The 115,343-nt window shown below is 45.7% G+C and carries 114 protein-coding genes, 1 tRNA gene, 1 other RNA gene, 2 pseudogenes and 1 other annotated feature (2 of these 119 only partly in view); of the genes and pseudogenes, 81 read left to right on the top strand and 37 right to left on the bottom strand.

Annotated elements, in window-relative coordinates:
• On the bottom strand, positions 1–612 hold the 5' portion of the coding sequence (locus NLX78_RS01100) for an MFS transporter (RefSeq protein ID WP_061828619.1). It extends 609 nt beyond the left edge of the window; only the first 612 of its 1,221 coding nucleotides appear in the window; it begins with the start codon at positions 610–612; the stop codon falls past the left edge of the window.
• Between the two features lie 233 nt (positions 613–845).
• On the opposite strand from NLX78_RS01100, the gene hemE reads away from it, so the two are divergent.
• From hemE to NLX78_RS01150, 10 genes are all read left to right on the top strand, one after another.
• A complete protein-coding gene (gene hemE / locus NLX78_RS01105; protein WP_061828618.1) occupies positions 846–1,892 on the top strand; it encodes a uroporphyrinogen decarboxylase in 1,047 nt (348 codons plus the stop codon).
• Between the two features lie 31 nt (positions 1,893–1,923).
• Positions 1,924–2,865 carry a ferrochelatase gene (gene hemH, locus NLX78_RS01110; RefSeq protein ID WP_254349408.1) on the top strand — a complete coding sequence of 314 codons (942 nt, stop codon included), beginning with the start codon at positions 1,924–1,926 and terminating at the stop codon, positions 2,863–2,865.
• A gap of 7 nt (positions 2,866–2,872) precedes the next feature.
• Positions 2,873–4,318: a protoporphyrinogen oxidase gene (gene hemG / locus NLX78_RS01115; RefSeq protein ID WP_254349409.1), complete on the top strand. Its 1,446-nt coding sequence runs from the start codon at positions 2,873–2,875 to the stop codon at positions 4,316–4,318.
• 137 nt (positions 4,319–4,455) lie between these two features.
• Complete coding sequence (locus NLX78_RS01120; RefSeq protein ID WP_254349410.1) at positions 4,456–5,934, top strand: CapA family protein; 1,479 nt, start codon at positions 4,456–4,458, stop codon at positions 5,932–5,934.
• Between the two features lie 82 nt (positions 5,935–6,016).
• Positions 6,017–6,787 carry a glycerophosphodiester phosphodiesterase gene (locus NLX78_RS01125; protein WP_254349411.1) on the top strand — a complete coding sequence of 257 codons (771 nt, stop codon included), beginning with the start codon at positions 6,017–6,019 and terminating at the stop codon, positions 6,785–6,787.
• A 39-nt stretch (positions 6,788–6,826) separates the two neighbouring features.
• Complete coding sequence (locus tag NLX78_RS01130) at positions 6,827–7,450, top strand: fumarylacetoacetate hydrolase family protein (RefSeq protein WP_254349540.1); 624 nt, start codon at positions 6,827–6,829, stop codon at positions 7,448–7,450.
• Between the two features lie 210 nt (positions 7,451–7,660).
• The gene (locus tag NLX78_RS01135; protein ID WP_254349412.1) at positions 7,661–8,467 is read left to right on the top strand and encodes a DUF92 domain-containing protein; all 807 of its coding nucleotides are present in this window, start codon (positions 7,661–7,663) and stop codon (positions 8,465–8,467) included.
• Positions 8,468–8,548: 81 nt separating this feature from the next.
• Positions 8,549–9,127, top strand: a complete 579-nt coding sequence (locus NLX78_RS01140) for a TetR/AcrR family transcriptional regulator (RefSeq protein WP_254349413.1) — start codon at positions 8,549–8,551, stop codon at positions 9,125–9,127.
• 123 nt (positions 9,128–9,250) lie between these two features.
• On the top strand, positions 9,251–11,200 hold the full coding sequence (locus NLX78_RS01145; RefSeq protein WP_254349414.1) for an ABC-F family ATP-binding cassette domain-containing protein: 1,950 nt from the start codon (positions 9,251–9,253) through the stop codon (positions 11,198–11,200).
• 153 nt (positions 11,201–11,353) lie between these two features.
• Positions 11,354–12,343, top strand: coding sequence for an aldo/keto reductase family protein (locus NLX78_RS01150; RefSeq protein WP_254349415.1), 990 nt, complete (start codon positions 11,354–11,356; stop codon positions 12,341–12,343).
• Between the two features lie 19 nt (positions 12,344–12,362).
• Here NLX78_RS01150 and NLX78_RS01155 read toward each other — a convergent pair whose 3' ends face one another.
• From NLX78_RS01155 to NLX78_RS01180, 6 genes are all read right to left on the bottom strand, one after another.
• Positions 12,363–13,262, bottom strand: coding sequence for a LysR substrate-binding domain-containing protein (locus NLX78_RS01155; RefSeq protein WP_061828608.1), 900 nt, complete (start codon positions 13,260–13,262; stop codon positions 12,363–12,365).
• 73 nt (positions 13,263–13,335) lie between these two features.
• A complete protein-coding gene (locus NLX78_RS01160) occupies positions 13,336–14,373 on the bottom strand; it encodes a M42 family metallopeptidase (RefSeq protein WP_061828607.1) in 1,038 nt (345 codons plus the stop codon).
• 13 nt (positions 14,374–14,386) lie between these two features.
• Entirely contained in the window at positions 14,387–14,809 is a 423-nt protein-coding gene (locus NLX78_RS01165) for a LapA family protein (protein WP_254349416.1), read from the bottom strand.
• Between the two features lie 56 nt (positions 14,810–14,865).
• Positions 14,866–16,662 (bottom strand): oligoendopeptidase F, encoded by a 1,797-nt coding sequence (pepF, locus tag NLX78_RS01170; RefSeq protein ID WP_068940260.1) that lies wholly within the window; start codon positions 16,660–16,662, stop codon positions 14,866–14,868.
• 198 nt (positions 16,663–16,860) lie between these two features.
• On the bottom strand, positions 16,861–17,049 hold the full coding sequence (locus tag NLX78_RS01175) for a hypothetical protein (RefSeq protein WP_007429808.1): 189 nt from the start codon (positions 17,047–17,049) through the stop codon (positions 16,861–16,863).
• A gap of 7 nt (positions 17,050–17,056) precedes the next feature.
• On the bottom strand, positions 17,057–17,290 hold the full coding sequence (locus NLX78_RS01180) for a hypothetical protein (RefSeq protein ID WP_013309704.1): 234 nt from the start codon (positions 17,288–17,290) through the stop codon (positions 17,057–17,059).
• Positions 17,291–17,463: 173 nt separating this feature from the next.
• Here NLX78_RS01180 and NLX78_RS01185 point away from each other — a divergent pair, with 173 nt between their 5' ends.
• From NLX78_RS01185 to NLX78_RS01210, 5 genes and pseudogenes are all read left to right on the top strand, one after another.
• A complete protein-coding gene (locus NLX78_RS01185; protein ID WP_013309706.1) occupies positions 17,464–17,661 on the top strand; it encodes a cold shock domain-containing protein in 198 nt (65 codons plus the stop codon).
• Between the two features lie 194 nt (positions 17,662–17,855).
• Positions 17,856–19,104 (top strand): annotated as a pseudogene (locus NLX78_RS01190) (MATE family efflux transporter); the annotation flags it as partial.
• Positions 19,105–19,341: 237 nt separating this feature from the next.
• The gene (locus NLX78_RS01200; protein ID WP_254349419.1) at positions 19,342–20,421 is read left to right on the top strand and encodes a tetraprenyl-beta-curcumene synthase family protein; all 1,080 of its coding nucleotides are present in this window, start codon (positions 19,342–19,344) and stop codon (positions 20,419–20,421) included.
• A gap of 23 nt (positions 20,422–20,444) precedes the next feature.
• Positions 20,445–21,416 carry a 6-phosphofructokinase gene (gene pfkA / locus NLX78_RS01205; protein ID WP_061828603.1) on the top strand — a complete coding sequence of 324 codons (972 nt, stop codon included), beginning with the start codon at positions 20,445–20,447 and terminating at the stop codon, positions 21,414–21,416.
• Between the two features lie 117 nt (positions 21,417–21,533).
• Complete coding sequence (locus NLX78_RS01210; protein ID WP_013309710.1) at positions 21,534–21,743, top strand: DUF3906 family protein; 210 nt, start codon at positions 21,534–21,536, stop codon at positions 21,741–21,743.
• Here NLX78_RS01210 and NLX78_RS01215 read toward each other — a convergent pair.
• The 4 genes from NLX78_RS01215 to NLX78_RS01230 form a co-directional block, all read right to left on the bottom strand.
• The gene (locus NLX78_RS01215; RefSeq protein ID WP_254327843.1) at positions 21,740–23,110 is read right to left on the bottom strand and encodes an MATE family efflux transporter; all 1,371 of its coding nucleotides are present in this window, start codon (positions 23,108–23,110) and stop codon (positions 21,740–21,742) included. The genes NLX78_RS01210 and NLX78_RS01215 overlap by 4 nt on opposite strands.
• A gap of 195 nt (positions 23,111–23,305) precedes the next feature.
• Positions 23,306–24,484 carry a putative glycoside hydrolase gene (locus tag NLX78_RS01220; protein WP_061828601.1) on the bottom strand — a complete coding sequence of 393 codons (1,179 nt, stop codon included), beginning with the start codon at positions 24,482–24,484 and terminating at the stop codon, positions 23,306–23,308.
• A 216-nt stretch (positions 24,485–24,700) separates the two neighbouring features.
• A complete protein-coding gene (locus NLX78_RS01225) occupies positions 24,701–24,889 on the bottom strand; it encodes a hypothetical protein (protein ID WP_080683009.1) in 189 nt (62 codons plus the stop codon).
• A 172-nt stretch (positions 24,890–25,061) separates the two neighbouring features.
• Positions 25,062–25,883, bottom strand: coding sequence for a YitT family protein (locus tag NLX78_RS01230; RefSeq protein WP_025722295.1), 822 nt, complete (start codon positions 25,881–25,883; stop codon positions 25,062–25,064).
• Between the two features lie 325 nt (positions 25,884–26,208).
• Here NLX78_RS01230 and cshA point away from each other — a divergent pair, with 325 nt between their 5' ends.
• The 4 genes from cshA (at position 26,209) to NLX78_RS01250 (ending at position 29,639) form a co-directional block, all read left to right on the top strand.
• Positions 26,209–27,798: a degradosome RNA helicase CshA gene (gene cshA / locus NLX78_RS01235; RefSeq protein ID WP_029516709.1), complete on the top strand. Its 1,590-nt coding sequence runs from the start codon at positions 26,209–26,211 to the stop codon at positions 27,796–27,798.
• A 222-nt stretch (positions 27,799–28,020) separates the two neighbouring features.
• Positions 28,021–28,782, top strand: a complete 762-nt coding sequence (locus NLX78_RS01240; RefSeq protein ID WP_061828600.1) for a YesL family protein — start codon at positions 28,021–28,023, stop codon at positions 28,780–28,782.
• Between the two features lie 58 nt (positions 28,783–28,840).
• Positions 28,841–29,035: non-coding RNA, 6S RNA (ssrS, locus tag NLX78_RS01245), on the top strand.
• A 211-nt stretch (positions 29,036–29,246) separates the two neighbouring features.
• Complete coding sequence (locus NLX78_RS01250) at positions 29,247–29,639, top strand: DUF1499 domain-containing protein (protein ID WP_013309718.1); 393 nt, start codon at positions 29,247–29,249, stop codon at positions 29,637–29,639.
• Positions 29,640–29,730: 91 nt separating this feature from the next.
• Here NLX78_RS01250 and tpx read toward each other — a convergent pair whose 3' ends face one another.
• A complete protein-coding gene (tpx, locus tag NLX78_RS01255; protein ID WP_023988020.1) occupies positions 29,731–30,249 on the bottom strand; it encodes a thiol peroxidase in 519 nt (172 codons plus the stop codon).
• Positions 30,250–30,368: 119 nt separating this feature from the next.
• Here tpx and NLX78_RS01260 point away from each other — a divergent pair, with 119 nt between their 5' ends.
• Together NLX78_RS01260 and gltC are read left to right on the top strand one after the other, a co-directional pair.
• Positions 30,369–30,992, top strand: a complete 624-nt coding sequence (locus tag NLX78_RS01260; protein WP_061828599.1) for a rhomboid family intramembrane serine protease — start codon at positions 30,369–30,371, stop codon at positions 30,990–30,992.
• Positions 30,993–31,090: 98 nt separating this feature from the next.
• Positions 31,091–32,029 carry a glutamate biosynthesis transcriptional regulator GltC gene (gene gltC / locus NLX78_RS01265; protein ID WP_039270004.1) on the top strand — a complete coding sequence of 313 codons (939 nt, stop codon included), beginning with the start codon at positions 31,091–31,093 and terminating at the stop codon, positions 32,027–32,029.
• Between the two features lie 90 nt (positions 32,030–32,119).
• On the opposite strand, the gene NLX78_RS01270 is transcribed toward gltC, so the two are convergent.
• Together NLX78_RS01270 and NLX78_RS01275 are read right to left on the bottom strand one after the other, a co-directional pair.
• A complete protein-coding gene (locus NLX78_RS01270) occupies positions 32,120–32,791 on the bottom strand; it encodes a zinc metallopeptidase (RefSeq protein WP_023988023.1) in 672 nt (223 codons plus the stop codon).
• 39 nt (positions 32,792–32,830) lie between these two features.
• On the bottom strand, positions 32,831–33,262 hold the full coding sequence (locus NLX78_RS01275; protein WP_023988024.1) for a MerR family transcriptional regulator: 432 nt from the start codon (positions 33,260–33,262) through the stop codon (positions 32,831–32,833).
• 294 nt (positions 33,263–33,556) lie between these two features.
• Here NLX78_RS01275 and NLX78_RS01280 point away from each other — a divergent pair, with 294 nt between their 5' ends.
• The 4 genes from NLX78_RS01280 (at position 33,557) to NLX78_RS01295 (ending at position 37,642) form a co-directional block, all read left to right on the top strand.
• Positions 33,557–34,960, top strand: a complete 1,404-nt coding sequence (locus tag NLX78_RS01280) for an ammonium transporter (protein WP_039270006.1) — start codon at positions 33,557–33,559, stop codon at positions 34,958–34,960.
• Between the two features lie 48 nt (positions 34,961–35,008).
• Complete coding sequence (locus NLX78_RS01285) at positions 35,009–36,091, top strand: DUF294 nucleotidyltransferase-like domain-containing protein (RefSeq protein ID WP_254349420.1); 1,083 nt, start codon at positions 35,009–35,011, stop codon at positions 36,089–36,091.
• Positions 36,088–36,825: an exonuclease domain-containing protein gene (locus NLX78_RS01290; RefSeq protein ID WP_061828597.1), complete on the top strand. Its 738-nt coding sequence runs from the start codon at positions 36,088–36,090 to the stop codon at positions 36,823–36,825. Before NLX78_RS01285 ends, NLX78_RS01290 begins: the two co-directional genes overlap by 4 nt.
• Positions 36,826–36,997: 172 nt before the next feature.
• Positions 36,998–37,642, top strand: a complete 645-nt coding sequence (locus tag NLX78_RS01295; RefSeq protein WP_254349421.1) for a TlpA family protein disulfide reductase — start codon at positions 36,998–37,000, stop codon at positions 37,640–37,642.
• A 39-nt stretch (positions 37,643–37,681) separates the two neighbouring features.
• Here the strand turns inward: NLX78_RS01295 and cimA are convergent, their stop codons facing one another.
• Positions 37,682–39,298, bottom strand: coding sequence for a citramalate synthase (gene cimA, locus NLX78_RS01300; RefSeq protein WP_254349422.1), 1,617 nt, complete (start codon positions 39,296–39,298; stop codon positions 37,682–37,684).
• A 293-nt stretch (positions 39,299–39,591) separates the two neighbouring features.
• On the opposite strand from cimA, the gene NLX78_RS01305 reads away from it, so the two are divergent.
• From NLX78_RS01305 to NLX78_RS01315, 3 genes are all read left to right on the top strand, one after another.
• Positions 39,592–40,872 carry a DNA polymerase IV gene (locus tag NLX78_RS01305; RefSeq protein WP_023988030.1) on the top strand — a complete coding sequence of 427 codons (1,281 nt, stop codon included), beginning with the start codon at positions 39,592–39,594 and terminating at the stop codon, positions 40,870–40,872.
• 161 nt (positions 40,873–41,033) lie between these two features.
• Positions 41,034–41,276: a ferredoxin gene (locus NLX78_RS01310; RefSeq protein ID WP_013309730.1), complete on the top strand. Its 243-nt coding sequence runs from the start codon at positions 41,034–41,036 to the stop codon at positions 41,274–41,276.
• 249 nt (positions 41,277–41,525) lie between these two features.
• Entirely contained in the window at positions 41,526–42,950 is a 1,425-nt protein-coding gene (locus tag NLX78_RS01315; RefSeq protein WP_254349423.1) for a L,D-transpeptidase, read from the top strand.
• 27 nt (positions 42,951–42,977) lie between these two features.
• Here the strand turns inward: NLX78_RS01315 and NLX78_RS01320 are convergent, their stop codons facing one another.
• Positions 42,978–43,124 (bottom strand): hypothetical protein, encoded by a 147-nt coding sequence (locus NLX78_RS01320; RefSeq protein WP_023988033.1) that lies wholly within the window; start codon positions 43,122–43,124, stop codon positions 42,978–42,980.
• Positions 43,125–43,341: 217 nt separating this feature from the next.
• Here NLX78_RS01320 and NLX78_RS01325 point away from each other — a divergent pair, with 217 nt between their 5' ends.
• From NLX78_RS01325 to NLX78_RS01335, 3 genes are read left to right on the top strand one after another with little or no spacing between them, the layout of a single operon-like run.
• Positions 43,342–44,436: a quinone-dependent dihydroorotate dehydrogenase gene (locus NLX78_RS01325; protein WP_134902526.1), complete on the top strand. Its 1,095-nt coding sequence runs from the start codon at positions 43,342–43,344 to the stop codon at positions 44,434–44,436.
• A gap of 34 nt (positions 44,437–44,470) precedes the next feature.
• A complete protein-coding gene (yjbM, locus tag NLX78_RS01330) occupies positions 44,471–45,283 on the top strand; it encodes a GTP diphosphokinase (RefSeq protein WP_023988035.1) in 813 nt (270 codons plus the stop codon).
• Complete coding sequence (locus NLX78_RS01335) at positions 45,284–45,853, top strand: DUF309 domain-containing protein (protein WP_250268018.1); 570 nt, start codon at positions 45,284–45,286, stop codon at positions 45,851–45,853. It begins immediately after the preceding gene.
• 83 nt (positions 45,854–45,936) lie between these two features.
• Here NLX78_RS01335 and NLX78_RS01340 read toward each other — a convergent pair whose 3' ends face one another.
• Positions 45,937–46,464, bottom strand: a complete 528-nt coding sequence (locus NLX78_RS01340; protein ID WP_013309735.1) for a thioredoxin family protein — start codon at positions 46,462–46,464, stop codon at positions 45,937–45,939.
• Between the two features lie 163 nt (positions 46,465–46,627).
• On the opposite strand from NLX78_RS01340, the gene NLX78_RS01345 reads away from it, so the two are divergent.
• Both NLX78_RS01345 and NLX78_RS01350 read left to right on the top strand, forming a co-directional pair.
• Complete coding sequence (locus NLX78_RS01345) at positions 46,628–48,292, top strand: RsmB/NOP family class I SAM-dependent RNA methyltransferase (protein WP_250268906.1); 1,665 nt, start codon at positions 46,628–46,630, stop codon at positions 48,290–48,292.
• Positions 48,289–49,071: a pseudouridine synthase gene (locus tag NLX78_RS01350; protein ID WP_254349424.1), complete on the top strand. Its 783-nt coding sequence runs from the start codon at positions 48,289–48,291 to the stop codon at positions 49,069–49,071. The genes NLX78_RS01345 and NLX78_RS01350 overlap by 4 nt, the downstream gene beginning before the upstream one ends.
• Positions 49,072–49,196: 125 nt before the next feature.
• Here NLX78_RS01350 and NLX78_RS01355 read toward each other — a convergent pair whose 3' ends face one another.
• Positions 49,197–50,378 carry a GGDEF domain-containing protein gene (locus NLX78_RS01355; RefSeq protein ID WP_254349541.1) on the bottom strand — a complete coding sequence of 394 codons (1,182 nt, stop codon included), beginning with the start codon at positions 50,376–50,378 and terminating at the stop codon, positions 49,197–49,199.
• Between the two features lie 205 nt (positions 50,379–50,583).
• Between NLX78_RS01355 and NLX78_RS01360 the strand changes: the two genes are divergently transcribed.
• On the top strand, positions 50,584–51,708 hold the full coding sequence (locus NLX78_RS01360; protein WP_235308040.1) for a glycosyltransferase family 4 protein: 1,125 nt from the start codon (positions 50,584–50,586) through the stop codon (positions 51,706–51,708).
• On the opposite strand, the gene NLX78_RS01365 is transcribed toward NLX78_RS01360, so the two are convergent.
• Positions 51,705–52,811, bottom strand: a complete 1,107-nt coding sequence (locus NLX78_RS01365; RefSeq protein WP_028542811.1) for a YkvI family membrane protein — start codon at positions 52,809–52,811, stop codon at positions 51,705–51,707. The two genes, NLX78_RS01360 and NLX78_RS01365, sit on opposite strands and share 4 nt — an antisense overlap.
• A 140-nt stretch (positions 52,812–52,951) precedes the next feature.
• Between NLX78_RS01365 and NLX78_RS01370 the strand changes: the two genes are divergently transcribed.
• The 5 genes from NLX78_RS01370 (at position 52,952) to NLX78_RS01390 (ending at position 55,470) form a co-directional block, all read left to right on the top strand.
• On the top strand, positions 52,952–53,557 hold the full coding sequence (locus tag NLX78_RS01370) for a DedA family protein (RefSeq protein WP_235308041.1): 606 nt from the start codon (positions 52,952–52,954) through the stop codon (positions 53,555–53,557).
• A gap of 84 nt (positions 53,558–53,641) precedes the next feature.
• Positions 53,642–54,214, top strand: coding sequence for a xanthine phosphoribosyltransferase (locus NLX78_RS01375; RefSeq protein WP_254349425.1), 573 nt, complete (start codon positions 53,642–53,644; stop codon positions 54,212–54,214).
• A 101-nt stretch (positions 54,215–54,315) separates the two neighbouring features.
• Positions 54,316–54,660, top strand: coding sequence for a hypothetical protein (locus NLX78_RS01380; protein ID WP_007429850.1), 345 nt, complete (start codon positions 54,316–54,318; stop codon positions 54,658–54,660).
• Positions 54,661–54,800: 140 nt separating this feature from the next.
• On the top strand, positions 54,801–55,022 hold the full coding sequence (locus NLX78_RS01385) for a hypothetical protein (RefSeq protein ID WP_061828588.1): 222 nt from the start codon (positions 54,801–54,803) through the stop codon (positions 55,020–55,022).
• Between the two features lie 118 nt (positions 55,023–55,140).
• Positions 55,141–55,470 (top strand): carboxymuconolactone decarboxylase family protein, encoded by a 330-nt coding sequence (locus NLX78_RS01390; RefSeq protein WP_013309744.1) that lies wholly within the window; start codon positions 55,141–55,143, stop codon positions 55,468–55,470.
• A 142-nt stretch (positions 55,471–55,612) separates the two neighbouring features.
• Here NLX78_RS01390 and NLX78_RS01395 read toward each other — a convergent pair whose 3' ends face one another.
• Positions 55,613–56,149 carry a YhjD family protein gene (locus NLX78_RS01395; RefSeq protein WP_250268021.1) on the bottom strand — a complete coding sequence of 179 codons (537 nt, stop codon included), beginning with the start codon at positions 56,147–56,149 and terminating at the stop codon, positions 55,613–55,615.
• 221 nt (positions 56,150–56,370) lie between these two features.
• On the opposite strand from NLX78_RS01395, the gene NLX78_RS01400 reads away from it, so the two are divergent.
• The 3 genes from NLX78_RS01400 (at position 56,371) to NLX78_RS01410 (ending at position 57,176) form a co-directional block, all read left to right on the top strand.
• Positions 56,371–56,457: transfer RNA gene (locus tag NLX78_RS01400), tRNA-Leu, on the top strand.
• 87 nt (positions 56,458–56,544) lie between these two features.
• Positions 56,545–56,697, top strand: a complete 153-nt coding sequence (locus tag NLX78_RS01405) for a hypothetical protein (protein ID WP_254349426.1) — start codon at positions 56,545–56,547, stop codon at positions 56,695–56,697.
• Positions 56,698–56,699: 2 nt separating this feature from the next.
• Positions 56,700–57,176: a LysR family transcriptional regulator substrate-binding protein gene (locus tag NLX78_RS01410; RefSeq protein WP_254349427.1), complete on the top strand. Its 477-nt coding sequence runs from the start codon at positions 56,700–56,702 to the stop codon at positions 57,174–57,176.
• 67 nt (positions 57,177–57,243) lie between these two features.
• Here the strand turns inward: NLX78_RS01410 and NLX78_RS01415 are convergent, their stop codons facing one another.
• Positions 57,244–58,557, bottom strand: coding sequence for a transcriptional regulator (locus tag NLX78_RS01415; RefSeq protein ID WP_254349428.1), 1,314 nt, complete (start codon positions 58,555–58,557; stop codon positions 57,244–57,246).
• Positions 58,558–58,781: 224 nt separating this feature from the next.
• Here NLX78_RS01415 and NLX78_RS01420 point away from each other — a divergent pair, with 224 nt between their 5' ends.
• From NLX78_RS01420 to NLX78_RS01435, 4 genes are all read left to right on the top strand, one after another.
• The gene (locus NLX78_RS01420; RefSeq protein WP_254349542.1) at positions 58,782–60,008 is read left to right on the top strand and encodes a M20 metallopeptidase family protein; all 1,227 of its coding nucleotides are present in this window, start codon (positions 58,782–58,784) and stop codon (positions 60,006–60,008) included.
• A gap of 28 nt (positions 60,009–60,036) precedes the next feature.
• Positions 60,037–60,876, top strand: a complete 840-nt coding sequence (locus NLX78_RS01425; RefSeq protein ID WP_250244562.1) for an enoyl-CoA hydratase/isomerase family protein — start codon at positions 60,037–60,039, stop codon at positions 60,874–60,876.
• Positions 60,866–61,702: an enoyl-CoA hydratase/isomerase family protein gene (locus NLX78_RS01430; protein WP_254349429.1), complete on the top strand. Its 837-nt coding sequence runs from the start codon at positions 60,866–60,868 to the stop codon at positions 61,700–61,702. Before NLX78_RS01425 ends, NLX78_RS01430 begins: the two co-directional genes overlap by 11 nt.
• An 83-nt stretch (positions 61,703–61,785) precedes the next feature.
• The gene (locus tag NLX78_RS01435; protein ID WP_254349430.1) at positions 61,786–62,790 is read left to right on the top strand and encodes an L-serine ammonia-lyase, iron-sulfur-dependent, subunit alpha; all 1,005 of its coding nucleotides are present in this window, start codon (positions 61,786–61,788) and stop codon (positions 62,788–62,790) included.
• 17 nt (positions 62,791–62,807) lie between these two features.
• Here the strand turns inward: NLX78_RS01435 and NLX78_RS01440 are convergent, their stop codons facing one another.
• Complete coding sequence (locus tag NLX78_RS01440; RefSeq protein WP_254349431.1) at positions 62,808–63,173, bottom strand: ParA family protein; 366 nt, start codon at positions 63,171–63,173, stop codon at positions 62,808–62,810.
• Between the two features lie 583 nt (positions 63,174–63,756).
• On the opposite strand from NLX78_RS01440, the gene msrA reads away from it, so the two are divergent.
• A complete protein-coding gene (msrA, locus tag NLX78_RS01445) occupies positions 63,757–64,269 on the top strand; it encodes a peptide-methionine (S)-S-oxide reductase MsrA (protein ID WP_061828586.1) in 513 nt (170 codons plus the stop codon).
• A 125-nt stretch (positions 64,270–64,394) separates the two neighbouring features.
• A complete protein-coding gene (locus NLX78_RS01450) occupies positions 64,395–65,330 on the top strand; it encodes a divergent polysaccharide deacetylase family protein (RefSeq protein WP_254349432.1) in 936 nt (311 codons plus the stop codon).
• On the opposite strand, the gene NLX78_RS01455 is transcribed toward NLX78_RS01450, so the two are convergent.
• On the bottom strand, positions 65,305–66,066 hold the full coding sequence (locus NLX78_RS01455; RefSeq protein WP_061828584.1) for an N-acetylmuramoyl-L-alanine amidase: 762 nt from the start codon (positions 66,064–66,066) through the stop codon (positions 65,305–65,307). The genes NLX78_RS01450 and NLX78_RS01455 overlap by 26 nt on opposite strands.
• Before the next feature lie 290 nt (positions 66,067–66,356).
• Between NLX78_RS01455 and NLX78_RS01460 the strand changes: the two genes are divergently transcribed.
• Complete coding sequence (locus NLX78_RS01460) at positions 66,357–66,548, top strand: YqzE family protein (protein WP_029516735.1); 192 nt, start codon at positions 66,357–66,359, stop codon at positions 66,546–66,548.
• A 96-nt stretch (positions 66,549–66,644) separates the two neighbouring features.
• Here NLX78_RS01460 and NLX78_RS01465 read toward each other — a convergent pair whose 3' ends face one another.
• From NLX78_RS01465 to NLX78_RS01480, 4 genes are all read right to left on the bottom strand, one after another.
• Positions 66,645–67,700 carry a hypothetical protein gene (locus tag NLX78_RS01465; RefSeq protein WP_254349433.1) on the bottom strand — a complete coding sequence of 352 codons (1,056 nt, stop codon included), beginning with the start codon at positions 67,698–67,700 and terminating at the stop codon, positions 66,645–66,647.
• Between the two features lie 258 nt (positions 67,701–67,958).
• Entirely contained in the window at positions 67,959–68,909 is a 951-nt protein-coding gene (locus NLX78_RS01470) for a YqhG family protein (RefSeq protein ID WP_061828581.1), read from the bottom strand.
• Position 68,910: 1 nt separating this feature from the next.
• Positions 68,911–70,725, bottom strand: coding sequence for a DEAD/DEAH box helicase (locus tag NLX78_RS01475; RefSeq protein ID WP_254349434.1), 1,815 nt, complete (start codon positions 70,723–70,725; stop codon positions 68,911–68,913).
• Between the two features lie 135 nt (positions 70,726–70,860).
• Entirely contained in the window at positions 70,861–71,700 is an 840-nt protein-coding gene (locus NLX78_RS01480) for a helix-turn-helix transcriptional regulator (protein WP_254349435.1), read from the bottom strand.
• 163 nt (positions 71,701–71,863) lie between these two features.
• Here NLX78_RS01480 and fabF point away from each other — a divergent pair, with 163 nt between their 5' ends.
• From fabF to NLX78_RS01500, 4 genes are all read left to right on the top strand, one after another.
• Positions 71,864–73,102, top strand: a complete 1,239-nt coding sequence (gene fabF / locus NLX78_RS01485) for a beta-ketoacyl-ACP synthase II (protein WP_254325899.1) — start codon at positions 71,864–71,866, stop codon at positions 73,100–73,102.
• A gap of 128 nt (positions 73,103–73,230) precedes the next feature.
• Complete coding sequence (locus tag NLX78_RS01490; protein ID WP_254349436.1) at positions 73,231–73,755, top strand: GNAT family N-acetyltransferase; 525 nt, start codon at positions 73,231–73,233, stop codon at positions 73,753–73,755.
• 20 nt (positions 73,756–73,775) lie between these two features.
• Complete coding sequence (locus tag NLX78_RS01495) at positions 73,776–74,729, top strand: helix-turn-helix transcriptional regulator (RefSeq protein WP_254349543.1); 954 nt, start codon at positions 73,776–73,778, stop codon at positions 74,727–74,729.
• A gap of 106 nt (positions 74,730–74,835) precedes the next feature.
• Positions 74,836–75,576, top strand: a complete 741-nt coding sequence (locus NLX78_RS01500; protein ID WP_254349437.1) for a zinc ribbon domain-containing protein — start codon at positions 74,836–74,838, stop codon at positions 75,574–75,576.
• 86 nt (positions 75,577–75,662) lie between these two features.
• Here NLX78_RS01500 and NLX78_RS01505 read toward each other — a convergent pair whose 3' ends face one another.
• Positions 75,663–76,898: an MFS transporter gene (locus NLX78_RS01505; RefSeq protein ID WP_250261777.1), complete on the bottom strand. Its 1,236-nt coding sequence runs from the start codon at positions 76,896–76,898 to the stop codon at positions 75,663–75,665.
• A 195-nt stretch (positions 76,899–77,093) separates the two neighbouring features.
• Here NLX78_RS01505 and NLX78_RS01510 point away from each other — a divergent pair, with 195 nt between their 5' ends.
• The 4 genes from NLX78_RS01510 to NLX78_RS01525 all read left to right on the top strand — a co-directional run bounded on the left by NLX78_RS01510 (position 77,094) and on the right by NLX78_RS01525 (position 79,422).
• Positions 77,094–77,675, top strand: coding sequence for a TetR/AcrR family transcriptional regulator (locus NLX78_RS01510; RefSeq protein ID WP_061828575.1), 582 nt, complete (start codon positions 77,094–77,096; stop codon positions 77,673–77,675).
• A gap of 80 nt (positions 77,676–77,755) precedes the next feature.
• Positions 77,756–78,487 (top strand): SDR family NAD(P)-dependent oxidoreductase, encoded by a 732-nt coding sequence (locus NLX78_RS01515; protein WP_069291647.1) that lies wholly within the window; start codon positions 77,756–77,758, stop codon positions 78,485–78,487.
• Between the two features lie 53 nt (positions 78,488–78,540).
• A complete protein-coding gene (locus tag NLX78_RS01520) occupies positions 78,541–78,849 on the top strand; it encodes a macro domain-containing protein (RefSeq protein WP_254349438.1) in 309 nt (102 codons plus the stop codon).
• A 12-nt stretch (positions 78,850–78,861) separates the two neighbouring features.
• Positions 78,862–79,422, top strand: a complete 561-nt coding sequence (locus NLX78_RS01525; RefSeq protein WP_254349439.1) for a GrpB family protein — start codon at positions 78,862–78,864, stop codon at positions 79,420–79,422.
• 176 nt (positions 79,423–79,598) lie between these two features.
• Here the strand turns inward: NLX78_RS01525 and NLX78_RS01530 are convergent, their stop codons facing one another.
• The gene (locus NLX78_RS01530) at positions 79,599–80,783 is read right to left on the bottom strand and encodes an aminotransferase class I/II-fold pyridoxal phosphate-dependent enzyme (RefSeq protein WP_254349440.1); all 1,185 of its coding nucleotides are present in this window, start codon (positions 80,781–80,783) and stop codon (positions 79,599–79,601) included.
• Positions 80,784–80,825: 42 nt separating this feature from the next.
• Positions 80,826–81,064: a binding site (T-box leader), on the bottom strand.
• Between the two features lie 188 nt (positions 81,065–81,252).
• Here NLX78_RS01530 and NLX78_RS01535 point away from each other — a divergent pair.
• The gene (locus NLX78_RS01535) at positions 81,253–81,861 is read left to right on the top strand and encodes a DUF1349 domain-containing protein (protein ID WP_254349441.1); all 609 of its coding nucleotides are present in this window, start codon (positions 81,253–81,255) and stop codon (positions 81,859–81,861) included.
• A gap of 93 nt (positions 81,862–81,954) precedes the next feature.
• On the top strand, positions 81,955–82,665 hold the full coding sequence (locus NLX78_RS01540; protein WP_254349442.1) for a DUF1361 domain-containing protein: 711 nt from the start codon (positions 81,955–81,957) through the stop codon (positions 82,663–82,665).
• 56 nt (positions 82,666–82,721) lie between these two features.
• Here NLX78_RS01540 and NLX78_RS01545 read toward each other — a convergent pair whose 3' ends face one another.
• Complete coding sequence (locus tag NLX78_RS01545) at positions 82,722–83,651, bottom strand: ArsR/SmtB family transcription factor (RefSeq protein ID WP_061828569.1); 930 nt, start codon at positions 83,649–83,651, stop codon at positions 82,722–82,724.
• Positions 83,652–84,159: 508 nt separating this feature from the next.
• Between NLX78_RS01545 and NLX78_RS01550 the strand changes: the two genes are divergently transcribed.
• The 5 genes from NLX78_RS01550 (at position 84,160) to NLX78_RS01570 (ending at position 89,836) form a co-directional block, all read left to right on the top strand.
• Entirely contained in the window at positions 84,160–85,503 is a 1,344-nt protein-coding gene (locus NLX78_RS01550; RefSeq protein WP_069291652.1) for an ABC transporter substrate-binding protein, read from the top strand.
• A gap of 93 nt (positions 85,504–85,596) precedes the next feature.
• Positions 85,597–86,487, top strand: coding sequence for a carbohydrate ABC transporter permease (locus tag NLX78_RS01555; protein ID WP_013309768.1), 891 nt, complete (start codon positions 85,597–85,599; stop codon positions 86,485–86,487).
• A 27-nt stretch (positions 86,488–86,514) separates the two neighbouring features.
• On the top strand, positions 86,515–87,357 hold the full coding sequence (locus tag NLX78_RS01560; RefSeq protein WP_254349443.1) for a carbohydrate ABC transporter permease: 843 nt from the start codon (positions 86,515–86,517) through the stop codon (positions 87,355–87,357).
• Positions 87,358–87,437: 80 nt separating this feature from the next.
• On the top strand, positions 87,438–88,823 hold the full coding sequence (locus tag NLX78_RS01565) for an arabinan endo-1,5-alpha-L-arabinosidase (RefSeq protein ID WP_254349544.1): 1,386 nt from the start codon (positions 87,438–87,440) through the stop codon (positions 88,821–88,823).
• Positions 88,824–88,864: 41 nt separating this feature from the next.
• Complete coding sequence (locus NLX78_RS01570; protein WP_250268035.1) at positions 88,865–89,836, top strand: glycoside hydrolase family 43 protein; 972 nt, start codon at positions 88,865–88,867, stop codon at positions 89,834–89,836.
• Positions 89,837–89,904: 68 nt separating this feature from the next.
• Here the strand turns inward: NLX78_RS01570 and NLX78_RS01575 are convergent, their stop codons facing one another.
• Positions 89,905–90,057, bottom strand: coding sequence for a hypothetical protein (locus NLX78_RS01575; protein WP_254349444.1), 153 nt, complete (start codon positions 90,055–90,057; stop codon positions 89,905–89,907).
• Between the two features lie 242 nt (positions 90,058–90,299).
• Here NLX78_RS01575 and NLX78_RS01580 point away from each other — a divergent pair, with 242 nt between their 5' ends.
• The 6 genes from NLX78_RS01580 to NLX78_RS01605 all read left to right on the top strand — a co-directional run bounded on the left by NLX78_RS01580 (position 90,300) and on the right by NLX78_RS01605 (position 96,342).
• Positions 90,300–92,408, top strand: a complete 2,109-nt coding sequence (locus NLX78_RS01580) for a class I SAM-dependent methyltransferase (protein WP_254325890.1) — start codon at positions 90,300–90,302, stop codon at positions 92,406–92,408.
• A 90-nt stretch (positions 92,409–92,498) separates the two neighbouring features.
• The gene (locus NLX78_RS01585) at positions 92,499–93,038 is read left to right on the top strand and encodes a GrpB family protein (RefSeq protein ID WP_254349445.1); all 540 of its coding nucleotides are present in this window, start codon (positions 92,499–92,501) and stop codon (positions 93,036–93,038) included.
• Positions 92,989–93,714, top strand: coding sequence for a hypothetical protein (locus tag NLX78_RS01590; RefSeq protein WP_254349446.1), 726 nt, complete (start codon positions 92,989–92,991; stop codon positions 93,712–93,714). The genes NLX78_RS01585 and NLX78_RS01590 overlap by 50 nt, the downstream gene beginning before the upstream one ends.
• Before the next feature lie 91 nt (positions 93,715–93,805).
• Positions 93,806–94,231 (top strand): VOC family protein, encoded by a 426-nt coding sequence (locus tag NLX78_RS01595; RefSeq protein WP_254349447.1) that lies wholly within the window; start codon positions 93,806–93,808, stop codon positions 94,229–94,231.
• Between the two features lie 229 nt (positions 94,232–94,460).
• The gene (locus NLX78_RS01600; protein ID WP_235308061.1) at positions 94,461–94,934 is read left to right on the top strand and encodes a MarR family transcriptional regulator; all 474 of its coding nucleotides are present in this window, start codon (positions 94,461–94,463) and stop codon (positions 94,932–94,934) included.
• A 154-nt stretch (positions 94,935–95,088) separates the two neighbouring features.
• Complete coding sequence (locus tag NLX78_RS01605; RefSeq protein ID WP_254349448.1) at positions 95,089–96,342, top strand: MFS transporter; 1,254 nt, start codon at positions 95,089–95,091, stop codon at positions 96,340–96,342.
• Positions 96,343–96,535: 193 nt separating this feature from the next.
• Here the strand turns inward: NLX78_RS01605 and nrdF are convergent, their stop codons facing one another.
• The 3 genes from nrdF to nrdI form a co-directional block, all read right to left on the bottom strand.
• Positions 96,536–97,501 (bottom strand): class 1b ribonucleoside-diphosphate reductase subunit beta, encoded by a 966-nt coding sequence (nrdF, locus tag NLX78_RS01610; RefSeq protein WP_029516760.1) that lies wholly within the window; start codon positions 97,499–97,501, stop codon positions 96,536–96,538.
• A 216-nt stretch (positions 97,502–97,717) separates the two neighbouring features.
• Positions 97,718–99,802: a class 1b ribonucleoside-diphosphate reductase subunit alpha gene (gene nrdE / locus NLX78_RS01615; protein WP_061828561.1), complete on the bottom strand. Its 2,085-nt coding sequence runs from the start codon at positions 99,800–99,802 to the stop codon at positions 97,718–97,720.
• A complete protein-coding gene (nrdI, locus tag NLX78_RS01620; RefSeq protein ID WP_016819181.1) occupies positions 99,789–100,148 on the bottom strand; it encodes a class Ib ribonucleoside-diphosphate reductase assembly flavoprotein NrdI in 360 nt (119 codons plus the stop codon). The genes nrdE and nrdI overlap by 14 nt, the downstream gene beginning before the upstream one ends.
• 405 nt (positions 100,149–100,553) lie before the next feature.
• Here nrdI and NLX78_RS01625 point away from each other — a divergent pair, with 405 nt between their 5' ends.
• From NLX78_RS01625 to NLX78_RS01635, 3 genes are read left to right on the top strand one after another with little or no spacing between them, the layout of a single operon-like run.
• Complete coding sequence (locus NLX78_RS01625; protein WP_061828689.1) at positions 100,554–100,916, top strand: DUF2500 domain-containing protein; 363 nt, start codon at positions 100,554–100,556, stop codon at positions 100,914–100,916.
• 59 nt (positions 100,917–100,975) lie between these two features.
• A complete protein-coding gene (locus NLX78_RS01630) occupies positions 100,976–101,536 on the top strand; it encodes a GNAT family N-acetyltransferase (protein ID WP_069291658.1) in 561 nt (186 codons plus the stop codon).
• Positions 101,537–101,538: 2 nt separating this feature from the next.
• Positions 101,539–102,762: an MFS transporter gene (locus NLX78_RS01635; RefSeq protein WP_254349449.1), complete on the top strand. Its 1,224-nt coding sequence runs from the start codon at positions 101,539–101,541 to the stop codon at positions 102,760–102,762.
• Positions 102,763–102,838: 76 nt separating this feature from the next.
• Here NLX78_RS01635 and NLX78_RS01640 read toward each other — a convergent pair whose 3' ends face one another.
• Entirely contained in the window at positions 102,839–104,530 is a 1,692-nt protein-coding gene (locus NLX78_RS01640) for an ABC transporter substrate-binding protein (RefSeq protein ID WP_061828559.1), read from the bottom strand.
• Between the two features lie 280 nt (positions 104,531–104,810).
• On the opposite strand from NLX78_RS01640, the gene NLX78_RS01645 reads away from it, so the two are divergent.
• The 6 genes and pseudogenes from NLX78_RS01645 (at position 104,811) to NLX78_RS01670 (ending at position 111,112) form a co-directional block, all read left to right on the top strand.
• The gene (locus tag NLX78_RS01645; RefSeq protein ID WP_250261767.1) at positions 104,811–105,878 is read left to right on the top strand and encodes a LacI family DNA-binding transcriptional regulator; all 1,068 of its coding nucleotides are present in this window, start codon (positions 104,811–104,813) and stop codon (positions 105,876–105,878) included.
• Positions 105,879–106,083: 205 nt separating this feature from the next.
• Positions 106,084–108,636 carry a beta-mannosidase gene (locus tag NLX78_RS01650; RefSeq protein WP_254349450.1) on the top strand — a complete coding sequence of 851 codons (2,553 nt, stop codon included), beginning with the start codon at positions 106,084–106,086 and terminating at the stop codon, positions 108,634–108,636.
• 141 nt (positions 108,637–108,777) lie between these two features.
• A pseudogene (locus NLX78_RS01655) lies at positions 108,778–109,133 on the top strand (sugar phosphate isomerase/epimerase); the annotation flags it as partial.
• A gap of 313 nt (positions 109,134–109,446) precedes the next feature.
• On the top strand, positions 109,447–110,187 hold the full coding sequence (locus NLX78_RS01660; RefSeq protein ID WP_039270086.1) for a DUF1361 domain-containing protein: 741 nt from the start codon (positions 109,447–109,449) through the stop codon (positions 110,185–110,187).
• Positions 110,188–110,251: 64 nt separating this feature from the next.
• Complete coding sequence (locus NLX78_RS01665) at positions 110,252–110,455, top strand: YwbE family protein (RefSeq protein ID WP_039270088.1); 204 nt, start codon at positions 110,252–110,254, stop codon at positions 110,453–110,455.
• Between the two features lie 24 nt (positions 110,456–110,479).
• The gene (locus NLX78_RS01670) at positions 110,480–111,112 is read left to right on the top strand and encodes a DUF2238 domain-containing protein (RefSeq protein WP_025721732.1); all 633 of its coding nucleotides are present in this window, start codon (positions 110,480–110,482) and stop codon (positions 111,110–111,112) included.
• Positions 111,113–111,169: 57 nt separating this feature from the next.
• Here NLX78_RS01670 and NLX78_RS01675 read toward each other — a convergent pair whose 3' ends face one another.
• Both NLX78_RS01675 and NLX78_RS01680 read right to left on the bottom strand, forming a co-directional pair.
• Positions 111,170–112,339, bottom strand: a complete 1,170-nt coding sequence (locus tag NLX78_RS01675) for a glycosyltransferase family 4 protein (protein ID WP_254349452.1) — start codon at positions 112,337–112,339, stop codon at positions 111,170–111,172.
• Between the two features lie 93 nt (positions 112,340–112,432).
• Positions 112,433–113,755 carry an MFS transporter gene (locus NLX78_RS01680; protein ID WP_483311667.1) on the bottom strand — a complete coding sequence of 441 codons (1,323 nt, stop codon included), beginning with the start codon at positions 113,753–113,755 and terminating at the stop codon, positions 112,433–112,435.
• A 186-nt stretch (positions 113,756–113,941) separates the two neighbouring features.
• Between NLX78_RS01680 and NLX78_RS01685 the strand changes: the two genes are divergently transcribed.
• Complete coding sequence (locus NLX78_RS01685) at positions 113,942–114,973, top strand: FUSC family protein (protein ID WP_172828310.1); 1,032 nt, start codon at positions 113,942–113,944, stop codon at positions 114,971–114,973.
• 355 nt (positions 114,974–115,328) lie between these two features.
• A protein-coding gene (helD, locus tag NLX78_RS01690; RefSeq protein ID WP_254349453.1) for an RNA polymerase recycling motor HelD crosses the window boundary here: on the top strand, positions 115,329–115,343 show its start. The gene runs 2,364 nt beyond the window's last position; only the first 15 of its 2,379 coding nucleotides appear in the window; it begins with the start codon at positions 115,329–115,331; the stop codon falls past the right edge of the window.

Raw genomic sequence — 115,343 nt, forward strand, 5'->3', positions numbered from 1 at the left:
AATTTGTGGTATGCGTGCAGCTTCCGTTTTGCTGAAATTTTCTTTAACCAGAAACATTGCGATAAGCGAGGCTATAAAAATTAGAGTGCCTGTAATATAAAAGATTGGTCTGAATCCGACCCAGTCAGCCAAAAATCCGCCTAACAGAGGGCCGAGAATCGTGCCAGCCATCTGACCGGATTGCATAATTCCCATAGCGAATCCGGTTCGCTCTTTGGGAGTGGTACCCGACACTAAGGAAATCGATGCCGGATTGAAACCCGAAATCGTACCGTTCAGCAGGCGAAGCGCCAGCAGTTGCCACGGGTGGGTGACCAAACCCATACATCCGATGACCAAAGCCATACCAAAGCCTGAGCGAAGCAGCATGACTTTACGTCCATATCGGTCAGCCAGCTTCCCCCACAAAGGCTGGAACATAAATGAGGTCAAAAAGTTAGCGGCAAAAATAACTCCGGCCCATAGACCAATATCGTGCTCTCCCTTCACATGAAGGTCCTGAGCCAGATACAGGGCAAGGAACGGAGTAATCATCGTAATACCCGCATTGACCAGAAACTGACCGAACCAAAGCACAATGAGATTGATTTTCCATGTCTCCCACGTTTTCAATGTGCTTTCACTTCCTTTCTGCCCATTCTCATCCTGTTGTAAATCCTATTTATCAAAGCATAACTTCTCCCGAGCTTTAAAAAAGCCATTTCTCTAGTATAGCACACTTCATTGAAACTTTATCCAAATGTCATGGGTTTGTCATGGTTTGTTCGAGAGCTGCGGTTGTTACGACTCTTGAAAAAGGGCATAATAAAATATAGTATTTATGATTCGAACTGGAGGCTGAAGTCATGACCTACAATGATACTTTTATCCGCGCTTGCCGCAAGCAAGCTGTGGATCATATTCCCGTATGGTACATGCGGCAGGCCGGAAGGTATGACCCTGAGTATCGCAAAATTAAAGAAAAATACACGTTGCTTGAAATATGCCGCCAGCCCGAGCTGGCCGCAGAAGTGACTTTGATGCCCGTGCGCAAGCTTGGGGTAGACGCTGCAATTTTATATTCTGATATTATGAATCCGGTAGCCTCGCTAGGGGTTGATTTTGATATTGTCAAAAATATTGGTCCGGTTATTGATAATCCGATCCGGTCAGCTGCAGACGTAGACAAGTTGCGTCCGATTGATGTGGAACGCGATTTGGGTCATATTTTGGAAACGATTCGTATTTTGGACCGTGAACTGAACGTGCCATTGATTACATTCGCTGGAGCGCCTTTTACCATTGCAAGCTATTTAATAGAAGGAAGACCCTCCAAAGGATATATTCGCACCAAAGCGATGATGTATGGAGAGCCTGAGTTGTGGCATCGCCTGATGGATAAGCTAGGGGACATGGTTATTACATACGTGCGAGCTCATATCGCTAATGGCGGTAAGGCTTTTCAATTGTTTGATAGCTGGGTAGGTGCGCTCTCGCCTTATGATTTTCAAACTTTTGTGCTGCCGACTATCACACGTATTTTCCATGAATTATCTGATCTGGATGTACCTAAAATTTATTTCCCGGGCGTAAGCTCTGGTGAATTGCTTCCACACTTGAATGGGTTAAAAGCCGATGTGATTGGACTGGACTGGCGGGTAAGTATACCTGAAGGACGTCGTCGCTTGGGCAACGGTTTTGGTGTACAGGGAAATCTGGATCCTTATGTGCTTACTGCGCCAATTGATGTGATCAAGCAGTATGCGAAAACCATTGTAGATGAAGGCATATTGGAGCCGGGTTACATTTTCAATCTCGGTCACGGTTTATTTCCTGAAGCCTCGCTAGATAAGCTAAGAGAGCTTACTAATTATGTGCATGAGTATTCCCGTTCGGTTTTGTCAAAAAATTAATACATTAGAAATGTTAAGAGGTGGTCTACTAATGAAAACCAAAGTGGGTGTACTGGTCATGTCCTACGGGACGCCGGAGAGTCTGGATCAGGTGGAAGCCTATTATACACATATTCGTCGTGGTAATGCTCCTTCGCCGGAGCAATTAAAGGAATTAAAGGATCGTTATGAAGCTATTGTGGGCGGTGTGTTTCCGCTGCGTCAGAATACGGATCGGCAGGTTCAAAACCTGCAGGAAACCTTAAATCGTGAAAATCGCAACCCGGACATTGAATTTGTCTGTTATCAGGGACTCAAACATGCCAAACCGTTTATTGAGGACGGTGTGGAAGCCATGGTGCAAGATGGCATCCGTGCAGCGGTAGGTGTCGTGCTGGCTCCGCATTATTCCGTTATGAGTGTAGGCACTTATATTAAGCGCGCGCAGGCTAAGGCACAGGAACTGGATCTGGCCATATCATTTGTGGAGAGCTATTATCTTCATCCTAAGCTGATTAAGACGCTGACTGAGCGTGTGAACGCCAAACTGGCGCTTTTTGAAGAAGCTGGAGCCGAGCGGGATGAAGTTCGTGTTCTGTTTAGTGCGCACAGCTTACCCGAACGGATTTTGGCTATGGGTGATCCTTATGTGGAGCAATTAATGGCGACTTCGCAGGCTGTTGCGGACAAAGCGGGAATTACCAACTGGCAGTTTACGTGGCAAAGCGCTGGTCGTACAGCAGAGCCATGGTTGGGGCCAGACATTTTGGATACCATGCACAGTCTTAAAGAGGAGCAAGTGGAGTATGTGCTGGCTGCGCCAGTTGGCTTTGTTTCTGATCACTTAGAGGTGTTATACGATCTGGATATTGAAGCACAGGCGTTGGCGAAGGAATTGGATATGCGTTTTCAGCGTATTGATTCACTCAACAGTGATCCACTGTATATGGAGACGCTTAGTGATGTCATCATAGACCAATGGAAAAAGGGATGAGGACATAATGGAGCAAAAGTTACGTAATATTGTGATTGTAGGCGGAGGCTTGACCGGGCTTAGCACTGCTTTTTATACACGAAAAATGTACAAAGAAGCTGGCTACACACCTCGAATCACGCTGGTGGAGAAAGCTTCCGTGCTGGGCGGGAAAATTGAAACGCTGCATAAAGATGGTTTTGTAATTGAAAAGGGGCCAGATTCCTTTCTGGCCCGTAAAACAGCTATGATAGACCTAGCAAAAGAGCTGGAGCTGGATCATGAGCTGGTGAGCACAAATCCTGAGGCTAAAAAGACATACATTTTGCATGAAGGACAGCTTCATCCGATGCCTCCTGGCCTGGTGCTGGGGATTCCAACGGAGCTGAAACCCTTTTTGCGCAGCGGATTGATCTCTTTAGGCGGGAAAATGCGGGCTATGATGGATTTTGTCCTTCCGCCTCGCCGTATACCGGGAGATGAGGCGTTGGGTGATTTTATTGAACGCCGACTGGGCAAAGAAGTGCTAGAGAATGTAACCGAGCCACTGCTGGCAGGGATTTATGCTGCCAACATGAAGACGCTAAGTTTGCAAGCGACCTTCCCACAATTTGCTGAGGTAGAGCAGCAATACGGAAGCCTCATTCACGGGATGATGACAGGTCGAAAACCAGCTGAAACACATACGGGGACGAAAAAAAGCGCCTTTTTGACCTTCCGTCAAGGCTTGCAAAGTTTGGTGCATGCGTTGCTGAATGATTTGTATGACTGTGATTTACGCACCGGAATTGCTGTTACTGAATTCACAAAGACAACGGAAAGTGAAGGCAGCCCATATCGCATTATGCTGGACAATGGAGAGACGCTGGAGGCGGATGATATTTTTGTAACGACTCCCAACTTTGCTGCTGCGCCGCTATTGCGAGATCATGTCAATGTGGCTGCACTGGAAGCCGTTAATTACGTCTCCGTAGCAAACGTGGTCATGGCCTTTGATAAAACAGATATTGAGAACGTCTTTGACGGTTCTGGTTTTCTGGTTCCTCGCAAAGAAGGACGCAGCGTGACCGCTTGTACATGGACGTCTGCCAAGTGGCTACATACTAGCCCGGACGATAAGGTGCTGTTGCGCTGTTATGTAGGGCGAGCAGGAGCTGAAGACACTGTAGAGTTACCGGATGATGAGCTGATTGCACTGGTACGTAAGGATTTGAAAGAGATGATGGGAGTTACAGCAACTCCGCTGTTCACGGAAATTACACGTCTTCGCAATTCCATGCCTCAATATCCGGTAGGGCACCCGCAGGCTATAGCTGATTTGCGGGAAGAGTTACGCACTGCCATGCCAGGAGTGTATGTTTTGGGCGCTGGCTATGATGCGATTGGTTTACCGGATTGCATCCGTCAGGCTAAGGAATGGGCCTCTAATGCCGTCCAAACGACACAGCAGGAAGCGGTTAAGGTAGAAGTGTAAATGTTCGATGATGAACCCTTCGCGATCCATGCGAGGGGTTCTATTTATATTGAAATTTGATATATAATGGAGAAGGTGTAAAATTCGCCAGCTAATAAAGAAGTTATGCAAATGCAATAGCATAGAAGGAGTGAAGAATGTACCCTCCCAGATCACAGCGAAATGAAGGTCGCAAGAAAGCAAGAAAACCAAAAATAGGCAAGGCTTGGATCTTTACGAATCTGGTCCTACTGCTTATGATCGTAGGTCTTTTCGGTTATTATTACATATTTGAACACGACAACAGTGGCTCTCTTGGGGAAAATGCCGAGTATTCGCAAACGGAGAAGAAAATCCAAACGGGATTTGCTAGTGAAGAGAGGTCTACTCCCTCGGTCAGTGAAAGTGATACAGCCTTGTCAAATAAACAGCTGGACGAAGGCTCCCATGCAGATAAGCAATTTGCTGACGATGAAACGAAGCAATCTGCTGCTTCAGACACAAGCCATCGTCCCGCGACAACGTCTGACACAAATGCTCCCGAAGGCAGCTCTTCAGGAGCAAAATTATCCTCGGGGAAAGACGGGCAGGCAGGGAACGATATGTCCAAGGATGTATACGACGGTAATCCATCCGCCGATAAGGGAGGAACGGAGGATGTAAAAAAATCCAAAACAGACGATGCAGGTTCTCCGACAGTCACGCTTCACTTTGTAGGGGATGTGCAATTTTCCGGTAAAGTTGAGCAGCGATTGGAGCAGAATGGGTTTGATTTTCCATATCAATATCTCGGAAACTTGTTTCATAAAGACGATCTGACGATGGCCAATCTGGAAACGCCCGTGACAACGAATGGTGTGGGTGCGTTAAATAAAACGTATGTGTATAAATCTTCGCCCAAGGCGTTAACTGCGTTGGCTGCGGCAGGGATAGACGCTGTCAATTTGGCCAACAATCACATTTTGGATCAGGGCATAGGCGGATTATTGGATACACTGAAATATCTGGATGAAAAAGGTATTGCCCATGCTGGAGCTGGACGTAATGCAAAAGAAGCGTATACGCCGCATTATTTTGAACGTAAAGGGATTAAAATTGCGTTGTTGGGGACTACACGTGTCATGCCTGAAGCCAACTGGAATGCGGGCGCCAAACTGCCCGGTGTAGCAGGAGCCTATGACTCGACCGCTATCGTAAAGTCCATCCGTGAGGCACGAATGCAGGCCGATCTGGTGATTGTCATTGTCCATTGGGGGAAGGAGCGCGCTACTGCACTTGAGCCTCATCAAACCGAGTTATCGCACGCTTTTATTGATGCTGGAGCTGATCTTGTCATTGGCGGTCATCCACATGTGCTTCAAGGGATGGAACAATATAAAGGTAAATGGATCGCATACAGCACAGGCAATTTTATTTTTTCTAAATCAACGGTGCCAGCCACTTGGGATACAGCGATATTTCAGGCAACCTGTACCCGAAAAGGGGCTTGCGAAATGAAGCTGACCCCTTACCGGGCGGAGCTAGGTCAACCAATCCCATTGAAGGGTACGGAGGCCAGCAAAATTTTGCAAAGAGTGGCGGCACTGTCACCGGGAAATGTCTCGATAGGGACGGATGGTACAGTAAGCGCTCAATAGAAGTTCGAAAAGAAATTTTTTATATGGGAATTGACGGAACGATCGTATGAGGGACTCCTTTGTGGATGGAGGTCATAACAAGATGAATCATTTGTGCGTGGCTCACCGCGGTTTTTCGGGGATTGCTCCCGAGAACACGATGGCAGCCTTTAAGCTTGCGTTGAAGCAGCCATTTGTACACTGGATTGAGCTGGATGTACAGCTGTCAAAGGACGGTGTTCCGGTGGTAATTCATGATTTTACGCTGGAGCGAACGACGAATGGTACAGGGAGAGTAAAGGATTCGGACTGGAAAGCATTGCAACAACTTGATGCTGGTAGCTGGAAAAGTGCAGAATACCGTGGAGAAATGATCCCTTCCCTCGCACAAGTACTGGATTTATGTCGTGGCCGCGTATCGCTCAATATTGAGCTTAAAACAGCGGGAGATATGTATCCAGGATTGGAGAAAGCCGTACTCCGTGAAATTGTGATGAGAGGGATGGAGGGAGAGGTGGTATTAACCTCTTTTGAGCGTGCCGCATTACGCCGGGCTAAGGAGCTGTCTCCTGAGATCCGGACCGGATTGATTATCGATGCGCGCCCAGATGATTTGGCAATGCAACTGGAGCAGCTACAATGCACTTTTTTATCCATGGGCTATCCGCGTTTGGATCGAAACCTGATGAAAGATCTCACCGGACGCGGTATTACTGTTATGGCGTGGACGGTGGATGACCGCCGTATAATGCGGAAATTGTCCTCATTGCATCCTGAATTGATGATTTGCACCAATTGGCCGGATCGCTGGGAGCAGGTTTTTTTGCTTTCCAAGCACCGGATGTGGAACTATATACGTAAACTTATTCGTTAATCAATTGAACTACATACGCGGGAAGGGTGACGGATCGTGATGAACGTGGATATTCGTAATGTTTACTGTGTCGGACGCAATTATAAGCTGCATGCGGAGGAGCTGGGTAATGAGGTTCCCGCAGAACCGATGATTTTTTTGAAGCCGTCTCATGCAGTCGTGCTGCTGGATGGCGCCACGCTGGAGCTTCCTCAGGGGCAAGGAGATATTCATTTTGAGACTGAGCTGGTTGTGGCTGTAGGACGTAAATACGAACCAGGCATGTCCGCAGATACATGTCTGAACGCATTTGCATTCGGGATTGATTTTACCCTGCGTGATGTACAAAGTGTGCTCAAGAAAAAAGGCCATCCATGGACCGCCGCCAAAGGCTTCAAATCGTCTGCTCCCGTGACACCATTCCTGCCTTTAGAAAAATTGGACATGCTGGAGCAGCAGGATTTTTCCTTGCTCAAAAATGGACAGGAAGTGCAGCGTGGACATGTTAAGAATATGATTTTTTCTATCCAGCATATCGTTGAATATATAGCGACTCATTATGGACTGGGCGAGGGAGATATTATTTTCACAGGTACTCCAGCAGGAGTAGGGCCTACAGCAAGTGGGGATCGCTTTGAGCTTTTCTGGGGAAGTGATCGTCAGGGAAGCTTCACCATCGCATAAATTTGTGAATGGCATCCATGAAGAGGATTAAAAAAGGGAAGTTCTTGGTGGTTGGGGAGTAAAGAGAGATTCCCGTAGATAAGCATTGTGAAGGCCGTGTCCTGTGCCAAAGCATGGGACACGGCTTTTATATAAGCGTAGAGCGTTGTACAATAATATACAGAACGAAAAAAGAAAAACGGAGATTCATTTCAAAAGCGGGGGGATATCATGGACTGGATCATCGGATTGCTTTGTGCTGCTGTGGTGGCCGGAGCTGCATTTTATAAAAAATCCTTAACCTTATCTGGCTTTGCCGCGGCTGTACTGATGGGAACTGTATATTATGGGGCGGGTAACCTGTTCTGGTTCGGCACATTGCTCTTGTTCTTTATCACGTCGACCCTCCTGTCGAGGTTCAAAAAGGAGCGCAAGGCTGAACTGGAAAAATCGTATGCCAAAACTGGAAACCGGGATGCAGGCCAAGTATGGGCCAATGGTGGATTAGGTATGCTGTTATGCCTGGGTTATGCGATATGGCCCCATGTAATGTGGCAGCTGGCTTTTGTCGGTGTCATGGCTACGGTCACATCCGATACGTGGGCAACGGAATTTGGCAGCCTGAGTCGTAGGCCACCCCGTTCGGTGCTTAACGGGAAGGTGCTAGCACCCGGAACCTCAGGAGGAGTCTCTGTATTGGGAACGGCTGCGGCCTTGGCTGGGGGTGTACTGATCGGCATAGGTGCATGGGGCTTTGGACACGTCATAGGAACCCCGAGCTTGCCGTTATGGCTGTGGGCACTGGTTGGAGGTATATCCGGTAGCGCCGGGGCCTTTGCTGATTCCTATCTAGGTGCTACAGTGCAAATGATGCGTTCCTGCACGGTTTGCGGACGAGAAGTAGAAGTAGACTCACATTGTGGACAAACGACGGTCTATGTACGAGGCTGGCGTTGGATGAGCAATGATCGGGTGAATAGTATTAGTTCTATTTTCGGAGGATTGGTCGCTCTTGCAGGTATTTTTTTTATACTCTGAACACAGGGTTGGAGATCGTTACAAGGAATTAACTGTTATAAGAATTGACCGTGTTCAATCCTTGTATAAGGAGGTGCTAAGATGGGCGATATCCACGGAGATAAATATGAAGCTATTTTGGACGCAGCTTACGCCGTCTTTGGCACCAAAGGCTTCTATGAAAGCAAAATTTCCGAGATTGCAGAACAAGCGGGAGTTGCCAAAGGCACAGTATACTTGTACTTTAAAAGCAAAGAGCAGCTATTTACAGCAGTCACACGTAGAGATTGTGAGCAATACCTAGCCGAAATGCAAGGTGCATTAATTAATCGTACTTTGGGAGAAGGACTGCTGCGGATGGCGAATTTGCATCTGCACTACTATTACAAGCGTAAGCAGCATACTAAATTATTTTTTATGACCCCCAACAGTGATCCCGATCTAATGGAGTTTATGCGGGGATTTATTCAGGACTATACTGATTTGGTCAACAATAAACTGGCGTCAGAGGGTGTACAGCAGTCCGAGTTTCATGCGAAGGCATTCATTGGTATGTTGGAACGCCTGAAAATGGATATTTTATTGAATCAAGATTTCCGCGAATGTGACGTGGATCAGACGGCTGAATTAGTGGCGAACTTATTTATGCATGGCTGTAAAGCCGGAATACAAAAATCCTGACACATCTTGTTGCTAAAAAACCGTACTGACTTCGTTCAGGTAACGGTTTTTTTAATCATTGGCTATGTCTGTGTTAAAATAAACAGGATGCATCACAAAATTGGGGAAGAGTAGGGAATCCGTATGAATATTATGACCGTTGAACATATAACGAAAAGCTATGGCGAGAAAATGTTGTTTGAGGATGCTTCCTTTGGTATGGATGAACGTGACAAAATAGGAGTCGTCGGTGTAAATGGCACCGGTAAATCAACGTTTTTACGGGTAATTTCAGGATTAGAGCCGCCAGATGATGGCAATATTGCAGTGAACAACGATGTGCGAATTCAGTATCTAGCACAAAATCCGGAGTTTGATCCCGAAATGAAGGTACTCCAGCATATTTTTCATGGCAACCAGCCTGAGATGAAAGCGGTCCGAGAATATACGGAAACCATGGAGTTGTTGGAGTTAAATCCGGGTAGCGAGGAGCTTCAAAACCGTCTATTGCGAGCAAGTCAGCAAATGGATACGTTCCAGGCATGGCAGCTAGAGAGTGAGGCCAAAAATATACTTACCCGGCTGGGGATCACTCAGTTTGAGTCTCGTATGGGCGTTCTATCCGGCGGGCAGCGCAAGCGGGTGGCTTTGGCGGCGGCTTTGATCCAACCCTGCGAGCTGCTCATTCTGGACGAGCCTACAAACCACATTGATAATGAGTCCGTTGAATGGTTGGAGCAATATTTGCAAAAAAGACGTGGTGCGTTGTTAATGATCACGCATGATCGCTATTTTCTGGATAGAGTTGCAAATGTCATGTTGGAGCTGGATCATGGCCGCCTTTTCCGTTATGAGGCTAACTATACCCGTTTTCTGGAGTTGAAGGCAGAACGTGAGGAGCGGGAAGCGTCAACGGAACAAAAAAGGAAGAACCTGCTGCGTAATGAACTGGCCTGGATTCGCCGTGGAGCAAAGGCTCGTTCCACCAAGCAGAAAGCGCGTATTGACCGATATGAGCAGCTTAGGGATCAGCAACCGGAAGCTCGTTCTGGATCTGTAGATATGTCCGTCGCCTCCACACGTCTGGGTAAAAAGATATTGGAGATCGAGCATCTGTCCAAATCGGTAGATTCTCGTAAGCTGATACAGGATTTGAGCTACATTGCGGTTCCTGGTGATCGTGTTGGTATCCTAGGTCCTAACGGTAGTGGGAAATCCACTCTGCTCCAAATGATTGCGCAGCATATAGAACCGGATTCCGGCAACGTTGTGCTGGGACCGACGGTGAAGCTTGGCTATTTTACTCAGGAACATCAGGAAATGAACGAATCATTACGTGTCATTGAATATATTAAGGAAGAAGCCGAAGTGATTCGTACAGCAGACGGTTCGACGATTACAGCTGCACAAATGCTGGAACGTTTCCTGTTCGCACCAAGCGCGCAATGGACGGTTATTTCCAGGCTGTCTGGAGGCGAAAAACGGCGCTTGTATCTGCTTCGTGTTCTGATGTCGGCACCGAATGTGCTATTGCTGGATGAACCAACAAATGATCTGGATATTCAGACCCTTTCCGTTTTGGAAGATTATCTGGATGAATTCCCAGGCGTGGTTTTTATTGTTTCTCATGATCGCTATTTCCTGGATCGGACAGTGGACAAAATACTGGCGTTTGAAGGGGATGGACAGGTACGAGTACATGTAGGGGACTATAGCGAGTATGCAGAATGGATTAGTAAAAATGCTCAATCTTCTGTGAATACGCCTGTCTCGACGAGTACGGCTTCCTCGAATCGCTCTTCCGCGCCTAAGTCTGCGGGTCCTTCCGATTCAGTCAAGGAGACAAGTAAAACCAAGCTTAAATTCACCTTCAAGGAACAGCGGGAATATGAGCAAATTGATGAAATGATTGAACAAGCCGAACAGAAGTTGGCCGACATTCAGCGACAGATGGAAGAGTCTTTCAGTGATTCAGCACGACTACAGGAGCTCATGGCTGAGCAAGTGAAGGCCGAACAGCATCTGGAGCACCAAATGGAACGCTGGACCTACCTGAATGAGCTGGCCGAGCAGATTGAACAAAGTAAATCTTAAAAATACAGAAGCAAGTCACCATTCAGAGTGGAGGCTTGCTTTTTTTATCGAATTATTAATATGTTTTTCATATTAAAAGTGCGTGAATTATATATTTCTAATATTAAATTACGGTGGGTATAATGGATTGCATATGGGAGGGAGGAATTGAAAATGGAATATCGTAAACTTGGAAAAAGTGGATTAATGGTAAGTGAGATCGCATTGGGAAACTGGATCACCCACGGTGCTCAAGTGGATGATACTATAGCGCAAGCCTGTGTAAACGCTGTACTAGACTCAGGGATTACCACGTTTGATACTGCTGATGTGTATTCGGATACCATGGCGGAAACGGTTTTAGGTCATTCTTTAAAGGGAATACGCCGTGAAAGTATTGAATTATGTACTAAGGTTTTTCATCCCACAGGTACCGGACAGAATGATAGAGGGCTGTCTCGCAAACATATCATGGAGGCCTGCCATGCTTCTCTTCGACGCCTGCAAACGGATTATATTGATGTATATTATGCACACCGTTTTGATCCAACCGTATCGCTTGAAGAAACTTTTTTGGCCTTATCCGACTTGGTGCGGCAAGGGAAGGTTTTGTATGTAGGAGTAAGCGAGTGGACAGCAGAGCAGATAAAGCAAGGAGCCGCTCTGGCTAAGGAATTAAAGGTCCCTTTCGTGGCAAGTCAGCCCCAATATTCCATGCTGTGGCGTGTCATTGAAGCTGAAGTGATTCCCGCTTGTGAGCAGGAAGGGATTGGGCAGGTGGTTTGGTCACCTCTGGCACAAGGTATTCTTTCTGGTAAATATGCAGCAGACAAGCCGTTACCCGAGGGATCAAGAGCTTCTACGACAGCAGGGTCACCATTTTTCGAACGTTTGGCTGGACAATGGTTACGTAAAGAAGTCCTTTTGGCAGTAAAGAAAATTCAACCGATTGCAGAAGAATGCGGACTGACGCTACCCCAGCTTGCAGTCGCATGGGTTTTACAAAACCCGCAAGTGTCCTCAGCTATTATCGGTGCTTCCAAGCCCGAGCAGGTTAAAGAGAACGTAAAAGCCGCGGGTGTCCGTCTAGATGAGCAGGTCATGAGACAATTGGATAGCATTTTAAATGGTATTGTTGAACGTGATCCGAGAAAAACAGGTTAAGATATACGATCAAGGAGATTTACACGTCTAACTCTTCGTTACAAGCTGTTTCTTCAACCACTTCCAGAAAATGAGTCAGAACAGTTTCGTGTGTACCTGTTTTCCATGCAGCATAAAGTGGGATGGACGGAGACTCTTCTTGAAAGGAACGAAATACGACATCACGGCGTTGAAAGACAGAAACGGAAGAGGGGACAATGGAGATACCTATACCTGCCGCTACCAAGTTAACGATCGTATACATTTGAACGGCTTCCTGTACGATTTGAGGCTGAAATCCGTGTTGTCCGCAAAAGTCCAGTATGAGGTTATGAAAAGAAGCTCCCATATGAGGCGGAGACAGGATAAAAGATTCGTCCGCTAATGAACGTAAAGACAAGGTTGAATGGTGGGCTAACGGATGTGTTTGAGGAAGAACGGCCATGAGTGATTCATTGGTGTAAAGACGAGAAGTGATATGTATAGATGGATCTGCACAGCGCAGGAAGCCCACATGAACTTTGCCCTCGTGTATAGCTTTCAGTTGTTGGACAGATGTCATTTCAAATAACGTAAGCTTCACATCTGGAAAACGCTCTCGGAATTTCTTCAAGGCATTAACCATCAGGCTGCCAGAGGCTGAATCTACAAAAGCGATGGATAATTGTCCGAATTTCCCCTGACTTGCAAGCTGTGTGATCTTGATGGATCTTTCCAATTGAGCAACCACGTTTCTGGATTCTTCTAAAAATATCGCTCCTGCTGACGTAAGTCGAACTTGTCTCTTGGTTCGTTCCAAAAGCTTCACGCCAAGCTCTTCTTCAAGGCTTTGAATTTGTTGGCTCAAGGGAGGTTGGGTGATATTCAGTTTTTTCGCAGCACGGTTAAAATGCAGTTCTTCCGCTACTGCGATAAAGTAACGTAGTTTTTTCAGATCCATAGCTGTGATTTCCTTTCGCTAAGCCTTCACCGACCTATTCTCCAGAGGAACAGGTCGGTTTTTATCGTTCGAATTAAACGGTCACGTAAGCTGCAAGCAGACGTGCAGTGTTCACCACGGCCTGCTTGTGCGTGCGCTCCATGGCATGGGAGGCGTGTACGCCAGGGCCGATCAACGCAGCACGGATGTTATTACCGGCTCTTAGTGCAGCCGAAGCGTCCGAACCGTAGTGCGGATAAATATCTACCGCATACGGAATATTCAGCTCTTTGGCCAGCTCAATCAGACGGGTCGTCATAGTATAGTCATAAGGTCCGGAGGAATCCTTGGCACAGATAGAAACATCCGTTTCCTTGCAGCTCAGATCTTCACCCATACAGCCCATGTCGACAGCTATCATCTCACTGATTCCTTCGGGTATGTAAGCCGCTCCGTGCCCCACTTCCTCATAGTTGGAAATGAGCAATTTAACGGTATGTCGAGGCTTCCAGTTTCCATGTACAGCAGATTCCAGTAAACCAAACAGTGCAGCTACACTAGCTTTATCATCCAGATGGCGTGACTTGATAAATCCACTTGGTGTTACGACTGGACGCGCATCGAACGAAATAAAATCGCCCACCGCAATACCAAGCTGAAGCACGTCTTCTTTTGACTCGACAAGCTCGTCAATCCGTACCTCCATGTGGCTCTCCTTGCGTTCAAAGCTCCGTGCATCATCATAGACGTGCACGGATGGATGGCTGGATAGAATAGTGCCTGTATACGTTTGTCCGCTTCGGGTATGAATAAGGCAGTATTCGTTTTCAATGCTGTTCATCATGAAGCCGCCAACGGATGTCAGACGTAGGGTGCCTTGTGCTGTAATGGAACGCACCATTGCGCCCAATGTATCCACATGTGCGCTCAGCGCCACCGTATGGTCCGTTTCCTGACCTTTCAGAGTCAAGATGGCACCGCCTTTTGCATTCCATTCGATTTGCACCCCGAGACTTTCCGCTTCTTTACGAATCAGCTCCATCACATGGTGTGTATACCCACTGGGACTGGGTGTGTTCAGTAGCTGATTTAAAAAGTTCATCATATAATCTTCATTTAATTGAATCGTCATTTGTTGCTCCTCCTCATTTGGACAACCGATCAGGGTTAGAGGACGGTTGCTCTATATCTTGGTCGAATGTAGACCCTGTGCTGGAAGAACCCGTCGCGTTATAGGTCACATCCGCGTTTGCTTCCACCGTGGATGTGTGCTCTTCTTGTAGTGTATGAAGCTGAGTAGTCAGACGTTTAATCTCTCTCTGAAGCCTATATTGGCGGAAAATACCGAAAGAACCGACAATAAGTCCACCTAGAAGAGTGCAACCAAGAATAAGCAAAATCAAAGGAATGCTAACCCTACTGAATAGAAGGTTCACTTGAACCGAATTCACATTAATAACAGCAAATACAGCTGTTAACAAAGCAATAACAAGAGCTGCGATCAAAGACCATTGTGTTTTCAAAATGCCACCTCCTCCCATTACATTATAAAATCCCTTGCCCGCCATGGACAAGGGATTTATCCGTGCATCATTTCAATGCTGGATTTTAAGTGCGCACGGTTTTACTTTCCTTCAGTTAGCTTTTCCATTTCCGTAATGACTTCTTCGAATACGCTCATCGCTTCGCGGATCGGCTGCGGAGAGGACATGTCAACGCCAGCTTTTTTCAAAATATTGATTGAATAATCACTGCCACCGCTCTTCAAGAAGCCCAAGTAACGGTCAACGGCTGGCTGGCCTTCCTCCAGAATCTGTTTCGAGAAACTGGTTGCTGCCGAGAAGCCAGTAGCATACTTGTAGACGTAAAAACTGTTATAAAAATGAGGGATCCGTGCCCATTCCATTTCAATGTCTTTGTCTACCTTCATACCAGGCCCGTGATATTTCACATTCAGATCATAGTAAATCTCTGATAAAAGCTGCGGTGTAAGTGATTCTCCCTGTTCAGCGCGTTCATGTACAATTTTCTCAAATTCCGCAAACATGGTTTGACGGAATACCGTTGTGCGGAATTGATCTGCATAGTAGGTGAGAAGGTACATTTTCTCTTTTGGATCGGTTGATTTGTTCAGCAGGTAGTCCATTAGCAACGCTTCATTGGTTGTGGATGCCACTTCAGCCAGGAAAATGGTGTACTGTGCATCTCTATACTTCAATGCGTTGTCTGAATAGTACGAATGTAACGCATGCCCCATTTCATGAGCAAGTGTGAACATGCTGTTCAGGTTATCTTTATGGTTCAGCAGCACATATGGGTGGGTACCATAAGCTCCCCAACTGTATGCACCAGTACGTTTGTTTTCGTTTTCGTATACATCAATCCAGCGCTCATCATAGCCTTTTTGCAACGAAGCCAGATAGTCCGCGCCCAGTGGCTTAAGGCCTTCCTTTGTTTGCTTTTTGGCGTCTTCATACGTAATGTCCATCTTGTATTCGTCCACAAGTGGAGCGAACAAATCATACATATGGAGCTCATCCACACCTAATAACTTTTTACGCAGCTTGATGTAGCGATGGAGCAGGGGCAAGCTTTCATGAATGGTATCAATGAGATTCGTATACACTTCCTTCGGAATATTGTCACCGTACAGTGACATTTCCAGTACAGAAGGGTATTTGCGAACACGAGAATAAAAAATATTTTTGTTTACATTAGCACTTAGTGTAGAAGCAATTGTATTTTTATTTTTGGCATATGTGTCATATACCGCTTTAAAAGCACGTTCGCGAACTTCGCGGTGCGGACTTTCGAGGAATTGAATGTAGCTGCCATGAGTCAGCTCAACCTCTTTGCCGTTTTCATCCTTAATTTTTGGAAACTTCAGATCGGCATTGTTGAGCATGCCAAAAATCGTTTGCGGGGCTTGAGCCAGATTGCCAACCTGAGCGAGCAACGCTTCTTCTGTCTTGCCCAGAATATGTGCTTTTTCCCGCTTCATTTCTTGAAGTGTAAACCGATAATCTGCAAGCTTCGGATCTTCAATGAAGGCATCGAGCTGATGATCCGGCAATGCCAAAATTTCAGGCGTCACGAAAGAAAGAGACTCGCTAACCTCAACGCCTAATTTTTTGGCTTTTTGCGAAAGACCCTGGTATGTAGGTTCAGCTGTATCCTCATCATGATGCAGATGTGCGTACACATATACACGCTCGGTTTTAAGCGACAATTCATCTTCCAATTTAAAGCAGCTGCCAATCGACTCTGCTGAATTGAGCTTGCCTTGGAATTGTTCAGCCTTTTTGGCTAGTTGTTTGACTTCTTCGTATTCTTGATCCCATGCTTTGCGGTTGGGAAACAAATCTTCCAGTTTCCATGTATTTTCCACTGGCGCATCAGCGCGTTTTACAATTTCACTCATGGAGAACCTCCTCTGATCGAACGTAATGTGGGGTAGAGCTGCGGCAGTAAGGGACGGATGCCAAAACGAAGAAACCGCCACGCTTACCGTAAGCAGCAGGGCAAGAGGTTTTACAGGATGCATGTAACGGCAAATCCTCCTTATACCATGGCTTGTTATGCCATAGTATGACCTCTTACGCCCGAAAGTATAATTTTCTTACTGTGGGTTGGAACCTATATTTAATAAGCTGTATACAATGAGATAAAAGGCAAGGCAAACCATGATTACAGCAGTGAGGGCCATCCACTTTTTGAGAGGAGCCGGTATCGTATCACGCTTCATGATCAGCACTCCGCCCAGCGTGAAGGCCAGAATAATGAAGATGAGATAGCTGTTGGACACCATGAATAGGCTAGACCTGTTTGAAAGCGTTCATGATCCGCTGCCACTCTTCCTCATTATCTTGAAAGGACTGCTTGGGAAACCGATTTTGAGCCCAATGCATTAGCGCCGGACGGCTTAAAAACGTGTGGGCTTCCTCGCCCCAATCATCGGATATTTCCCGTAGAACGATGTAACGGCCCTGCACCTCGACAGTCATCATGTTCCAATTGTCTTTTTTGTATATTTCGTGTTTTTTCATCATATGCATGTCTCCGATTTTATAGATGTTTTGGTTCATGATACCGCAGTTTCCGCCGCAAAAGCAAATCATTCCAGCCCGAAAAACCCGGAAAAACATCAATTGCATTGTGAAAAAGCATGAAGTATAATATGGATATTCGCCATAGATGGCGGTATTTTTAGGAGGTTGTTCACTTGAAAGGTACAGTTAAATGGTTTAATGCAGAAAAAGGTTATGGCTTCATTCAAATGGATGGTGGCGAGGACGTATTCGTACATTTCTCCGCAATCCAAGGCGACGGCTTTAAAACTTTGGAAGAAGGTCAAGCGGTTGAATTCGAAATTACTGAAGGTAACCGTGGACCCCAAGCAGCTAACGTAATCAAACTGTAAGTGTAACTGAATTGTAAGAATGGTTCCGTTTCTACGGATGTCTTATATATTACGGTTAAACTATGAATTGAGAGCGCAGTTCCTTTAATTTAAGGGACTGCGCTTTTTTGCGTAAATACGTTTATGATATGAGAAGATTGAGCAGGAATAGGGTATTATACGTAATAAAACTAGGCAGAAGACATTTCAAATTGGCCGCTTCCAACGGAAATATTATAATGTTTTTTCTTATCAGTTCGATTTTTGGCGTTACCATGGCTGCCACTATTATGATCGGACAAAATATCGGAGCAGGAGACGTAGCTGAAACCAAGCGTATAGTAGGTACAAGTGCAGTCTTTTTTCTGGTGCTCGCTTTTGCTATAGGTATTATCGGATTTTTGAGTGCGCCTTGGATTCTTCATGTACTCAATACACCTGCCGAATCAGTGGATATGGCGATCACGTATACGCGTATTATTTTCGCAGGCATGCCCTTTTTGTACGGCTATAACTACATAATGACTGTAATGAGAGGAGCTGGAGATTCCAAAACACCATTTTATTTTCTGATCGTTTCCGTCGTACTGGATGTACTACTCAACCCGCTGTTAATATTCGGATGGGGACCGATTCCTGCTATGGGCATTGGAGGTTCCGCTACTGCTACCCTGATCGCTCAAGGGATCAGCTTTGTTTTTATCCTCATTTACCTATATCGAGTAAAATATTTTTTGCGCATTACATCTTCAGAGCTTTATTTACTCAGATTTGATTGGAAGATTATTTGGACCCTAATCCGTAAGGGAGTGCCGATGGGGTTGCAAATGATTGCTGTCTCCACCAGCGCGATTGCTTTAATGAATCTGATTAACGGCTACGGGACAGTGGCAGCAGCAGCTTATACAGCAGCCAATAATTTGTCGAGCTATGTGCAGATGCCAGCAATGGCGTTAGGTGCAGCTGTATCTTCCTTTGCCGCTCAAAATATCGGAGCCGGACGTTGGGATCGAGTGCGTATGACAACCTGGATTGGGATTGTGTATAATTTTGTGTTGACTGGTGGAGCTGTGGTATTAATTTACGTGTTTAACCGGCAGGCCTTACTCATGTTCCTTCCATCTACGGGGGGGCGCATTGGAATTGGGTATGCGGATTAATATGATCACCTTGTGGTCTTTTGTTATATTCGGTGTTACCAATGTCATTACAGGTGTTGTTCGATCAACGGGTTCCGTCATGATACCGCTTTTAATTACCATTATTTCATTATGGGGCATTCGTATACCTTTGGCCTATGTATTTGTCGATGAGTATGGTCTAGATGCTGTATGGTGGAGCTTTCCTGTTGGTTTTGCTATCTCTGCCGTAGCAGTCATTTACTATTATGCTTTCGGGAAATGGAAGCAGGCAAGCATGGGAGAGGGAATCCAAGCCATGAAGTCCGCAGAGGACAAGGGATAGGTAGGCCATTTATACTATTTGCGATTAAAGTCTTATAAGGATAGATTTTGTGTAACTCCTATTTTTGACTAATAAAACATTACAGGTATAAAATTCTTTTTGTAAGAATAGCTCATTTTCTTGAATTTTAAAGAAAAAAGTGAGGTTGTTCATTTGTGCTAAAAGGACGATCATATTATAATGGATATGGTTTGGATAGGTATAATTACGTAGACAACAATGTGGAGGCACCGTCATTTGAGTTATGTTGAGCAAGGACGTTATCAAGTACCGAGAGGCCCCATAGGTCTAATGAGCCGAATGTACAAGCACATTCTCCCTGAAACGAAACTAGAATTGAGTAACTGGAAGAGCAAGGCCGAACAAATTCCGGACCCTGAGCTGCGAAGCCAGGCGCTTTCGAGCATAGCGGATAAGACATTTCACTGCGTGGGTGGAGCGGTTTATGCCGCTGCCAATATGTCTGCCCGGCAGACGCTAATTCCGCTGATCGTAGCGTATCAGACCATTAGTGATTATCTGGACAACCTGTGTGATCGCAGTACGTCCATGGACCCGGATGATTTCAGGCTACTGCATCAGGCTATGCTGGATGCGGTTAATCCGACGGCTAGGCCAGTGAATTATTATGAGTTGCGTCGTGAGCAGGAGGATGGCGGTTATTTGACCAGGCTGGTGACAACCTGTCAGTCTTGTGTAAGCAGGCTTCCGGGCTATGAGGCGGCTATGCCTTACGTTCAGGATTTGGCTCGATTATACACGGATTTGCAAGTATACAAGCATATTAAACCCGAGCTGCGGGAACAAGCGCTTTTGGATTGGTGGTCGCTTCATAAAGACCGTACACCAGAGTTACGCTGGAATGAGTTTGCTGCGGCTACCGGTTCAACTCTGGGGGTCTTTATGCTGTTTCTTGCTGCCAGCGACCAGCATCTGACAGATGCAGGGGCTGCCTCAATACATGCATCGTATTTTCCACATGTGTGCAGTCTTCATATTTTGCTGGATTATCTAATCGATCAAGACGAAGACCGGAAGGGCGGAGATCTTAACTTTTGCAATTATTATGAAGATACCGACATGGTGCTAGACCGGATCGCCTACGTTGTGAATCGGGCGCGGGCTGATATTGCAGATGTCCCTGCCAGCTCCTTTCACCGGATGATTATCGAGGGATTGCTGGCTTTATATTTATCCGACCCTAAAGTTAGCGAGCAGCAGGACGTTCGCGCTGTTTCGAGACGTTTAATGAAAAATAGTCCGCTCATGCGTTTGTTTTTCTTATTAAACAGTCGATGGATAAGAAGGCTTATATGATTATTTTGAGGAGGTCATAAATCATGACAGCAGTTAAGAAAATTGCAGTATTAACAAGTGGTGGAGATTCACAAGGGATGAACGCGGCAGTTCGCGCCGTCGTACGTAGCGGATTGTATTTTGGACTGGAAGTATTCGGGATTCAACGTGGGTATCAAGGCCTTTTGAACGACGATATTTTTCCAATGGATCTGAGAAGCGTCGGAGATATCATCCAACGTGGGGGAACTGTACTTCAATCTGCAAGATGCCTGGAATTTACGACTGAAGAAGGGCAGAAAAAAGGCGCTCAAATTTTGCGTAACCGTGGAATTGACGGCGTAGTCGTGATTGGTGGCGACGGTTCCTACCAAGGAGCTAACAAACTGACCAAGCAAGGCATTAAAACGATGTGTCTTCCGGGTACGATTGACAACGACATTTCCTTCACGGACTACACTATTGGTTTTGATACGGCGGTTAGTATCGTAGTGGACGCAATCAACAAGCTGCGTGATACGATGTCATCCCATGAACGTTCTTCTATCGTGGAAGTTATGGGACGTCATTGTGGTGATATTGCTCTGCATGCGGGTCTGGCTTCTGGCGCAGAAACGATTTTGGTGCCTGAGGTAGAATTTGACCTGAACGAAGTATCCGACCGGATGAAACAAAACTTTAAGCATGGTAAACGCCACAGTATCATTATCGTTGCTGAGGGTGTAGGCAAAGGCGAAACAGTAGCACAAGTTATCCAAGAAAACTGTCCGGATTATGAGCCTCGTGTTACAGTGCTTGGACACATCCAACGTGGAGGCACACCAACAGCGTTTGACCGCAACCTGGCGAGCCGTTTGGGTGACTTTGCTGTTCGCCAATTGATCGAGGGCATATCTGACAAGGCTTGCGGAATGATCGACGGTAAGTTGGTAGCTACAGATATTGACAAGGTTGTAAATACCAAAAAAGATTTCAATATGGAGCTTTATGAGCTGGCCTTGCGTTTGTCCCAATAATAAGAGCCTTTATGTAAAATAGATCGGCTCTGATATTGGAAATGATCAAAATTATGCGGATGACCCGAGTCATCCGCTATTTTTTTAGCTTTGAGTCCTATTAGGAGGTAGTCATATATGTACCTATTCAAAATCGAAGTGGACAGTTCGGAAGGAGCGCTGACCGTCATTCTCGCTGCTGAAAATGAAGAACAGGCATTTGAAGAGATTGAACAACATGTGGAGAGACACTTTCTATATCCTCCCAAGCTGAACGAAGTGGCTATTGTGGAGAAAAAACGAATAACTTTAGGCGCAGCATATGTAATCGAGACACGCAAAGGCTAAATAGCCTCTGCGTGTTGTTTTTTTTCGGCGAAACGACGTTGTACTCTCACCAGACGCCAGAGAAGTAAAATAGCGCCTACTGCCAACCCTGTTATCAAACCGATCCAGTAGCCGTAGGGCCCCAATGAAGTCCAGCGTGCCAGTATATATCCTACAGGAAGCCCGATGACCCAATAGGAGAGGAATGTGAGCAAAAAGGCTGGATTGACGTCTTTATACCCGCGTAGCGCTCCTTGTGTAGGTGTAGCGACAGCATCAGATATCTGAAAGAAAATCGCATAGATTAGAAAATGCTGTGCCAATTGAATGACCTGCGGATCGGTGGAGTAAAGTCGAGCGACCTGTTCACCCCAGATAAGCAGTACAATAGCTGTAATCAGTGATAGACCTACTGCGCTGCTAATCCCCATTACACTATAAGCTTTGGCATCCCGCCGACGAGCAGCCCCTGTTTCATAGCCAACTAGAATCGTAAGTGCCATGCAAATGCTGAGTGGAATCATATACAGCGTAGATGCAAAGTTCATGGCGGCCTGATGTGCGGCTATGGTAGCTGTATTATAGCTACTCATGAAGAGAGTGACGGCTGAAAAGACGGCAGTCTCAAAAAATATAGCAAATCCAATCGGTACGCCAATCTTGATGAGCTCTTTCAAAGCACCAGCGGCAATCCCGTATATTTTGCTGAAGATTCGGTATTCGGCAAATATTCTTCCACGATGCGTAGTGATACCGGCGACCAGCATGATGATCCAGTAGGTGGTTGCCGTTGCCACCCCGGAGCCTACACCCCCCAGACGCGGAAAACCCCAGTTTCCATAAATAAGGAGATAGTTCAACAATACATTGATGGGTAACGACATGAGCGTGATGAACATCGTAAAGCGGGTTTGTCCCAATGCATCCATGAAGCTTCGGAGCACAGTGTAGGCAAATAGAGGAACAATCCCGAAAGCCATCGCACAAAGATAGTACAGGGACACATTATGAACTCTCAATTCCAAATTCATACCGTTCAAAATAGGCTTGACCAAAATGATGCCAGCAATCAATACGACCATAGACAGGGCAAGAGAGAGCCAAAGTGCTTGAATGACATAGTAGGAGACTTTATCTTTGCGCTGTGCTCCTACCAATTGAGATACAATGGGCGTGATAGCCATAAGTATTCCGTTAAGGCCTGTTTGTACAGGAACCCATAGGCTTACTCCAATGGCTACTCCAGCCAGATCGGCAGGGGAAAAGTGTCCCGACATATTCGTATCAAAAAAAGTCATGGCAGATAGTGCAAGCTGGGTAATCAGGATAGGGAGCAAAATGTAGAAAAGTTGCTTCCATTTCTGTCCCGTTGTTAGAGTCAATTGCATTTTTGTTTTCCTCATTTACTAGGGATTGATTATTCGTATGTATCATAACATGTAAGTATTTATTGTAAGGGATACCGCTACATTTGAACAGTAATAAAAAGACTGCACCCGTTCGCCAAACAACGGGACAGCCTTCGAAATAATTATATAATTTCTAAATTTTATATAAAATAATAAAAAGTCCCGAGAGATAAATTATTTGTATGTTACTCCGCTAGTATAGCGGTTTGTGGCATTCCAAAGTAGATATTCATCCACTTTCATATCCTTAAGCGCTCGAATTTGGTCCTCTACTTGAGTTTTTCCATACTTAGCATAATGTCCGCTCCCCAACCAACTTGCGGTAAAATCCTGGATCCAAGGACGAATAATTGGCTTTAGCTTGCCCGTCGGATCGAGCTTTTTGTGTGTATCGGCCATGGAGCCTTTAATCGTCTGGTATGGATTCTTATCGGGGTCTTTTACACCGAACCAGCCTGTGGTGTAGTGACTTGGATAAACCATGGGCGAAATGACATCCACATTTTCGGAGATTTTAGTGAAATCCTGTCCGATCCCCTCCGCAGCAGGAACGGATGCGGCATATCCGAAAATATCTACCGATACTCGTACACCTAATGGAGCAAGCTCTTTACGGGCATATTGTACGAATTCAGCGACTGCATCCGAGCGGGATTGATCTGATTTGGTATATTTCAGCTTGTCTGCTCTTTTCTCAAAGCCTTCGGGGAAACGTACATAGTCAAATTGAATTTCCTTAAAACCAAGTTTGGCTGCTTCCTTAGCGATGGCGATATTATAATCCCATACTTCTTTATTATAGGGATTGACGAACCCGTCTCCTTTGCCGTTTTTCCAGACAGAGCCGTCAGGGTTACGGAAAGACATCTCGGGATTTTTGTTAGCTAGTACCGTATCTTTAAATACGACAATACGAGCAATCGGGTAAACATTATGCTTTTTCAATCGGTCCATCAAACCGGAAATATCCCGAATGAATTTTTGCGGCTTGCCCAATTTGAGCAGCTCGGGATTGGTCGTTGGATAAGTGATGTAACCTGCATCGTCTTTTATATCAATAACCATGGAATTGAGCTCTGTCTTGTCAAGCAGTTCAAGCAGCTGAGTCATACGCGAACCGCCTGCGCTATAAGCCGTGACATAGATGCCCTTGATAGCAGGAGTCGTCGGTTGTGGGTCAATTTTAACTGGGGGATTGGAGGCATCCACCTTCATATTATTGTGCTGAGCCTGGATCATGGCGCTACTAATTGTTGTTGCCACCGTATCTTTTACATTTGGAGCGTTGGCTGACTGATCGCCGTTTCCGCCTATCCCCATCGCCAATAGCATAATTGCCCAAATCATATTCATTTCCTAACTCTCTCCCTTATGTATGTCGCTTACCTGATTATACGTAAAGTTATGTATCGAAAAACAACACGCTTGTAACCAATACTGGAATCATCAGGCACAGTCTTACATGATTAACCCAACCTGTGTTCATTGAATCCATAAAAATGCATAAATAATGCCGCTCTCTTCGCGGTTGTAGATGTAACCGGAAGAAGCGGCACTTGGTAAAGAAATTTATTGAAGATAATTATTGTCTTGATGCTCGCAAATACTGTACTGAATAATTTCTAGCGCATCCGTTGGCTTGAGTATGGCCATCCCGTCCCGAAGCACAATCATCGAGTTCAGCTCATCCTTTTTGAGAGAAGGGAGCATTTCCGGGTACCATCTTAAGACAATGTCGGACAGTTTTACCGTTTCCATTTCCACAAAAATCACCCTTTCCTGCTCGGAATCATTCCAAAAGAATCATTCAATACGATTCGGAAAAGCAAAGTGCCTGTGAAATAGCAGGTAAAGCTGGTCTTTATATACTATGGGAACAGCGCACATATAGTGTACCACAGAAACTGTATTTTGACACTTGGGTTTGTGCTTATCTTCGGCGAAATGAACCCATCACCCCAACCGTTTCCACAATATTGACAAAAGCTGAAGGGTCCACTTCTTTAATGATCCGTTTTAATTCAACTAGCTCGTAGCGTGTCGTGACAGTCATCAGCATGTCCTTTTCGGTATGTGAAAATGCGCCTTCAATTTTTATTTTGCTAACACCGCGTGGTGTGGTCAACATCCGCTCCAGTAGCTTGTCGGTGTGTTCTGTAATAATGTAGACGGTAATCTTCGTGTGACTGACATAGATTTGATCCAATACCTTGCCAGTCACAAAAATAGATAGCATGGACGCAAGTGCAATATTCCAATCATCGTTCAAATATCCTGCTGCAAGAATAACCAGTCCATTCATGCCAACAAGTACAGTTCCTACGGGGAAGTCACGATAACGAGTGACGATGGAACCGATAATGTCAAAACCGCCCGTAGAACCCCCTACCCGAAAGGAAATTCCTGCTCCAACGCCGATCATCACCCCACCAAAAACGGAGGCTAGCAGGGGGTCCGATACGACAGATTGCACCGGCACCCAGGCCAAAATCCACGTTGTAACGACAACGGATAAAATGCTCAGGCTAATAAAACGCTTGCCTAAAATAAACCAGCCTGCAATAAGCATCGGAATATTGATAATAAAATACATCGCGCTGATATCAAATTTTGTGAAGTAGCCAATTAACATGGAAAGACCGGCTACTCCCCCGCTCAGCAAGTGGTGTGGCACGAGAAACAGATTAAAACCGCATGCAATGGCAGCGGCTCCAAGAATGACAGTTAAGCAGTTTAACACTATTTTTAACAACTTATTTTCACCTCATTTAAATTATACGGGAAGCAACTTGCTGGTATTCATGAATTGTTCTGTGCTATAATGCGATGTGGATATTCTTGAGTAGGGACCTATGTCCAGAGAAACACTTAAAATTTAAACTGTTTTAAAAAGGATAAATTCGTTTAAGATGTATCGGATAGGTTCCCCAAATTTATTACAGAAAGATACAGTTATAGGTCTAAATAAACTGTCACTGTATTGGGGAAAACTTATACAATAATATCGCTACTTAAGAATACAGACAACATTGTGGATTGTCCACCACATCCACCATTATGAAGGAGTTTGAATAAATTTGACGACATTTGCAGAATTTGATCTTGAACCGAAAGTAATTCAGGCGATTACAGAACTGGGCTTTGAAGAAGCAACACCAATTCAATCCCAATCCATCCCGATTGCACTGCAAGGCAGAGACATGATTGGCCAAGCCCAAACAGGTACTGGTAAAACCGCTGCGTTTGGTATTCCGCTGATTAACAAAATTTCTAGAAGCGACGAAAAAATCAGAGCCCTGATCATGGCACCAACACGTGAGCTTGCTATCCAGGTAGCTGAAGAAATCGAAAAACTTTCCCGTTTCAAAGGTCTTCGTACTTTGCCAATCTATGGTGGACAAGATATCGTACGCCAGATTCGTGCTTTGAAAAAGAAACCTCAAATTATTATTGGTACGCCAGGACGCTTGCTTGACCATATTAATCGCAAAACCATCAAGCTGGAAGATGTAAACACAGTGGTTTTGGATGAAGCAGATGAAATGTTGGATATGGGCTTCATGGAAGATATTCAATCCATTCTGAAGCAAGTTCCAGACGAGCGTCAAACGATGCTTTTCTCGGCTACAATGCCTCCTAATATTAAAAGATTGGCTGAGCAATTCCTCAAAAATCCTGAGCATGTTTCAGTTATTCCTAAACAAGTTAGTGCTCCACTGATTGATCAGGCCTATATCGAAGTTCCTGAGCGTCAAAAATTCGAAGCATTGAGCCGTTTGATCGACATGGAATCCCCAGAACTTGCTATCGTATTTGGTCGTACCAAGCGTCGGGTAGACGAGCTGGCTGAAGCTCTGCAAAAACGCGGATATTCTGCAGACGGTTTACACGGTGACTTGTCTCAAAACCAACGTGATGCTGTAATGCGTAAATTCCGTGACGGAAGCATCGACGTGCTCGTAGCGACTGACGTAGCTGCCCGTGGTTTGGACGTTTCCGGCGTAACTCACGTTGTTAACTTTGACCTTCCGCAAGATCCAGAAAGCTATGTTCACCGTATTGGACGTACTGGACGTGCAGGTAAAGAAGGGGAAGCTTGGTCTTTCGTAACGCCTCGTGAAATTGACCATTTGCACTTTATCGAACGTGTAACTCGTCACCGCATTCCACGCAAGCCGCTTCCAACGTTGGCTGAAGCTCTGGAAGGTAAACAACGTATCATTGCTGAACGTCTCCTAGAGGCTGTAGAAAGCGGTGAGCTGAACGAGTATAAAGGTTTGGCTATTCAAATGCTGGAGCAATATGATTCTGTACAACTTCTCTCTGCAGCTCTGAAGCTGATGACTGGTGAGAAGAGAGAAGCATCGATTGAACTGACTCCAGAAGATCCAATCCGTGCAAAACGTCGTAAACCAGACGTGCGTTCTGGCGGTCGCAAGCCTTCTAACTATAGCGGTCGCAGCAACGGTGGTTACAATTCCAACCGTTCTGGTGGTAGCGGCGGTAGTGGAAGCAAAGGTGGATATGGCGGTTACAACCGTGGCAAAGAAGGCGGTGGCTACAACCGTGATTCCGGAAGCCGCTATAGTGGAGATCGCAAACCACGCCCGAGTAGCAATGGAGAAACTCGTCGTCCTGCAAGACGTGAAGATTCCTCTTCCGAATAAGAAATGAAATAATGAAAAGTCGAAGCAGATGAAGCTTCGGCTTTTTTGTTATGATTAATCAGTATGTATGAACCTTTTAGAGATCTGCTTTAATGGGTCACGTATTGATTTCACTGGCGTATTAGGGCTGAAATACGGTATGATATAGTCAAGAGCCGGAATTTATAGGCATAGCAACATGAGTCTTGGAACTGCCAAGGCTTGCGGAGGGAGAGACTGACATTGGAGTTTAAAGGAGCTATGGGTGGTATTTACCGCCTGACCGAGTGGATTACCCGACTGGCGGCTACAAATTTGTTATGGGTGTTATGTTCGTCGCCTTTTGTGTTCTGCCTCATACTGAAACTACTTGTAATGAATCAGAATTTGGCTAATGAGTCTTTACAAATGAATTGGGCGATGGCTATTTTGGCACCGCTTACTTTATTTCCAGCCACATCGGCTATGTTCACAGTGGTTCGCAAATGGGTAATGGGCGATACCGATACGGGCGTGTTTCGTACCTTTTTTAAAGGGTATAAAGAGAATTATAAGCAAAGTTTGATCGGGGGTATCTTTTACACGTTGCTGTTTGTCATCATGTATGTGGATTATACCGTATATATGACACAACTCAGCAACTTGCAAATCGTCGGCGTAATTATGCTTATTCTTATCATTATTTTGCTTGTGTCTATGTTTAACTTCTTTTCGATGGTGGCTCATTATCATATGTCTACCGGACAAATTATTAAAAATGCGGTGTTACTGACGCTGATTCGACCATTTCGTGTATTTTCTACCCTGCTCGGCAGCGCTGTTGTTATATTTATCGGAGTCAAATATCCTGTGCTTTTCCTATTCTTCATTGGCAGCGTGGTTGCCTGGTTCGCTTTCTTTAATTTTTACGGAACGTTCCTCAAAATGCAGGATCAAATGGAAAAGATGAAGCAGAAAGATGAAGATACGGCAAGCATTGAAGACAAAAAAAGTGATAACCCCTAAAAATAAAACATATTTCTCCTAGCATTTACTTTCTGAGTGAGAAGCGCTATAATAAGGTCACATCCTGCGATGCACGTTACGGTCATTTGTTGTTTTGAACCAATGACAATGTCTAGGGAGATCTATACGGATGAATAGCTGAAAAGCCCTGTCAATTCCTGACAAGGGGACTTCAAAAGTTTATTCTGCGGTCACCCACCTGCTAAAGCAGGTTCAGAAGACGCTATGGTCGGACGGCATCGGCGGGTACTCCAAAGATAATGAATACACTCTGTTCATGCTTCGTGCAGAAACAGGGTGTTTTTTGTATGCAACAATGTTAAACTAAGACATGAGGTACTAAGGTCGCATACCACAGGTATGGTCGGTTAACTTTTTGTTGTTTAACGTTTTTATAAAGCGCTTGCAGCAAAAAAACCGATGTGCTGCATTTCGGCAACGATTATCGTGAAGGAGGAAATGTCTTGTCGTTGAAGAGGACTCTGGTAGGGATTGTGCGCAGCCAAGAAGGTACAAGCGACCGGGTCAAGGACCCCCAAATGAAGACACGCTATTATAACTTATCGAGAGACAAGGCTTGGGAAGAAGTATCATCTATTTTGAAAAAAATTCCTGGCTACAAGGTACTCCATGAGGTAGCATCTGTAGGTGAGATTACGTTAGAGAAGCGAACGGCGTTCGGTAGAACCGTCGACATTACCGTTTCCATATTGTCCGTCTCGCCAGTTCGGAGTGCGGTGGATATTTATTCTGCTTCACGCGGATCGCTAGGGGACTTGGGCGCGAATTACCGCATCATTTTGCAACTGTTCGCTGTGATTGACAAGAAGCTGTCCGCTCATAAGGTCGTGCAGTAATTGTAGATGTGTGAGCAGTGATGTGGCAGATAAACGTCAAAAAAAGCGAGGAAGGCAACCCTTCACTCGCTTTTTTAATATTCAGTCTGATTTAGACGAGTTTTTTCACTGCTGCAATCGCTTGGTCATAGTCAGGATGTTCGGACATTTCGCTCAAGTATTCTACGTAAGCGATTTTGTCATTTTGATCAATTACAAAAATAGCTCTATGATCCAAATGGAATTCCTTGATGAACACACCATAAGCTTCGCCGAAGGAATGATCCTTATAGTCGGACAGTGTCAATACGCGGTCGATACCGGCAGCACCGCACCAACGAGCTTGAGCGAAAGGCAGATCGACGCTGACAGTTAGCACCACGACTTGATCCCCAAGGGAATCAGCTTCTTGGTTAAAACGTCGAGTCTGTGCGTCACACACGCCTGTATCCAAAGAAGGAACAACACTGATCAATTTGACTTTGCCCGCAAAGTCTTGGAGCGTAGCTGCTTCTAGCAGGTTTTTCTGTAATTTGAAATCAGGTGCCTGGTCTCCAACCTTCAGTTCAGGTCCTAAGAGTGTCAAAGGATTGCCTTTAAAAGTAGCAGCTCCTGTACGTTCTTGTGCCATATGTAATAGCCTCCTTGGTTTTTAGCATTGGTTATCGTTGCCGAAATCTATTATAATCTTTTATAAAAGACATTGTCCAATTTGAATAAGGTGGAGACACCCATGAAGGAAGGATTGCCTTGATTTTTTTACGTTATGAGAACTGGAAAAGTTATTTGCGGTTTTACCCAGTGACCTGTCTGATTTTGCTCATTAATATTGTGATGTTTATTGTACTCACCGTACAGGGTGGATCGGAAAATAGTTTGACGCTGATCCGATATGGAGCTTTGATTAATGAAGCGCCATTCACTGATCAGCTGTGGCGATATGTATCAGCCATGTTTTTACATGCAGGGTTTGATCATCTTCTGTTCAATTCCTTCGCCATACTCGTATTCGCTCCTCCGCTGGAGCGTTTGCTGGGGTCCTTCCGCTATGTGCTATTGTATCTGGTCACGGGCATTGTAGGGAACATACTGTCCATCGCGCATTACAACATGATGGCGGAAACGACAGTCTCTGTAGGAGCCTCAGGAGCGATTTATGGCATCTATGGAGCATTCCTATACGTTGCCCTGTTCCAGCGGTCACTGATGGATGACGCCTCGCGCAAAACGCTGTACACGCTGCTTGGGTTTGGTATCCTGTTTTCTTTCGCTGTAGCGAACATTAACTGGACGGCTCACTTCGGGGGATTGCTCAGTGGGTTTTTCCTTTATGGATTAATGATCAGATTGACTGGCCAACGCAAACGTCACTAAAGACAGTTTTACCGTAAGTTAGCAGGGTAAGAAAGAGGATGATGTTCGATTGACGTCTTCTTCCGGATGTTGAAAAACAGATTGGAGCGAATATCGGAGTGGAATTACGACAGTTGCAATACTTCATGAAGGTAGCGCAAAAAGAACATGTCACTCAGGCAGCCGAGGAGCTACATGTGGCGCAATCTGCGGTAAGCCGGCAAATTCATCAGCTTGAAGAGGAGCTGGGAGTTAATCTTTTTATGCAAAAGGGTCGCAATTTGCAGCTAACGCCAGTGGGACAGCTATTTTGCAAACGGGTTGAGACGATTATAAAAGATCTAGAGCGAGCTGTTTTGGAGGTTCATGAGTTTTTGGACCCTGAGGGGGGCGAAATCCGCATCGGTTTTCCGCACAGTTTGGGGATTCATCTTATTCCTACGGTGGTGGCTGAATTCCGAAAGCGGTATCCCAATGTTAAATTCAGATTTAAACAGGGGATGTACCCGAGTTTAATTCGTGATGTGTTAGCGGGTGAGGTGGATTTGGCTTTTGTATCTCCTTTTCCAGATCGTCATGATCATGTAGAGGGGGACGTGGTGCTGACCGAGGAGTTGTTTGCTGTTCTCCCGCCCAATCATCCTTTAGCCACGGCCAAACACATCACGCTGAGTCAGCTTAAAGGAGAAAAATTCATCCTGTTCAGAGATGGATATTCGTTACGCCCGATTGTCTGGCAGGCTTGTCTGGAGGCAGGATTTACGCCAGATATTGCTTTTGAAGGTGAAGAAACAGATACGATTCGCGGATTAGTTGCGGCTGGTATGGGAGTCAGTCTTTTGCCTGAAATGGCGTTGTTTCAGACCAACCCGCTTCAACCTGCAAGAGTGTCAATTGTTGATCCAGAGGTCACGCGAACTATAGGCTTGATTCATCGCAAAGATGACAAGCTACCATTAGTTGCAAAGTCATTCCGGACTTTTTTGTTGCAATATTTTGGTCTTAAAGGTAGTGTTGCTACTCCGAATGGAAGTGCAAAAGCGGATTTAGGGCAGTGAGTATAGCTGGTTGGTTTTAGATAAAGAAAAAAAGGTTGTTCCTCTACCGTTAACTTGGTGGAGGAACAACCTTTTTTGCAACACAAGCAATTAATCCCGGCTGTTAAAGATACCGATTAAGCGAATTAGTTCCAGCAAGGAAACGAGAGCTGCAGCCACATAAGTTAATGCAGCAGCATTTAATACTTTGGCGATACCCCGTTCTTCATCACTACGGATAAACCCTTCGGAAACCATAATTTCCCGGGCGCGGTTGGAAGCATTAAATTCAACCGGTAATGTAATTAATTGAAAGGCAACAGTAGCCGAGAAAAAGATAATACCCAAGCCAATCAGGTTCGTATAGCTGAATAAGAAACCGGCAATCAGCAGAAATGGTGCAATCCCGGAAGCGAAGTTTACGATCGGAAAGATCCGATGACGGAGTGCTAGCATGGGATAATGCTCTTTATGCTGAATGGCATGACCGACCTCGTGACAAGCTACGGCAACTGCAGAAATCGATTTTTCATAATAAACGGGCTCGGATAGCCGCACGACTCTTTGCATTGGATCATAATGGTCAGATAACGCACCAGGTACTGGTTCAATAGGCACATCATGCAAACCATTGCGATCCAGCATATGCCGAGCTGCATCATAACCGGTTAACCCATTTTCATTTGGGACATCAGACCATTTATTAAAAGTACCTTTTACACGGAATTGCGCCCATAAGGATAATCCGAACGCAAGAATAATCAATATATACATACCCATCATAAAGCAACCCTCCATTATTGTTCATCATAGCCCGGGCATCTACATCATAGAACTATGCTCCAGCAGATACTTCAGAGCTTCGATACAAGCGGCGCTTTGTGGTAGTAGACCAGTAAGCAACTTGCGCGCTTGAACGGGCTTGAGCTGCCCCAAAAGAGGCTGTAGTTCATTGACTTCACGTTCTAGACGCTGCATGTGCATCTCTAGACTCGTTAGTTTGTCAGTGACGTGCTCTTCCCCCGCGACCGAGTTCCATTTAATCAGTGTCTGTCTGATTTCCTCAAGGCTATACTTCTCTTGTTTCATTTGGTTAATACGTTCAAGCCTGTTTAAGGTTTCATCATTATAAAGACGATAATTTTTCAATGATCGTTCTTCAGGTGTGATCAAACCAAGCTTTGTGTAATAATCAATAGTTCGTTCGCTGACACCAGCCGCCTTGGCTAGCTCACCAATTCGATACAGCTTCATATCCCCATCTGTCTTCACCTCGCGCTCTTCGTTCAACCTTCAATATTAGCATTTGCAAACGGAGTGTATATAAAGAATATTTTACATGATTCCCAACCATACAGTCAAACGTCATGCTTTTTTTGGACGGAAACAAGCTACTTTTATAGTTAGTAAATGTGACATGGAGTGTTTGGGACCATGTTTTTTTAACATAATAAAAAAAATCTTGTCAACTTTCATGTATTCTGATTATAATGACAATAAGAATTTCACGAAATGTAAAGAAACTTAACATTCGAGGGAGTGGGCTTCATGAGAAAAAAGTGGTTAGTTGTATTATTGGCCATGCTGACAGTATTAGCTTTTCCGGTAGGTGCGTTTGCTGCTGACGGTCCGACAAATATTCAACTTCAAGCCGGGCTAAACACGGCCTTTACGTTCTTGGCATTTATACTTGTATTTTTTATGCAAGCGGGATTTGCATTGCTGGAGGCAGGCTCGACACGAATGAAGAATGCAGGCCATGTCGCTGGTAAAACGATTCTCACCACAGGTGTTGCGGCTTTGTCCTTCTGGGCACTTGGATTTGGATTCGGATTTGGTAATGATGGCGGCAACGGATTTATGGGACTGACGGGTTTCTTCATGAGTGGTACGAATGCTGCTGCATCGTTTGATGCTCTTTCAGGTCTGGATGTTCCGATTACAATTATGTTTTTGTTCCACTTTGCTTTCGCTGCGGTATCACTTTCTATCGCATGTGGGGGAATGGCAGAGCGTGCAAAATTAAGTGTATACATTATCTTCGGTATTTTGTTCTCTATCGTGATCTATCCGGTTGTAGCTCACTGGGTGTGGGGCGGCGGATGGCTTGGTAAGTTAGGCATGCAGGATTATGCCGGTTCGACGGTAGTTCATTTGACAGGCGCTACGGCGGCACTCGTCGCTACACTGCTGCTCAAACCGCGTCTGGGAAAGTTCAATAAAGATGGCAAGCCGAACATTATCCCTGGTCATAATCAGGTGTACTCTATCTTGGGTGTTATTATTCTCTGGTTTGGTTGGTTTGGGTTTAACCCAGGTAGTGCTGTATCGGCTATGAACGACGGATTCTTTGGATATGTGGCCTTGACTACCAATATTGCTGCTGCGGCAGGTGGGGTTTTCGCTTTGCTCGTATCCTGGATGGTATATGGAAAAGCAGATATTCCTGCTATGCTAAACGGTGTGCTGGCGGCTTTGGTTGCTATTACTGGTTCTTGTGCCTTTGTAGCCCCTTGGGCGGCACTGGTCATTGGTGCAGTTGCAGGGATCGTCACTTTCTTCACAGCGCAATGGTTCGAGCGTGCAAGAGTAGATGACCCGGTATATGCTTTCTCCGTGCATGGTGTTGCAGGGATGTGGGGCGCAGTGTCCACAGGGTTCTTCGCTACTCCTGAACTTGTAAAAATAACAGGTGTAGGTCAAGCGGGTCTGTTCTATGGTGGTGGATTTACCCAATTAGGAGTACAGCTGCTTGGACTGATTGGCACTTTGGCTTTCGTGTTCGTCATTTCCTTCATTATTCTGGGTGCGATGAAAGCGATTATGGGTATTCGCGTTACGGAAGAGGAAGAAACGATGGGACTGGATATCAGTGAACACGGTACGTACGGCTATCCTGAGCAAATGAAGTTGGTTGCCGAGGCTGAAAAGCGTTCTGGAATTGTGAACTAATATGTAAAATATAAAGAACCAGTATGGATGAGCGGAGGAGATGGAAGTATGGAACTGCAAAATAAGGCCTCTTGGGTGAGTTCCGCTGAAGCGATGGATCATGCAGATACGCCTGAATCGCTAAGGCAGGCCAGGGTCGACTCTCAAAAATGGCTGCTGGCTTCCCAAGCCTCCGCTCCGTTATCAGACTGGTTACGAACGGCGAATGAAATGCATGACCGCATCGCGGCCAGAGCTGTACAAATGTGTGAAAAAGGGATGGTTGAGGATGGCTTCGGCCCTCCTCCCGTCCCTTATGCATTTATAGCCTTCGGAAGCATGGGGCGCTCGGAATCGACGCTGTGGAGTGACCAGGATAACGGTATGATTATCAGTGACACAATATCTGCTGATAAAGAATTGTATTTTAGAGAGTTTGGTCACAGGGTGTCTGCGATGTTAGAGTATTTGGGATATCCCAAATGTGAGGGGAAAGTAATGTGCTCGGAGCCGTTGTGGCGCCAAACATTGTCTGGATGGCAAGAACAGCTAACGAAATGGTCGGACGATTTTGCTTGGGAGCCGATCCGTTATCTGATTATCTCGTCTGATATGAGGCATATCGCTGGAGATGAGCAATTATCTGCAAACTGGAAACGAAGTTTTTATGAGTTGTTCCGAAAACATCCTGATTTACCCTCGGCGGTGCTTAGGAACACGGTGAGGCATAAAGCGACACTTAATATTTTAGGTCAGATTGTTACCGAGCGCTTCGGTGAGCATGCGGGCGATTTTGATGTGAAATACGGGTTGTACATTCCGCTGGTGAACGCAGTCCGTTTTTTGGCGTTGCAACATGGTGTAGAGGAAACCTCCACCCTCAAAAGGCTCAGTCGTCTCGCATCATTGGAAGCGGCGCCGTTGCCTTTACTCGATGCTTGCGAGCGAGCCTTTCGGATCGCGCTTCAGCTTCGAATGGCTACTCCGGTGAAGAAGAATGATGGATTGCTGGTCAGCAATGGCTACCTGGCTGTAAAGCCGCTCAAACAAAGTAAAGGCTGGCATGAGTTGCGCGAGGCGCTTTCGACAGTACGACGGCTGCATCGTGCGTTGCAAAGGCAGTTGCGATTTATGGAAGGGAGAAGGTCATGAAGGAACCAGCGCAGGGAAGTGGCTTCTGGAGCGCTCTCCGCAGAGGAGGAGTGCCGTCTGCGATCGCATCTGTAATGGGGGCTCCTACGGCTCAGCAGATGGCGTTTATTCGCTCCTTAACCCGGGAGCAACGGCGCTCTGAAGTATTGCGGACCCCGCTGGATCGTCTGGAGACGGTAGTTTTTGATCTGGAGACAACGGGATTTTCAGCACAGCATGGAGATGAGATTTTATCGTTCGGGGCGATTCGGGTTGTCGGGGATATGATTATGGAAAAAGAGCAGTTTTATACGCTTGTTAATCCACGGACTGTGATTCCTGAGCATATTACCGAGCTAACTGGGATTACCCGGGAAATGACGGATGAAGCTCCACCGCTTATGAACGGACTGCACGACTTTATGTCCTTTGTAGGTGGGCGAGTACTTGTGGCACATGCTAGCGCTCATGACAAGGCCTTTTTGAATGCTGCGTTATGGAAAACATCTAAAGTTCAATTGACTCACCGTGTTCTGGATACGATGATGCTTGCCAAATGGCTTGAGCCACAGCAACATCAAACCTACAGTTTGGATGAATTGTTGACCTATCAATCCATTCCGATTGAAGGACGGCACCATGCGTTAGAGGATGCGAAAATGACCGCTAAGCTGTGGGTTGCGTATGTTCAGGAAATGTTGAAGCGTAATGTGACCAATTTGGCAGATGTCTACGCGCATTTAAGTCATGCCTGATTCAGTACAAGGCATAGCATTCATATACACATAAAAACAGCAAGTTCGCGATTTCGTGGGTTTGCTGTTTTTTTTGCGTCCTGTTCAGATTTAGAAGGTTAGAGGTGTGAACAGTATGGGCATCCTATGGAGAAGGTAAGGGTCATTTAGACGAAAGACAGGTGATAAGACTGTGAAAAGATTTTTTTTCATCAGAGCGATGGTTATGCTGGTTGTGGTTGGGGCTTCGTGGGGAGTTATTGAAAACACAACTTATGCAGCAAACCTGTCCATGGAAAATGCACCATTAAAAGAGGGATACGGTAGAGAAAGACTTAAAGCTGAGAAAGAGGTAGAGGATGAAACAGTTGCGGTAGAGGTAATGAAAAAGATAAAGCCTGGGCAACGGCTTCCTTCTATGATTTTAAAGGGGTTAAACGGCAAGACCTACGATGTAGGGGCCACGCGCAATAAAGCTTTGGTTATTAGCTTTTGGGCTTCGTGGTGCGATCCGTGCCGATTAGAAGCGCCTATGCTGAATGAGTTGTATAGTAAGTACAAAGATGATGTGGATGTGTATGGTATCAATGTAACTCGCTATGATCGATTGGAGGATGTGCAGAGGTTTTCCCGCTCTTTGGACCTCCAATTTCCCATTTTACTTGATGAGCAAGGAGCATTGTTTGAACGATTTGGAGGGGTGGCTTTTCCAACTCATGTAATGGTTGATCATCATGGACAGGTCCGCGAAATCATAATCGGCATGCTCAGTGAGCAGGAGTTGGAACGCAAAATAGAAACTCTTGAAAAAAAGAAGGTGTCTTTGGGAGCCGAGTAGACCCCCCAAGACACCTTAAAAGCTCATGCGAGCACCTGATTAGTGATTAACTAATCCGTGATGAGTAAGCTCTGTCTGATCGTTTTTTGGAGTCGGTGCTTCCAATAATGCGTAACGGAAACTGTCCAAGAGAGCTTCCCAGCTGGCTTCAATTACATTTTCGGATACGCCTACGTTACTCCAGACGTCCTCATAATTTTTAGACTCAATGAGCACACGTACCTTGGCGGCGGTGGCATCCTTTTCGTCAAGCACACGTACCTTGTAGTCAGCCAAATGCATGTCCCGCAAGGCAGGGAAATATTGAGAAAGAGCCTTGCGGAGTGCGTTATCGAGCGCGTTGACAGGACCGTTACCTTCAGCTGCGGTATAGACACTCGTCCCTGCGACATTCAGTTTCAAAAATGCCTCGGATACGACCGGGCGGCCGGCAGTTTTCTCTACCAGCACTTTGAAGGATTCAAAAGAGAACATTTCCTTCACTTCACCACCTGCTTCACGAATGAGCAGTTCCAACGAAGCATCCGCGCCTTCAAACTGGTACCCCTGATGCTCCAGTTCCTTGATGCGGCTAATTACGCCACGTGCCTCATCACTAGATGGGTCAAGGGTGATGCCCAGCTCTTGCGCTTTGGATACCACGTTGCTTTGCCCGGCCAGTTCGGAGACCAAGACCCGTTGCTTGTTCCCCACGAGTTCAGGAGCGATGTGCTCATAAGTTCGCGAGTCGCGCAGAATGGCTGACACGTGGATGCCCCCCTTATGGGCAAAAGCTGCATTGCCTACATAAGGCTGGTTCACAGGCATATTGACGTTGGCGACTTCGCTCACAAAGCGGGCTGTATTGTGGAGTTGATTTAACTTCTCAGTATCTAGACAGTCGTAGCCCAGCTTGAGCTGCAAATTAGGAATGACGGAGCACAGGTTAGCGTTACCACACCGTTCACCGTAGCCGTTGATGGTACCCTGAACCTGCCTTGCGCCTGCTTGTACAGCACTTAAAGAGTTCGCTACTGCCAATTCGCAGTCATTGTGTGTATGAATACCCAACTGCGACCTCGTTATCTGGCTTTGCAGCATAGTGACAATTTCCTGAATCTCATGCGGTAGGGTACCGCCGTTTGTATCGCACATCACGAGCCAATCCGCGCCTGCTTCTTCTGCTTTTTTCATAACGGCCATTGCATACTCGGGATTGTTTTTATATCCGTCAAAAAAATGTTCGGCATCAAAAATAACCTCCATGCCCCCTTGCTTTAAAAAGGCGATGGAGTCGTAAATCATAGACAGATTTTCCTCCAGTGTCGTCTGTAGGGCGGTGTGTACATGAAAATCCCATGATTTACCCACAAGTGTAGCAGCCTGAGCGCCGGATTCCAGAATTCGTTGTAGATTGACATCCTGTGCTGCGATGCTATCTTTGCGGCGCGTGCTGCCGAAGGCGACAATCTTTGCCTGAAGGCCTAGCTCTTGTACCCGTTTGAAAAATTCGATATCCTTGCTGTTGCTTCCGGGAATCCCGCCTTCAATATAATGAACACCGAGATCATCGAGTTTTTTGGCGATTTTCAATTTGTCATCAGCAGACAAGCTAATTCCTTCTCCTTGAGTGCCGTCTCGCAGCGTTGTGTCAAAGATAGAAATAGCGGTGGACATGAGGGACTCCTCCTTTGCGGATTGCTCAGATTGATGATGCTCTGCTTTTTTAAGCACATTAATTTAGTTGTTTAAAGCTTAAAAACAGGAAAGCGTTAGTTTGTCGTGTTTGTATGTTAGTCGATTATATCAACTTATGACTTCAATTGTAATATATAATTATCATTTTTAGCCGCAAAACCTTTATTTTTTATGTAAAATAGAAATAGCATTTAAGGGTATCTCAAGTATAAAATCAAAACACATATTCCCGCGATGACGGGTGAATTTACAGTTAAAAAGAAGGGTTGAGCATGAAAGATGTCAGTGCTTATTATCCGGCTGGTGGACGAGTTATTCTACATGTGGATATGAATGCATTTTATTGTTCCGTTCATGCAGCGGAGGAGCCGGAGAAATATAAGGGACTGCCTACCGCGGTGGCAGGCAGTAGTGAGCTGCGCAAAGGTGTAATTGTAACCTGCTCTTATGAAGCTCGACGATTGGGCATTTCAACAGGGATGGTCGTTCAGCAGGCTCGTCGGATCTGTCCGCAGCTCATCGTAATACAGCCTGATTTTCACTTGTATCGTCGTTATTCCAAGGCATTTATGAGTATTGCCTATTCATATACGCCTATGCTGGAAGCAACTTCAATTGATGAGTGCTATCTGGATATTTCTGGCTCCAAACAGTTTGGAACACCTATGGAAATTGCTGAGGAAATCCAGCGCAGAGTAGAGGACGAACTGGGTCTGCCCTGTTCAATTGGAGTTGCTCCCAACAAGTTGCTGGCCAAAATGGCCTCTGATCTGAAAAAACCACGCGGGATATCTATTCTACGTTTGCGTGATGTACCCAACATTTTGTGGAACCTTCCTTGTGGTCAATTGTTTGGTGTGGGCCGCAAAACGGCAGATAAGCTTCTACAAATGAACATTCGCACCATTGGACAACTAGCTAAGGCTGATGAGCATATGCTGGTTGGCGTATTTGGTGTGACGGGTTCGTGGTTAAAATTGGCCGCTAATGGGATTAACCATTCTCCAGTCAGCACTGAACGGGAGCCAAACAAGTCCATTGGTCACACGACTACCCTGCCTATGGATGTGGTAAAGCTGGAAGAAGCCCAACGGGTACTTCTTAACATTAGTGATCAGGTAGCCCGGCGGCTTCGACGACACGGTATGCTGGCAGGAGGTATACAACTGACGATTCGGACGCCGGATATGAAGACCTTTACGCGTTCTCAAGTAAGGAGCACTCCTACGGAAAGTGCAGAGGACATATATAAGGAAGCTTGTGCGTTGTATCGTCGCCATTGGGGAGAGGATAAGCCAGTGCGCTTGCTGGGGATTACGCTACAGCAGCTCATTCCAAAGGAGGAAGCGGCCGTTCAAATGGATCTATTTGAATACCAGGATCAGCCTAAGAAGGAAAGCTTATTGAAGACGATGGATGCACTGCGCGATAAGTTTGGTGAAAATGCAATTTTGACCGCTGGGATGCTGGGAGATGATCCTTCGGTACTTCTTCGCAACTCCAAGTTGCGCGGAACTTCGCTGCAAAAAGACAATCTACCAACTCCGGAGTGAACTTCTGGGTGATTTATTGCAAACATCAGAAGCTTACGTTATAAGTGTTTTTTGCATGAAGGATAAAGGAAAATAATTTGTAATAATATTGGGTTTGTATTAATATGTGAATAGAATGCAAAAGCTGGTTTGTTTGACTGTATAGGAGGAAGAGAAAAGTTATGGCTAAATACACTTGGGTAGAAAAAGATACATGCATTGCTTGCGGAGCGTGTGGCGCTACAGCACCAGACATTTATGATTATGATGATGAAGGTTTGGCAGAAGTGATCTTTGAAGGGGATGCAAACCAAGGCATCAAGGCGATCTCAGAAGATTTGTTTGATGATATGCAGGATGCTTGTGACGGTTGCCCTACAGATTCCATCAAAGTAGCAGACGAGCCGTTCAATAAAGAAGGTTAAGCGTAGGCTTCTTCGATAGGCACAGCACTGACAGCTCCCTTCGCCGTATAACGGTGAAAGTAAGCTGTTGGTGCTGTTTTTTTTAGATTATAGAATGGTTCAGCGGAGGTGAACTATTCTATGCCAAGCGCGGTCTAGCTTCCGTGAAAGTGCGTCGATAGACGTTTTTCTTATGTGCTGTCCATCGAGTCTATTTTTGCCGATATACATAATAGGAAGTATGCAAGATTACACGATCAGGAGGATCCGATGAACCATTCGCCTCATCTTAAATCGTATGTAAAAAAACACCCTGATAATAAAATGGCCTGGTATTTACTCGGCAAAGAGTATGAGAGCAGCGGTCAGGAGGGCAAAGCAAATTATTGCTTTAATCGTGCAGGAGAAGTGTTCGAAGCCTTCGAGCATAAACAGATTCCGGCAGACGTATGGATGGAATATCAGGATAAACTGGTTCAAATGTCCAAGGAGAAGGAGCGAAGGACGGCTCGAACACGCCACCTGTTAACTGCGTTAATGGTACTACTGCTCGTATGGGTTCCTTCAGCCAATTCACCGAGACCTTCAAATGAAAATGCATCAGTTCCATCTGGAACTGAGCAGGTAGCAATTGATAATATTGAAGTTACGAAAGTGGCCACTGCTGATCCGAAGGAGATGGCCCAGATCGGTGTGGTTGGTGGTGTGTTTACGGCTCAAGCTCGAAAAGGGAGTGGAGCTGGAACGGGGCTTACTGATTTGTTGGCTAAGACTAGCCGACTGCCGTCCAAGACTACAGTGTTGGGTATGGAGCAAGGGGGCTCATGGCTGCTCTGGAGAGAGGGTATGAAGCCCTTACTTAGTGTACAGAACAAAGGAAACGGTGGATTAGCTGTTCAGTCTTACGACGCCGCTGCGTGTGCTTGCAAGCCGTCAGACAGTGAAAATCTTCGCAAAGCAGGTCTAAAATGGGCTGCTGGACAGGAGGAATTAGCTGTGTTGAATAGCTCCATGCGTGCTTTTCGCTCACAGCATCAACGTCTTCCCCAGAGTCTTGATGAATTGACTCGAGACTTTCCCGCTAACACGATGTACGGTACGACAGACGGGATGAAGAAGGCTTTTACACCTATGCGTAATTTACTTGCTTCATCAGGACAGGGAACAGGGAAGGCAGTAGATTTAGACGCTGACTCGTCGGCCGAAAGCAGTCCATTACTGGCATCGTCATTGCACGGACAGCCTTTTCTGGGGCAACCGCTGCGAATTGTGGTGGACAAATCCAAACACAGGCTCGCTCTGGTAAGTGGCAATGTACTTATTCGGAATTATCCTATCGGTTTGGGTGGAGAAAGAACACCAGAAGGGAAGTTTGTGATTACCGATAAAGTAGTAAATCCGAACGGCAAATCCAACGGTGAGTTTGGCAGCCGTGGAATGCAACTGTCTGCAACGAATTATGCCATTCATGGTACAAACGAGCCGGAGAGCATTGGCAAAAATGAGTCGTTGGGTTGCGTCCGCATGGGTAAAGAGGATGTGGAGGAATTGTTTGCACTCGTACCTTCGGGTACGGAGGTAGTCATTGGTAACGGAGGATTGCCTGATCAAGTGCTTGTGCCTGGTTCCCGATTTACAAGTGAGCCGCAGCATGACCAGACGAATCCCCGCAAAACCTATCACTGGCTAAATTAACGTTTTGATGCTATTGCTACTTGGTGTTTAACGATTTCCTGCTTGTGCTAAAACAATGACCAGAATAATTACAATGATGAGGAGAACAAAGCTGACGGCGGTCCAAACAATCGCTTTCTTGTTCACCTCATCCTTTTTCTTTTGCAGACTGGGCGGCTTGCGCTTGGTCTTCATATCAGCAATCCCTCTTTTCTAACGGGCTAAGGTCTTGTCTTACTATGTCCATTGTAAATGGTTTGATTATACATTTTCAATGACATCTCCATGACAACTGAATTGTTCTGGAGCTACACCTCGCAAATTACTTTCTTTTTGGTATGGAAAAAGCTAAACTATTTTGTAGAGATGTTTTTTAGGATTGTGCAAGGGCATAGAACGGAGTGGATGAATCGTGTTGTATCGAAGGATTGCGAAACCTGTTTTTTTTAAAATGAGTCCAGAAACGGCCCATCATGTAGTCATTGACGGCTTAAAACATGCGGGCTCACTCCCTGGTGGAGCAGCGACACTGCGAGGGATGTACGGAGTCAAGGAAACGGAGGATCTTGCCGTTGATCTGTTTGGCATTCATTTTCCCAACCCGATTGGACTGGCTGCAGGACTGGATAAAAATGCAGAAGCGGTTACTGGTTTTTCTTCCATCGGGTTTGGATTTATGGAAGTGGGAACGGTGACACCTGTGGGACAGCCCGGCAATGATCGGCCCCGGTTGTTCCGACTGCCTCCCGATGAGGCGTTAGTCAATCGGATGGGCTTTAACAATCTGGGTGCTGAGAGCATGGCCAAACGTCTGGCTGCACTCAAACATCGACCTGTTCCGGTCGCAGTTAATATCGGCAAAAATAAAATCACGCCCAATGAGGATGCTCATAAGGACTATGAAAAGTGTATTTCCGCACTGTATCCGTATGCGGACTTCTTTGTAGTGAATATTAGCTCGCCGAATACGCCGGATTTACGAAAGCTCCAGCATGGTAATGAACTGAAGTCGCTATTGGAAGCGGTTCGGGCAGAGATGGGAGTTCAGGCGAAAAAGTATGGCAATGCCAAGTCTGTACTGGTTAAAATTGCGCCAGATGTATCGGATGAGGAATTGGAATATATGACAGATGCGATTGCTGCCAGTGGAGTAGACGGCATTATTGCGACCAATACAACAATATCCAGAGCTGGTCTGACGCACCGAAATGCGAGTGAAACAGGAGGGCTGAGTGGTAAGCCGCTGCGTGACCGTTCCACAGAGGTCATCGGACGGGTGTACCGCCAGACGGAAGGTAAGCTGCCTATCATCGGATCGGGCGGCATCTTCACGAGTCGTGATGCCTATGACAAAATTAAAGCAGGCGCAAGCCTGATTGAAATTTATACAGCATTGATCTACGAAGGGCCGGAAGTAAATAGGGCTATACATGCTGGCCTGCGTGAGCTGCTTCGAAAGGACGGCTTTAGACACATTACCGAGGCTGTTGGTGCAGATCACAGATAAAAAAGCGTTGTCGGAAGAGACAGGAGGTACGGGGATGGACGGAAGAGACTGGGGAACATTTTTACTGCCATACGATCAGGCGGTGGAAGAGCTTAAGGTCAAGTTCAAAACAATGCGTGCGGAGCTGAAAAAGCGCGAGGAATACGCTCCTATCGAATTCGTAACCGGACGGGTTAAAAAAATATCAAGCATCCTCGATAAGGCAAAGAGATTACAGGTTCCTTCTGATCAGCTGGAGACGGGAATCGAGGATATTGCAGGCATTCGCATTATGTGTCAATTTGTAGAGGATATTCGGCGGGTGGCCGAATATATCAGAAGACGTAAGGATTTGACCGTACTGTATGAAAAGGACTATATCACCAATTATAAAGACAGCGGCTATCGCAGCTTTCATATGATTGTGGAGTATCCGGTTCAAACAGCAGTGGGGCTGAAGATTGTGCTGGCAGAAATTCAAATCCGTACTTTGGCTATGAATTTTTGGGCAACCATAGAGCATTCTCTTAGCTATAAGTATCGTGAAAGCTTGCCTGATAATATGCGCACACGATTGAAAAAGGCAGCTGAGGCAGCCTTTGTATTGGATAATGAGATGTCTTCTATGCGTCTTGAAATATTGGAAGCGCAGAAAAAGTTCGAGGATGAAGCCAATATCGTTTCTAAAGTGCTAACAGGTATGCACCGGCTGTATTTCTACCATAAGATCAGTGAAACGATTGATGCGCAGCGCAGATTTAATGAACTGTGGGAACGGCACGACATGGAAGGAATCAAGCTGCTTCACGATGAGGTCAAAGAGATGCTAGAAGCCTCTACCAAGGAAGAAGACAGGGATGAGTATTAAATGGAAAACCTTTCCTACGAACCGCTGTACGTGACTTATTTGGTATACTTCAATCGGGATCGGGATTACTTTGAATGTCATGAGGTACTGGAAGAGCTGTGGCTTAAGCTGGACCGTGACCCTGTATATAAAGGCTTGCTGCAAGTTGCTGTAGGACTGTATCATTTCCGGAATGGTAACTATCGTGGTGGACATATGATGCTGAATAGTGCGGTCCACAGGCTGGAGCATGCTCCTTCGCAGGCGCTGGGCATTAATATGGCGAAGCTGGTGGACGAGGCGCGCGTTTGCGCCCGTCAGCTTGCTGAAGCAGTTATGACCGGTACGGAAGAGCTTCAGCACCAACCGCCGGTTTATCGGGATTTGACGATAGAAATCGTCGAGCCCGGGCTGCGCCGGGCCGTGGAGAAGGCATCGTCGTCCATTCCAGTCAACATCCCGCAGCAGAGAGGTCCTCGGCGTGGGGAAAAGCATGAGCAGCGTCAGCAGGCGCTGGCAGCTTCAATTAGGCGAAGACAGGCAACTGGAGGCTCAGGCTCTGTCTCGGCGGAAACGAAGGATGCGCCTTGAGTTTGAAGCGCATGATAAGCAAGCAGCCCGATCCGTTTATAAGGATCGGGCTGCTTTATCGTTTCAGGTGTGTGAACGTTTGACTAGGAGGTTACGTTCTTTTTATATTTCTCAAAGAAGGCTTTGAAATCGTCGAGTGTGTACCCATTGTCCGAAGGACTTTCCTTCAACCCGCCTACCATACGTTCCTTTTCCACGCCTTTTTCGTAATAAATGAGCGTAGGGGTATACTCAATCTTATACTTGTCCCAGCCATCCTCATACTCACGCAGATTAAATTCGTGCATCGTAATGTTCTCCTGCTTGCTCAAAGGCAAGAGCTTAGGGGTAGTGGCGCGGCAATGCACACAGTCGGACGCGAAATGATAGACGAAGAAGTTTTCCTTTTTGTCAATTTTACTCTGTAGATCTTCCGGCTTAATAATTTGCTGATAGTTCGGGTCATTTAGCAGCTCTTGAGTAGCAGGATTTAACGAGGCTGTGGAAACGCCATACAGCTTGTTTTTAGTGCCTGAATTTAAAGCGAGCAGTACTCCAAGCAAAATGACCAGCACAACAAAAAAGCCGATGACAGGTATAAGCTTTTTTTTGTTGGATTTTTGTGCGTTCAATGCAATCTCTCCTATCAAAATTCAAAATATGTAGCTATGAATCTCATTATTATACAACATTACAGATTGTAGTGAAAGTTTGTAAATCACACCGATATTGCAGGATAACAGGTTGAATATGGTACAATAAAATTTATTTTAAAAGGACAGGATGATTACGATTATGGGTGTACAGCTCCCCACAGCATTTGTAAAGCGCATGGAGCAACTGCTCGGCGACGAATTTGAAGCATTTATGACCGCCTATGACCACACGCCCCATGCCGGGATTCGCGTCAATACGTTAAAAATTCCGGTGGAGGACTTTAAGGAACGTTCTCCGTTCGAACTGCGGCCGATTCCATGGTGTGCCACGGGTTTTTACATTCCTCACGGTACGAAGCCGGGGTTACATCCTTACTACCATGCGGGACTGTACTATATACAGGAACCGAGTGCAATGTCTCCGGTTGAACTGCTCAATGTAGCTCAAGATGAAGCTGTATTGGACTTGTGCGCCGCACCGGGCGGGAAATCGACCCAAATAGCTGCCAAACTACAAGGAAGCGGCGTATTGGTGACCAATGATATTAGCGCGGACCGAACCAAAGCGTTGGCTAAAAATGTGGAATTGTACGGTGTGCGTAATGCCGTGGTACTGAATGAAAGCCCGGATCGAATCGCCGATGCCTTTCCTCATTTTTTTGACAAGATACTAATTGACGCACCTTGCTCGGGAGAAGGTATGTTCCGCAAAGATGAGGATATGGCAAAACAATGGGAAACGCATTCGGTGGATAAATGTGTAGTCATGCAACGGGACATTTTGCGTGTAGCGGCCTCGATGCTGAGCACAGGAGGGAGAATTGTCTATTCGACTTGCACCTTTGCACCAGAAGAAAATGAAGGAATGATCGCAGAATTTCTGGAGGCTCATCCCGATTTTGACGTAGTCCCTGTTCCATCGGAAGCAGGTTTTGCACCAGGCCACCCGGAATGGATGAGTGAAGAGGTCTCGGCATCACACCCCGAACTGCGGGGAACAGCACGCCTTTGGCCGCATCTCGTAGAGGGTGAAGGCCATTTTATCGCTGTGTTGCAACACCAAGGTGGTCGTGTCACTGGGACTGAAGATCACACTGAATCCGGGGATTTGACTCCATTTGAGGGCAAGAATGACAGGGCATTGAACATAGATGCAGCGTATCCACGGAAGAAGCAGTTTTTGTCCGTCAAGGAAGCACTGACGCCAAGCGGTCAAGGAAGACATGCGACTGGTGAGCCTAAACGAAGTGGAAAAGGAATGGACGGGAAGTCCGGTAAAGGAAAGTCCGCGCGCGGCTTGGGTGGCAATAAGTCTCGTTCTGGTAAAGAGAATGTAAAATCCGCTGCACGCTCCCCACAAGATGTGCTGGAGTCCTATCACCAATTTGTGAAGGATCAGCTGGAGGTGTCCTTTACAGGCTATACGGTGGTCTATGGAGATCGTATTTATCAGTCGCCATTGGCATCACATCGTTTGGACGGCCTTAAGGTGGTGCGACCAGGCTGGTTTATGGGTACCGACAAGAATGGTCGCTTTGTGCCCTCACACCCGCTGGCGGTGGCATTACGCCCTTCAGAGGCGGCTAGAAGCATTAATCTCTCCAGTTCAGATGCTGAGGCCATCCGGTATTTAAAAGGGGAGACCTTGTCCATCCCCGTTGAGAGAATGGCACTGCGGAACGAAGTCCAGCCCAAAGGCTATACTCTCGTGTGCATTGATGGTTATTCGGCTGGGTGGGGCAAATGGCAGGACGGCATGCTCAAAAATGAATACCCTACAGGTTGGAGGTGGACATCGGTATGAGTGGAAAAGGGAGACAAACGCAACGTTTGGATAAAGTTTTGACCCATATGGGATATGGCTCCCGTAGTGATATCAAGCGACAGGTGAAGCAAGGGATGATCACGGTAAACGGGAGGATCACCAAGGATAGCGGCTTACAGGTTCATCCATACCAGGATCAGATTGAAGTGAACGGGGAACGTGTTGTTTTTCGGGAGTATATTTACATCATGCTGCACAAGCCACCGGGCGTTATATCTGCAACCGAAGATACAAGGGAGCGGACGGTGCTGGATTTGCTGAGCGCGGAGGAACGACACTTTGAGCCTTTTCCAGTTGGACGCTTAGACAAAGATACAGAAGGGCTATTGTTGTTGACCAACGATGGTAAGCTAGCGCACGAACTACTTTCTCCACGGCGGCATGTCCCTAAAACATATGAGGCTACCGTATCGGGTCATGTCACGGAGGAGGATATTCATCAATTTACAGCAGGAGTGGAACTGGATGATGGGTATGTTACCCTTCCTGCACAGTTGACCATTCTTCGCCATGAACATCCGCTCCAGGCAGATGGGGAAGTCATTTCTTATATTTCACTTGTAATCCATGAGGGGAAGTTTCATCAAGTAAAGCGTATGTTCGAGGCGGTTGGTAAAAAGGTGACCTATTTAAAAAGAACGGCCATGGGCCCATTGAAGCTGGATGAACAGCTTCCGATGGGCAGCTATCGAGAGCTGACTAGCGAAGAATTGGCATGGATCGGCCGGGATATAGCATCTGCAACGTCAGAAGTTTGATGGGCAGATTAAATATAAATGACGCACAGGCTCTTATGAGATTCCTGTGCGTCATTTTATGATATAGACAACCAGACAGAGAATTATTCAAACTCAACGTTCAACACTGAATCGCAGTTTACGAATTATTGTGCGCGTGCTGCCCGACTCTTTTTCACTTCGGCTGCTGTATAAGCTGTAACCTTGTTTTTACCTGTCGTTTTGGATATGTACATCGCTTGATCGGCCTGCTTGACTAGTTCATCCGGGTTCATTTCCTTCTTCACTGTACTGTGTCCGACACTGATGGTGACAATGCTTTCTTCCGCGACCCGCTGGCGGATACGTTCTGCAACATGTCCAACCTTGGCACGTCGATCCACAACCATTGCGACCAGTTCCTCGCCACCGTATCGTCCGGTCAGTCCGATTTCATCCAGTTCATCCTCCATAATCTGTGCCACCTGTTTGAGTACTTCATCCGCACGAGCATGGCCCTGCGTATCATTCAACTTTTTGAAATTGTCAATATCGCAAAAAATGACCGACACGCGGATTCCTTGTTCCATATATCGCCGTAGTCGTCCCGAAAAATATTTACGGTTATATAGCCCTGTCAGGCCATCGGTGATGGAAGAACGGTAAATCCTTTGGAGCAGCTCCACAATCCGTTCAAACAGGATGAGGAATAACGTAGTGTAGTACAGCAATGGTAAAAATGACATATATAGGACTGTGTTTGATCTTCCAGCTTCTTCAGGGATGTCATTTCGCAGCCACAAATAGCCAAGCCAGAGCAAATACATGAATAAGCCCGCTACATACTTCTTTGGCTGTCCGATTCGTGGGGTGATGAACACAAGGCCCAGTATAAGTACCAGTACTCGATAAAACAGAGTGAACCCAACCAGTTTCGCTGCGCTGATCCAAGCGGGCAACAAACCTGCAGTCCAGGCAATAACCGGCAATATCAATAACGCACCCAGCAGCAGCAAGGTCCATGTCTGCAAGCGTTTCAGCTTCCGGTAGAGTTGAAATACGGCGGCATTGATGAGCACGAAGGCAGACGCCTCCAGCACATTTTTCCACACGATTCCTTGGAGTTGCATCTTGCCTGCGCCTGCTGAATAGAGATTCATGGCTTCATATGTCATAATAATAATAGCGGCAACCGAAAAAAGGATATAGGCTTTTTTTCGTTGTCTGCTATATATGATCACGCACATCAGTGCCATCATGAGTATAATATACAAACCGCAGGCTGCACTTACGGCCCCGGCCAGAGATGGGAAACCCAAGGTTCCCGATAAGGACAACAACGTCAACATCACCGACTCCATTTGCAAAAATAGTCAATCTATTGAACGGTTGATATCGTTCCGATACAATAGACAGGATTTATCCTATTTAAAATGTTATAATTTTCTTTTGTGACTAACATTTATTCTCAATATATCATCTTTCAGAAAATCCGGAAACCTATACATACAATCTGTGATCCGGCAGTTTAATGCTTGAAAGGGGAAGCACGTCATGAAATTGTTACAGGCTCTCTTTTTCCCACCCGAGCAACCGGGAGGCGTTTCATCCATGATTCCATATCTGCAAGAGCGATTTACATCCCCCCGTTGGGAAATGGAGCTATTTTCAATCCCTAAACGGATTCGTAACAAGGGTAGGGACGAAGTAACTTTTGACACCTTTGACTGGACGAGATATGAACAATATCCAATCGTTCAAAAATATATTCAGACGTACCGTGACTATTTATGGTGGACCCGGCTTCGTATTCAGAAGCCCTATGACCTCATTCATGCTCATCATCCGATTGCGGGAATCGCCATGAAAACTGTTTTTCCTGACATTCCGCTCGTACAGACGATTCACTCTTCCTATGAGAAGGAGTTAATTCTAAACGGGAAAATAGAGGAGAACGGGCCTGAACACCAATTCTTGGTGTCACTGTACGGGGAAATGGAGCAGAAGGCGGATCGCCTGATAGCGGTATCTCATTCTTTTCAGCATTACTTAACTCCTTACGTTCAGAATCCACAAGACATTGCAGTCATTCCGAATGGATATGATGAGAAGCGCTTCAAACCCATTCCACACGAAAATGAAGTGACACAGCTCATAACCGTTTGTCGCCTTGTTCCGGCGAAAGGACTGGATATTTTATTGCGGGCCTGTGCTGAACTTAAAAAAAGAAATCTGGATTTTGTGCTTCATATTATTGGAGACGGCCCGGTTCGCCCTGAGCTGGAAGAGATGGCGCGACAGCTCGATATATACCATGAGACGATTTTTTATGGATATACCCTTCATCCAGAAGAGTTTATGCCTTTCTTTGATGTATTTGTCTTGCCTTCTCGGGCGGAGGCCTTTGGTTCGGTATTTGCGGAAGCAGCGTTGAGTTGTCTGGCATTGGTAGGTACAGAAGTGGGAGGAATACCGGAGCAGATTGAAGATGGGGTAAATGGTCTGCTCGTGCCACCCGACAATCCGAGGGCACTGGCAGACGCATTAGAAAAGGTCATTGCTGACCCTGCCTATCGTTATGAGCTGGCTAGATCTGCCTGCGATAAAGCTAAATCAAGCTATTCTTTAAGTCGGGCGGTTAACGAGTTGAAGAAAATGTATTTGAAATTTCCACATTAACCATGACGAGTACCACCTGGTTTGGAATCGGAATGCCGAAAGCTGGAGCGAGGACGTGAGGAACGAAAAGGTCTCCTGCGTCCTGCTATGATCAGTTTACTAACCCACATCAGACTGAGCATTCCGAAAATAGGATAAAGGACAGATAACAGTGAACTGAAGCCGAACTGACTGATTAAAAAACAGGTGAGCATAATGAATAGTGTGATGAGCTTGGGCGAAATTTGGACATGCTGACGAATTTGCAGACTGACTCCATAAATGTCGGCTACAAAGGTACTGAAGATTTCCATGAAAATGAGTAGAATGTATATGATTTCGACAAAGGCACCCAGACGGTAAGCAATGCTTCCCATAGGGATTTCAAATTGCTGAATACCCGGCATATGTGCTGACATGGCAAAGTGTGCAGCCATCAGCATAAACCCGACACCAACTCCGCCCAAAACTCCGCCCCAGCGGATGGTTCTTCGGGAAAAGGTTTGGCTGCCAAGTGGTACAAGCACGGCTTGGGCCATAGTTAGGTTGAAGGACGTGTACAGCAGTGGAGAGAGCAAGGTTCGAAATGTACTGTGATCTGTCGTATTCGTAATAAAACTCTGAGGATTGGGCATGGAGAGCGTGCTGTGAACGAGCAGAAGAGACATAATGATCATCAAAGGGACAACTACGGTGTTCATGTGCAAGATGGCTTTAATGCCTTTACTTAGCAGCAAATAAGTACCAATCAGTGTAATAAGCAGTCCGGTTTGGTAATGCAGGTGAAGGTGCTCTACAAAAACAGAGCCGGCTCCTGCCAACATGACGCTGTTTACGCCAATCAGCACGATGAGTGTGAACCAGCTAATCCATTTCCCGGCATTGGCACCAAAAAGATGTTTGTTCAGGTCCTCGTAGGATTTGGCTGAAATGTCATGAGCGATCAGCATCATTTTCGTACCCAACCATACAAATATGATTGTGGATAGCATAATAGTGAGTGTAGCCCAACGACCATACTGCGTAAAAAATTGCAGAATTTCTTGTCCGGTAGCAAATCCGGCACCGACGATTGTACCGATGTATGTAAAAGCAATTTGAAAAACATGAATATTACGTTTCATCCCCAGTCCCTCCTTGCCTGCTTGAATAACGCTGCAGCGAGCATATAATACAAACTATGTTCAACTGAAATAGGACATGACTGGATGAGACTGAAAATAATTAAAGTGAATTAATGAATAGCTTGACGGGAGCGTAATTTATGGGTCAAATCCTTGCATGGATACTGGAATACGGATATTTGGCAATGTTCGGCTTGCTTGCACTTGGAGTAGCGGGTATGCCGATACCCGACGAAGTGCTAATGATCGCCTTCGGCGGGCTCGTGTCTCAAGGGCACTACAACTTCATTGCTGCACTGGCAGTCACATTTTTCGGTAGTATGACGGGTATGATGCTTAGCTACACACTGGGGCGTCTGCTGGGCAAACCACTTTTGCATCGATACGGAAAATGGGTGAGGCTTACGCCTTCTAGGATTGCCTCTTCTGAAAATTGGTTTGGGCGCTATGGTACCTGGGGAATCCTGTTTGGATATTTTGTCCCCGGCTTGAGACATGTATCCTCATATCTGGCAGGTACAACCCGTTTAGGCGTTTTCCGCTATATCAGTTATGCATCAGCAGGAGCTTTGCTGTGGTGCGGTACATTTTTGGGGATTGGACATGCGGTGGGCATGCATTGGGAGCAGGTGGCGAAACTAATGGAGAAGGTGACGCATCAGGTAGGGCTGGTCGTTATTCTTTTAATCGTTGCGGGAGGAATCACTGCATGGTTCTGGAACAAGCGTAAAAAAAATGTCACATGACCGCATGGAAAGCAGCTATAGCTTGAAAGCGGCGGGTGAAGTATGGTACTTTTACCGCATAGGATTGCCGTGGGAGGTCATGTAATGGAAGTATTAAAGAAACGAATTTTAAATGAAGGCGTGATTGCATCAGATCAGGTGCTGAAGCTGGATGGTTTGCTTAATCACCAGGTTGATCCAGAACTGACAATGGTAATGGGACGAGAGTTCGCAGCACGTTTCCGAGAAGAGAAGATTACCAGAGTAGTGACCGTGGAGTCCTCAGGCATTGCCATCGGGTTTGCGACAGCATTGGAATTGGGTGTACCGTTGGTATTTGCTCGTCGTAAAAAGACCCTATTAGCTGATCCAGACGCGCTGTGTGAACGCGTACCTTCGTTTACAAAAGGTATTGTTACGGATATTATGCTGTCTCGTCAATTTATTCACGAAGATGACCGTGTTCTGTTCATTGATGATATTATTGCTAATGGTGATGCGGCGCGAGGTATGGTTAAAATCATTCAACGCTCTGGAGCGGAGTTGGTTGGATTTGGTGTCGCGGTGGAAAAAAGCTTTCAGGCCGGAGCGAGAACCATCCGTGAGCAGGGTATTCGTGTAGAGTCATTGGTCAAAATTTCGTCGTTAGCTGACGGCAAGATTGAGTTTGCTGAATAGTAACAATTCAAAACTCCTGATCCTTATTTCTAATAATAACCTTTGCATGAGCTTCAATTTCGCTTATAATATAGATAAGGTTTTGGAGAGGAGGCAGCAACATGGGGAAAGAACAATTGACCGAACAGTTTTTTCTGGAAAAACTGGCAGCGGCTAAAGTACACTTTGAGCGTGCCTTGGATTGTAAGCATACGGAATTCGACGATTTGTATCCCTATATGATTGAACATCCTCAGTTTTTTTGGTATAAACGCTATGTGGCCTGGTCTGAGTTGTTGACGTTGGTTAACCTATGCGAAGAATTGTCCTTCTCTTGGAAAGAAGAATTTACTGCTCACCAAGTGGAGTATGTAGATCAGCGAGTGTTGTCTGCACAAGTGCTGGACTTCTGGTATGAGAAGAACGATACAAAAGAACATGATCACAGTGTGAATCAGTCGGGATAATTTGTCGCTCTGTTGGCAATCCATATAAGTAGTAAGAGAGAAGAGACCTAAATGATTCGTTTAGGTCTCTTTTTAAACTTTTTTCATGTATATAGAACCATGATCGTTATGTTAAAAAAGTGAATAAGGAGGGGACAAGGATGATTATGGACGAAGAATTGGATGCTTATCGACTCTCCGGTGAAAAGGTGCGTGTCGTACGCGATGGATTGGAGTCCAACGATGTTGTGGGCATTGTACTGGCATGGGATGAGGAACAGGTGCTTATTCGTCGCCAGAATCGACGTGTGGTCAAATTGGATCGCAGCTATACATACCAGTCGTTCAGCGAGCCGCGTCACAATCCGATAGATCTGGATTAGGAATGGGTTCTCAAATGGGTGTTGGATAAAAATAACTGGGTGATTCATTAGGCATACAGAAACTCTAAATCGGACACAGTAATGAAGGAAAATCCAACAGAGAGGACGTGCTGTGTCAATGACGGTTATGGACGAAAAAGTACATGCATACAAGGATCAAATCAGTCATTTGGAAGATCAGTTGCCCGAGGTAGTTCATGCATATCATCGCTTTACCGGAGAGTGCTTTCAAGCCGGCAGCCTAGATGAGAAAACCAAGCAACTGATTGCGCTAGGCATTGGCTTATTTGCCAACAATGAAGTATGCACGTTTTATCACGTGGACGAGGCGCGGTCCAAAGGAGCCAGTGATCAGGAAATTATGGAGACCATTGCTGTAGCCGCAGCAGTAGGTGGAGGACATGCTCTAAGCCAAGGGGTAACGCGTGTACAGAAGGCGTTGCAATAAGGCGAATCATTAATTGATGAGCTTATACTTCGTCATAGCGGTTATAGATCGATTTGGATATATGATGAATATGGAAAGGAGCTTCCGAGCACAGTTGGTGTCTGCGGAAGCTTTTTTCTTTTGCGTATTGGTTGTGCGGGGATTATGCTCTTCTGCTTGCGGCAAAAGCAGCAGGGCGAGACGTTTTACGCTTATAAGCCAAAGAGGATGTAACCAAACTTTGTTCAACGATGCGTAGAGGTTTGGATGTTGAATTGTTTGGTAATTCGGGGCGATGTTTCTCTAGTAAAGGAAGGGCAGCTGTATGGGGCATAGAGGTTGAGAGCCCGAGATATGCTCGCATCCGCTCATACATTTCTTTGCGGAACGCTGGCATTGCCATACTGAACTGCTCTTTATTGCCTTTACTTATATAGGTGGCGTGAACGCCGGAGTGGTTTTGTTGTATGTCCAGAACTTGAATGTGATATTTATTAAATTCATGTTTTATTTCAGACAGCAGGATCCCGGTACGATCTACACCTGCGTTAACCATTTCGACATAAAGATCAGGGGTTTTCAGCATACCGCTTTCTTCAAGAATTAGGCTGTCCCGCTCAAATACTTTTTGAATAAAGGTAAGGAGCAGATAACTTTTCACAAGAGACCATTCATGCTGAGTAGTATCTAAAGAGATCATTACCATTCACCGCCTTAGGAAAATGTGATGATAATTCATAACCGAATGAAAAAAAGAACCTTCGTTCCCGAGAACTTATGTTCTTATTTTAGTTTATTATTCCTTTTTTATCAAGAGGAAATTAACGAACATAAAAGGTTTGACATCTTGATATGAGCATGGTATGATCTATCTTGTCGCTAAGAAGGATTGATCTTTCGAGGATAAACGACAATTTATATGCGGTCGTGGCGGAATTGGCAGACGCGCACGGTTCAGGTCCGTGTGGTAGCAATACCGTGGAGGTTCGAGTCCTCTCGACCGCACCAATTTAACAATGAACGAGCTCTTGAGTTTCCTGTCGAGGAGATTCAAGGGCTTTTTGCATACTCGAAATTTGCAAGGTATTGCTCATTATGAAGTGTTCCTGGCGTGGTGGAGCTGGCCAGTCTGACGAAGGCGGCGGAGGCGCTGGGCTTCACGTAATCCGGCATCAGCCATACGATCAGCAGCCTGGAGCAAGAATTCGGCTTCCCGCTGCTCGTGCGCAGCCGTTCTGGTGTAGCTGACGGTGAACGGGAAACAGGTTCTTCAGCCCATCCGGGAGAATCTGAAATGGAATGAGCAGCTCAAGCAGCAGGTAAAGCGGGACCGGATGCTGTCGACTCACTCCACCGACCATCTGCTGAGTAAAGCCACTTATATGCCACAGGCCCAGATCGCCTACGAGGACTTCATCATTCCGAAGCCCGGCTCGGACTATGATGTGCAGCGGGTACTGGAGAAGGCCGGGATAAAGCTGAACATCAAGTTCTCCGCTGGGGATGATTATGCGATCATAGCTATGGTAGAGAAAGGCCTGGGCATCAGCATCCTACCGGAGCTGGTCACCCGGTTTCAGCATGAGCATGTAGCCATGCTCGAGCTGGAGGAGCACAGCTTCCGTTCCCTTGGCATCGCGGTCAACTCGATGAAATATGCTTCCCCTGCAACGCGGCGGTTCCTGCAGCATGTACAGAGCTGGTCGTCCGACCAGGAAATGATTTGAGTTGGTAAATAAGTGCAAAAAAGGCACGTTTTCAGTTTTGAAAATGTGCCTTTTTTGCCAATGCGTATCATCTGCTTATTTTGCGCCCTTCTTTGTCCAGAAACAACAGCTCGTAGTATTTTTTGGGCCGTCCTTTACTGTTGTCCCGTTTTTCAAATACCGTTTGTACGTATTTACTTTCTTCAATTTTGTTAAGAATACGGTTTGCACCTCTGACGGTCATGGACAGGCACTCAGCAACATCCTCAGAGGATAATTTATTGGTTCTCATGATTTCTGCATAGGACATGATTTTTTGCAAATTGATGTTGTTTATTCCGATGGTTTTGGCTAACGCCATGATTTCCGGGTCCCCCTGTTCAGAGAACTGTATGACATTCATACTCCGCATTGGGCCGATAACCTTTTGATCCTCGTTTATAAAAAAGCTGCAGCTGCCCGTAAAGGCTTCCGCCTGTCTGTGAGCTTTGGTGGCGTTGACGTTAGCTTGAAAATATTCATGCCCCGAGCCCCACCCGATTTTCACCTTGTCGCTTATGTATCCTTCCAGATACTCCAGCAGGGTGCAGTTATGCGCGTTAGAGGTGATTTTCATGAAATTTCCGTAGGTGGTGTATAGTCTGACAAAGCCTTCTGAAATTTGGGTCGTGTCTGCCAGATTCACGCTGCGCAGAAACCTGCCGACAAGGACTTTCAGCTCATGAAGCTGCTCTTCAGATGGCGACTCCGCCGTTTTGGCCGATAAGCATGCAACAACTGCCCTCTGGCTCTTAAGCTTGAGGATGGTAATTTCGTTGATGATCTCGCTTATGGTCTCTTTAACGTTTTCCAAAGTGGGCCGGATTAAGATATATCTGACTCCGTGCTTTTTGAGTTCCGGAACAAAGTGGCCGAACGCCGTGATGGACAGGTCTATTTTCTTGTCTTCCCACAGAGTGATATGGTTGTCGAGCATTGTTTCCACCCGTTCGAGCAGATCTCCGCTGTCAATGGGCTTTCCCTCATGAGTAAGGTATTGCTGGAATTCACTGAAGGACTCGATTATATACGCATAATCCACATAGATCCTGGATATATCAAGCCCAGGTTCTGTAACCAGCAGCCGGAAAAGTTCCCTATAAAGTAGGTTTTCATCATCCTGCAAAATGTGAACAGGTACTTTTTCATCCAGGCATTCCTTATCGATTGACTCGTAAAGCATCCTGCCACTGATCACAAATCCATCCACCGAACCTAAGTTTTTGAGATAGATGTCTGTTGTTTCCCGGAAGTTGCTGATTGTAAGAAACCTGAACTGACATAAGGGCCGCATTTCTTCTTCAATGGCACGGAAATAGTCCATATGGGTCTCAGGCGTGATAATACCCAGCTTGATTTTCATGGTAGATTCCTTTCATAAACAGTTCAATCAAAAGAGTTATATCACAATAATTGTGATATATCAATGTTCCGGCAGCCTCCAAAATAGTGTTCTTAAAATGTCTTATTTTCTCTTGACATCGAATACCTTTAAAAGTACGATAAAATCGTTCTTAAAAAGTCTTAAAATATAAAGGGGGGGATGTTCACTCTGTTCTTACGTTCATTCAATATGTGTTTTGGGAGATGTTCATTGTGATTGAAGAAGCTGGAGACTTTTTGGGTATGGCCCATCAGCTGCAGGAAAAATTGGTCATGTACAGGCATCATCTTCATGCGGTTCCGGAACTTGATTTAAGTTTGCCCAGGACAACGGCCTACGTAAAAGAGGTGTTAGAGTCGATGGGGCTTAAGCCCACTCCCGTAGGAGAGTCAGGTCTAACGGTTACGATCGGCGGACAACATACCGGGAAGGTGATTCTTATCCGGGCGGATATGGATGGGCTGCCCATTCAAGAGGAAACGGATCTTTCTTTTGCGTCGTTGAACGGAAACATGCATGCATGCGGCCACGACTTGCATACTTCCATGCTCTTGGGAGCTGCGGAGATCCTGAAGGCTAACGAAGAGCAGCTTCACGGGACGGTTAAGCTTATGTTTCAGCCGGGTGAAGAGACTCTGCACGGGGCAAAGATGATGCTTGAGAATGGGATTCTCGAAAATCCTAAAGTGGATGCAGCCATGATGCTACACGTGTTGACTGGAATGCCGATTCCTGTCGGGCAATTTGTATTGCCTGAGGCCGGAGAAGCGATTTCAGCTTCATCTGATTGGTTCGAAGTCATCATCCGCGGAAGGGGCGCACATGGAGCGATGCCTAGCGCCGCAGTAGACCCATTAAATGTAGCTGCTCATCTTCATCTGGCGCTGCAGGGTATTCTCAGCCGTGAAATTCCGCCAGTTGAGAGTGCCGTCCTTACCATTGGCGTGATGGAAGGCGGAAGTACAAACAACGTGATTCCCGATACGGCCAGAATGAAAGGAAGCGTACGCACATTTAACGCCGTATTGCGGGACAAAATGGAAACCCGTATCCACGACATTTCTGCAGGTATCGGAGAAACTTTTCAGGCAAAGGTGGATGTGATCTATACCAGGGGATGTCCTGAGGTGAAAACGGACAGCGGGCTTAACCGTCAAATAAGAACTACGATTGCAAACACTTTTGGCGCCAGTTCCTTAATCGGTATAACCCATTTGATACCCGGCGGGAAATTAATGGGATCGGAAGACTTCGCATTTGTATCACAAGCGGTGCCAAGTACCTCAGTGTTTCTTAACGCAGGCAATACCGAGGAAGGTTATGGTTACCCTGTGCACCATCCAAAGACGATGTTCTCGGATGAGGTGCTTTATAAAGGGGCTGCGGCTTACGCTGCTTTCGCCAGAGATTGGCTTGAAAGTAATAGATAATATCTAAACAAAACTAGGAGGAATTGAAATGACAGAGAGACGTATGATTGGACCAACAAAATTTGATGAGTATTCGGTGAAGTACAAAGACTTTCTTTTAATGACACGTCGTGACGGAATCATCGAAGTACGGCTGCATACCGACGGAGGACCGTACAAGCATTCTTGGGAAGCCCATACGGCATGGTCCCATGCATGGTCAGATATTGGCCGCGACCCTGAGAACGAAGTAATGATTATTTCTGGAACAGGGGATAAATGGGTTATAGGGGACCCTGATGTCTGGAATACAAAATTTATGGACTGGCCGAAGCAAAAGAAGCTCGAACAGTATCATGAATCGCTGAGACTGCTTGAGAACTTGATATTCTGCATTGACATCCCGACAATCGGAGCGATCAATGGACCGGGAACGCACTGTGAACTTGCAACTCTCTGTGATATTACCATTTGTACAGAAGACGCGGACTTTTTTGATCCGCATTATCTGGGAGGCACACCTCCCGGAGATGGAATGTTACTCACGCTGCAGAACATGATCGGTTTCAAGAAAGCAGCATACTACGCATACACCGGCAAGAATATCAATGGTCAAACCGCATTGGACTTGGGCATCGTTAGTGAAGTCCTGCCCCGCGAAAAGCTTCTTCCCCGCGCATGGGAGCTTGCGGAGATGATTATGCAGGCACCGCGTTCAACGAGACATCTGTCCCATTCCATTATATCCCGTCCATGGAAACAAGCCCTGGTCAGTGATCAAGGGTTCCAGCTTGCCCACCAAATGTATGACATGGCCATTGATGAAGAAGGAGCTCTGGAGCGGCTGAAAAAAATGCAAGGACGTCTAATGGGCAAAGATGTTCAATAGAGATATGGCGGGACCTACACGATTCGAAGAATACTCGGAGAAGTACAAGGACTTGTTCTTCATGACCCGCCGTGACGGCATACTCGAAGTACGTATGCACACTCACGGGGGACCGCTTCAATTTGACTGGATGGCTCAAACTGCATATGGCAATGTATGGTCAGATGTTGGCCGTGACCCTGAGAATGAGGTGATGATTCTTACAGGGACAGGAGATTTGTGGCAAATAGGCAATCCTGAAGTCTGGACAACAAAATTCATGGATTGGCCGAATAGCCGGAAACTGGATTTCTATCATGAATCGCTCAGAATGATTGAAAATATGATCTATTGCATCGGCATTCCCACCATTGGGGCGATCAATGGAACAGGCTCACACTGGCAACTGGGAACGCTTTGTGATATTACCATTTGTGCTGAAGGCACAGAGTTTTTCGATGCTCATTACCTGGGCGGTGTACCGCCTGGAGATGGAATCGTCTTAGCACTTCAGAATATACTGGGAACCAAGAAAGCGGCATACTACGCATACACGGGGATGAACATTAATGCTCAAGCGGCATTAGACCTTGGTCTGGTTAGTGAGGTACTGCCTCGTGAAAAGCTTCTTCCACGTGCGTGGGAGCTGGCAGAGATGATCATGCAGGCCCCCCCCCGCTCTGTAAGAAAGCTTACTCATCCGATTGTGTCGCGCTCATGGAAAAAAGCCCTTGCGAACGATCAGGGTCTCCAGCTTACGCACCAATTGTATGACATGGCCATTGATGAAGAGGGTATACACGAGAGGCTGATGAACATCAAGGAACGTTTTCAGAGGAATGACTAATAGTCAGAAAGGGTGTAAGGGTACTATGAAATCGTTGACAGAACTCTATAAGGTTGGCAGTGGGACCATCCAGTTCCCATACCATGGGGCCGGAGAAAGCCGCCAGAATCTTCAAATCAGAAAATGAGGATGCCGAACGATTCAAGGCACTGATTTATGGTTCCCTTGCCAAAACAGGCAAAGGACATATGACAGACAAGGCCATTATTAGAGCACTGTCACCCGTTCCAACGGAGATTGAATTTGTTCCACACGCAGATTTTACTCTGCCGCATCCCAATACCGTTGATTTTATCGCTTATAAAGACGGGCGGCAAACCACATCCATGCGTGCTTTAAGTATCGGCGGCGGGGACATCGTTATTGAGGGACGGGAGGAGATGCTGGCGCCCGAAGTCTACCCAGAGAACAGCTTTGCAGAAATCAGTAAAATTTGTAAAGCGAATCATATCCGCCTAAGCGATTACGTCGAGCAGTGTGAAGGCAAACAGATATGGGATTTTCTCAATGGGATTTGGGAAGCGATGAAGCGTTCGGTCAACGAAGGGATTTCAGTCACCGGTATTCTGGAAGGCGGTCTCCAGGTTGAACGCAAGGCGCAACTTCTGTATAATCAGCGGCATATTGATGAGAGCCCGGAGACGCGGGAGAACAGGATCGTCAGCGCATATGCGTTCGCCGTCAGCGAACAAAATGCCGCCGCCGGTGCAATCGTAACGGCCCCGACCTGTGGAGCCAGCGGTGTCATGCCGGCCGCACTCCTTTATATGCAGCAAAAGAAACAGGTCCCGGACGAGAAGGTCCTCCGGGCTCTGGCCGTAGGCGGGCTCATTGGCAACCTGGTCAAGCAGAATGCCTCCATCAGCGGTGCTCAATGCGGCTGCCAGGGGGAGGTTGGCACTGCTTGCTCTATGGCCTCGGCTGCACTGGCAGACATGTCAGATATGGGGATTGATCAAATTGAGTATACAGCGGAGGTTGCTTTGGAGCACCATTTGGGGTTGACCTGTGATCCTTGTGTAATGAGACGAAGAACGTCCCTTGTGCCGGTTGGCAGAAGGGACGTTCTTTTTTGGGAGGCTATATAAGGCGAGCTGCTGCGGTCTCAGCATGGTCGAGCCGGGCAGTCTGACCAAGGCAGAGCTGGTCGTCCGGCCAAGATGTGATTTGTCTGAACGCAGCTGGGATTGCCCGGGATGAGGTCAAAGTTCCCTTGGGAATGAAGGTATTGGTCAGGGGCGGGGAGAGGCTCATCTTCCATGACGGCGTTCATGATGTTGAACATACTAACGTTCAACTTGTCGGGTTGCTCGATGCCGAAACATAAGGTCAGATTACCCTGCGGGTCGAAATCCACCAGCAGAACCTTTTTTTCTTCATGGGATAAGGCGTAAGCCAAATTGTAGGCGGTGGTCGTTTTGCCAGTGCCGCCTTTTTGATTAGCGACGGTGATCGTCGTTGCGTGTCTCATATTAACCCTCCCCGAAGCGGCCTCTTCGTTAATTTGTCAATGGCAGGGAGTGGGCTGGTTTTCGTTGTTCTCTCCGAGTTCTCTCAAACGTCCAAAATCGGCCGCATTTTACGGCATTGCCGGGAGCCCCTTTCGGCGCTTGGATTTGAACGAAAAAACCGTCAAAAACCCTGATTTCACAAGGGTTTTGACGGTTTCTCAATTCCGTTCCATTGACTTAGATTCCGCTTGGTTCCGAATCGGATACAAGATTCAGGTCCGTGTGGGCTAACCCCCCGTGGAGGTTCGAGTCTTCTCGACCGCATCTATTAGAAAAGGTCTATAGAATTGCTCTCGTAGCAGTTTTAGAGACCTTTTTCTTATATTTCCGAGGATTTGCTCATAGTTTAAGCTGAACACGTTTCTTCTCTTCCCGCAAACTATGGATTTCCATAAAGGATTCTGACAAATTACTTGATTTCTTTTAGGTGGAATTTTTGCGAATTCCTCAAGTTCATAAACAATTCTTTTATAAGGTTATCTTTTAAGATATGATAGAAAATAACGCACTTTATGATGAAGTTATTGAAAGGTTGGATGTAAGATGGAGAAAGCGACTTTTGCAGGTGGATGCTTCTGGTGTATGGTGACTCCGTTTGAAGAACAGCCGGGCATTCATGGCATTGTGTCAGGATACACTGGAGGAACGATTGCCGATCCGACCTACGAGCAGGTTAAAACAGGAACTACAGGTCACTACGAGGTGGTGCAGATTACTTTTGAACCTGAGCTGTTTCCTTATGAAAAGCTGCTCGAATTATATTGGCCGCAAACAGATCCTACCGACGGGGAAGGTCAATTTCAGGACCGGGGTACACAGTATAAACCCGCAATTTTTTATCATACAGAGCAGCAACGTGAGCTTGCACAACAGTCCAAGGAGCAGTTGGCACAAAGTGGACGCTTTGATAAGCCAATTGTAACGGAGATTCTTCCTGCTTCGATTTTTTATCCTGCAGAGGATTATCATCAGGATTACCACAAGAAAAACGTGAAGCACTATAAGGAAGATCGGGCCCAATCAGGTCGTGATGAATTTATTGATAAGAACTGGTAAGCGGCTTTATTATACGTTTCTACGCACGATAAGGCAGATCAGGGAGTATTCCATGAATCTGCCTTATACATATTTAGACGACGTTACTCACACAATGAAGGGACAGAGAAGGAGGCTGACCCGCAATGAGTACACGACGGAAGCTGCACATGAGAAATATAATAAAAAAGGCTTTAAAGGAATCTCGCGCTCGGAAAGAGCCAGCTTATGTACCTGTATTCCATTCAAGCTCCAAAATGCGAAGAACCGTAGTACTCTGTATTTCGGTATGCATGTTATTCATGGTCTGTAGTACTGGTGTTGCAGAAGCAATAGACAAAAAGGACGAGCCGCAAAAGATGGTTGCTGTCATTATTGACGATCTGGGAAACCATATGAAAGGAACTGAGCAAATTTTAAATTTACCCGTTAAGATTACCGTTGCTGTGATGCCCTTCCTGCCTACAACCAAGCAGGACGCTATGGAAGCGCATAAGCGCGGTCATGATGTCATCGTCCATCTTCCAATGGAGCCAAAGCAAGGGAAGCCCGAATGGCTTGGGCCTGGAGCAATTAAGGCTAATATGACGGATGAAGAAGTACGTGCGAAGGTGACAGCAGCCATTAAGGATGTTCCTTATGCGATAGGGATGAACAACCACATGGGTTCCAAGATCACTTCTAATAAGCGCATTATGTCCATTGTTCTTGATGTTTGTAAGGAGCATGGACTATTTTTTGTCGATAGCCGTACTAATTATCGGTCAGTGGTCCCTGAGCTTGCCGCTAAAAAGGGAATGCCACCAGTACGAAATGATGTTTTTCTGGATGATGTCCATAACCTCGCCCATGTGAATCGGCAACTTACAAAAGTGGTTGAATGGCTGGATGAGCACAACACCTGCGTAACGATTGGGCACGTCGGCGTGTCTGGTATGTACACATCCTCCGCTCTTCATTCGTCGGTTCCCAAGCTAAAGGAGCACGCCAAATTTGTGGGTATTAGCGATTTGGTACGAGCTGTATGGGGATGGACGGGAGACCCAGCCATCAACACTACCATGCCGTCAAATGCGCAATAATGCCTGCGGCAATAGCTTCGGCAATGCTTTTTTGACCACGATCCTCGGAAAGCATAGCTCTGTCCTGTTCGTTACTGATAAACCCGGTTTCCACAATTACAGCGGGTTGCCGGATTTTATTCAAAAGATAAAAGGGTTTTCCGTACACTGTTTTTCTATTCATGCAAAATAAGCGGTTTAATGAATGCTGAATCCGTTCAGCTAACAGATAGCTGCTGCCTTCATCCTGATACAGTACAATGGGTCCCCGTTTTTCGGCACGTTTGCTCCAATTGACATGCAGGCTTACAACCAAAGCGGTGGGCAGTTGTTCTGTTAGGCTTTTACGTTGGGCGAGGTCTTTAAGGTGCCGGGATTTGGACTGCAGCCAACGGTTGTCGTCACTCAGTGCGTAGTCCTTGTCCCGATTCAGGACAGCAGGATATCCCTGGGAGCGTAAAATCAAGTACAGCTTTTGAGCAATGGCGAGATTGATATCTTTTTCCAAAATTCCTTTGTGACTTGTTCCACCATCCACACCGCCATGGCCTACATCAATCAGGACAACGGGCTTAGCAAAAGCGTGATAGGACGAATGTATGTTGGATGGACTATCTATATACTTGTTTGGTTCGTTACTTTTCTCGTCGGGCTGAGCAGCTATATAGGTAAATGGGGCGAATACAGCACTGCAAAGGATGCATAGACTGAACCCCAAGCATGTCAGCCATATTTTGTTTAACCTTTTTTTCCTCACATTCTATTCCCCCAGTGGACGAATTGATTATTTACTGAAAAACCATGCATAACAGGCATCAAACCTAAAGCAGCGTAGCTGCCTTCAAATATGGCAATTAGCCTTGGGGTAACTGTTATGTTGAAGATAGTATGTTCCATTTAAGGGAAACCATGCATAGTTATTCCCACAGGGGTTAGACCTTTTGGAAAATGAGCAAGCTAGTTTTATCTGCACCTAACGTGTGAATCCGATATTTCCAAGCAACGTAATTGGAAACAATAGGCGCAGATTGGAGGAGGTCATGGAGGATGGCGAAGAGTGACGAACTGGTGACGTATATTACGCAGCGGATTGTTCGCTATATGGAAACGCCGCGTGATGTTCGGCGCAGTCAAAAACAAGCCAGAGAGCCGTGGGGGAGCAAATGGTTTGGCATGTTGCCTCTCGCTCTGAAAATGTGGATGAAATCCACACGCAGAGGGCGAAGGGAGCGACATTAAACTCGCCAAAGAGACCACAAGAGGCATAGGTTATGCCATTTGAGGTCTCTTTTTATGTTGTAGGGATCATTCCGATCTTTTCGTGTTTCTTAATAACTAGGAGTCCAAACGATAAAATTCACCAGCTGACAATAACTGTTTTAGTGGTACAAATCGGGAAAGTCCATGATGGTAGGTTAACGCATATAAATTGGGTTGGGACGGATGATCTGGGGATATCCAGGACTGATACCCACTAATGGATAAGGGACCTCCAAAGGCAAAATTGATACCTGTGGCAGAAAATATAATACGCGGTGAAATACTCAGTGTATCCATAAATTGGGCTGTGTTACGGACAGAAAGTTTTTGCTTGGGTTGAAGCCAACCCAGATCGTCATAGGGATCGAAAGGAGCAGACGAGACCGTAACTGCTTGCGCCTGTGTTTTCAAAAAGGGTACAGATGAAGAGAATGCGTTGTTTTGGAGCTTATGTTTCCAACTCCCATCTGCCACTTCTACAGGTAACGGATCGCCATTTACAGCATCAATACATATTTCGCTGCCTGTAGAGGAACGCACCAGCCAGTAGGCTAGTAGGGGTTCCTCATACATAGGTGTGATTTGCAGCTTCTCGATAGATGAAAGATCAGTATCTGTGAGCGACACTAAGGATTGACGAAGTACATCCATACTATAAGGCCCGCCTGGACCATTCCCGTATTCGTTGAGTTGATATGCGCCATTTGAGTCTGATCCGATAATCAGGTAGCCGATGTATTCTCCCGCACGGTTTACTTGAACAAGCCAACTATGGGTTCCAGGTCCGAGCGGATGATAGCTAAGCTCAGCATCTTTCCACGAGACAAAAGGGGGCTGCGATGATAGGGATTGTACCATGTTGTCTGCAGTCTGTTTTACGTCTGCGGGCACGCCTTGCTCCCCAGTAGGAAAACTTGCTGAAACGTCACCCGGGGAAGGAGTAGCAGGACTCGTGGAGTTCAATGGAGGAACCCGCGAGCTTTCGTTGTAGAGAGACACCAAGTTTAAATTGTTACCTTGTGCGACTGAGGGAGCCGCATGAATGGAAGCGAACGGACAGACTGCGGACAGGCCGATCAGAACAGCTGCGATCATACCTATGCTATAGTGCCCGGAATGATTCTTCTTCAATGAAATCCACCTTTCTGTCGGCTTGATTGCCCGACGTAGGCATTCTTTTTATACAGTATACAGCCTGTCCGATAAAAAGACTGCTGCACCTTGTCGGCGCAAATGTCGTATCCAGGTTCGCTTTTTGCTGTCGATACATAGGAGACATGTTTAACCAAACTTGTGGTTACAGCAGCGGAAACTGATGTAGGCTGAAGCAAGATGTTACAAGCTGACGATACCTCTGCAACTCTCCTGCGAAGGAGCAAGAGATATCGGTTACCGCAGATGAAATATCCCGCAGTTAATGGCGGATACGAGTACCTTGGGCTCATACTGCCATACCATTTCTTTACGGCGGGCTTGATGCTGCTCTGATATGGCTTCTTTTTTATCCTCTTCCTCTTTCTGCTCCTTGATTAGATCATCGTAGTAGTGGTCAATAACCTCCAATTCCTCGCGCAATCGTTCCTTCGCCTGCTCAGCCCAATCATAATCTTGCTGACGGAGCTGTTCGGTGAGGTAGCTTTCAAGCGAGCTAGAAGCTTCAGGGACAGATAGCTCGGCAGGCTGCACATGCATATTACCCGCCAGCAGCGGGCTGAGCTGCCGAGTTTCGAGCATGGCGCCAAAATCGGTTACAATGGTGCCGCTTTTAAGCGAAATACCTAGCCACTGAAGTTCCTCACGCTTCAAATCGCAGGCGAATTCAATCTTATAGCAGATGCTGAGCCAAGCTTCATAGACTACGGGAGAGCGGGCAGACAGCTGACGGGCATCAGGCTGCTCAAACAAATAAACATATTTCCCTCCATCTCGTGCGGCTTCAAAAATTTGATGCAGCCGACGGCTTCCATATCGAAGCTCCTCCTGCAAAATACGTCCAGGTCCCAATTGTGGTAATGTCGGTACATGACCGAAATAACGCCCCATGACCTGATCTTGTGCTGCGTTGCCTGATGCTGGAGTTGGTGGCGTATGATCCGCTAAACGTTCCTGTTCTGTACGATAGGCTTCCCCATCAAAGATGAAAGTGAAGGACATCGTCTGCGCTGGAACGCCAGTACGCTCTACGTATCCCCAATAGTAGGGGCGGTTTGTTAAGGCTTTATCCGCTTCTGGAGAAAGCTTGACGGTTACATGATGAGGCGACCTCTCAATGACACTGCATCCGGTAGCTTCCAGATAGGTGTGTACAAAACGCTGGACTTGCTGTGCATTCATGGTCAAACTAGCGACCTCCCTTCACACTGCGTCGAGCTTTGCCCGGAGGAGCCGTATTGCCTGCTAGGCCTAATAAATCCTCGGTGTTTGGCTGGTCTGTGCGCAGTTGTTCCATTTCCTGCTTGATGGAATCCAGCGAGTGGCCCAGCTTTTGCATTTTTTTGCGAATTTCATCATCGCTACTGGATTCGAGCATGATCTTATACAGACTTTTTTCAATAGATTCTTTTTTCTCAAATTTCTCAAGAATAACGTCCAATCCGCCAATGACCATCTCAAACATATTTATCTTTTCATGCAGCAGATGCAGGATATGCTCCTCAATCGTTCCGGTTGTGGACAAGTTGAAAATATTAACATCATGCGTCTGTCCAAGCCGATGTACCCGTCCGATCCGCTGCTCCACACGCATGGGATTCCACGGTAAATCGAAGTTAATCATATGGTGACAAAATTGCAGGTTAATGCCTTCACCACCCGCTTCGGTGGCAATCATGACCTGAATTCGCCCACGGAACAGATCCATCATCCAATCCTTGCGTCCACGGTTCATACCGCCTCGGTAAGGAACAGCAGATAGGCCACGGTCACGGAAATAGTTCAGCAAATACTCCTGTGTGGCTCGGTATTCTGTAAAAATGATCACTTTTTCGTTCATCTGACGGATAAGCTCGAGCGCTTTTTCTGCTTTGGAATTAGCCTTGATCGCTTTAATATGTGCAACCAAATCCCAGATACGATCGCGTAGGGGAGAGTCTGGGGCCATCTTTTTAGACAAGTTGACCAGCGTCACGAACACAGCGTCCCGGCTGCTGCACACTTCCCGTTGAAGGGTGACGAGAGACAGCATGCTACTTAAATTTCCGCCATTCGCCTGGTATTGCTCTTTGACAAAAGAGGTCACCCCATCGTACAGCGCTTGCTCTTCCGGCGAAAGTTCCAAGTGAATGTTGGAAACATTTCGTTTGGTGAATTGAACCGGGCCTTCTCCGCGACGATTGCGGATCATGACTTTAGATAGCTCATCCTTGAGCTGATCTTCATTTTTGGGCAGACGTTTATCTACAACAAAGTTGGCTGAAAAATCGCCATGTCTTCCCAATTGACCAGGCTTGAGCAGTGTAATCAGATTGAACAGCTCAGACAGATCGTTTTGTACAGGTGTTGCTGTCAGGAGCAAACAATATTTTTTACGCAGCTTCATAATGAACTGGTAGTTGGATGTCTTTTTATTTTTCAGCTTATGAGCCTCGTCTATAATGAGCAGGTCATAATCGGTATCTAGTAGGATGTTACTATGGGGCTCCCGCTTGGCGGTATCCATAGAGGCCACGACGACCTCGGAAGACCAAGAATACGCTTTTTTCTGGGCGACAGCGGGAATACCGAATTTGCTGTTCAGCTCACGCACCCATTGTAGGACCAGAGATGCGGGTACAAGAATAAGCACTTTGGAAGCCAGCCCGCGAACCAGATATTCCTTTAGGATCATTCCAGCTTCGATTGTTTTGCCCAGGCCGACTTCATCGGCAAGAATGGCACGTCCGGACATTTGAAACAGTACCTTTCGAGCGGTATCCAGCTGATGGGGTAGTGGAGTGAGGTCTTGCAAATGCTGTAGACATTGAAGCTCATCAAAGCTCGGCACCAGTTTGACTTTTTCAGCCTCAATGGCCAGCTGATACAGATTCCAATCTCCCCAAGGGCCACCTTTGCGCAGCCGCTGGTCCAGCTCATCCTGCCAGCTTCGATCAAATTGCACCGGAACAGGCAGTGGCGCTTGATTAGGTATGTGCGGGGAACTTGTCGATTTGGCTTTCATGATGATTCCCTCCCTCCTGGTAGTAGCACAGTTGAAGCTCTTGGTTCTGTCACATATGTGGCATCTATTTAGCACAGATCGTAGATGTAGTATGGACGGAAAAAGATATCTTCATAACAGGAGGGATGAAATCCTTTAGCTGCCTTCCATTAACTTTTGGAGTTTACTTTCCGTAGAGGTCTGCGCAATAGGCGTGTAGATGCTGCAACGGAGATCAACACTGCCCTGTACCTGAAGAGAAGTCAGGCCAAATAGCATTTTGCCAGCCTTGGCATGACGAAATTCAATGAGCACCTCCGGCGCAGAGCTTACTTCACTCTGATTCCAAAGCTCGTTAAACTCTGGGTAGGTCTGACTCATATTTTGTATAAATTGTGCATACCAGGGGTCTGTTACGTATTGTCCGTAATAAGCGCGGAAAATTGCAAGGAACCCCTTTACAAAGTGTTCCCAATTCACGGCTAGACTTTTAAACTCCTTTTTGGTGAATAGCAGTTCAATCATATTGCGTTGCTCATGTGGTAGCTCGGCAAAATCCATAAAAACATGAGCAGCAGCGGCGTTCCAGCCGACAATATGACAACGCCGATCTGAAATAATAGCAGGGCAGTAGTGCAGCTCTTGTACGATCTTTTGCAGAGAGGGGGAAATGACGGCCTGCTCTGCAGGAGCTGGAAGGCTGTGAGACCCGGCCTCGATCGCCAAATCATACAAATATTTGCGCTCGTCTGTGTTCAACTGCAATGCGGCAGCAATAGCATCCAACACAGAGGCGGACACCTTAATATCTCGTCCTTGCTCCAGCCAGGTATACCAGGTCGTACTGACACCTGCCAGCTGAGCGACTTCTTCTCTGCGCAAGCCTGGTGTTCTGCGACGTGATCCTTGGGGGAGACCGACCATATGTGGGTGTAGGCGGGCCCTTTTTGTTTTTAGAAAAACAGATAGTGCTTCCAGACGTGCTTCCGTTTTCATAGGTATTTTCTCTCCATTCAATGGGTATATCCGAAGTGAGCAAATAAGGCGTATACTATAGTAGTGTTCATTATACCAGGATAAACAAACACTTGTAATAGGATAAGACAAGGGTAAAATGAGGATTATAAGTAAGTCACCGAGCAGGAGGAATGAATAGCTTATGCAAAGAGTAGTGATAACAGGTATGGGTGTCGTTTCCCCACTGGGTAATGAAGTGGACACGTTGTGGAAGAATTTGCTGGAAGGCAATTCAGGTATACGTAAAATTGATACATTCGATGTGTCCGATTTGAAAGCACAAATTGCTGGACTGGTACAGGATTTTGATGCAGAAAAGCAATGGGGACGTAAAGATGCTAGACGAATGGATCGGTTTACTCAGTTTGCATTATATGCGGCAGAACAAGCGCTTAAGGATTCCGGTCTGGAACTGGATCACACCGATTTGGAGCGTGTCGGTGTCTATGTGGGATCGGGAGTCGGCGGTTTGGATACGTTGGTGGACAATGTAGATGTTCTGCTACAACGTGGACCGGGTAGAGTTAGCCCGACGCTGGTACCCATGATGATCTCGAATATGGCTGCTGCTCAAATTAGTATCGCGTTTGGAGCGATGGGACCTACGCTTTCACCCGTGACGGCTTGCTCTATTGGGAATACAGCAATTGGAGAGGCATTTCGGACGATTCGAACAGGAGATGCGGATGTTATTTTTGCTGGTGGAGCTGAAGCGGCGGTGACTAGATTGGCCTTGGCAAGCTTCGCTAATGCGACTGCCTTGTCCACACGTAACGAGGAGCCTTCTATAGCAAGTCGACCTTTTGATCAGGATCGAGACGGCTTTGTCATGAGCGAAGGTGCAGGTATTCTGGTACTGGAGTCACTGGAACACGCTATCCGCCGTGGTGCGGAAATCTATGGAGAGGTCATCGGTTATGGAGCCAGTTCGGATGCTTATCACATGGTTGCACCGCATCCCGAAGGAACCGGAGCTTACTTGGCGATGAAAGCAGCCCTTCATTCGGCCCGCATCTCCCCTGAAGAAGTGGACGTGATTAGCGCCCACGCAACGAGTACGTCTGTCGGGGATGCCGCTGAGACCCTTGCAATCCATAAGCTGTTTGGTGATTATGCCTATCAGATTCCGGTTACTGCGAATAAGTCCATGCTGGGTCATATGCTGGGAGCTGCGGGCGGGGTCGAAGCGATTGCGCTTGTGCAAAGCCTACGGGAAGGCATCATTCCACCAACGATGCATCTGGACAATCCGGACCCGGTTTGCGATCTGGATTATGTGCCTCACGAAGCGCGCAAGGCTCCACTAAATATTGGGCTATCTAATTCTTTCGGCTTCGGTGGTCATAATGCGGTCATTGTGCTGAAGCGCTACGAGTCATAATATGTAAGGAGTTATTGAAACCAAACCTCAGGCATTCTATCCGGTTGGATAGCGCACCTGAGGTTATTTTAATCGAAGAATAACAGATTCATTTTAGATAAGAGATAGAGTAAGATGAAGGAAAACATTTGGAGGGACGGGAAGCCATGGTTTTAATCAGGAACATACAACCAGCAGACGCTGAGGCTTATTGGAATTTGAGACTGGAAGCCCTACAAATGAACCCCGAAGCTTTTGGAACCTCCTATGAAGAAGCCGCACTAGTTCCGCTATCTGATGTGGTGAAGCAGATACAAAATAAACGAGATCATTACATACTTGGTGCATTTACAAAGGATCATCAGCTGGTTGGCATGACCGGGTTTAGAAGAGAGCAGAAAATAAAGACGCAGCATAAGGGAGCAATTTGGGGAGTTTATGTACCATCGACCTATCGAGGCCAGGGGATCGCTAAAAAACTTTTATTGGAAGTGATCAGCCAAGGTAGAAAAGTGGAAGGTTTGAAGCAAATCAACCTGAGTGTGGTGACTACCAATCAAGCTGCTGTTGAGCTGTATAGGAAATTGGGATTTGAAACCTATGGTATAGAAAAGAATGCTTTGGAATATCACGGTCAGGGATATGATGAGGAGTTCATGGCTTATTTTTATTAATGACGAAAGGTTTTGAAAAAATGAAAATTGACCGATTGCTTTCTATCGTCATTTTGCTGCTAAAGAAAAATAGAATACAAGCGAAGGAACTGGCTGATTTATATGAGGTTTCGATCCGGACGATCTATAGAGATATTGAAGCGATTAGTATGGCAGGTATTCCGGTGGTCACTTATCAGGGAGCCAACGGGGGAATCGGTCTGATGGAAGGATACCGCCTGGATCGCAGTATGCTGACGGATCATGATATAAAGGATATCGTGATGGGTTTGCAGAGTTTGTCCTCGTCGTTGGGCGGCCCGAATGTGTCGCGGTTACTTCATAAATTTGAAAGTATTATACCGGAATCTGGGAAAGAGCAATTTAGTGTCCATACCACACAGTTTATCGTCGATCATTCGGGATGGGGAAATCGGGCTGCGCAGGAAGGCAAATTGATAAAGGTAAAAGAAGCAATGAGCCAAGCGCGCACTGTCGCCTTTACCTATCGAAATGCGGGGGGAGCCATAACGGAACGGAATGTTGAACCGCATACGCTCGTTCTGAAAGGACAACAATGGTTTGTATATGCATATTGTCCCGATAGGGAGCAGTTTCGTCTATTCAAACTCTCACGCATGAGTGACCCTGTGGTTACAGAGACAGTTTTTGCTCGCAGGGATCTTTCTTATGAAGTGCTGCCGTGGAATGAGGGACGGATGGAGGTATCCAGAGCCGTACAACCATTTACGCTACAATTTAACCGTAACTCAAGGCATTTGGCGGAGGAATGGTTTGGCGTAGAAGCATTGACCGAGCAGGAGGAGGGGATCTATACGGTTTCGGTCCCGTTTCCCGAGGATACATGGGCGTACGGATTTATTTTAAGCTTGGGACCGGATGTGGTTGTCAAAGAACCAGTCCATTTGCGGGACAAGATTCATCAGATGGCGCTGCGTATTGCATCTAATTATGAAGAAGTTCGGGAATCATAAAGGAAATCTTAGTTAAAGTAAAACAAACCTGACCCATAGTTGTCAGGTTTGTTTCGTTATACTGGTGGCATACCTGATATCAGTTAGCGAAAGGGGATTTACGAGGATGGATAAAGCTTGTCAAAGTTGCGGGATGCCGCTAGAGCATGAGGACCAATATGGAACGGATGCACAACATCATAAAACGGATGAGTATTGCAAGTATTGTTACAAGGAAGGCGAATTTGTACAGCCTGAATTGACTATGGAGGGAATGATTCAGCAGTCTGTGCCTTTCCTGGTAGAGGAGGGGATGCAGGAAGAAGAAGCGACTTCGATGCTGCGCAATTACCTGCCGTTTTTGAAACGATGGCGGTCCTCAGAGGATACGGGGCTTACACTGGATGGACCCATTCGGGAAGAATATCGAGGTGAGATCCGTTTGATTGGGTTGAAAGCACGTACAAGTAATCAGAATGAACAAACATCTCACGGGATCATTCCCAACATGTGGGAACGTTTTTGGAGTGAGGACGTGCCTGGTCGGATAAAGGAAAAAGCAGGACATGCTTCTGTCTATGGTTGCTATACTGACTATGAAAATGGAGCTTTGGGCGAGTATACGTTTTTTATCGGGAAGGAAGCGGCTGTAGATTTCCAAACTCCTGATGACCTTGAAGAACTTGTCATTCCGGCTGCACGCTACGCCATTTTTCAGGCAACTCAGGAACCCTCTTCTGTCTTCCGTGTATGGCAGACGATCTGGGAGTGGGCTGCCACGGGACAAGGGGAGCGGACATACACAGGTGATTTTGAAGTGTATGGCAGTCCTGATGAACCTGTTTTGATTTATATTGCAATCAAGTGATGATTTTGTTGTGACAGAAGAGAACCGCCGGTCATTGTCGTGGACCCGGCGGTTCTCTTCTGATTCAATCAATAGTAGATTCCCCTTCAAGTTGAACGTCGAGTTAAAGCCCAAAAGATGAGAGCCAGAGCACTGACACCAGATCCTAATAGACACACCCCGTTCCATCCGGCATAGATGTACATATGAGTGGAAGCAATGGCCCCGGTGGCGCTACCAATGGAATAAAATATCATGTAGCCTGCAGTAAGTCGGCTCCGTGCCTCAGGGCGTACATTGAAAATCAAGCTTTGGTTGGTGACATGTACAGCCTGTACCGCCAAGTCCAAAAGAATGACGCCAAGAACTAAAGCGAACAGAGAATGCTCGGTGTAGCGGATAGGTAACCAGGACAGCAGCAACACAACTAGTGCGATACCCGTCGTCCGTTGTCCCAAGCCCTGATCGGCAAGACGCCCTGCTCGTGCTGCAGCTAATGCCCCGGCGACTCCAGCCAGACCAAAGGCCCCGATAGCAGTATGTGAAAGAGACAATGGGGGTGCACTGAGAGGTAACACAAGCGAAGTCCACAATATGCTGAACGCCGTAAAAATGAGCAATGCAAGGACAGCACGAATACGCAGAATTCGTTCTTGCAAGAATAGTACGATAACCGATCGGAGCAGTTGCGGATACGAAAGTGTCGCACTTGTGGGTTCGTTCTTTGGCAACACCCGCAACAGAGCTCCAGCCATAAACAGCGTAAGTATGGCAGAAACAAGGTAAACTGAACGCCAGCCTGCCAGATCAGTTAATACACCGGCCACGGTTCGTGCCAGCAGAATGCCGATAACGACTCCACTGGTCACCAGACCTACGATACGCCCACGTTCAGTCGGATTAGCCAAGGTAGAGGCGAAAGCCACGAGTGTTTGAGTGACTACAGCCAGCAGACCAACCATTGCCATTCCCATAAGCAGTATTGTACGGGTAGGAGCAAAGCTAACCACGATTAGTGCCAGCACGGATAGCAGCATTTGCCCTGTAATCAGTCGCCGTCGATTCAAAAGATCGCCAAGCGGGACGAGCAGCAATAATCCCAACGCATAACAAATTTGCGTGATAGTAATGACCATGCCTACCGATGAGTGCGTAATGCCAAATTCGTTTGCCAGCGCATCCAGCAATGGCTGTGCATAGTAAATGTTAGCGACAGCCAGCCCGCAGGCTATGGCAAACAAGAGTGCCACAGATCGGGACAGGGAGGGAATGGGGGCTGTTTCGGCAGCATTTGCTACCGTTTGATGAGGGAGGAGTACCGCTTTTTCTTCTGACGTCTTCATTTTCACATACCACGTCGCTTTCTGTAATTTACATACCGTTGAGTATAATATACTGATTGGTATGTAATGAATTTAGGTCAATATAACTCGTTTAAATATGAAATGTCAAGAGTTCATCATGCACATATTTGACAGTTTCTTATCGTGATCATACAATCTTAATATACTGAACGATATGAAAAGAGGGAGCTGCTTATGGTTCGACCACGGGAATTTGATGAAGATCAAGCGTTGGATGCAGCGATGCGAATTTTTTGGGAAAAGGGATTCGAGGCTACATCTTTAAGTGATTTAACCTCCAAAATGGGAATTCAGCGCCCTAGCATTTACGCTGCCTTTGGAGACAAGAAGCAATTATTCGAAGCTGCGCTGCGCAAATATACGCAATCCCACGCTGCTTATGTACGCTCTAGACTACAAAGCAATTCTTCTGTAAAAGAAGCGTTTTACAATTTTTTTGGAGGAGTCGTGGCAGAAGAGTACGAGGATGGGCCTAATAGAGGATGCTTTTGTATTAATACGATGGTAGAATTAGCCCCTCATGATGAGAAATTTGAGATTTTAACCAGAGAACATCAGATGTATCTTTCTGCCGTCTTTCAGGAAACCCTCGAGCGTGGTATTCGATCTGGGGAGCTTGAGGTGGCTATGGATGCACGAGCTTTGGCCCATACGTTGGTCTCTTTGTTAATCGGGATTACCGTGATGATGAAGTCGCGCCCAGAGCGTTCTTTTGTGGATCATTCGGTTGCGACTGCACTTATGTTACTGAAGTAAGTTTCTTTCATATAGCTGATAGTACTTGAGAGAGGTATTTTGAGTAAAACTATATACCGTACGAGAGAGGGGTTTCTTCATTGCTTAATAAAATGAAAGTTATTATAACAGGAGCTGCTTCCGGCATTGGAAAGGAAATTACTCAGCAATGTCTAAGGGAAGGCGCAAGTGTTATTGCGTGTGATATGAATAAACGTTCTTTAAACGAACTTGAGGCTGAACTGAATTCACCAAGTTTGTACACCTATCTGATAGATATAAGTAACTATACGGAAGTAACTGATTTTTTTACATACATTAAGGGAGAACACCCGGACATAACAGCTTTAGTCAATAATGCAGGTGTTTATAGAGGAAAGAATATACTCGACTATGGTATGGAAGAAATAGAGAAGGTGCTGGACATAAATATTAAGGGATGTGTATATTTCTCGCAATTTTTTGGAAAGTTCATGATTGAGAAGAAGCATCAGGGAATTATCGTAAATATGTCTTCTGTTTCTGGAATGGAAGGAAGCTCAGATGCGATCTATGGATTATCAAAAGCTGCAATATTGGGCTTTACTAAAAGCTGTGCCATGAATTTTTCACCTTATATAAGAGTTAATGCTGTGGCACCAACGATGGTAAGTACTCCAATGATGGATCATATTCCTGATTGGAGAAAGGAGGAATATACAAATCATCAGCTAATTCCTGAGCCTTTAAAAGCAGAAGATGTTGCTTATACTGTCCTGTTTCTGCTATCGAAAAGATCCAGGCATTATACGGGAGCGACCTTTGATATTAATAATGGGTGTTATCTAAGATGATTTTTTACGAGAGGAGGAGGATTAATGAATACCCAAATTGAACTTAGATAAACGTGAATGTTGTTCATACCGTTGGTCCTGTGTGGAATGGTGGCGACCATCGGGAAGAGGAGCTATTGGCGAAATGCTACCATAATGCACTCCAATTAGCTTTAAAACTGAATGCACGAAGCATTGCCTTTCCGAATATCAGCACAGGCATCTACCGTTTCCCGAAAGAAAAGGCGGCGGATATTGCTATACAGGAAGTAACACGTTTTGTACGTGAACATGCGGTTTTGAATGAGATTATTTTTGTTTGTTTTGATGCGGAAAACGCTCAGTTATACAGTCGTAAGCTGCAATACATGAGTAGAAATTAGGGGGGATTATGAATGCATGAGGAGCAAAACCAGGACCATTGGCCGGTGTGGGCTACGGAGCCTGTAAAAATAGTAAATCCTGATCCTGCCTGGTCAGAGCAGGGCTTAAAGATCATTTACCAGTTGCGGGAGTTATTACTGCCGTTTAAGGTGACGGAAATCGAACATATAGGAAGCACGGCAATTCCCAATCTTTCCGCTAAGCCCATTATTGACATAATGGCAAAATTAGAATCTTGGGATCAACTGGAACAGATCGTGTCTGCTTTACAACCAGCAGGCTGGAACTATGTTCCGCCTGAATTGGACGGTCGGGAATGGAGAAGATTTTTGGTTAAAGTGGAACAGGATCAAAGAAAGGGACATCTGCATCTCATACTGAAATCTGATGAGCATTGGGATCGGCAGCTATTGTTTCGGAACCGACTTCGTGAACAGCCTGAGCTGATTCAGCAATATGATGTATTAAAAAGGCGGCTGGCGATGGAAAATCAGCATGATCGTGAAGCGTACACGGAGGCCAAGACTGATTTTGTGCAAAACGTTCTGAATACCGGACATCCTAAAGATTAGAATGTCCGGACTCCCGGGTGCTTTTCGACCAAGCGCCGAAATCTCCAACATTTGTTATTGCCGTGTAGGGGAATGGCCAGAAGGCTTGCCAGCACACCAGAAAAAGCTTATTCAGAAGCTACTACGGTAGTGTTCATCCAGTGTTCATATTCATTTCATGATAGGAAAAATCGCATTTATAGACGTTTCAAGAATGCGCTAATGCGTTCCAAAGCCATTTCCAACTGTTCTCGCGATGACGCATATGAGCAGCGGATAAAGCCCTCGCCGCCTGGGCCAAATGCGGAACCGGGTACAGTAATGACTCCTTCTTCTTCCAGCAACCGCTTGGCAAACTGCTCTGAGCTTAACCCTGTGTGCATAATGGAGGGAAACGCATAGAAGGCACCATTTGGTTCGTGACATGGCAGTCCTGTCTGACATAGGCTTTCAACGAACCATTTTCTACGCAGATTGTAAGATTCCATCATACGATCTTTTTCCTCCAGCCTGTTACGCAGGGATTCAATAGCGGCAATTTGCCCGATAATAGGAGCGCACATGGCGGTATATTGATGAATCTTCAGCATAGCTGAAATCAACTCTCTTGGGCCACACACATAGCCGACCCTCCAGCCTGTCATCGCAAATGCTTTGGAAAAGCCGCTGATGAGCAGGGTACGCTCTTTCATTCCCGGCAGAGAAGCGAAGCTTACATGCTTCTGTCCATAGGTCAGTTCAGCATATATTTCGTCTGATATAACGACAAGATTATGCTCCTCAACCAGGCGGGCAATCGGCAACCAATCCTCATAGGTCATCACCCCACCCGTCGGATTATTCGGATAACAGAGAATAAGCACTTTGGATCGTGGAGTCAGCTTGGCTTGGAGTGCCTCAGCTGTTAGCTTGAACTGCTGATCCGCAGAGGTTTCAACGGTTACGGTATGTCCTCCGTTCAGAAACGTAATGGGCGAATACGAAATATAACATGGAGCCGGAATGAGTATTTCATCGTGTGCGGTGATCAGAGCGCGTAGTGCCAAATCCAGTGCTTCACTGCTCCCAATGGTAACCATGATTTCATCTGTCGGGTTGTAGGATGTGCTAAAGCTGCTCTCCAGATACCCGGCAATCTCCTCACGAAGCTCGGGAAGTCCAGCATTCGGTGTGTATGATGTTTTACCATTTTCCAGTGCTGTGATACAGGCCTTTCTGACATGTTGAGGGGTTACAAAGTCAGGTTCACCGACACCAAGCGATACAATATCTTTTCTGCCTGTACTATATTCAAAAAACTTACGGATGCCTGAAGGTGGCATTTCCCGTACAGCTGGAGTCAAAAAATCGGTTATAGATACTGCTGTCGATACATTTGTCATGATGATTTCCTCCTTTTTGAAAAACAAAAAAACCCGCCCCTGTAAAGGGACGAGTTTATACCCGTGTTACCACCCTAGTTTCATTCCATACGAAATGACACTCTGTTCACGTATCCATCAATACGTGTTCCGGTTAACGCTGGAAAGGCGGCAGAGCTTACTTCAGGTTCAGCCCGCTTCTCAGAGATGGCGTTCGGCTACCCTCGGAATGTTGGCTTTCACCTGCCCCAACTCTCTGCAAATCCGCTGTATAGCTTACTCGTTCTCGTCATTGAAATTTGTTACCGTATCAAGTTAGGTGTAATTATAAGCACAACATTTCAGGATGGCAAGTCTTTTTTTATAAACATTAAAGACAGATCATCATTATTGACGACTGGAAAATAACGTATATAGTGGTATCAAGGGGATTGTGCCCCAGATTTCAATGTGTTATATGACTATATTGCCAGAGAGGAATGGTGTCCATATGAACGTATTTGAACGCTTTAGCGGTAAAGTATTGCCGGCGGATTGGAGTTGGATCAATGAGCCGGCTGAATGGAGAGTCGATGATTCCAAGTCTTTGCAAATTTCTGCACCTTCACAGGCAGATTTCTTTAGAGATCCGTCCGGCGCAGCGGTAAAATCGTCCGCACCCTTTTTGCATATAACGCTTCAAGGTGATTTTACAATATGGACGAGGGTTCGTGTTGATATGAAGCAGCCTTATGATTCAGGATGCTTGATGATGATGGCGGATGATACCCACTGGGCTAAGCTGTGTTTTGAATATTTTGAAAGCACTCCATCTATTCTTAGTGTGGTCACTCGGGATACATCCGATGATTGTGTCTCTGGGGCGATGGACGTGTCCAATCCGTATTTACGAGTGGCACGAGCTGGAAATTGCTTTGCATTTCATTATTCATCAGACGGTCAGCATTGGAGGCTGGTGAGATATTTTGGTATGAATGTTCCTAACCAGCTCAAAGTCGGAGTTGTTGCTCAATCTCCGGTGGGGGAGGGCTGTGCTGTTACCTTTGATGCCTTGACGATAACAAGCCATGTATCCGAGGACATACGAAACGTGGAGTAAATAGACAAAGGCCCTCTCTAAATATGAAAGCGCTATAAAGTAGGGCTTAAAAAGACGTATATACGCATGCTCAGGCAGGAGGTAGATGGAAACTTGCTGTTAAGAAGGAAGGGTTACAAGCTGCCCAGTTTGTTGGGAGTGCTGCTTGTAGCTACGTTGGGCTGTTTCGGACTCATTATGTATTTACAGTCCACAAGTGGAACGAGGATGTATCAATTTCTGTATTGGGATATATTCCTGGCCTGGGTTCCGGTCTTTATCACTCTGGGAATGATGGCTTTATCCCGACTGCGAAGTACAAAAGTGAGAACTATTCTTTTATTTTTCTCCTCAATTGTATGGTTGTTTTTTCTGCCGAATGCTCTTTATTTGGTGACTGAGTTACTTCATGCGTTTCGTTTTTACGATGTGAATCCTGATACACGTTTTTGGTTGAACACACAATTTTGGTTAATCTTATTTACGTCTTTTTCAGCAGCAGGGCTTGGCCTTTTTCTTACATCCCTTTGTGTATTGGTGATCCACCATATGCTGAGGAGGATTTGTTCAGGTGGGCTCGCATGGGCTGTAGTTTTTGTGTTGTTGTGGCTGGCCAGTATAGGCGTATATATAGGCAGATTTGCTCGCTGGAATAGCTGGGATGTGTTGTTGCAGCCACTGGTGCTCCTTACGGATATTTGGAGATGGGGAGTACATGCAGTACCAAGGCTTCATTTACTGTCCTTTTGCTGGTTGGTGTTTGGGATAGCAGTCATTTTTTATTTATTGATCTATATCTCTTTAAGTGAGGATCAGGATATTTAGGCCGAGGACATGTATTCAATGAATACAGGCTTCGGCCTATTTTTACATGTGGCGTGTCAGGAGTTGGCGTTGTCCTCCCCGTGCACATCATAAAGCACACGCACAAGTAGATCCTGACTGAAATTCCCAAATCTTTTGCCGAAAATAGTAAGCCCACCTTTGTTTTCCGATTGATCGGTTACGGATAAGCGGAGTGTAATGTCGCTTTTATAGTTAAGGTTAATATCGTCTATTGTGACTTCGGAAATGCGGCACCCGTCAATGAAGCTGCCTTGCTGATTGATGCGAATTAATTTGAGCATACCATATTGATTTAAATGCGGTGGCCACCAATCTGGATTGAGAACCCCCGGCACTTCTCCAAAATCTCCGGCGCTGGTCCAGTGCCCAATAGGAATACCGTTAATGTGAAAACAAATGTCGGAGGGATATTCCTCACAATAGCAGGGTGCTTCTGAGCCTAGTTCTGCGGAGAATTGAATTTCTTTAAAGGATTGATTCGCTTTCAGATAGTTGGGGATGCGGTATTCCAAAAAGCCTTCGGCCATCCAGATCATTTCCGACTCCAGCCGCCCGGGATCTGCAAAATAGCGTGGATCATCAAAATCGCCGATAATGCTGTCTCGGGTCACCAATCCACAAGTGGGGGACGCTTGATAGTTACTATAATGACCTACGCGAATCTCAACCTCATACACATTTTTTTGTTCTCTGCTGCGCAAATCTACCATCAGCTTGTCCTTGTTCAAATAACACATTTTTCGGGTACCGTGCTTGCCGCTCACCGTATTGATCTCCACAAGACCGCATTCTTCCAATTTTCGAATATGCATTGTAATGGTACCGTTACTCAAATTAAGTTTGTTGGCAATGTCATTCATACTTTGTCCCTGGTAAGCAAGTAACTCGAGAATTTGAATGCGGATTTCTGAACCCAGTGCTTTAAAAATATCTAACCCTGACATTAAGTCCTTAATATAAATCATAGCTATAGACCCTCCTTATCTATAAAAATTGTAATGTAAGCGCTTATATATTTACTTTGATTTATGTTAAAATAAAATCAAAAAGAAGTAAACTGCTTTTTTGTAAATTTTTTTTACTAAACCAAGAGAGGAGCGAATTGAACTCCAAATTAGGGATTACTCCATAAATAAATCGTATTTAAGATTTATTTCTAGTTTTTTTGATGTGAATAAACTTAAATACGATTCAATTTTGCTTTCCATGTTACTCTAACCTATGTTTTATAACTATTTAAAAAGATTGAAAAATACATTGACGAACCGAGGAAAGGCATGCTATATTTTGTTTGTAAACGAATTCATTATTGATAAAGAAAAATGTTAATTATACGGTACATGAGAGGGATGATAATCACAGCGGCAATCAACAACGGGTTGTGTACCGCACAGTTAAAGATTAGGCCGAGTGGTATGAAGTTATTTTAGCACCGATTGTATGCGGTTTCATTTAAATTTAGGAGGGGTCGCTTTGATAAAGAAAAAAGGTTTTGCAATAACAATGGTTGTTCTGTTGTTAATGGTGGCTGCACTGGCTGGTTGTAGTGGGGGAAGTTCCAGTAGTGATGGAAGTAAGGAACTGACATTCATGTTCCGTGGTGGAACAGATGAACAAAAGGCTTATAAGGAAGTAATCAAGAAATTTGAAGAGGAACATCCTGGCGTAAAGGTTAAAATGGTCGTGACGGCAGCAGATCAATATGCTACAAAGCTTAGAGCTGCGATTACAGGAAACAACCTCCCAGATATCTTTTATTTTGCCCCTGGAGATGTGAAAGCTTATGTAAACAGTGGGGTGTTGAAGAATCTCACTCCTTACATTGAGAAGAACAAGGATATTAAACTGGATAACATATGGAAATACGGTATAGATTTGTATCGCTATGACGGCAAAATGGCCGGTCAAGGAGATATTTACGGTATGCCGAAGGACTTGGGTCCATTCGCACTTGGCTACAACAAAACGATGTTCGAAAAAGCGGGCGTTCCATTGCCTGATAAAGACAAACCGTATACATGGGATGAGTTCATCAAGGTCAACCAAGAGTTAACCAAAGATACAAATGGTGACGGCAAGCCAGATCAATACGGTACAGGCTTTAACGTTCAGTGGGCATTGCAAGCCTTTGTATGGAGTAATGGAGCTGATTGGCTGGATGAGAGCAAAACGAAAGTAACGATTGATGATCCGAAATTTGCGGAAGCGCTTCAGTACTTTGCTGATATGCAAAACAAATATAAAATTACACCTGGTATTGAACAATCACAAACATTGGACACATACCAACGTTGGATGAAGGGCGAAATGGCATTCTTCCCGGTAGGTCCTTGGGATATGAGTACATTTGAAAAACTGCCATTTGAATATGATTTGCTGCCGTTCCCAGCCGGATCGACTGGCAAATCGGCAACATGGATTGGTTCTCTGGGTATCGGCGTTTCCTCTAAAACAAAATACCCGGATGAAGCTGTTGAACTGGTTAACTATCTGACAACTTCTAAAGAAGGAATGAAGCAGCTCGTAGATGCCAAGGTACAAATTCCGAATCTGTTGGACATGGCTGATGAATGGTCCAAAGATACGAAAACCAAGCCTAACAATAAACAAGAGTTTATTGATATCGTGAATGACTATGGACGCTCATTACCAGGCAACTATACGTATAATGCAGAATGGTACGATATTTTCTTCACAGATATTCAACCTGTGTTGGATGGTAAAATTACGGCGGCAGATTATGTGAAACAAGAACAACCGAAGATGCAGAAACTGCTAGATAAAGCGGTGGAGCAAGAGAAAAAATCACAGAAATAATGCGTAAATAGAGGAAAAAGGGATGATGTTAGTGGCTAAATATCATGCTGCTAACATCATCTTCATTCCAAATTAGAAACAGAGGTGAGCCCTGTGATAACCAAATCTAATCTCTACCGCAAAGAGAAGGTATATGGATACTTATTTATTCTTCCACCTATTCTCGGTCTGCTAATCTTTACGTTATTCCCGTTTGTCTATTCGTTATACGGCTCTTTTACAGACTGGGACGGATTGGGACAAATGAACTTTATTGGCCTCGACAATTTTAAAGATTTATTTAGCGATGAGCTCTTTTATAAATCGATGTACAATACTCTTTTCTTAATGCTGGGTATTCCGATCGGTCTTGTACTAGCTTTACTGCTGGCACTAGGTTTGAATCGTAAGATTCCAGGTACGACAACATTTCGTGTGATTTACTATATCCCGGTTATTTCTTCGTTGGCTGCCGTTTCTATTATGTGGAACTGGGCATACAACGGAGACTATGGTTTGGTGAACCAATTCCTCGAAATATTCGGTATTAAGGGTCCTAACTGGCTGATGGATAAAGATACGGTCAAACCGGCCTTGATTCTCATGACCGTCTGGAAGGGTCTCGGATATACGATGCTGCTATATTTGGCAGCCCTGCAAAGCGTATCTCGCTCTTATTATGAAGCAGCAGAGCTAGATGGAGCTAGCGGATTCCAGATGTTCCGTAATATTACATGGCCAATGGTGAAACCAGTAACCTTCTTCCTGGTCGTAACTAATATCATTGGTGGTTCGCAAATCTTTACTGAAATGAACATTATGACACCTACAGGGGGTCCGGAATACTCATCCGCCTCAATCGTCTTTTATATTTGGGATAAGGCATTTAAAAACCTGCAAATGGGATATGCCTCCGCGATGGCTATGATTCTCGGCATCTTCATTTTTATCGTAACTTTGATTCAATTTAAAATGAATGAAAAATCGTCCTTTGATGGGGATTGATTTTCGCGGAAAGGAGTGAGTCTGATTATGTCCCATAGTCAAAAAACGAAAGTTACCAATATCATTATCTTTATTGTACTAGCGATTGGAGCGATTGTGATGATCGCGCCGCTGCTTTGGATGCTGTCCACTTCGGTGAAAGAAAAGCAGGATGTCTTTGCTCTTCCACCAGTATGGATACCAGAGGTGTTCCAGTTTGGCAAGTATAAGGAAATTTGGGAAGCAGGACCTTTGTTAAGCGGGATCAAGAACAGCGTGATTGTGGCTGTAAGTGTTACCGTTATAGGTACCTTCACATCCAGTGTGGCCGCTTTTGCATTTGCAAAGCTGAGATTCCCTCATAAAAACAAACTGTTTTTGGCACTCATCGCATCTATGATGATTCCATACCCAACGGTTATGATTCCACAGTTTATGATGTTTTCCAAACTTGGCTGGGTCGATACACTTTTGCCTCTGATCGTTCCAGGTTTGTTCGGAAATGTAGTTATGATCTTTTTCCTGCGGCAGTACTTGCTTAGCGTACCGGATGCCATTATCGAAGCTGCGAAAATTGACGGAAGTTCTTATTTCCGACTCTATTCGTCGATTACGTTCCCGCTCATTAAGCCGGCAGTTGCGGCACAGCTTATTTTATGGTTCATGGGGATTTGGAACGATTATTTGGCACCGATTATTTACTTGAACTCACCAGAAACGCAGACATTGCAGCTGGTTATCGCGAATTTTAATGCGACTTACGCCATTCAGACGGACTATCCGCTTATTATGGCAGCATCGATTATAGCCTTGTTACCTGTACTGATTATATTCTTGATCTTCCAGAAACAAATTATTGAATCGGTTGCCATTTCGGGTGTCAAAGGTTAATTGTCACTTGGAGGGGACGGATGAATGATGTAAGGCAGTCACAATATGTAATGGGTAAAGGAAGGAGGAGAATAACAGTTATGGTTATGCTGCTCATGCTGGGTCTATCCGGCTGTGGGGATAACACTCCGGACCCTGTGTATCCGCAGGCTCCGCCTCCCGATCACTTGTATGATCAGAGTACGATTAATGATGAACAGTGCTGGACCATTAACAATGCACATGACCCGGCGATTATCAAAACAGATCAAGGCTATTATGTCTACTCAACGGATGTAAAGACAGGTGGAGAATTGAGACCTGGTGTCATGGTACGCAAATCGACTGATCTGATTCACTGGAACTGGGTTCAGTATGCACTCCCCGGCATTCCAAAGGAAGCAGAGGCCTGGTCATCGGCAACCAATCTGTGGGCACCGGACATCATCAAGGTGGGTGATACCTATCGGATGTATTACTCCGCTTCTACCTTTGGCAGCACACGGTCTGCGATTGGATTGCAGACATCCAGCTCCCCGGAAGGCCCTTGGAAGGATGAGGGGCTGGTCGTTAAAACAGGAGAGCATGACAAGCTGAATGCGATTGATGCCAATCCGGTGCTGGATGCAGAGGGAAATCCATGGATGGTATACGGCTCTTTTTTCGGCGGTATCTATATTACACCGCTTGATCCCCAGACTGGAAAGCTCAAAGAATCTGGCTATGGTAAAAATATCGCTGCCAGAGATCGGGCAACTGAGGACGGTGCTGTAGAAGGGCCTTACATTGTGTACAATCCAATGTTCCGTAAATACTACTTGTTCGTCTCGTATGATTCTTTGTTTGAGGACTACAATGTTCGTGTTGCCCGTTCAGATTCGATCACAGGCCCTTATGTGGACATGAATGGACATGATATGGCAGATACCAGCTATTTGCCTCAATACGAGATTGGAAACAAGGTATTGGGCGGTTATCGGTTCAGCGAAGGAGAAGGCTGGGTTGCGCCAGGTCACAATTCTGTCCTGAAGGACGGTGCGGATTATTATATTGTACATCATGCGCGGGGAGAAACGGACAAGAGCTGGCCGTACCTGCATGTACGCAAAATATTGTGGACGGCAGAGGGCTGGCCGGTCGTCTCTCCGGAGCGCTATGCGGGCGAAAAGGAGCAGGATATACCCAAAAGGCTATTATCCGGCAACTGGGAGCGCATCGTGATCAGGCAGGAAGTAGACGGCCAGGTGGAAGCTGAACCGCTCCGTCTGGAAGATGGAGGACGGGCAACCAGCGGTTCTCTTGAAGGTCACTGGAGTTTTGATGGCAAGCGTACTCTAACAATGGATTGGAGCAATACATCCGCAGGAACAAAGGAAGAATTGTTATTGCTTCCTTCATGGGACTGGGAGCTTGGTCGCCATACTTTAATTTTCACGGGTATGAATGAAAAAGGAATTTCCATTTGGGGAAAACGTATCAGCGATTAATTTGTTTGAACTACATACTACACATAGAGGAGAGAATAACCATGAATCAATCTGTACCCATTAATAATCCGGTCATTGAGCAACGGGCAGACCCTTGGATTTACAAGCATAGTGACGGATACTATTATTTCACCGGATCTGTGCCAGAGTATGACCGCATTGAGGTTCGACGAGCAAGTACTATTCAAGGCTTGAGTACAGCAGAGCCTGTCGCAGTGTGGCACAAATATGAAACGGGCCCGTTAAGTGCGAACATTTGGGCACCGGAAATTCATTATATTAACGACAAATGGTACATTTATTTTGCAGCAGCTCGTACAACGGAAACGAAGGAAGGCCTGTTCGACCACCGGATGTTCGTGCTGGAAAATGATTCAGCTAATCCTCTGGAAGGGGAATGGGTGGAAAAAGGACAGATCAAAACCCGTTGGGAGACGTTCGCTCTCGATGCGACAACCTTCCAGCATAATGGGGTTTTGTATTATGTGTGGGCTCAGAAGGACCCTGACATCGTCGGTAATTCCAATCTGTATATTTCTGAAATGAGCAATCCATGGACGCTGCGCGGTGAGCAGGTCATGATCTCCACTCCTGAATATGATTGGGAAATCATCGGTTTTAAGGTGAATGAAGGAGCAGCGGTTCTGAAACGGAACGGACGGATCTTTATCAGTTATTCAGCTAGCGCGACAGACCACAATTATTGCATGGGCCTGTTGACAGCAGACGAGAATGCGGATTTACTTGATCCGAAATCATGGACGAAATCACCTGAGCCGGTATTCTGCACCAATGAGGAAACAGGACAATTCGGGCCAGGTCATAACAGTTTTACGGTTGCTGCTGACGGTAGCGATGTAATCGTATATCACGCCCGGAATTACAAGGAAATTACAGGCGACCCGTTGTATGACCCGAATCGTCATACACGTGTTCAGCCGTTCAACTGGAAGGAAGATGGAACACCTGATTTTGGTATTCCAGTACCCGATGGCGTTCCTGTTGATAAATAAGCGAAATCTATTATAGATGGTTGACGTGTTGCACAGCGGCACTGTAACTTTCTAGAAATCATAGGTAATTATGATTCGGATGCGTATAACAAGAGTAATAAGATATCTTCTGAGCCTTCAGGCTGGAGGATATCTTTTTGCTTTTGGTACTGTAAGGGAAGACCATCACGGCAGGCTTGAGTTCCTGCAAATTCCGGTGCAAATGTTTGCGTGGTAGCCATTCATGATTATGTGCCATCGCTGCCTTGGTTTATTTATAAATATACACAGGCCAAAGTGCATTTGGGGTTATGTATGCGTTTGGAAAGTATGTCAAGCGATTAATTGATACAAATGTTTAATATTTTCCACGAGATGGAAGCTACAAATGTATGGTAAAGTGTACTATATACAAGGTTTTATCCAAATATCCTATCCAAAGTCTCCTGTGCATACCGAATCCGAATTACACGAGGTGAGAAAAATGCTGCAATCGTTAAAAGCCATTGCTAATTACAGGAAAGAAAATGATCTGGCCTGGGATACACCGACTTGGCTAAAGCTGCTTGTTTCGGCTGAGGAGCGTATTGTAAATTTGGAACGCATTCGATCCATAGGTGAGTTAAAGGATGCCAATCCTGTACTGGATTACGTGGAGCGTACGTTGCTTATTTTGGACGGACTTCCATTGTCATTCTGGGTTAAAGAGCTACTGGAGGATGTTTTGGTATGGTCTGAGACAGCCAAAGGAGGCACAGTCCGCGAACGGCTACGTTGGCAGCATGAGGGCATTAATTTATTTGTACATAATATCGGCTCCTCTCAACTGTATGTTAGACAGGCCCAAGCGGAGTCCCCTGCTTACCCGCGCAATAGCATGACCCGAATTCTGATTGAGACGCATGGATTGATTGGGCAATATATACGGGGAGAAATTCCTTTTGCGGAAAATCGACTGCTGCTTGAAATTACTCGTAAGGGCTGGCTGAGCCCTGAGGAACTGGAGCTTGTTTTACGGGCTCTGAACGAATGTATTATCGCCGGGGTAGAACCTGCATTATGGGACCAAGTACGTGGGGAAGTGGAGGAGCTAATCGGTTGGATTGCATGGGACAACGCACCTGTAGTCTGGAGTGTAAAGGAACGATTGAAGAGATTGCGGTCGGTTTCGATACATGCAGGGGAGCCGTTTGAGCAGGCTTACGCCGAGCTGGAGCGGGAGCTGAATGTAGAGAAGGCGCTGGCTCCGCTAGAGAATCGGACACTTTGGTATGTAGAATCCGCTTTGCAGGATTTTTCACTTCAAGAACTGGTCAAGGTATTCTTACTCACACTGAGGGATGGTACAGGACAGGAACAGCCGGCAACGGTACGGCATATCAGTTTTGAATCGCTTATGAATACGATGTATTATGACTATCGTGGTGTTAAGAAAATTAACGTATACAAAAAACGAATGATAGAAAAATACTTAAGCTCACTGTCCTGGCAGGACATTTCAAAGGGAAAACGGAAGCATAATCCTCATTTGAGTGTAACTGTAGAGCATAAAGAGGAGCTGCCAAGTACCGTATTTTTCAATTTTGTATTTTCATCAGCTGCTGAAAAACTGATCGACTTTTGTATTGAGGCAGAAAAGACGCCTCTGTATGACAAAGCAGTTTTGCTGCTGTTTGATCTGTTCGGCTTACGGCGCGATGCTTATGATCGCTTTCACAATGAGGAAACGTATCTTACAGATATGAACCAGACCGTAGATTACAAAAGGGTCATTTTGGATTATGTGACTGGAACCCGCATACTGGATATTGGACCCGGCGGGGGCGTGCTGCTGGATCTGATCGAACAGGAAAGACCAGATGCGAAGCCATTAGGTCTTGATATTTCTGTGAATGTCATTGAGGCACTTAAACGTAAAAAGCAATTGGAGCGCCATCGTTGGGATGTCATCAAAGGAGATGCGCTTCGGTTGGAGGAATATGTGGAAACGGGGAGTATGGACACGGTTATCTTCTCTTCGATTCTTCACGAGCTGTATTCCTACATCGAACGAGATGGAAAAAGGTTCAACTCACAAACAGTGGAAGCTGCTTTGCAAAGCGCTTATCGTGTACTTGCACCCGGCGGACGCATTATCATTCGAGACGGTATTATGACCGAACCAGTAGAACAGCGCAGACGAATTCGATTCTTGGAGCCGGACGGAATGGAATGGCTGATGCGGTATGCGCAGGATTTTGCGGGTCGTCCCATAGAAATAGAGCGTATAGGTGAGCATGAGGCTGTTTTGCCGGTAAATGATGCAATGGAATTCCTATATACCTATACATGGGGAGCGGAAGCCTATGTGCATGAAGTGCAGGAGCAGTTTGGTTATTTTACTCCGTCACAGTATGAAGAATGTATTCGTAACACACTTGGTTCACAAGCGATTATCCGGGTGAGTCGCCACTATTTGCAGGAGGGCTATGCCGAGGCGCTGTCCAGTCGTGTTGAGTTCATGGATGAGCAGGGACAGCCGGTTCCTTTGCCAGACAGTACCTGTCTGATCGTGATTGAGAAGCCAAATCATAGGGATGAAGCAACTAAATGATTTTTAATTTGAACAAGAGAATGCCTTCTGAGGTGTGCCAAGCACGATTAGAAGGCATTTTTTAGAAAGCTAGTGGAGGTGTGTTCATGTATGTCCTCGCAGGTGGAAATATCCGGGTATGACCCGCAGTGGGCTGAAGAGTATATGCGAGAGAAAAGGAAAATTGTAGAGGCTCTCGGAGACGTATGTGTCGGCATAGAGCATATTGGCAGTACATCCGTTCCTGGTCTGGGAGCCAAGGCTATTATCGACATTATGGTTGGAGTAGAAGATTTGGCTATTATTCAATCCGAACAGCGACAGCGTTTACTAGGTATTAAATATGAATATGTACATAAGCCTGATTTTTCAGAGCGAGCTTTCTTTCGCCGTGGAGAATGGGGGGCTGGGACCCATCATTTGCATATTTACAAGTATAAAGGAGAACATTGGGAAAACCATTTATTGTTCAGAGATTACTTGAAAGCGCATCCTGAGAGCCTGCGAGCGTATGAGACTTTAAAAAAAGATTTGGCGCATCAATTCAAACATGACCGTGCAGCGTATACCGAAGCCAAGGGACCTTTCATTCGGCAGATAGTTGAGCAAGCAAAGCTTGAAAGACAAAAGCAGAGACAAATGGAATTTTAGTACGCATGGACAAGGTGGAGGTATGATGAAGAATATGATGCTTGATGCACAGGTAACGCCGAATGGCTTAAAAGACAGAATGCTGCTGCTGTCAGCGCTGGACATTATATTGTCTCCAGAAGATTGGTTACGCACGTATCGTATGCAGTCTGAATGGTCTGGTGATGTGTGCCTAGGTGAGGTGAACAACGGCGCTGGAGATACGATTCATATGCTATGGACGCGTGGAGGTATGCTATTGAAGGGTTTTGACCACGAATCCCCTGTAAGTCCTCATGCGAGAGACGAATATGAGGTCTGGCCGGGCATGTACGACGGTGTGCCTGATGATATGATGGAGCTTTTGGAAGATGAAGCGTTGGAGAAAGAGGACGTTACCTTTTGTATGTGGAGGGAAGCGGGAGATGAGGAGTGGCGTATGGGCAACGCGAATTTTCCTGAGGGATATGACGATGGCTCATCCTTTTTGCTGGGGAAAATTATAGTTACACCGGAGGAATATCAGGATTGGGCTGAAAGTTACTATGAGTTGCCGATTTCTCTAGGGGTGGTAAACCAGATTTTCAACGGCGTTCCGATCACTGCCCAGATGATCTCTGCGCTTCATCCACAGCGTAACGTTACGGAAGCGATAAAGGAGCTAAAGCAGCTTGGCGTTCAAGTGCATGAAAGCTAAGAATACAGATTTGTTTTTCTTGACAAGTTTTGTATATAGTACAGGAGAAATGCTGGGTTAATCACCTCGAATTAAAGGAGCTGTGTTGAAGATGTCCAAACGTTTGATTCCTTACATCACGATGGATGGAAATGCAAAAGAAGCAATCGAATTTTATAAAGAGGCATTGGATGCTCAACTGCTTTTTATTCAAACCTTTGGAGAAATGCCGGAAAACCCCGATTTTCCCATTCCCGCAGAGGTCAAGGAACATGTGGGACATGCTACCCTTAAAGTGGGTGAGACAGAGCTCATGTTTTCTGATACCTTTCCCGGATCACCGTTTAGCAGTGGGAATCAGGTGAGCATCTGTATTACAACCGATAGTGTGGAGCAAGCTCAAAAAATGTTTGATGCTCTACAGCAAGGAGGACAGGTGGGAATGCCTTTACAGGAAACCCACTTTAGTCTAGCTTATGGGAATGTAACAGACAAGTTTGGTGTCACCTTTCAAATATTCACAGAGGCTCGGTCTTAAGAAATGGAAAACGGCTCGATTCCGCTACTTTAGCGATCTGGCCGTTTTTTGCGTGTATGTCCTCGTCTGAAGAATAAATATACATACAGCATGGGGAGGGATATCTTTTTTACCCTGCTTGCCGTTAGTAGATTAGCTTTAATTACTGAATGCTTAGACGCTTGTTGAAATAGAAACAAAAATATATTATATTATGTTGTTAATGCACCAACGGGTGGGAGGACAGGCCATGAACAAAGAAGAACAAGTCATGATGGGGTTCAGGGACTTATATAACAAGATGGTTTGGCTTAATAAGGATAAGATGGAAGACAGTCTTAAGGGTTATAAGTCTTCTGAAGTTCATTGCATCGAATACATTGAAAGAAATGTAGATTCCAACGTGACAAAACTTGCGGAGTCCCTTTATATGACTAGCGGTGCCATAAGTAAAATAACTAAGAAGCTCATAAAAAAAGGCATTATCGAAAGCTACCAGAAGCCGGATAACAAGAAAGAAATCTATTTTCGGCTTACGGAGCAAGGGAAAGTAATCTATAAAATCCATGAGGACTTGCATAAAGAGTTTCAAGAGCGAGATAAAGCCGTGTTTGAACAGGTAACCGAGGAACAATTTGATAGTATGCTTAGTTTCGTGGAAAAGTATAATAGGCATTTGGATGCGGAAATAAAGAAACAGGGTATAGATATTAAGTCGGAATAAATCTGAATAATGAAAATCAAATCACAGGCAGTCGGGCTCTATTGAGAACAGGCTGCCTTTTTTTGCTATTATTTTGTTGCCGAGGAAGCAAAATTGTGATACGATATTTTTGCTTCCAAGGAAATAAAAACATAGCTTTTGAGGGGAGAATTTAATGTTCAAATTTAGATCACACAATGAACAGAACACAGAACAAACCGTAGATAAACACGCTTTAATATTCGGTCTTATCTCTGTGTTTCTTTGCGGAATAGGCTTCAGTATCATAGCACCTGTCGTCCCTTTCTTAGTACAGCCTTATATAAGCAATCCGGGAGAACAAGCTATCGTTGTCACGCTGCTGACTTCTGTTTATGCCTTCTGCGTGTTTTTTGCGGCCCCCGTGCTTGGAGCTCTGAGTGACAAATATGGCCGTCGTCCATTGCTCTTAGTATGCCTTTTGGGTTCCGCAATCGGGTACTTGGTTTTTGGCATAGGAGGAGCTCTATGGGTACTATTTGCGGGACGCATAATAGAGGGTATAACAGGTGGGAGCATAAGCACGATCTTCGCCTATTTTGCAGACATCATTCCTACAGAACAGAGAACCAAATACTTTGGATGGGTGAGTGCGGTTGTAGGTGTAGGTACCGTCATTGGCCCAACTGTAGGCGGGTTACTTGCCAAGTTTGGTTATTCTGTACCCATGTATTTTGGAGCAATTATAACTTTAGTGAATGTTATATATGGATTCTTTTTTATGCCTGAGAGCCTTGACAAGAAACATAGACTGAAAGAAATTACTTTTGTAAGACTTAATCCATTCATACAGCTTGCAAACCTGCTTTCCATGAAAAACTTAAACAGGCTACTAATCTCGGCGTTCTTACTTTGGATACCCAACGGATCTTTACAGGCCGTTTTTTCACAATTTACAATGGACACTTTTAGTTGGAAGCCTGCACTAATCGGACTTATGTTCTCAATTATGGGTGTCCAAGACATTATCTCACAAGGTTTCATCATGCCAAAGCTTTTGAGAAAACTTAGTGATAAACAGATAGCCATTCTTGGGATGGTTTCGGAGATTATAGGCTATAGTCTTATTGCAGCATCGGCTTTGTTCTCATTCTATCCTCTTTTTATCGCTGGAATGTTTATATTTGGTTTTGGTGATTCGGTCTTTGGGCCTTCATTCAATGGGATGCTCTCCAAGTCTGTTGATTCTAGTGAACAAGGAAGGATTCAAGGAGGTAGTCAATCTATTCAGGCTTTAGCAAGAATGATGGGGCCTATCATTGGAGGTCAAATCTATGTATCACTTGGTCATGCCGCACCCGCTTTTATGGGTATAATCCTTATAGCAGCGGCAATACCAGTTTTATATAAGCGAACGCAAGTAAATGAGGATTTTGCAAAAATCCCATAAGCGACTTCCAATGAACAAGATATAGATCGAAATGGTTTAGTTCGTCTATATCTTGCACTTCGGAGCGACTGGAATCGAATTTTGCAAAATCCTAAAATATATAAACTATCTACTTTGTTTACAGTCTGAGCCATCCGCATGCGGATGGCTCTTCATAGTATCACCTTGCTAAATTAATTTCACGTATTTGTACTTATACGCCAAAATTAAAATCATCATCTGTCAGCGGCTCTACATTCATCGCCCGCACATAGCCGTTTCCTTTTTTAGAAAAGAAATCATGCTGCTTAGTGTGGGTGCTGATGCCGTTGAATACAATGGGATTAACTTCTTCTTCTTCAAACAGTGGATCAAAGCCCAAGTTCATCATGGCCTTGTTGGCGTTGTAGCGCAAAAAGACTTTCACATCGTCTACGAGTCCAATAGGAGTGTAGATTTGCTCAGTGTATTGTTCCTCGTTATTGTGCAAGTAGCGGAGCAAGCCTACCAGTGTCTGATAAAGATCACGTTGTTCTTCCTCATCCAATTCTGCATAAATCTCCTGTGCCAGTACACCTACGTACACACCGTGAATACTTTCGTCCCGTAGGATCAAATCGATAATTTCTCCACTGCATGTCAACTTGCCCTGGCCCGCCAGATAAAGAGGGTAGAAGAAGCCGCTATAAAATAAATAGCTTTCTAACAGCACCGACGCTGCCATCGCGAGATACAGGTCTTTCGGTGTGTGGATATTCATATAATACTGACGAATGGTTTCTGCCTTGGTTTGGAGATGTGGATTTTCTTCCACCCAGCGGAATACACCGTCAATTTCTTCCGTGGAAGCTAGCGTTGTAAAGATGCTACTGTACGACTTGGCATGAATTTGTTCCATCATCGCCATAAAGCTTAGTACGGCTTTGCGTTGCAGTCCGTCCACATGCTCCATAATTTGCGGCATACCCACGCCGCCTTGAATAGTATCCAGTAGCGTCAATCCGCCCAGCACCTTCATGTAGGCTTCTTTTTCGATATCACTGAGGGTTACCCAGGACATTTTATCGTCAGACAACGGGATTTCATCATCCGTCCAAAATTGCATAATGTTCTGGTTCCAGAACATCAGTGTGAAATCATCGTCCGAGCGATTCCAGTTTACAGCTTGTATACCTGTCATTGTTAGCATTCTCCCTTCAGCTTGCGAGATTCCCTGGAAACACACATTGAAATAGTGCAGGCGAATCATCGTATGCTTGACATACGGAAGCTGTATCCGCGAGGGTCTGTCCAGTCCCGTAAAGGTCTGAACCACACGCTGGATACAGCTTCTAATGCAAAGCATCTATATCTATTCAAAATCTAATTTTTATACTACAGCTTGTTACCTTATACTTTAGATGGAGCAGGTGAGGCACTCTTCCACAGACAGCTTTTTGGTGCGTGTGTAGTATAACGATTTAAGTCCTTTGTGTGCAGCGTACAGATAGCAACGTGCTAACTGACGCGTAGTCACGTCACTGTTCACATGAAGCACGGTCGAAATTCCTTGGTCCACGTGCGGCTGGATTTCTGCAATCAGATCAAGCACTTTGAACTGGTCCATTTGATAAGCAGATTTATAGAAGAACACGTTATCCTTTTGCAAATAAGGCATTGGATAGTAGGTCGTCGAATTGGCATAGGTACGGGTTTCAATCTGCTCAACAATTGGCATGACGCTGGATGTTGCATTTTGAATGTACGAAATGCTAGCAGTCGGCGCAATCGCCATACGATAGGCGTGGTACAGACCATTTTTCATTACATCTGCTTTTAATTTGTCCCAGTCCGCTGAAGTCGGAACATAGATGTCTTTGAACAACTCTTGTACACGTGCAGTTGTTGGACGATAATCTGTGTTCAGGTATCGGTCAAAATATACGCCTGTCGCATAATCCGATTCCTCAAATCCATAAAAGCTTTGTCCAGCTGCTTTCGCGATTTCCATACTTTTTTCGATGGAATGATAGTTCATCGTCATGAAGAAGGTACGGACAAAGTCCTTCGCTTCATTGCTTTCATACGCAATTTTGTTCTTGGCAAGATAGCCGTGCAGATTCATAACACCCAGTCCGACGGAGTGCATTTCACGGTTTGCTTTCGCAACACCCGGTGCATTAGCTACTTGGGTCATATCGCTGACCGAGGTGAGAGCAATCATACCCTCGTGAACGGATTCGCGGATTTTGCCATGTTCCATCACATTTACAATGTTCAGAGAAGCTAGATTACAGCTCACGTCCCGGCGGATGGTATCCTGTTGGCCGTAATCTGTAATTTCGGAAGTTTCCTGCAACTGGAAGATTTCCGTGCATAGGTTCGACATCTTGACTTGACCCACGTTTTTAAGAGCATGTGCCTGGTTCGCGTTACTTTTGTTCATGATATATGGATAACCAGACTCCAACTGAATCATGGCAATTTTCGTCAGCATGTCACGTGCGCTCATCGCTATTTTTTTCTTCACCCGATCGTCAGCGAGCAATGTGTCGTACATTTCATCCAAATCCATGTCGTCCAGATGCGTTCCATAGGCTTTGAACACACTGTAAGGAGCAAATACATGCAGCGGTTCATTATCTTGAGCCAGCTTGTAAAAGCGGTTTGGCACCAGCAATCCAATAGAAAGTGTCTTGAGACGTACTCTTTCGTCAGCATTGATCTTTTTGCTATCCAGGAACTCAAGCACGTCCCATCCGAAAATGTTGTAATAGGCTGCCCCAGAGCCTTTACGTTGCCCCATTTGATCTGCATAGGAGAAACCGTCTTCCATCAGCTTCAGCACAGGCATAATGCCTTTTGCTGCGCCTTCTACGCCTTTAATCGCTTCGCCGCGTGCCCGCAGTTTCGACAGGTTGACCGCAACACCGCCCCCGATTTTGGACAACTGCATGCAGGTGTTCAGCACATAGTTGATTGAGTTCAGGGAGTCGTCCATTTCGAGCAGGAAGCAGGATACCAATTCCCCACGGCGGCTTTTGCCTGCATTCAGGAAGGTTGGTGTTGCTGGCTGGAGGCGTTGCTCCATCATCGAGCGGGACAACAGGCGTGCCGTATCGGCGTTACCGCGTCCTAAATGCAGCGCGACAGCAGCAACCCGGTCAGGGTAATGTTCCAGATAGACTTTCCGGTCGTTACTCTTCATTGCATAGTCGGTGTAAAACTTGGATGCTGCCATATAGGAAGGAAATTTAAAATTATAGCTATGAGTGATATGGAAAATATCATTAATTTCGTCAGCCGTGTAGCTGTTATAGAAATTTTCGTAATAATCATTCTCAATCATATACAGCACTTGAGCGGCTGTGTCAGCAAACTTCAAACTCCGTTCCTGAACTTCCTTCATAAACTCTGCTACAGCCTCTTGGTCTTTTTCCAATTGGAAAAAGCCGTCTGTATCGCGTTTCATCAACATGTTGTTCAATTCAATATGCCGCAACTCGGCTCACCTCCTGTTTAAAACGCTCTACATCTCCGAACGTTCCAGATAATTCAAATTTACTAATCACGGGGACATTATAATGATCGGCAATCAAATCCGCACTTTTGGCAAATTTCTCACCCCAGTTACGGTTGCCGCTTGCAGCTACACCAACAAGGTTTTGAGCATTCTTTTTCAAAAAGGAAGATACCCTCTCAGGTATCTGCCCAAACCCAGTTGTATATGTAATAAGTACGTAAGGTTCTTCTATAGTCATTTGCTCCTCGATCTGAACCGCTGGAAGCTTGAGCTTGTTTATAAATCTTTTTACATTGCCGGTCTTCGAATCATATGCAATCAGCATGGTATGCAACCTCCTTAAACAATTAACGAAAAAAGAAAACGCATTGCCTGGGATCTATTATAGATGGAATCCCTTGCTGGCTGCGCCATTTAAGATTTTGACTCTATATTTACATGTATTTTCATACCTGTATCTTCAAGATATCGGGCATAAATACGTTTTTTACACTATATTTAGAGTACATTTTCTATTTTATATCTATATATAGTTTTGTCAATCGGTCTAGAGGGGATCAGAGGACCCAGATCGGGTATAAGTCCAAGCGGGGTGCGGAAAAGAGCGAAAGAACTTTTTTTTCGTAAGTATGTTAAAAAAGTATTGGAGTTTTTGAGGGTGAAGATGTACGATTTGTCAATGGGCAATAGAATGGAAAATTTACATTTTACTGTAGAAAGGATGAAGCGAATGGGAAGTGATTTTATGGAATTTCAATCGTTTAATACAATCTTTTTTATCGTATTTGGACTCATTGCTTTTGTAATGATTATGGGAATTGTCAAAACGATAGGAGCGGGCCTGTCCAATCAAGCAGCCGAACGGGTACAACGTTCATGTAAGGTTGTGGATAAACGGACGAGAGTGCGTGGGGGATCAGGCGATTTTTCAGCTTCGACATATTATTATATCACCTTTGAGTTTGACGGGGGTGAGCGTATGGAGCTGGAGGTGAAGGATACAGACTTTGGTATGATTGTGATCGGGGATCGTGGGGAGCTTCATTATAAAGGTACACGTTTTCTGGAGTTTGTGAGAGTAATGGAAGCGTAAAGGTGTTGGCGGCGAGTTAGTATTGCCAAAACAAATACATAATTGGAGGGAAGATTACGATGCCGCATATCATTGGAAAACGAATAGTATTGAGAGAATACCGTCAAGAAGATATACCAGCTATCCGAAAATGGGTCAATGACCCGGAAATCACACGTGGTTTAAGCGACGTGTTTATCTACCCGCATTCACAGGTGAATAGCGAATCCTTTGTGCAGATGATGATTGACGGCAACCCCGAGATCAAAGGTTTTGTCATTGCGCATAAAGACACACTGGACTATATCGGACAACTGGATTTATTCAAAATCAACTGGGTGAATCGGCACGCCACCCTTGGTGTTGTGATCGGGCGTGACGGCGATCTGGGCAAAGGTTACGGACGGGAAGCGATCCGGTTGTTACAAAAATTCGCATTTCATACGCTGAATCTGCATCGGCTGGAGTTGGAGGTCTATGCGTTCAATGAACGTGCACACCGTTGCTATCTGGCCTGCGGCTTCAAGGAAGAAGGTCGGCTGCGGGAAAAGCTATTCAGGGAAGGGCAATACTATGACATTATTCAGATGGGGATTTTGCGAAGTGAATATAAGGCTGCAGAGCAAGCGACGGAGTCCTGAGAGTGCAACCTCATAAGCTATTTTACTCCGTCAGCTTTCTTCAATTTTTTATGAGTGAAATCACGGGGACTACGCTCATCCTATTTCTATTAGCTAAAGGACTTTCTCTGCAAAGTGCGAACTTCTTACTGGTTGTATTTTTTGTAAGTATTTTTTTGTTTGAGATACCCACAGGGGCGATTGCAGACAAGTATGGCAGAAAAATTTCTGTTATTTTGGGACTTTGCTGTTTTTTAGTCTACAGTGTATTGTTCGTTTGGACAGATCATATCGGGGTGCTTGTGTTCGCGCAAGTTTTTGGGGGTCTGGCTATATGTTTACAATCAGGTTCGTTAGAATCCTGGGTTGTGGAAAACAGTGATAAGCCCATGGAAGTTCTTTTTACAACCTCTAACAGTATACAGTACATTTCGGGATTTATTTGTGGTCTGTTGGGGGCCTTTTTCGCAACCTATAACTATTCACTTCCATGGGCAGTCAGTATTTTATCTATTATTGTATGCATTTTTCTATGTTCCTTTTATATGGATGAGGAGAATGTTGCTCATCGAAAGACGTCTACTACTCGCATTAAAACGATTATCGGAGAAAGCGTCCGTATCGGTTTTGAAAATAAGTCCATCTGGATTGTGTTTATGATTGGTTTATTTATCAGCTTTTCGAACTCGGCGGGGAATACATTTCAACAGCCACGTCTGGTTGGCCTTTCCGAACAAGGGATTTGGATTATGGGGTTTATCAAGGCAGGCTATTCACTATGTATGACTTTGGGAAGTTATCTAGTTCGAAAGCTAGGCGCACGATACAGTGATGTACATATACTCGTGTATGCTTGCGGCATGATAGGGGTATGGCTCATTTTAGCTGGTGCGTTCAACACATTTTATCCTGTACTGCTTACCTTTTTGATCTATGAAATTGGACGCGGCATGTACCCGGTTGCCAAACAAATTTTTCTGAACAAAAGAATCTCTAATGAGTATCGTTCTACACTACTATCTCTGGATTCTGCGATTTCACAATTAGGCATGTGCGTAGGTTTAATCGTGACAGGGATCATCAGTCGAAATTTTACGGATTTGTCTTCCGATCAAACACCTATTCAAATATCTTGGGTGGTGTGTGGCGGGATTGCGTTGATTCCAATCATTTTATTGTTTTACGTCCATCGTGTTTCAGGGAAAAGTAATTCTTGGAAAGAAAAAGAAACCAAACAGAATATTTAATGTAAAAGTTAATGTAGAAGGGCTGAACAACATGGTCTGTCAGCCCTATAATATTTCATTAAAAAGCAAGCAAACCTTATTTTTCGCCGTACCACAGTTTCAGCCGATTTTGGATTAGGCCAGTATAGATTTCTTCAGCCTTTGGCACACCTGCCTGATCCAGCTCTTGGAGCATGCGGTCATACACAGCGTCGAACTGATCTGGCTTGGCGAGTACAGCCTCAGGAATCCGTTTGCGTACAATGTCCTGCGACTTTTGATAAATAACATTGTAATTCGTATCGGTCGGAACAGGCATGTTGTAGGCAGCACCCCACTCTTTTACCGGAAAATCCTTTTCGTTCGGAAACAGGTCTTTCCACGTCTGGGCTTTGTATGCCTGAAGGGACTCTTTTTCGGCTTGACTATAATTTTCGGTAATCATCTCTGGATAATTGGTTGTGTAATAGTTGCCAGAAGGGTCCTTCACGCTATCGCCATAATGTGGCCCCCATATCCAGTACAAACCGATTCCTGACTCTCTGCTAAAAGAAGCGTTATCGGTGTTTTTACGTTGTTGCACATCCGCCGGAATGACTCGTTTGCCGTTCTCTACGTTGTAATGCTGGCCTTCAATTCCCCAATTACGTAAAATTTGTCCTTCGTCGGAGGCCAGAAAATCCAGAAACTTGATAGCCCGCACCGGATTTTCGCATGAGGTTGTAATTCCGATCCCGGATGCAGTATCGAAGCCAATGGGCTGGAGGGAATGGTCCTCGTATTTCTCATTTAAAGTGACAGGAAAATGGGCGTAAGTGAATTCATCCTTACCTGCTGCCTTGAGCGCATTTTCGGCATCTTGATAGTTCCATTCCTGATCAATGAGTCCGATGACACGGCCTGCGGCGATTTTGGACTTGTACTGATCACTTTTTTGCACAAATGTATCCTTATCCAACAGTCCTTCATTGTACATATGGTTCAACCAACGGAAATATTCACGTTCCTCTGGGCGCTTGTAGTGAAGAATGGCTTTGTGTGTTTTAGGATCAATATAATATTCGCCATCGTCGGGTCCACCTGTAGCAGTAACAGCCGGGTTTGTCACCGTAATTTGAATTTTCCAGTCTTCGGCATCGAGTGATAGGGGGATGGTAGGCTGGCCATTGGTGGTAGGATATTTGGCGACATAATCTTTAAGTGCTTTTTCAAAATCTTGAACGGTGCGGATTTTAGGGTATCCAAGCTTCTTAAGTGCCTGATGCTGGATTTCGAAGCCAGCTTGTGCATCAAACGCGATGTGATCCACACCCAAATTGGTCGGGATCGTGTAAATGGCTGGATCTTCACTACTATATTTAATACGATTAAAATAGTCTCCATACACTTTCTTAATGTTAGGGCCGTATTTGTCAATGAGGTCGGTTAAGTCAATGAGTGCCCCGGCGTCGACCATTTTTCCAATGTCTCCTTTGGGGTACACGAGATCTGGATACTCTCCGCTTGCTGCCATTAAAGCAAACTTTTCCTCGCCTCGACCATTGACAGCATGTTCGGCATTTAGCGTAACACCCGTTTTCTTGATAATTTCCTGCCCGACAGCATCCTTCATGTTGTTCCAGTTAGAGCTGGAATCACCGCCAAAGAAAGTAAGAGTAATGGGACTGGTGTCATTAGGATCTTCCTTTTCTGCCTTACCGTCTGTTCCATTCGCGCAGCCCGTTGTAACGAGCAGCAGCAAAGACAGGAGTAGAATGGAACTCTGTCGTACCGACCTGTTCTTGAACATTTGCAAATCCCCCTTAATAAGTATGATTTACACAATGTAAGTGCTTTCAATAGTAAATTGTAGGAAATAAAGAACCTCACGTCAAGTAATTTATAATTGCTTGTTATGCGGTTTGTTTTTTTATTAAGCAAACATATTTTGGTGCAGGGTGTGGATTTGTACAAATCAATCATTTGATGATCTAAAACAAAGTATGCTACGATGGTACCAGTTTATAGGTACACCCGTGTATTAGAAAGATTAAGGTAGAAAAAGATTCCGAATAGGGTTGGGTGAGAAGATGCGTGGAAAAGTAACGTTGCAAGAAATTGCGGATGCGGCGGGCGTTTCAAAGTTCGCTGTTTCGCGTGCACTGTCAGGCAAACCCGGTGTAAGTGAAGAGACAAGGGCGGTTCTGGTCAAGCTTGCCGCCCAGATGGGCTATTTTCGCAGTCATCCCAAAATCACAGGGGTAGAGCCTCGGGACACAGATACCAGAGAATGGTCGGGTACCGTGCTAGTGTTATTTCCGAATATTAGGTACCAGAACAGGGAATCCAGATACTGGGGGCCTGTATTTGAAGGGATTTCCGAGCGTCTGAACCGTAAGGGTATGGATATGATCACGTTAACGGAGCCCTCGACTGAAGACATGTTTTCTTTACTGAATCCAGAGTCGATTAAAGGAATTATCACGGTAGGGACGATTTCAACTTCATTGTTGCTGAACATTTATCGGATGGGTATTCCGGTCGTCATGGTAGATCATTGGGATTCTGCATTTTTAAGTGATACGGTGTTTACAGATAATCGCACATGCATGAGTGAATTAATGAAGGACTTGCTGTGTAGGGGCTATACCCGCTTTCAGTTTGTGGGTCATATTGATGACGCTCACAGTTTCTACGAACGCTGGGAAGCATGTCGTTCCACACTGGAAATGAGCGGAGTAGAATTGCGGCAGATTAAAGCACTTCTTCACAGGGGAGCGCAAGCGCTTGCTGAGGAAATGGAAAAGTTGTCCGAGGACGAACTGCCTGAGGTTTTTGTATGTGCTAATGATGTGACTGCTGCGCAAGTCGTGGATGTGCTGAAAGAAAAGGGGATTGACGTTCCGAGGCGTTGCGGAGTGACCGGGTTTGACGATACGAATGAACAAATGCCGATTTATGCCACGGTGAGAGTGGATAAGGAATTGCTGGGAATGCGTGCAGTGGACCAGTTGTTATGGCGCATAACGAACCCGAACTCGCCTGTCGAGAAAAAGTTGCTACATGCTGAGCTATTCGTACGGGAAGTTCATGCACCCCGGATCAGTCGGGAAAATGATGACCGTGAGCGTCCCATCAGCACAATCACATATAGTTAATGTCCAGATACGTGTTATGACACCATACACCGTGAAGACGAAGGAGGTCGCTTTTAGCCTGTTTAGGGGCAGAGGGCGACTTTTATTTTGTATTTTGTCATTTGTTCTAAAAAACAATTGACTATTTTGTTAGCTTAATGTTATTTTTGTTATGTTACTGACGAATCCAGATGTTCCCAATCATGCTTATAGGAGGCTTGTGACGATGGTTAATGTGATAGGGTTGGATGGCTGGAGGTTTAGGGAAGCACAAAGTGATGAGTGGCTCAGCGCGAAAGTGCCGGGTTGTGTGCATACTGATCTTTTACGATATGGCAAAATTCCTGATCCGTTTATCGGTATGAACGAGATGGAGGTACAGTGGATTGATAAGCAGGATTGGATATATGAAGCCCATTTTGAGATAAATGCAGATCAGCTTCAATGTCAATGTGTAGAGTTGGTGTTGGAAGGTCTGGACACATACGCGGATGTAAAAGTGAATGGCCAATATGTCTTGTCAGCCAATAATATGTTTCGGGTATGGAGACAGGATGTGAAGGCAATTGTTCAGCAAGGGGAAAATCGGCTGGAAATCAGTTTCCGTTCTCCGATTGCTGAAAATGTACCCAAGCTGGAAAGCTTAGGTTATGGACTCCCTGCACCCAATGATCAGTCCGAGATCGGTGGTTTGTCCGACAAAAAAGTAAGCGTTTTCGCACGTAAGGCTCCCTACCACTATGGTTGGGACTGGGGACCGAGGCTGGTGACGAGCGGTATCTGGAGAGAGGTCCGGATCGAGGCGTGGTCCGGTCTGATCGTGAGAGACTTGTTTATTCGACAGGACGAGGTGAATTCGGTAGGGGCTAAACTCATGGCAGTGGTAGAGATCGAAAATGCAGATGAGATTAGAGATGCCGAGTTGCGTATTTCCGCTGACGGGAAGGTGTGGTCCAAGCCGGTACGGCTGCTGAAGGGGAAGCAGACGGTCGAGCTGGAGCTGGAGATGAAGAAGCCGAAGCTGTGGTGGTGCCGTGGACTGGGGGAGCCGCATTTATATACGTTTGTGGCCGAATTGGTGGATCAAGAACAAGGAGCTGTAATCGCGGAAAAATCAGTAAAAACGGGACTGCGTTCCATCCGTCTTGTACGTGAACGGGATGCAGCAGGAGAGAGCTTTTATTTTGAGCTGAACGGAATCCCTGTGTTTGCAAAAGGGGCTAACCATATTCCGAATGACAGCTTTGTCACTGAAGTTACGATGGAACGATATCGGTATGAAATTGCCAGTGCAGCTGCCTCGAATATGAATATGCTGCGGGTGTGGGGTGGCGGTATTTATGAACAAGACATATTTTATGAGCTTTGTGATGAATACGGTTTGCTCGTGTGGCAAGATTTTATGTTCGCCTGCAGTATGTACCCGGGGGATGAGGATTTTATAGACAATGTGGCACAGGAAGCCGAGGACAATATTAAGCGGCTGCGTCATCATCCCTGCATTGCCTTATGGTGCGGCAACAATGAGATCGATTCTGCATGGGCGCATTATGAAGAGAATGGAGGCTGGGGCTGGAAAAAGGACTATACACCTGAGCAACGGGAACGCCTATGGAATGATTATGAAACACTCTTTCATCGGATTCTACCGGAGGCGGTACACATCTGGTCTGCGCAGACAGCCTATTGGCCCTCCTCCCCGCTGATTGACCTGACCAGAGATCGGAACCAGCATGCCCATCGGTCTTCAACTGCAGGTGATATTCATTATTGGGGTGTATGGCACGCGTCTGAGCCGTTTGAGAATTATCATGTACATGTGGGTCGTTTTATGAGTGAATATGGTTTTCAGTCCTTTCCTGAATACAAGTCTGTTCGTACTTATGCGGAAGAGAAGGATTTGGAGCTGGAATCTGAGGTGATGCTGGCACATCAGAAGAACGATGCGGGCAATCGTCTGATTAAAGAATATATGGAGCGGTACATGCGAGAGCCAAAGGATTTTACATGTTTTCTTCACATGAGCCAAATTTTACAGGCAGAAGCAATGAAAGCAGCTATAGAGGCGCATCGTCGTCACAAGCCCTATTGCATGGGAACATTATACTGGCAAATGAATGACTGCTGGCCCGTTGCCTCTTGGTCGAGTATGGACTATTTTGGTCGTTGGAAGGCGCTCCAATATACGGCTAAGCGCAGCTTTGCTGATGTGCTGTTGAGTGCAACCGATACAGAACAGGGGAATAAGGCCCTGCATCTAGTCAACGATACACTAGAGCCGATATCGGGTACGCTGCGGCTGACTCTTTTGCATATCCGTAGCAGCCAGGCAATTCATGAAGAGAACGTTAAGGTAAAGCAACCAGCAGGCGGTGCAGGAATTGTACATATACTGCCTATCGACAAATGGCTGAGTGGCCTGAACCGTGCGGAGCATATGCTGGTCGCGCGTCTAACGCAGAATGGTGAACAGGTGGCCTCTGGTGAAATTTATTTTGCAGACACGAAAGAGATGGATTTACCGCAGGCAAAAATTGAAGTGACAGAGATTCAGGGAAGCGGGGGCAGCAGATTCATGCTGTGTTCGGATGTACTTGCTAGGCACGTGTGGCTATCGGCAGAGCAGGAAGGTATTTTCAGCGACAACCATCTGGATCTAGCTCCTGGTATTCCGAAGACAGTGGAATTCTTGGTCATGCGCAACGGTTCATCAGCATTTGTGACAGCTGCGCCGGGTACATTGACAGTACATTCGTTGGTCAATTGGATACAAGGTTAGACAACAGTAAAAGCTTATCCGTCTTTAAGTAGATGATGGATAAGCTTCTTTTATAATATAAATTTGTTTTATGATATGTAGAGCGTCTTCATAATGTTAATATACATAACAAAAGAGAACTTGGGAGTTAAGTGATAACAGATCATTTGTAAGAAATCTATTTATTTAGCCTCTAACTGTTGGAATATAAAAAAAGCATACGGTCGGCCGAGAACTTGTAGAGGAAATCCGTCAGTTGGGCTTTAGCAGGGTGGAGCTGAACTATAACATTACCCGGGAAATGCTAACGACGATTGAACCTATGATTGAGCGGGGAACAATGGCATATCGAGTGTGCACAATACATTTCCTCATACACCAGATCCGGATTACGGCACGAATTCCGTTCTGCTCGGGTTTGACGATGAAAGCAAGCGACAACGTGTAATAGAGCTACTGGTGCAATCTGTGGAATATGCGCATCATTATGGGCAAAAGCGGTAATTGTGCATCCCGGACGCCGGATGGCGAATGGACGGGGTTAGTGACGAAATTTATAATGCCGTTAGCGATATTACGCTAATTCATACTGCCCGAATATTAAAACTACCGGAGCTACGCCTTTACCTGTGAGTGAAGTCTAAAACACAGTAAGCATCTATTTTTCGGGGATGAAGTCCATTCCCGGAGAACGGATGTTTTTTTGTGTTCATTGATGCAGAGGTAGAGCGCTTCCATTGAGCTTGAAGCCATTGTGGTGTACACTGTCCAGAACAGGTGTAAATTGGAACGTCAGGAAGGCAGGACGGTTACAAGGAGGGAAAGACACATATGTATGCCCGTTTAAGATCGTTAAATTATCCACTAAAACTCTATGTTTTTTTAGCACTGGCCTTATGCTCCGTAATCAGTACATTGTGGATCATTAACGTGCGACTGCCCTCAGGGGGCCGCCCTTATCTTTTTATTTGGTGGAATATGATGTTGGCCTGGATTCCTATGCTGTTGACGTTACTGCTTGATGTAATGTACAGCTCGTGGAGGCGGGGAACGAGGACATTTTTACTCTGGGTTACGGGGGCGGCATGGCTTTTCTTTTATCCCAATACACCCTATTTGATCACAGATTTGCTGCATGTATTCGCCAGATATCCATTTCTCGGGGAGCAACGTTTCTGGGGCAATCCGTACTTTTGGAATCATGTACTGGGAATGCTGCTGGTAGCCGTACTTGGCCTGACAATGGGTTTTGTATCGCTCGAATCCGTACGACAGTTGGTACAACGTGCACGTGGTGGGCTTGTTAGTTGGCTGTTTATGCTGGCGGTACTCTTGTTGAGCAGCCTGGGTATTTACATTGGACGTTTCTTTCGAGGGAACACATGGGATATTGTTTCTGCGCCCTCTCAACTGTATGCACAGGTATCTTCCATATGGGCAGACTCCTTGCAACGTACTCATTTTGTGGAGTTTAGTGGGATGCTATTCGTCATTTTGCTCGTCAGCTATGTATCCACGATGTGCGTAGTCTGGATGGGGAACAACCGCCAGGACGAATGGCGTCGCTGGTGATTTGATTGCAGCTGAGTGGCTGAATATCATCAAAAAATGTAAAATCAAAGGAGGAGTAGCTACAATGAACGGACAGAATCGATCCGATATCCGTGCTGGTCTTCAGGTGGATATTGTGCTTAAAAAGGATCAGTCTACTGGTAAGTTGACGCGAGGAACGGTGAAAGATATTTTGACCAATTCCCCGCGTCATCCGCATGGAATCAAAGTGCGTTTGGCAGACGGACAGGTTGGGCGTGTCAAACATATCGTAACGAACGAAGGATAGAGCTTTGGGTGAGGAGGAATGAAGATGAATCAGGCAACGGCATGGTCTAAAAATGATCGCTACCCGCTTGTTTTACTTGTATTGCTGGCGCTTGCCCTCATTTGGTCTTTAATTCGCCCGGCGGATTACTTTACATGGGTACTGGAAGTTCTCCCGGCAGTTTTGGGAGCTGTGCTGCTGGCGGCTTTGTACCGTAGATTTCGCTTTACCAATCTGGTATACACCCTAATCTGGCTGCACGCATTGATCTTGATTGTCGGTGGACATTATACCTATGCCGAAATGCCACTGTTCAACTGGATTCGGGATACGTTCGGACTGGAGCGCAATTATTATGATCGACTTGGGCATTTTGTACAAGGTTTTGTACCTGCACTCATTGTCAGAGAAGTGCTGTTGCGTAAAACGGCCTTGGGAAGCGGGAGCTGGCTTACTTTCCTCACGGTTAGTGTGTGTCTTGCGATCAGCGCTGTGTATGAGCTGATTGAGTTTGCTGTAGCCAAGGCAACCGGAACGGCAGCAGAAGCCTTTTTAGGCACACAGGGAGATGTATGGGATACCCAATGGGATATGCTTCTTGCGTTCATCGGCGCCTTGACCGCAGTGATTTTGTTGAGTGGGGTACATAACAAGCTGCTGAAGCAATTAAGGTATTAGCAGAATTTATTTATCCCGCCATTATCATGCTATCTGAAATTTCGCTGTTTTTGAAGGCTACATTCGCGTCATGGGACGGCTGTCGAGGTGTAGGGTTGCTGCGTCCATGTAGCTGTCCAGTAGCCGTTCAAAAATACGGTCCCATGTCTGCTCCAGGCTGTAGGCTCTACCAGCTCTGGACATAGCATCACGAAGTGAGGCATCCTCGTACAACAGGTGTACAGCTTTGGCAAAGGCAGCGGCGTCCCCAGCAGGACACAATAGCCCTGAATTTCCATGGATTAGATTATCTTTTACCCCGCCTTCATTGGCACCGACCACAGGTGTACCGCTCGCCATAGCCTCCAGTACAACATTACCGAAGGTTTCAGTGGTGGAAGGGAAGAGAAATACGTCGGCTGCGGCGTAGAGTTCAGCTAATTCCGGCCCTTTCACAAAACCAAGCCAGTGGACTGCATGCTCCGGCACCCCTAGATCCGCTGCAGTTTTGACCTTATACAATGGACCATCTCCTGCAATGACCAGCACAGAGGCTGCGCGAACGTCATCGGGTAACTGGAGATAGGAATCCAGTAATGTGTCTATCCCCTTTTCCGGTGCAAGCCTGCCTACATACAAAATAACAAATGCATCTGCATGAACGCCCCATTTCTTCCAAACTGCATTACGGTCCACCTTTGGTTGGAATCGGTCAGTATCAATGCCTCTACTCCAGATTTCGAGCTGTCCCATTCCTTTATTGCGCAACAATTCCATGGTTGATTGAGAAGGGACATATACCCTTTCGCAATGTCTGTGAAACCAGAGCATGTATTTCCATAACGCAGGTTCAAGCCAGCGAAGCTTGTAATATTCGAGGTATTTATCAAAATGGGTGTGATATGAGGCGACGAGTGGAATATGGTGTTTGGCTGCGTAGCTTGTTCCATACAGGCCAAGGTTAAATGGAGTAGCGACATGAATCAGATGCGGGGAAAAGGCTGACAGACGCTCGTTGATCTGTTTGGCGTTGGGGATCGCAAGTCTGCATTCCCGGTACAACAAAAAGGGAATACTCCGAAATCGCTCTACACCCGGCCCAGAAGGCAGATGATGGTCTGCCTCCGGTGCGAAGACGAGCGTAGATACTCCATGTGTCTCCAGATAGCCAATCCATCGTTCCAAGGTCAGAGCAGCGCCATTCACGTCAGGCGTATACGTGTCCGTAAATAATGCAACTCGAAGCATGCCTTCATTCCTCCTCCGCCATTCTCATTTATCCTATGACGTTCCAGGGGAGTCCGCTTGGAGGCTCCGGCTTTTATTGTGTCATGATTTTGTTTACGGGCTTGCCGGGTTTTGTAAAAGCTGGCCCGCGGACGGGCGCTTTTCTCGGAACATTCTGTAATAGACGAGGGAGGACAAAATATAGAAAATACCTGTCATGCTAAATGTGATGGCATAGCCCCAGTAGTTTCCATATGTTGTAACCAAATAGGCTTGTACAGGTCCCATACCTGCGGTGCCTAGCATCCAGGTCGTCTGGAGAATGGAGTTGGCAATGCCGCGATTTTTATCTGACACACGTTCGACGAGAATGGCGGTTTGCAGCGGATTGGCTGCATTCATTAGCGCTTGCCTGAATAGAAAGCTGATGGAAGCGATCCATAGCACGTTCGTAAAGCCTGTAATGAGAAGGAAGGGTAGCGAAAGCAGTTGGAAGCCAACTACAGCTCTGACCAGTCCAATCCGGCTGCCGAGGGTAGGCCCGATCAACATGGAGAGGATGGTCATAAGCTGGCCGAGTGCAATCAGTAAACTCATTGCGCTGAGCGATACGGAGAAGCGGTTCGTAAAATACAAATTAAGATACGGGATGACCAGACCTGAACCTAACCCAAGAAAAAACTGGGCAAGAACAAATTGTCCAATAACCCGGCGATCAGAAGCAGCAGCAGGCGTCTCCAAGGCAGGGATATCGGATGTACTGTGCGGTGTATGTACTTGTTCTGTTTGAGGTGAAGATTCGGCAGGAGCTGGTGCTTCTAAGGTTGCCGTAGTTTTTGTGATGAACAATAGAGGAATAAAAGCAGTCAATGTTGCCATTCCTCCAAGGAACAGAGCAACCCGCAGACTGGATAGCGGTGTGATTCCCCACGTCTGCAGCCCATCTGCGAGTACGCCACCCCCGAAGCTACCCAGAACTTGAGCTGCCAGTACAAGAGCAGAGTAATAGCTGAATATTTTTAAGCGCTGGGATTTACTAATGCTTTCCGCTAAAAAAGGCACAGCCAGCACCTGAATAAAGGCGGCGAATACACCTGAGATTCCGGCAAATACCAACATGCTTCCGCTGGTATCTGTAAAGGTACGGGCGAGAAAGGCCAGGCCGCTGAATAACGCGCCGATGACCAGCATATTTTTGCGGCTCGTCCGATCCCCCAAAAATCCGACCGGAATGAACAACAACGCCGTCGCTAGCGCCTGCATGCTGACCACTTGGCCGTTCATATCATCGTCAAAGCCAAGCCCTTGGATATACAGGTTATATAGTACAGAAAACATTCCTGTACCCATCTGGTACAACAGATTGGCCATAAAAAACAATCGGATATTACGCGGCCACTTTCGGGGCTCTTCTAACATTTTGCTAATCCATGGCACGATGAGTTCCTCCTGTGACGTGTTGCAAATAAGTTAATACTGTTGATATGTATTCTAGCAGGAACTGTACATTTCATAAATATTCCTGATCTCCGATTGTTTTGGGTAATAATAAAGCATGGACTTTACATTGAATTTTCATTATAGTAATTCGGTATGGATAAATTTGAAAGGTAAGCAGGAGGGATGGCTTTGGCTTTTGGAGCACGGGTGTTAAAAACGGGAATCGCAGTGACGCTCGCCCTTTTTCTGAGCACGCTTTTGAACACCCATTCGCCTGTGGGGGCAGCGATAGCCGCTATTTTTGCCATGCAACCGTCGATATATAGGTCGTGGCGTTATTTTCTGGATCAACTCCAAACAAGCACACTCGGTGCAATCATGGCGTTGCTGGGCGGAATGGTATTTTCGAATGAGCCGATTGCAGTTGGACTGGTATGTGTATTGGTACTTATGATATGTCTGAAAATAAATATGGCTGATACGGTTGGATTGACACTCGTGACCGTTGTTTCTGTAATGGAAGCCTCAGGGGACTGGAAATTTGCGGTGACCCGCTTTGCGCTCACTTTGATTGGGATTGTGTCTGCTTTTGTCATCAATGTTAGTGTTTTTCCCCCGAAACCGAAAAGGCAGTTTATTAATCAGATTCAAAATGTATTTAACAGCATGTCCTTGCTGCTGCGTACTGCCATTTCCGATGAGATTAAGGAGTCTGTCTTTAAAGAGGAAAAAGGAAATCTGGAGGGAGCCATTAAATCGCTGTCGGACAAATATCATTTGTTCGAGGAAGAGCAGAAGAAGCTCAAGCGCTCCAAGTTTAGTCAAACGAGACAAATGGTAGTATACAAACAAATGCTCGGAAGTTTACACAAAGGATATGAGGTACTGGATGCAGTGGAAAGACACTACTTCCAGTCTTTACGGCCAAAAGGAACGGATGCTTTTTTTGACAGTCATCTGGAGCTGCTGATTCGTTTTCACGAGCATGCTCTACTGAAATTCGAAGATAAGCTAAAGCCGAATGAGGACGAAAGTGAATTGTTTCAGCAAGCCAACGGCGAATTTATGAAGCATGCGATTACACGTTTTGACCATTGTCAGGAAGGAATGCTGCGGCTGTCCATTGTGGCTGCGGCGATGTACGACTATGGTCATCAGCTGGAGAGGTTGAGCAGACTGGCCGATCATATTCATCCTGTAGAAGAGAGCAGATAGGCGAATTTCCTAAAGAAAAGCGACCGCATTCATCAATCAGATGGACGGTCGCTTTTTTATGTAATGAATTCAAGTATGTAAGAACAGGTTAATAGATGGTTGCCAGAACGCACAAAAAAAGCCCGCTGGTTGCGAACAGGGACTGAACTTGCTACAATAGAGGATGCTCTGTTTTATGGTGAAACCATAAGCGTAAGTTGTGAACTACACTTCTTGTTACATTATAGCATGCTTCAAAGGATTAGTCAATTTTCCCGGATCAGGGGGATGCCGCGAGTATGCCCGGGTCCATAATAGAGCATAGTTTGTACGCAAGGGAGCCCTGCATGGAGCAGGAGGAAACGGAACAGGAGCGATGCCAGTGACTACT

The sequence above is a fragment of the Paenibacillus sp. Lou8.1 genome, assembly GCF_024213565.1.
Taxonomy (GTDB): Bacteria; Bacillota; Bacilli; order Paenibacillales; family Paenibacillaceae; genus Paenibacillus; species Paenibacillus polymyxa_B.

Excerpts from the sequence above, each read along its gene's own strand:
- hemG (WP_254349409.1), top strand. The coding sequence starts at position 2,873 with ATGGAGCAAAAGTTACGTAATATTGTGATTGTAGGCGGAGGCTTGACC.
- NLX78_RS01440 (WP_254349431.1), bottom strand. The coding sequence starts at position 63,173 with ATGAGACACGCAACGACGATCACCGTCGCTAATCAAAAAGGCGGCACT.
- pfkA (WP_061828603.1), top strand. The coding sequence starts at position 20,445 with ATGACAGCAGTTAAGAAAATTGCAGTATTAACAAGTGGTGGAGATTCA.
- NLX78_RS01495 (WP_254349543.1), top strand. The coding sequence starts at position 73,776 with ATGAAAATTGACCGATTGCTTTCTATCGTCATTTTGCTGCTAAAGAAA.
- NLX78_RS01660 (WP_039270086.1), top strand. The coding sequence starts at position 109,447 with ATGTATGCCCGTTTAAGATCGTTAAATTATCCACTAAAACTCTATGTT.
- NLX78_RS01175 (WP_007429808.1), bottom strand. The coding sequence starts at position 17,049 with ATGGTGTCCAACAGCTATCTCATCTTCATTATTCTGGCCTTCACGCTG.
- NLX78_RS01215 (WP_254327843.1), bottom strand. The coding sequence starts at position 23,110 with ATGCAATTGACTCTAACAACGGGACAGAAATGGAAGCAACTTTTCTAC.
- NLX78_RS01160 (WP_061828607.1), bottom strand. The coding sequence starts at position 14,373 with ATGACGATTCAATTAAATGAAGATTATATGATGAACTTTTTAAATCAG.
- NLX78_RS01385 (WP_061828588.1), top strand. The coding sequence starts at position 54,801 with ATGATTATGGACGAAGAATTGGATGCTTATCGACTCTCCGGTGAAAAG.
- NLX78_RS01315 (WP_254349423.1), top strand. The coding sequence starts at position 41,526 with ATGAACCATTCGCCTCATCTTAAATCGTATGTAAAAAAACACCCTGAT.
- NLX78_RS01630 (WP_069291658.1), top strand. The coding sequence starts at position 100,976 with ATGCCGCATATCATTGGAAAACGAATAGTATTGAGAGAATACCGTCAA.
- NLX78_RS01275 (WP_023988024.1), bottom strand. The coding sequence starts at position 33,262 with ATGAAGCTGTATCGAATTGGTGAGCTAGCCAAGGCGGCTGGTGTCAGC.
- hemE (WP_061828618.1), top strand. The coding sequence starts at position 846 with ATGACCTACAATGATACTTTTATCCGCGCTTGCCGCAAGCAAGCTGTG.
- NLX78_RS01305 (WP_023988030.1), top strand. The coding sequence starts at position 39,592 with ATGAAAGATGTCAGTGCTTATTATCCGGCTGGTGGACGAGTTATTCTA.
- NLX78_RS01650 (WP_254349450.1), top strand. The coding sequence starts at position 106,084 with ATGGTTAATGTGATAGGGTTGGATGGCTGGAGGTTTAGGGAAGCACAA.
- nrdF (WP_029516760.1), bottom strand. The coding sequence starts at position 97,501 with ATGACAGGTATACAAGCTGTAAACTGGAATCGCTCGGACGATGATTTC.
- NLX78_RS01120 (WP_254349410.1), top strand. The coding sequence starts at position 4,456 with ATGTACCCTCCCAGATCACAGCGAAATGAAGGTCGCAAGAAAGCAAGA.
- NLX78_RS01460 (WP_029516735.1), top strand. The coding sequence starts at position 66,357 with ATGGCGAAGAGTGACGAACTGGTGACGTATATTACGCAGCGGATTGTT.
- NLX78_RS01605 (WP_254349448.1), top strand. The coding sequence starts at position 95,089 with ATGTTCAAATTTAGATCACACAATGAACAGAACACAGAACAAACCGTA.
- NLX78_RS01345 (WP_250268906.1), top strand. The coding sequence starts at position 46,628 with ATGGGTGTACAGCTCCCCACAGCATTTGTAAAGCGCATGGAGCAACTG.
- NLX78_RS01535 (WP_254349441.1), top strand. The coding sequence starts at position 81,253 with ATGAACGTATTTGAACGCTTTAGCGGTAAAGTATTGCCGGCGGATTGG.
- NLX78_RS01135 (WP_254349412.1), top strand. The coding sequence starts at position 7,661 with ATGGACTGGATCATCGGATTGCTTTGTGCTGCTGTGGTGGCCGGAGCT.
- NLX78_RS01425 (WP_250244562.1), top strand. The coding sequence starts at position 60,037 with ATGACAGAGAGACGTATGATTGGACCAACAAAATTTGATGAGTATTCG.
- NLX78_RS01375 (WP_254349425.1), top strand. The coding sequence starts at position 53,642 with ATGGAAGTATTAAAGAAACGAATTTTAAATGAAGGCGTGATTGCATCA.
- NLX78_RS01645 (WP_250261767.1), top strand. The coding sequence starts at position 104,811 with ATGCGTGGAAAAGTAACGTTGCAAGAAATTGCGGATGCGGCGGGCGTT.
- hemH (WP_254349408.1), top strand. The coding sequence starts at position 1,924 with ATGAAAACCAAAGTGGGTGTACTGGTCATGTCCTACGGGACGCCGGAG.
- NLX78_RS01225 (WP_080683009.1), bottom strand. The coding sequence starts at position 24,889 with ATGGAAACGGTAAAACTGTCCGACATTGTCTTAAGATGGTACCCGGAA.
- NLX78_RS01640 (WP_061828559.1), bottom strand. The coding sequence starts at position 104,530 with ATGTTCAAGAACAGGTCGGTACGACAGAGTTCCATTCTACTCCTGTCT.
- pepF (WP_068940260.1), bottom strand. The coding sequence starts at position 16,662 with ATGAGTGAAATTGTAAAACGCGCTGATGCGCCAGTGGAAAATACATGG.
- NLX78_RS01335 (WP_250268018.1), top strand. The coding sequence starts at position 45,284 with ATGGAAAACCTTTCCTACGAACCGCTGTACGTGACTTATTTGGTATAC.
- NLX78_RS01545 (WP_061828569.1), bottom strand. The coding sequence starts at position 83,651 with ATGATTTATATTAAGGACTTAATGTCAGGGTTAGATATTTTTAAAGCA.
- NLX78_RS01505 (WP_250261777.1), bottom strand. The coding sequence starts at position 76,898 with ATGAAGACGTCAGAAGAAAAAGCGGTACTCCTCCCTCATCAAACGGTA.
- NLX78_RS01525 (WP_254349439.1), top strand. The coding sequence starts at position 78,862 with ATGCATGAGGAGCAAAACCAGGACCATTGGCCGGTGTGGGCTACGGAG.
- NLX78_RS01180 (WP_013309704.1), bottom strand. The coding sequence starts at position 17,290 with ATGATGAAAAAACACGAAATATACAAAAAAGACAATTGGAACATGATG.
- NLX78_RS01310 (WP_013309730.1), top strand. The coding sequence starts at position 41,034 with ATGGCTAAATACACTTGGGTAGAAAAAGATACATGCATTGCTTGCGGA.
- NLX78_RS01130 (WP_254349540.1), top strand. The coding sequence starts at position 6,827 with ATGAACGTGGATATTCGTAATGTTTACTGTGTCGGACGCAATTATAAG.
- NLX78_RS01220 (WP_061828601.1), bottom strand. The coding sequence starts at position 24,484 with ATGAATATGATTTGGGCAATTATGCTATTGGCGATGGGGATAGGCGGA.
- NLX78_RS01480 (WP_254349435.1), bottom strand. The coding sequence starts at position 71,700 with ATGAAAACGGAAGCACGTCTGGAAGCACTATCTGTTTTTCTAAAAACA.
- NLX78_RS01560 (WP_254349443.1), top strand. The coding sequence starts at position 86,515 with ATGTCCCATAGTCAAAAAACGAAAGTTACCAATATCATTATCTTTATT.
- NLX78_RS01585 (WP_254349445.1), top strand. The coding sequence starts at position 92,499 with ATGTCCTCGCAGGTGGAAATATCCGGGTATGACCCGCAGTGGGCTGAA.
- yjbM (WP_023988035.1), top strand. The coding sequence starts at position 44,471 with ATGGACGGAAGAGACTGGGGAACATTTTTACTGCCATACGATCAGGCG.
- NLX78_RS01210 (WP_013309710.1), top strand. The coding sequence starts at position 21,534 with ATGTACCTATTCAAAATCGAAGTGGACAGTTCGGAAGGAGCGCTGACC.
- fabF (WP_254325899.1), top strand. The coding sequence starts at position 71,864 with ATGCAAAGAGTAGTGATAACAGGTATGGGTGTCGTTTCCCCACTGGGT.
- NLX78_RS01155 (WP_061828608.1), bottom strand. The coding sequence starts at position 13,262 with ATGGATCTGAAAAAACTACGTTACTTTATCGCAGTAGCGGAAGAACTG.
- NLX78_RS01685 (WP_172828310.1), top strand. The coding sequence starts at position 113,942 with ATGGCTTTGGCTTTTGGAGCACGGGTGTTAAAAACGGGAATCGCAGTG.
- NLX78_RS01600 (WP_235308061.1), top strand. The coding sequence starts at position 94,461 with ATGAACAAAGAAGAACAAGTCATGATGGGGTTCAGGGACTTATATAAC.
- NLX78_RS01165 (WP_254349416.1), bottom strand. The coding sequence starts at position 14,809 with ATGGCGGGCAAGGGATTTTATAATGTAATGGGAGGAGGTGGCATTTTG.
- NLX78_RS01290 (WP_061828597.1), top strand. The coding sequence starts at position 36,088 with ATGAAGGAACCAGCGCAGGGAAGTGGCTTCTGGAGCGCTCTCCGCAGA.
- NLX78_RS01380 (WP_007429850.1), top strand. The coding sequence starts at position 54,316 with ATGGGGAAAGAACAATTGACCGAACAGTTTTTTCTGGAAAAACTGGCA.
- NLX78_RS01125 (WP_254349411.1), top strand. The coding sequence starts at position 6,017 with ATGAATCATTTGTGCGTGGCTCACCGCGGTTTTTCGGGGATTGCTCCC.
- NLX78_RS01500 (WP_254349437.1), top strand. The coding sequence starts at position 74,836 with ATGGATAAAGCTTGTCAAAGTTGCGGGATGCCGCTAGAGCATGAGGAC.
- NLX78_RS01320 (WP_023988033.1), bottom strand. The coding sequence starts at position 43,124 with ATGAAGACCAAGCGCAAGCCGCCCAGTCTGCAAAAGAAAAAGGATGAG.
- NLX78_RS01270 (WP_023988023.1), bottom strand. The coding sequence starts at position 32,791 with ATGATGGGTATGTATATATTGATTATTCTTGCGTTCGGATTATCCTTA.
- NLX78_RS01625 (WP_061828689.1), top strand. The coding sequence starts at position 100,554 with ATGGGAAGTGATTTTATGGAATTTCAATCGTTTAATACAATCTTTTTT.
- NLX78_RS01415 (WP_254349428.1), bottom strand. The coding sequence starts at position 58,557 with ATGAAAATCAAGCTGGGTATTATCACGCCTGAGACCCATATGGACTAT.
- NLX78_RS01565 (WP_254349544.1), top strand. The coding sequence starts at position 87,438 with ATGGTTATGCTGCTCATGCTGGGTCTATCCGGCTGTGGGGATAACACT.
- NLX78_RS01450 (WP_254349432.1), top strand. The coding sequence starts at position 64,395 with ATGAGTACACGACGGAAGCTGCACATGAGAAATATAATAAAAAAGGCT.
- NLX78_RS01665 (WP_039270088.1), top strand. The coding sequence starts at position 110,252 with ATGAACGGACAGAATCGATCCGATATCCGTGCTGGTCTTCAGGTGGAT.
- NLX78_RS01420 (WP_254349542.1), top strand. The coding sequence starts at position 58,782 with ATGTTCATTGTGATTGAAGAAGCTGGAGACTTTTTGGGTATGGCCCAT.
- NLX78_RS01510 (WP_061828575.1), top strand. The coding sequence starts at position 77,094 with ATGGTTCGACCACGGGAATTTGATGAAGATCAAGCGTTGGATGCAGCG.
- NLX78_RS01285 (WP_254349420.1), top strand. The coding sequence starts at position 35,009 with ATGGAACTGCAAAATAAGGCCTCTTGGGTGAGTTCCGCTGAAGCGATG.
- NLX78_RS01580 (WP_254325890.1), top strand. The coding sequence starts at position 90,300 with ATGCTGCAATCGTTAAAAGCCATTGCTAATTACAGGAAAGAAAATGAT.
- NLX78_RS01360 (WP_235308040.1), top strand. The coding sequence starts at position 50,584 with ATGAAATTGTTACAGGCTCTCTTTTTCCCACCCGAGCAACCGGGAGGC.
- NLX78_RS01670 (WP_025721732.1), top strand. The coding sequence starts at position 110,480 with ATGAATCAGGCAACGGCATGGTCTAAAAATGATCGCTACCCGCTTGTT.
- NLX78_RS01530 (WP_254349440.1), bottom strand. The coding sequence starts at position 80,783 with ATGACAAATGTATCGACAGCAGTATCTATAACCGATTTTTTGACTCCA.
- NLX78_RS01475 (WP_254349434.1), bottom strand. The coding sequence starts at position 70,725 with ATGAAAGCCAAATCGACAAGTTCCCCGCACATACCTAATCAAGCGCCA.
- tpx (WP_023988020.1), bottom strand. The coding sequence starts at position 30,249 with ATGGCACAAGAACGTACAGGAGCTGCTACTTTTAAAGGCAATCCTTTG.
- NLX78_RS01365 (WP_028542811.1), bottom strand. The coding sequence starts at position 52,811 with ATGAAACGTAATATTCATGTTTTTCAAATTGCTTTTACATACATCGGT.
- NLX78_RS01390 (WP_013309744.1), top strand. The coding sequence starts at position 55,141 with ATGACGGTTATGGACGAAAAAGTACATGCATACAAGGATCAAATCAGT.
- NLX78_RS01595 (WP_254349447.1), top strand. The coding sequence starts at position 93,806 with ATGTCCAAACGTTTGATTCCTTACATCACGATGGATGGAAATGCAAAA.
- NLX78_RS01280 (WP_039270006.1), top strand. The coding sequence starts at position 33,557 with ATGAGAAAAAAGTGGTTAGTTGTATTATTGGCCATGCTGACAGTATTA.
- nrdI (WP_016819181.1), bottom strand. The coding sequence starts at position 100,148 with ATGCTGATTGCATATGATTCGAAGACCGGCAATGTAAAAAGATTTATA.
- NLX78_RS01430 (WP_254349429.1), top strand. The coding sequence starts at position 60,866 with ATGTTCAATAGAGATATGGCGGGACCTACACGATTCGAAGAATACTCG.
- NLX78_RS01395 (WP_250268021.1), bottom strand. The coding sequence starts at position 56,149 with ATGATCTCTTTAGATACTACTCAGCATGAATGGTCTCTTGTGAAAAGT.
- NLX78_RS01350 (WP_254349424.1), top strand. The coding sequence starts at position 48,289 with ATGAGTGGAAAAGGGAGACAAACGCAACGTTTGGATAAAGTTTTGACC.
- NLX78_RS01145 (WP_254349414.1), top strand. The coding sequence starts at position 9,251 with ATGAATATTATGACCGTTGAACATATAACGAAAAGCTATGGCGAGAAA.
- NLX78_RS01140 (WP_254349413.1), top strand. The coding sequence starts at position 8,549 with ATGGGCGATATCCACGGAGATAAATATGAAGCTATTTTGGACGCAGCT.
- cimA (WP_254349422.1), bottom strand. The coding sequence starts at position 39,298 with ATGTCCACCGCTATTTCTATCTTTGACACAACGCTGCGAGACGGCACT.
- NLX78_RS01435 (WP_254349430.1), top strand. The coding sequence starts at position 61,786 with ATGGGGCCGGAGAAAGCCGCCAGAATCTTCAAATCAGAAAATGAGGAT.
- NLX78_RS01370 (WP_235308041.1), top strand. The coding sequence starts at position 52,952 with ATGGGTCAAATCCTTGCATGGATACTGGAATACGGATATTTGGCAATG.
- NLX78_RS01575 (WP_254349444.1), bottom strand. The coding sequence starts at position 90,057 with ATGGCTACCACGCAAACATTTGCACCGGAATTTGCAGGAACTCAAGCC.
- NLX78_RS01150 (WP_254349415.1), top strand. The coding sequence starts at position 11,354 with ATGGAATATCGTAAACTTGGAAAAAGTGGATTAATGGTAAGTGAGATC.
- NLX78_RS01405 (WP_254349426.1), top strand. The coding sequence starts at position 56,545 with ATGAAGTGTTCCTGGCGTGGTGGAGCTGGCCAGTCTGACGAAGGCGGC.
- msrA (WP_061828586.1), top strand. The coding sequence starts at position 63,757 with ATGGAGAAAGCGACTTTTGCAGGTGGATGCTTCTGGTGTATGGTGACT.
- NLX78_RS01355 (WP_254349541.1), bottom strand. The coding sequence starts at position 50,378 with ATGTTGACGTTGTTGTCCTTATCGGGAACCTTGGGTTTCCCATCTCTG.
- NLX78_RS01570 (WP_250268035.1), top strand. The coding sequence starts at position 88,865 with ATGAATCAATCTGTACCCATTAATAATCCGGTCATTGAGCAACGGGCA.
- NLX78_RS01675 (WP_254349452.1), bottom strand. The coding sequence starts at position 112,339 with ATGCTTCGAGTTGCATTATTTACGGACACGTATACGCCTGACGTGAAT.